This window comes from Myxococcus sp. CA040A (assembly GCF_013336725.1).
GTDB classification, from domain to species: domain Bacteria; phylum Myxococcota; class Myxococcia; order Myxococcales; family Myxococcaceae; genus Myxococcus; species Myxococcus llanfairpwllgwyngyllgogerychwyrndrobwllllantysiliogogogochensis.
In genome coordinates, this window is sequence record NZ_JABUMR010000006.1 from 173,015 (window position 1) to 284,417 (window position 111,403).

Here is a 111,403-nt window from a genome sequence, read left to right on the forward strand (position 1 = left end):
GATTTGCGCAACTTCGCGTCGATGAACGCGAACGACGAGCTGAAGTTCGTCATCGGCTCGCGCGAGGACTACGACTGGTCCAAGGCCCTCATCGCCGAGCACCGGCTGGCCGAGAAGCCCTTCGCGCTGCTGTTCTCCACCGTGTTCGAAAAGCTCCACCCGCGCGAGCTGGCGGAGTGGACCATCGAGGACCGGCTCTCCGTCCGCTTCCAGCTCCAGATGCACAAGTACCTCTGGGAGCCGAACGCGCGCGGCGTCTGAAGCCCGCTCGCGTCAGACACCAGGCGCCGCGAAGTACAGCCAGCCCCAGAACAGCAGCCACGCGGACAGGAACCCCAGGGTCACCCAGCCGAGCACGGACGCGACCCGCGCGGGAACCTGTCCCTTCGCGGGGCTCTCCCCCCGGCGGATGCGCCCCGCCTCCCGCATCCCCAGCACCACGCTGCCCACGCCCGCCACCAGCGGCGGCAGCGGCATCGCCAGGGTACACGGCAAGACCAACAGTCCCAGCACCCCGAGCCCCAGCGCGCCCCAGGCCGCGCGCGACGCGGGCCCGTCCTTGCGCCGCAACGACACACACGGCTCGCAGAAGGCGGACTCGCCGAAGAGCTCCAGACACTCCCCGCACAGGAAGCTTCCGCAGCGCGTACAGGTGGCCACCGCGGAGACCTCCGCGTGGCGCGCACACAGGGCGGCCGTGCTTTCCACCGTCACCACGACACCCTGGCGTCGGGCGAGCGCACGGCGAAGCGACGCCTCAGAAGCCCGGCGGAGGAACGCGCGCCGTCAGCGCCGTCAGCGCGTGCGAGCCCAGGCCCAGGAACACGGCCGACAGCACCGTGCAGGACACGAAGCCCGCGACGATGAGCCCCTTGTGCCGGTGCTCGAACTGGCTGAACGCGTAGAAGAACGCGTAGCAGGGGATGAGCAGCACCATCACTCCCGTGCCCACGCTGCGGCGGAAGGCATGGACGATGAGGAAGGCGGCGCACACCAGGGCGACGAGACTGGACAGGATGGCGAGCGGGAGCAGCGGCACGCCCTCCCCTTAACACGTTCCACCCCTGGCCAGGGCGTCGTGCACATACTAAGCACGGCCTGTCGTCCCCCTGCCGAGGTGATTGCGCATGAACGCCGCCAAGACACTGCTCAACTTCGTCCTCGCGGGTACCCTGCTGGGCATCCTCGTCGCGTCCTGGGCCGGTCCCCACTTCATCGGCTGGTACAACGAGACGCCCCTGGCGACCCAGACGATGTGCAACCTGCCCCAGGTGGTCCGCAACGTCAGCTCGGACCTGCTCACCTGGCAGACCATTGGCGCCGGCATCGGCGCCGCCGCCTTCCTGGCGCTGGGCATCCTCTTCACCCTCCGCGGCAACCGGAAGGCCCGCGAGCAGGAGGCCCAGACGCCGCCTCCGGCCGCACCGTCCCAGACCGCGCCCTGAAGGGCCCTGCCCGGCCGACTACGGCACGCGCACCAGCACGGAAGGCGTCGTGCCCAGCACGCCGCCGCCCCCGCTGTCCATCACGTTGACCTGCAGCAGGAAGTGCGTCGGCTCCTTCACGCCCTCCGGAGCCGTCCAGGTCGGGGTGCGCGAGTGGGAGTCGCTGAAGTGACCCGCGGGCTCCGCGGGGTTCTGCGTCCAGACGTACTCCATCTCGTCACCATCGGGGTCCTGCACCTCGAACACGAGCTGCACGACGCCCCCGGGCTCCACCGTCTTCGGGCTCGGAATCGGCCCCGCACTGACATCCGGTGGATGGTTGACCACCCGGCCACACCCCAGGGCCAAGATGACCAGTGCGGCGAAGACTCCTGAAAGCGACCGAAGCATGGACTGCCCCCTGTGAAGAATGGTCCCACGGTAACGCGCGACACCGCGTTCGGGTATCGAGGGACCCGACACAAAAGACCCGGATTCCAGGATGATGACAGATGGCGGCGCGAAGGGTCGCCCACCAACGGTCATCCCCGCACGCCGGTATGACGAGGGAACCGGCTCAGCGTCCGCGGCGTCGCGGGGGCCGGGCGGCGGACACGAGCAGCAGCTTGTCGCCCCGGGTGAGTCGTTTGATTGCGGCCTCCCGTCGCAGGGCGGCGCCGCGGTCCTCGGCGGCCTCGCTCCAGACGAGGGTGACGGGCAATCGCGCCCGGGTGTAGGCCGCGCCGCGTCCGCGTCCGTGAGTGGCCACGCGCCGTTCCAGGTCATTGGTGGCGCCAGTGTAGAGCGAGCCGTCTCGGCAACGCAGCATGTAGACAGTCCAGCGGGGAAGGTCGTCCGGCACGGGGGGCGCGACTGTACCGCGTAGCGCCCCCGCGCACCCCGCCCCCGTGCGCCCCGCCTCAGGTCGCCAGCCGCATCCGCCCCCCACGCCGCAGGCAGAAGCGCGGCAGGCGCAGGGACAGTCGCCTCCTTCCGCCCGGCAGCCCTACCCGCGCCATGACCTCCGACACGGGCGCCAGCGGATCTCCCCAAGCCGCGAGGATGTGCGCCTCACTCACCAGCCCCAGCAAGCCCCCCCCTTCCCCCACCACGCCCAACAGCTGCACCTGGTGCCGCTCCATCACTCTCAGGGCACGCAGGAGGGTGTCTGTGGGAAAAACGGTGGCGATGAAGGACGACAAAGCTTCCTTGATTGCCCTGTTTTGCCGCATCCAGTTTCCTCCGGACCGTTATACCTACATCTCCTTGCAACGGCCCTGCCGGCAGGGATGACCACCCAGCAATGGACACGGCAACGGGCGGCGGACCGGCTTAGAGTGGGGGGGTGACACGGAGACAGGTGGCGCGGCTGGGGCGGATGGCGGACCTCTTCTCGCGGACGATGAGCCGGGGAAAAGAGGGGTTGCTGACGCTGACGTTCCGCCCGGACGAGCTGTACCGGGTGCCCACGGACGACGGCGCGGCCATCGCCATGGGGCGCTACCACGCTCGGGGAGAGCGCCGGTACGCGGAGCCCGTCATCCTCTGCCACGGGCTGGGCGCCAACCGCTTCCACCTGGACTTCGACGAGCACTACAGCATGGCGCGCTACCTGGCGCGGGCGGGCTTCGAGACGTGGGTGCTGGAGCTGCGCGGGCGGGGGCTGGCGGGCGACTGCTCGGACTTCAACTTCGACGACCAGGCGGAGCACGACGTGCGCACCGCCCTGCGCACCGTGGTGTCCACGGGGGCGAAGGAAGTGCTCTGGGTGGGGCATTCCAAGGGTGGCCTCACGCTGTACGCCCACCTGGCCAAGAACCCGCAGGCCCCGGTGCGGGCCGCGGCGATTCTGGGCAGCCCCTTCACCTTCGCGGTGCAACCGGGGCTTCGCACCTTCATCCAGCGCGTGGAGCCGCTCTTGCGGCTGAAGGTCATCCCCACCGGCCGAGTCACCAGCATCGCGCTGCTGGGCGCGCCGCCGGGCCCGCTGAGCCGGTACATGATGCTGGCGGAGAACATGGAGCCGGAGGTCGTGCGGCGCGCGCTGGCCAACGTGCCGGCCAACATCTCCGGCGGCGTGGGCCGCCAGTTCGCCCGCTGGATTTCCACCAACCGCTTCACCACGTACGACGGGGGCTTCGACTACCGCGAGTCCCTGGCGGGGGTGAAGATTCCCGTCCTGCTCCTGGCGGGCAGCAAGGACCTCCTGGCCCCGCCCATGTCGGTGGCGCGGGCGAAGGAGGCGCTGGGGGGCCCGGTGAAGTTCCTCGTGGCCGGGCGAGGGCACGGCTTCGGCGCGGACTACGGGCATGCCGACCTGGTGCTGGGCCGCCGGGCACCGGACGAAATCTTCCCCCTGGTGGAGGCGTTCCTCTCCGCGCACGCCACCCGGCCGTGAGCCGGCACACAGGCGACGGGACTCCGGGTTGTCCGGGCCCCCTTGGCGTGCTACCCGGAAGCCCCTCCCCATGAGTCTGTCCCCCCGCCTCCTCACCCTCGCCCTGCTGGCGCCCGCCGCGTGCGGGAAGGCCCCGGGCGAGGTGCCCGCCGGGCAGGCGGTGATGGACCTGCGCCACACGCGACGGACGGACGGACGGGCGGTGGCGCGCTGGAGCGGCGATGCCGTGACGGCGGAGGAGCTGACCGAGCGCTTCCTGGAGATGAGCCCCGCGCTGCGCGAGCGCTACGTGGAGCCCCGCGCCCGGCGTGAGTACGTGGAGTCGCTGGCCCGGTTTGATTTGCTGGTGCGCGACGCGCTTGCCCAGGGACTCCAGGACGACCCGGAGGTGGTGGAGGCCACGCGGCGCGCGCTGGTGGGCCGGCTGATGCGCTCGCGACTGGAAGAGGCGCGAGTGACTGTCACCGACGCGGAGCTGGCGGAAGCCTATGCCGCGCGCAAGGACGACTTCGTGCGCCCGGAGGCCCTGCGCCTGTCCCATGTCTTCCTCGCCGCGCCGCGGGCCGATGCCGCCCGGGAGAGCGCCGCGAAGGGTGAGGCACAGGCCCTGCTCGCCCAGGCGAAGGCGCTTCCGGCGGAGGACTTCGGAGGCTTCGGAAAGCTGGCGCGCGAGCGCAGCCAGGAGCCGCGCACCGCGCCGCTGGATGGGGACATGCGCTTTCTCTCCGACGAGGCGCTCACGCGCGAGTACGGAGCCGAGGTCGCCCAGGCCGCTCGCGCCCTGAAGACCGAGGGCGAAGTGAGCGGCGTGGTGCGGACCGACAAGGGGCTCCACGTGCTCAAGCTGCGCGCACGCAGGCCCGCGCTGGACCTCTCGCTGGACGACGTGCGCGAGGAGCTGCGCGTGCGCCTGGAAGGCGAGAAGCGCACGCGCGCGTGGGGCGAGTACCTGGCGCGCGTGGAGAAGCAGTTGTCGCTGTCGGTCGACACGGACGCTCTGGCCCGGGTGCCGGTGGACGTCCAGGCCCCCATGCGCAAGCCGTCGAGCCCGCTGCCGGGCACGGTGCCCGCGCCATGAGGGCCCGCTTGCCAGCTTGGGGGGCCATCCCCACCTTTGGGAGTCGCCCCCACCCTTCCCCCAGGACTCCGCGCATGCGTCTTTCTCCCACCCGCGCTCCCCTGCTGTCCCTGGTGCTCGCCCTGGCGCTGAGTCAGGGGTGCAACACGCCCGTCAAACTGACGCCCGACGACACGGTGGTGGCCACCGTGAATGGCGAGGTCCTCTCCCGCGTGGACTTCGAGCAGGAGCTGGGCCGGGAGCTGGCCTCCACGGAGGCCTCCCAGCGCACGCCGGAGGAAATCGAGCCCTTCAAGCGCACGCTGCTGGACACGTACATCCACCGGATGCTGCTGCTCCAGGCGGCGCGGAAGAACAACGTCACCGTCACCCCGGAAGAGGTGGACCGGGGCGTGCTGCGGCTGTCGGGCGACTACCCGGCGGGCAACTTCAACGAGGTGCTCGCCCAGGGCCAGCTGTCCATGTCGGAGCTGCGCGCGCGCGAGGCCAGCCGGCTGACCATCGAAAAGCTCTTCGCCAGCCACGTCTACGCCCGCGTGGGGGTGACGGAGGAGGAGCTGCGCGCGTACTACGCGGCGCACGAGGCCGAGCTGAACGAGAGCGAGCAGGTGCACGCCGCTCAAATCGTGGTGAAGGGCCTGGACGAGGCCCGGCGGCTCCAGACGCAGCTCAAGTCGGGCAAGAAGTTCTCGGACCTGGCGCGCAGGTACTCGCTGAGCGCGGATGCCAAGGTGGGAGGCGACCTGGGGTTCTTCCCCCGAGGACAGATGCCGCCCGCCTTCGACGAAGTGGTATTCAAGCTCGGGGTCGGGCAGGTTTCGGACGTGGTGTCCACCGAGTACGGCTACCACCTGTTCAAGGTGCTGGAGCGCAAGCCCGCGCGGAAGCGGGACTTCGCCGAGGCGCGTCAGTGGGTGGAAGCGAAGTTGATGGAGCAGAAGCGCACGGAGGCGCAGGACGCCTTCGAGAAGGAACTGCGGGACAAGGCGCAGGTCCAGGTGAATGAGACCACGCTGCAGGCCATCCGCGGACAGCCCGCGGCACTCCCGCAGGCAGCGAAGTGACGGAATCGTGGGCGCGGCGGACTGTTGGACGGGCCCGGTGTGGTGCGGAAGGATGCACGGAATGAAGAAGCTGGTGGCATTCGTCGCTGCGGCGGCGCTCCTGGGGGGCGCCACGTCGGCGCGCGCGGAGCTGGTGGACAAGGTGGCGGCGGTGGTGAACCGCGACGTCATCGCACTGTCGGAGGTTCAGCAGCGCGCGGCGCCGGAGGTGTCCCGCCTCAATGACCCCGACCCGCGCAAGCGCGCCGAGCAGCGCGCGCAGCTCATGAAGACGGCGCTCGACACCCTCATCGGCGAGAAGCTGATGGAGGCCGAAATCACGGAGATGGGCATCTCCGCGACCGAGGGCGAGGTGGACGAGCTCGTCAATGACGTGCGCAAGCAGAACAACATCACGGACCCGGCGCAGTTCGAGCAGGTGCTCGTCGCCGAGGGCCTGACGATGACCACGTACCGGGACATGCTGCGCAAGCGCATCCTCCGGGACCGGCTCCTGCGCATGAAGGTGGGCCCCAAGGTGAAGGTCACCGAGGAGGACCTCAAGGCCGCCTACAACCAGTATGCCCGCGCGGAGAGCGAGGACATGGAAGTCCACGCGCGCCACATCCTGGTCGCCGTGGACCCGAAGGCCACCGAGGAGCAGGTGGCCGCCGCGCGCAAGAAGGCGGAGGGCATTGCCCAGGAGGCCCGTCGCGAGGGCATGGACTTCTCCGCCCTGGCGCGCGCGCGCAGCGAGGGCCCCAGCGCCGCGGACGGCGGAGATTTGGGCTGGTTCAAGCGCGGCGTCATGGTGCAGGCGTTCGAGAAGGTCGCCTTCAACCTCAAGGATGGCGACGTCAGCGAGCCGGTGCGCACCAACTTCGGCTGGCACATCCTGAAGGTGGAGGAGCGCCGCTCCGTCGCCGCGACGACCTACGAGGAGATGCGTCCGAAGCTGGAGGGGAAGCTGCTCCAGGAGAAGACGGACAAGTTCCTGGACCAGTACGTCACGGAGCTGAAGCAGAAGGCCAGCATCGACGTGAAGATGTAGCCTGTCGTCCCCACGCGGGGGATGCTCGCCACCGTGAGCCTCCCCCTCGTCGGTATCTCCCTGGGTGATGTGTCGGGCATCGGGCCGGAGGTGACGGCCGCGGCCCTGGCGCTCCCCGCCGTGCGTCGCGCGCTCATCCCCGTCGTCTTCGGGGATGGGCCCACGCTGGAGCGCTTCCCCTTCTTCCGCCGCCATGCGCGCGTGGAGCCCTCCGCCCTGGGCCGCGTCGAGTCCCCCACCGTCGTGGTGGTGACTCAGCTGGCGGCCAGGGACCGCGTCCCGGGCAAGCCCTCGCGCGAGGGCGGACGCGCGCAGTACGCGTACGTGACGGCGGCGATTGACGCCATGCGCGCGGGACACGTGGACGCGCTGTGCACGGCGCCGGTGTCCAAGGAGGGGATTTCACGCGCGGGCATTCCCTTCATGGGCCACACGGAGGTGCTGGCGGAGGCCTTCGGCGTGGACGTCATGATGATGATGGACGGGCCGCGCGTGCGCATCGCCCTGGCCACCAACCACGTCCCCATCTCCGCGCTGTCCAAGCTGCTCACCGTGGAGGGCCTCACCGCGCAGCTCAAGCTCTTGTCACGCAGCCTCGCGCCCGTGGTGGTGGGACGCAGGCCTCGCATCGCCGTGCTCGGGCTGAATCCTCACGCGGGCGAAGGGGGCCTGTTGGGGCGCGAGGAGGTGGAGGTGATTGGCCCCGCCATCCGCAAGGCACGCGCGGCGAAAGTCGATGCACACGGGCCGATTCCGGCGGACGGCCTCTTCGCGAGACCCGATGAAGTGGGCGCGCGGTACGACGCGGTGCTGGCGATGTACCACGACCAGGGACTCATCCCCGCGAAGGCGCTCGACTTCGAGCGCACCGTCAACGTGACGCTGGGACTGCCGGTGCCGCGCACCTCGCCGGACCACGGCACGGCCTACGCGATTGCCGGCAAGGGGCAGGCGAACTGCGTGCCCATGGCGGAGGCGCTGCTCAAGGCCGCGCAGCTCGCTCGGCCTCCCGCGCGAGGTGGTCGGCCAGGTCCTCGCCGTCCTTCTCCGCGTCGATGAGCTTCACCTCGGAGCCCACGCCGCTCGGAGGAATCACCAGCACGCTGACCTTGTCGAGCGGGCATTCGCCCAGACAGCCCGAGGAGAACACGCGGGTGCTCGGTCCCAGGCCCCGCGCGGCCACGGCTTCCCGGATGCGGCGCGGCAGATCCACGCCCCCCAGGCGAGGGTCCAGGCGCACCGAGCAGTTGTGGCAGACGTGCAGCTCGGTTGGCTGGGAGTCCGGTGCGGCCTCGGGTGGAGGGGGTGTGCGCATCGCCTGGAAACATAAGGCGGATGAGACTCCGCCGCCGTAAGCTGGAGCGCGGGTGCCGAGGGGCGCCCACACCCGGAAAGACGACGTCACCCTCCTGGATCCGCGTTGAACCTCAGGTTCCTGGCGAGTTCCTTCCACGGCCCATGCACGGGTGAGGGCCGACCTTGAGGGACTTTTCGATGGGAATCAGAAACACGAGTCGCAGGTCATGAAGGCGCCTTTCGGCAGAGACCTGACGACAGGCAGCATTCCCCGCCACCTGGTGGCCTTCTCCATCCCGATGTTGATGGGGAGCTTCCTTCAAACGGCATACAGCTTCATCAACGCCATCTGGGTGGGCCGGTTCCTGGGCACCGAGGCGCTGGCGGTGGTGACGGTGAGTTTCCCCGTCGTCTTCGTCCTGTTCTCCATCGGCATGGGCCTCACCATGGCGACGAGCATCCTGGTGTCGCAGAACTACGGCGCCCGGAGGATGGACGAGCTGCGCAAGGTGGTCGACAGCTCCACGGTGCTCATCTACTCGCTGGGCGTGGTGCTCACGCTGCTGGGCGAGTGGCTGGCGCCGACCATCCTCACGCTGATGGACACGCCGCCGGAAATCCATGCGGAGTCCGTCAGCTACCTGCGCATCTTCCTGTTGTCGATGCCCCTGGGCTTCGGCTTGTTCCTCACGCGCAGCCTGCTGCAGGGCGTGGGTGACTCGAAGACGCCGCTGTATTTCCAGGCGGGCTCCGTCCTGCTCACCACGGTGCTGGACCCGGTGCTGATGTTCGGCTGGCTCGGGTTGCCCAAGCTGGGATTGAACGGCACGGCCTGGGCCACGGTGGTGTCGCAGCTGTTGGCGCTCATCACGCTGCTCATCTATCTGCGCATGAAGGATGTCCCCGTCGCGCCGCGCAGGCCACGGCTGGCGCACCTGGGGCCCACCACCTGGAAGACGCTGCGCATCGGCGTGCCGGCCGCTGTGCAGCAGTCGCTCGTGTCCATCGGCATGGTGTTCGTGACGGGTCTGGTCAACGGCTTCGGTGAGGTGTCCACGGCGGCGTTCGGCGCGGCCTCGCGCATCGACCAGATTGCCTTCATGCCAGCGATGACGTTCGGCATGGCCGTGTCCACGCTGGCCGGACAGAACCTGGGGGCGGGCCGTTACGACCGCGTGCAGGAGATCTTCAAGTGGGGGTGCCTGTTCAGCGGAGGCATCACCCTGGTCATCTCGGCGGTGGCCGTGTCGTTCCCGGAGGCGCTGCTGCGCATCTTCGTCTCGGACCCGGCGGTCATCGGGCCGGGCGTCACGTACCTGCACATCGTGGGAGGGACGTACGTCCTGTTCGCGCTCATCTTCGTGAGCAACGGCATCATCAACGGCGCGGGACGCACGTTGATGACGACGATTTTCTCGCTGGTGAGCCTCTGGGTGGTGCGGGTGCCGGTGGCGTACTGGCTGTCGCGCCGCATGGGCAGCGTGACGGGTGTGTGGATTGCGATGGCCTTGAGCTTCGGCGTGTCGCTGGTGGTCAGCATGGCCTACTACTTCTCCGGCCGGTGGCGGCGCCCCCTGGTCAAGAAGGCGCCCGAGGGCCCCACCACGCCCAACCCGGGCGACGTCTTCGGACACGAGACAGGCGAGGCCTGAGCGGCCCCGCCCCCTTGGGCTAGAAGACGAACGGGAAGCGGATGGGCTCCTGCATGCGGACCGTGTGCACGGGGAACTTCCAGCCGCGCACCACGCCCTCGATGCAGCCGGCGAGCGGCGTGGCGCGCAGCGCCTGCGTGTCCATGGCGACGCTCGTCGCCTCACCGCTCGGCAACACGGACCAGCGCACCACGAAGCGCCCGTCCTTCTGCACCGACGTGTCCGCGGCATGCTGGCGCAGGCACGCGGTGATGGCGGGCTGATTGGAGACCACCACCTGCTTCACGTCCTCGGGCGTGAGGTGCTCCTTCGCGTCGAGCGCGGGCGGGACGTACACGGTCCGCGCGACGGTGGACTCGGAGGCGGCGCGCTCCTCGCCGTCTTCGGTGAAGCCGAGCTCTCGCGCGAACTCCTCGTCCAGCTCCGACTCGGTGCTGGTCGCGCCATCGGGGTCGTCCGTGGTGTCCGCCGGAGCGGAGGTCGTCTGCTCGTCGGAGTCGGGCTCCTCGAAGGTCATCTCCATCACCGCGCCCGAGGAGGACTCCGCGACACTCTGGGTGGGAGTCGTGCTCACGGGAGCGCGAGTCGTGGGCGCGCTCTCGGTTCGGATGCTCCGCTCGCCGGACTTCACAGCCAGGGTGTCACGGCGGGCCATCAGGTCCGCGCCGCTCGGGCCCGAGAAGGACGTGAGGGCGCGAGCCGGGTCCGTCGACGCGCCTTGCGCGTGCAGCCCGTTCGCGATGTCGCTGATGCTTCCGGGAGGGGCCCAGACGTAGGGGCCCATGTACCGAGGAGCGACGGGGTTCATCGCGTTGGTATCGGCCACACCCGGGAAGGCCGTGCCCGCCATGAGGCCAGGAATGGCCCAGTACCCCATAGCAACCGAAGAACCCGTCTGGCCGAACTGCCACGAAGCGCTCGCGCTGTTGAGTTGACCCGAGGTGTTCGCGCCGACCAGCGCGCCTGCGTTGCCCACGCCGTTGAGCTGGCCCGAGGCGTTCGCGTCGACCAGCGCGCCTGCGTTGCCCACGCCATTGAGTTGGCCCGAGGCGTTCGCGCCGACCAGCGCCCCCGTGCTGTTCGCACTGTTGAGCTGACCCGAGGCGTTCGCGCCGACCAGCGCCCCCGAGTTGCTCGCGCGGTTGAGCTGGCCCACGGAGCCGACGCTGCCGTCGGATCCCGCCACCCCTTGCCGCGCCGAAGCACCCAGGGCTCCCTGATGCGCCGAGGTACCCGCGACGCCATTCACCGAAGGGGAACTCGCGCCTTGCTCCCAGAAGCGCACGCTCGCGACCACGAGCATGCCCGCCGCGACCACGCCCACCGCCGCGACGCCGAGCAGGACGCCAGACACCACGTCGCGGCCTCGACTCGACGCCGTCGGCGCCGCCACGGGGCCACCCCAGGCGTGCTGCTGCCCTGGCGCCAGGGAGCCGTCCCAGGCGTGCTGCTGCCCGGGCGCCATCGGTCCGCTCCACTGCTGCGCGGGCGGGACCATGGGAATACCCCAGGGTTGCTGCTGAAGATTGAGCGGCCCCTGCACCTCGCTCACGGTGTTCTTCCGCGGCGTCGCCTGCGTGGACGAACCGCCGCGAGCCGTCTTGACCGGAACCACCTTGGAGTGCCCCCACGGCAGACGCACCGCCTCCGCGACTGGCACCTCCGGATTCGCGCGCATCCACTCCGGAATCACCACGGGCGCGGACTCGGACACGGACTCACCAGGCTCCGCGTCGGAGAACGCGGGCCGAGGCGACTCGGAGATCCACCGCGTCTCCTCTTCCGCGAGGTCCAGCAGCGCGCGCATGTCCTCCGCGGCTTCGCGCGTGGGCGTGAGCGCTGCATCACCGTCGCCGTCGACTTCCGGCTCCATGGCGAGCTCTCGGTCCAGATATGCGTCGAGGTCGCAGTCCAGCGCCTCCGTCACACTCAGTGCCTCACCCGACTGCTCGTGCTCACAGCCATTCGCCTCGGGATGATTCATGCCCCGCGTACGGAACTGTTCGTCGCCTCCTGACAGAAGCTCGCCCACACACCCTCCCCTCAACCGCGCAGCCATTCCCGCGCCAGGGCTCGCAACGTAGGGACGCGTCCCGCTCACGCCAGCGTGACTGTCTCGCGCACGACGTTTCTTCGCCGTGGCACGCGTTCGCTGTCCGCTGTCTCACCGCTCACGCGCGAAATACGGCGCCGCGCCACTCCTGCGCACCGACACCGCACGACGCGTGGCCACCTCACAGCTACAACGCGCGCGGCCCACGTCGAGCACGCGCGCGAACACACCCGCTCCAGCGACTACCAGCGCTCCTCATCGGACTTCGGAGCCATGGGCCACGCGGGCGCGGGGACACCGTTCACGGAAACTCCGCCGTGCATGAACGTGGGCGCGCCCTGAAGGAACTCCGCCGGGAAATCGAGCGTCGGCTTGGACGCGTCATCCAACGCCTTCACCTGCTCCGGCTTCAGCGTCACCTCCAACGCCCCCAGGTTGTTGTCGAGCTGCTCCAGCGTGCGCGCACCCAGGATGGTGGACGTCACGCCGGGCCGCCCCTGCACCCACGCCAGCGCCACGCGCGCCACCGTGGTGCCCTGCTCTTTCGCTACGCGCTGAAGCACGTCGATGAGCTTGTACGTCTTCTCCGTCAGCGAGTTCTCCGCCCACGCCCCCCGGTCCGCCTTCACCTTCCCCGCGTTCTCCCGCGTGTACTTTCCACTGAGCACGCCACTCTTCAGCGGCGACCACGGCGTCACCCCCAACCCCAGCTCCCGAGCCATGGGCACCAGCTCCCCCTCCACCGTCCGCTCCAACAACGAGTACTCGATTTGCAACGCCACCAGCGGAGCCCAGCCCCGGAAGTGCGCCGTCACCTGCGCCTGCGCCACCTTCCAGGCCGGTGTATCCGAGATACCGATGTAACGGACCTTCCCGGAGCGCACCAGGTCGTCGAGCCCGCGCATCGTCTCCTCGATGGGCGTATTCACATCCCAGCAGTGCATCCAGTACAGGTCGATGTAGCTCGTCTGGAGTCGGCGCAGCGACTCCTCGCACTGCGCCATCAACGACTTGCGTCCCGCGCCACCACCATTCGGGTCCCCCGGGAAGAGGCTGCTGAAGAACTTGGTCGCAATCACCACCCTGTCCCGCCTGCTCGGATACCGGCCCAGGTGGTCACCAATGATTTTCTCCGAGTGCCCCCGCGTGTATGCATTCGCCGTGTCGAGGAAGTTGCCGCCCCGCTCGAGGAAGCGGTCCAGGATGGCATTCGACGCCTCGACGCTGCTGCCCCAACCCAGGTCGGTACCGAAGGTCATCGTGCCCAGACACAGCGGGCTGACCCGCAGACCCGAACGGCCCAGCGTGACGTACTCATTCAGTGACATGGAGGACTCCCAAGGGAAGACGAAGGCATCCCTCACCGCCGGAGGTGGAGTCTCGACGCGCAGACGCGGGCAGGGGGGCGTGGACTATCGCGTCCATGGGAGCCGCCGCCACTCGGACGCGAGGCGTTTGACGAACAGCAAACGCCTCTGTCTGGCTTCCCCCGGAAGAACATGCTCAAACGCGGCCCGTGTCCCCACGCCACGCCTTCATCGCCCTCGTCGCGCTGATGACCGCCTGTGCTCGCGACCCTGGCGCCCTCAGGAGCCCACCGCCCATGACGCCCCACACCCCCTCCCAGACGGAGGACGTCCGCGCCCTCCTGGCACTCGAGGAGTCCATCGTCCGCGCCATCCAGGCCCGCGACACCCAGGCCCTGAAGGGCTTGATGGCGGAGGACCTCGTCTTTCGCGGCGTGGGCGACGTGGAGACGGACCGCACGGCGTTCCTCGCCAACATCGCCGCCATCCCCGGCACCCTCCTCTCTGTCGAAACCGAGACGGTGCGCGCGCACGTCTTCGGCGACACCGGCGTGCTCACCGGCACCCAGCGGGCCCGCGTGCGACTCCCCGATGGAACCGAAGTCTCCGACGTGGGGCACTTCACCGACGTGTGCCAGCGTCGCGAGGGCCGCTGGTGGGTCGTCCTCGCGCACAGCCTCCCCGCACCGCCCACCCAGGCCACGCCCGACTGACCCCAGGGCCCCACCCACACCTCCCGTCGGGCGGCCCGTGTCCGCACGAAAAATCGCGCGCCACCGGACACCGAGTGTCCTTTGCTGATACACTGAGTCCCACGGGGGTACTCAGCATGCCGCTCAATCGCGGTGAACGCCGGTGGACACTGCCGGCGCGGAACGCAGACTGGCTCGTCGTCTCGTCCGTCGACACCGACGCGAAAGAGCGCCGCCCGCGAGTGCCGGACGTGTTCGTCACGTCATCCCTGGACCGGTGGCTGTCCACCCCGTCGGCGCGCACGCTGTATGGCATCTACGAAGCCCTCGGCGGCAGCAGCCCCTTCGGCCTGACGGGCCTGGAGCGCTCCCGCTACGAGCAACGCCTCAAGCAGCGCCTCTCGGACGCCTTCACGCGCGGAGAGCTCGTCGCGCTCGAGGTGGCCCGCCCGAAGAGCGTGCCAGCGCCTTGGACGGCCAGACCCGAGGCCAAGGCCGACGAGGCCGTGGTGGAGGAGATGACCTGGCTGGCCATCGAGCTCAAGGACGAGGCGGGAAAGCCCGTCCCCAACGCGCGCTACGTCGTGAGCCTGCCTGACGGCAGCACGCGCGAAGGCACCCTCAACTCCAATGGCTACGCCCGCGTGGAGGGCGTCAATCCCGGCGAGTGCCAGGTCACCTTTCCCGAACTGGATGGCCAGAGCTGGAGCTGAACACCACCGCGAAGCTCAGGGACGACGCGGCCCAGGAGCAGACGAGGACATCCCCAGCGGTCTCTGGGGCAACAGCTTGAAGAGGAAGGCCAGGAGCGCCTCGAAATGGTCACCCTTGCGGAAGACGGCATCCACCGGCATGTCGATGGCGCTGTCGGCGCCGGTGACGAAGACCACCTTCGCGCCCGGCATGTGGTGACGCACCAACGGAATCAACCCCGTGCCGAAGCCGTCACCCAGGCTCTGGTCCAGCAACACCGCGTCGATGGGCCGCGGGTGGTTGAGCCACTTCTCCGCTTCCGCGTAGGAACCCGCTGTCACCACCGCGAACCCCGCTTCCTCCAGCAGCGCCGCGAGCGTCATCCGGTTGGACGGGTCATCTTCCACCAGCAGCAGGCAGCGCCCGAAGGTCCAGCTCGTCTCCATCACTTGCTCCCCCGTATCTCGTCATGGCCCGCGAGCCGCATCCTGGCCCCCGCCTCCGGGCGGTGCAGGAAGAGGACCTCGACGTGCGTGCCCCCCGAGGGGCCTCCGTCCAGTGCCACCTTCCCCCCATTGCGCAGCACCAATCGCTGCACGATGTTCAATCCCAATCCCGCGTGGCCGGGACGTGTCGAATAGAAGGGCTCGAAGGCGCGTGAATACGCCTCCGCCGCCAGCCCCTCTCCCGCGTCCTCCACGCGGATGCCCACGCCGCCCTCACCCTCTTCAACGTCCCAGGTCCGCACGGTGAGCATTCCTCCGCGCGGCATCGCTTCCACGGCGTTGTCCACCAGACAGCGCACCAGCAGCGCCAGGTCCTCCAAATCCAGCGGCACCGTGCCCCGGGCCTTGAAGTCGCGCTCCACGCGCACCTGCTCCGGCACCCTCGCCTCGCGCAGCCCCTGCTCCATCGCCTCGCTCGCGTGGCACAGGGGCTTGTCGCTGCTGGCCACCGGGGCGCGTCGCGTCAGCACCTCCTCGGCCGCCGCCAGCTCCCGGTCGATGAGCTGGAAGAAGGCTTCCACCCGGGCATCCGTGCTCCAGACGTCCGTCTTCTGCATCTTCCGCATCAGGTAGAACGAAGCATTGCGGACACTGGCCAGCTTGTTGCGGAGGTCATGCCGCAGCGTGGAGGCGACGACGTCCGCCACCGCGGCCCGTTCCCGCGCTTGGAGATCTGCGCGCGCGCCCATCCGTCAATTCCTCGCACCCTGGGGCCCCGAGGGCCCCTGCGCCCGGGGTTGGCCTCTCACCCGGGCAATCGCTTGCACCAATTCCCGCAGCGGCACCGGCTTGGTCATACACACCACCGCGCCCTGCGCCGCCACCTTGCGTAACAATTCTGGCACCACGTGCCCGGACATCGCGATGACGGCCACGGACAAATCCGCCGCCTTCACCTTCGCCACCAGCTCCGGCCCGCTCATCTCCGGCATGACCAAATCCAACACGCACACGTCGAAGTCGCCCGAGCGCAGGTACGTCAGCGCTTCCTCGCCGCTGTACACCGCGCGCGCACGCAGCCCCACGGTGCTCAGCGCGCGCACCATGGCGCGCGCCACCGGCTCCGTGTCGTCCACCACCAGGACCTGGGGAGCCCGCGCCGCGCGCAGAATCGTGTCCAGCGCGTGCGCCACGTCGAAGGGCTTGGGCAGCACGGTGAAGGCGCCCTCCGCGAGCGCGTCCTCCACCAGTTCTTCCGCCGTGAAGGCGGTCATCAGCACCACGGGCATGTCCGGACGCGCCTGCTTGATGCGGCGCAGCAGATCAACCCCGTGCAGCCCGGGCATGCGCATGTCGCTGAGCACCACGTCCACCGGGTGCTCGCCCAGCAGGCGCAGCGCTTCCTCGCCGTTGGCGGCCTCCAGAACGGTATGGCCCTCCAACTCCAGGTTCGCCGCGAGCGTGATGCGCAGCCCCTCCTCGTCGTCGACCAAAAGGATGCGAGCGGGGCCCAAAGCCACGTCCTCCATCATGCGGCCTGCGCCGCCGCGGTTGCCGGGAGATGAATATGGAATTCACTACCCCGGCCGGCTTCGCTTCGCACAGAGATTGTGCCGCCGTGACGTTGCACCATGTTGGCCACAATGGCCAGCCCCAAGCCGGTGCCACGCGTCTTGGTTGTGAAGAGCGGTTCGAAAATCTTGGGCAGCACGTCCGGAGGGATGCCCGTCCCGTCATCTACCACGCGAATGGCCCACGGCCCGGTGTCGCCGCCTTCCGCCAGCACTGAAACCTGACCGGTTCTTCCCTGGGGCATGGCCTCCACCGCGTTCTGCACCAGATTCACCAGCACCTGACGGAACTGTTCCTTGTCCAGGCTCGGCACCGGGAGCGACTCGGGCACTTCGTTGAGGATGCGGACACCTTCGCGCGAGGGGACCACGCCAATGGCCTCGTCCACCAGAGGTCGCAACGGACACGGCTGCAGCGCCGGAGGCCGCTCGCGCGCGAAGTCGAGCAGGTCGGAGATGATTTTCGCGCACGCACCCAATTCGCGCTCCATCACCCCGAGGAACTGGGGGACCCGTGGGTCATCCGCGGCCCCGATGGCATCCCGACTCAGTCGTCGGGAGAGGTAGGCATGCGCGTTGCGCACGGCGGCCAGCGGGTTGCGCAATTCATGACCCACGCTGGCGGCGAGCTGACCCACCGCGGCCAGCTTCTCCACGCGGATGAGGTGCTCCTGGAAGCCGCTCAGCTCGCGCAGGGCGCGGTCCAGTTCGGCGGACTTGTCCTCCTCGCGCTCGCGCGCCAGCTCCAGCTCCGCGCGGCGCACCGCCACTTCGCGCATCTCCCGCCGCATCACCCGGCCCGCGTGCAGGAGCACCAGGTTCAGGAAGCCCACCCAGAGCGCATGCTCCAGGAAGCGCCACCACTCCGCGTTGGGCAGGCCGTACACGGACTCCGGCCAGAGGACGCCTCGGATGACGTGGTCCGCGACGGTGGCGCACGTGGCCGTCAGGAGCACCCACGGGTCCCGGTACAGGGAGAGGAACGCGAGCGAGACGAAGATGTGGAAGTGCGTCTCGATGCGCCCACCCGTCAGGTGGATGAGCAGCGAGGACCACAACATCTGCGCCAGGGCCACCCCGTGCCGGGTGGAGACGGCCCCGGGACGCCAGCGCGCCAGCGCGAGGGGGAACACGGTGAGCGCGGCGCCGAGGAACAGCGCCGCGTACACGTGGGCGTGGAGGGCGCGGTCCTTGCCCTCCCAGCCGTAGGGCGAGACGAAGAGGGCCACGAGGATGCCGAAGGCCCATTGGGCCAGCATCAGTCCCGCGAAGAGGCGGTCCGTGCGGCGTCGCACCGTGGTCAGGTGCTCGTGGAACAGCAGAACGGCGCGTTCCTTCAGTGCCACCGTCGGGCCGCTGGCATCCTCCGTGGGCTTCATGGGGTGTTCGTGGCCCGGGCCTCGGGCGGTTCCTCCAGTGCGCAACCGTAGACAGCGTGCTCCGACGACCCGCCCACCCCACCCGCCTCCCGCAGCAGCGCCTCCACGGCGTCCCGCCCCGGGTTGTCACCTCGGTGTCCCCGCGCCCCGGTGATTCCACCGCTGAAGCGGAGCCGACCGGCCGCATCATAGAGCAAGGAATGTCCGGAAGTGACTGCTCCAAACCGGCGAGCTTGCTCGCCTCCCGCGTCCTTGAGCACCGTGACGCCCGGAATCGCGGCGGCGGCGCGCCACAGGGGGCCTTGTGTCCAGTCGCCGGAAGTGCCCTCGGGCTGGAGGAACAGGACGCGCGCGTCGAGCTGACCCCGCGCGTGCTCCATCAGGACGGACAGCTCGCCCAGGCTGGCGCGCGTGCAGGGGCAGCGCGGGTGGGCGAGCATCACCAGGGTGGGCCGGCCCTCCACGCGAGGAGGACTCACGGATGAAGGCCAGCGGGCTGGCGACTCGTGGGCGGTGCCCGGGGTGAGGGCATGTCGGGCGAGCAGCGCGAAGCCCACCACCATGGCGACCAGCCACAGCAGTCCCATCAACAGCCACCCTCCCCGCGACAGGGGGGGAACCTTCATCGGGGCCCCCACTTGTGCTCGGCGAGTCCGGAGGACAGTCGGCTCATGTCGCGCTTGAGGCGCGCGGACTCGGCGGCGCGGCGGATCATCGCGATGAGGTCCGGGGGCTGGTAGGGCTTGAGCACCAGGTAGAAGAGGCCCTGCGCGTCCAGGCGGTCTCTCCAGTCGAGGTACTCGCGAAAGCCCGTCACCAGCACGCCCGCGAGGTGGGGATATTGGATGACGGCCTCGCGCAGCAGTTGGATGCCGCTGGGGCCGGGCATGTGGAGGTCGGTGCACAGGACATCGAACGGACGCAGCCCGAGCATCCGGCGCGCGGTGTGCGCGTCATGCGCGGTCTGGACCTCGAAGTCCTCGGAGAGCACAGCCGCGGTGGTGGCGAGGACAGCTGCCTCGTCATCCACCAGCAGCACTTGGAGCCGCGGGGCATTCATGGCGGGGACCGCGCGAGGATAGCGCCATCCCCGCCAGAGCGTGAGGGGATGCGGTGGACTGTTCGCCAATGGCGGGCAAGCCGGTACGCCAGCGCTAGAGGGCGGGCACCTACACGTATGTGCGGGCGGGCCTCGCGCGGACGGGGACTCCGGCGCTCGCTCCGCCGCCTGTCGCTTCAGGCCTCCACGGCCTGGAGCGCGTGGATCCACCCGGGCCGTGGCACTCGCGGCTCGGTGCCGACCCACGAGCCGTGCGGCGCTCACCGGTGCGCGGTGAAGCGACCTCGCGCCAGGAAGACGTTCGCGTCGTCGATGACGATTTGCGTGCCCCCCTCCGCGCGCCAGGCGTCGATGAGTTCCCGCATGCGGTCATACGAGAGGGGCCAGACCTCTCCATGGGGCGGCTTCTCCACCAGCACCCACTCGTACACGCGGCCGTCGTCGGGCTGGGGGCCGCCCACGGCGTAGATGTCATCCCGGTCCGCCAGCAGGGAGACGAAGTTGCTGCCCAGCAGCGCGAGGCCCTCACGATGCCGGGCGAGCACGTCCACGCCACGCGCGATGCTGGCCAGCCGCTCCGGGTCCCCCGGGCACTGGCGCGGATACGTCCGTGAGGACACCAGCGTGCGCGTGAACTGGCGCAGGTTGAGCTCGTTGCTGAAGAGGAGGACCAGCCCCGTGGACACCAGGACCCACGCGGGCGGCTTCCGCGCGCGCAGGACGGGAAGGAAGCCCATCAGCGCCGCGGCCAGCAGCGGCACGGCGTAGTGGAAGCGCCAGGCCATGCCGAGGAAACGGATGCCGAGCATCGGCAACAACACCAGCAGCCACGCCCAGTCCGGCTTCAAGCGCTCGCGCCACGCCCAGACTCCCAGCGGCAGCAGCAGCAACACCAGCGTGCCCATGCGCGACAGGTGGACCGGTGCCAGACGAAGCGCGAGGTAGTGAAGGAGTCCTCCCTCCATGCCCTGCCTGAGCCGGACGCCGTAGTCCTCCGAGGGCCCCAGCAGCCACGGCCGCAGCCCGTAGACGCCCGCGAGCCAGAGCAGCGACAGCACCCCCACGCCCACCGCGAAGCGCCGCTCGCCGCGCAGCCACAGCGCCACGGTCAGCATGATGCCCACGAAGGCGAACTCCTCCTTGCAAGCGAAGAGCAGCACCAGCGACACCAGCAGCCAGCCGTTGCGGCGCAGATGGAACGCCACGCCGGTCATCACCCACGGCAGCGCGGACCACGTCGTCGGATGGATGGGGAACTTCAGCGCCTCCACCGCGCTGGGGGCCAGCAGCAGGAACGCCGCCAGCAACCCCGTGGCGGCGCGGCTCAGCAGCCCCCGCGCCTGGAGCCAGAGCAACGGCGCCACCGCGAGCAACACGAGGAGCGCTTCACCCACCAGCGAGGCCCACATCGGTGGCAGCACCGCCACCAGCGGGCGAACCACCCACAGGATGGGGTCGAAGTGGTCGTTGAAGATGTAGACCTGTCGCGCGCTGAGCCACGGGTTTGGCTCCGTCAGCGACATGCGCGCCAGGGCCTGGGTGTAGATGCCCAGGTCGAAGTGCGCGAAGCAGGCGTGCGCGGCCTGAATCCAGATGGGCGCCACGACGAACACGAGCCAGACGAGGACCACGAGTGGCAGGGCCAGCACGCCTGGCCAGCGCCGCGCGCGTCCTGGGCTCGAGTCATCGGCGGAAGGAGTCATGAAGTCGTGAATCGAGGAGGCGCCGGCCACGGTCCGGAGGCCGCGTCGTCTACCGCACTCCCACGACTCATGTCACCCGGCACGGCAGCTCGGGCTCCGGCGACCACGGCCGAGCTTCATGCCCACGCTCGGCCCCTGGCTCCACCCCCGGGGAAACGCGCACCCGAGGAAACGGTGCGCGGCCCCAGGGACTTCGGCGGGCGTCAGTGTCGATGATGCGCGTGCAGTCCTTCGGCGTAGTGCTGAAGCTGTCGGCGCGCGGCCTCGAAGGCGTCCGACACGGCCTGGTAGGGGTCCTCATGCGCGGCGTCGTGCTCAGGGTCCCTGCCCGCGATGATGTCTCTTCCAGGCACGTGCAGGTCCACGCGCACGCGGAAGTGATGGCTGTGCTGCTTGTGCCGGTGGGGCTCGTCCACCACCACGTGGCATCCGACGATGCCATCGAAGAACTGCTCCAGCTTCGCTGCGTGGTCGCGGATGTGCTCGTTCAGGGCCACGCTCGTCGCCATGCCCCGGTAGGTAATCTGCAACGCTCGCTTCATCGTCGGCCTCGGGTCAGGCCCCGCTGTGTGCGCGGGGCTTCGGGTTGCACCCCTCCCCATTGCATCACCCTGGCCAACGCCAACCCCTTGGAATGCCGGGGCACCGCGCGCGCCCCTTGCGCGGGATTTGCGGCGGAATGGGGCCGCACGCACTCCCTGCGGGGCGCAATGCCCCACGCCTACCTGCTCGTGTCGAGCACGGCCGCACCGCGCACGTGACCCTCGCGCAGCGCGGTGAGCGCCTCGTTCGCCGAGGACAGGGGGAACACCCGCACCTCGGTGCGCACCGGCACGCTGGGGGCGAGCACGAGGAAGTCCATCGCATCCGCGCGCGTCAGGTTCGCCACCGAGCGCACCACCCGCTCCTCCCAGAGCAACGAATAGGGGAACGACGGGACATCACTCATGTGGATGCCGCCGCACACCACCACCCCGCCCTTGTCCACGGCGCGCAGCGCGGCGGGCACCAGCGCTCCCACGGGCGCGAACAGGATGGCCGCGTCCAGCGGCTCCGGCGGCAGCACGTCCGAGCCTCCCGCCCAGACCGCGCCCAGTTCGCGCGCGAAGCGTTGCCCTTCCTCGTCCCCGGGCCGCGTGAAGGCGAACACGCGCCGCTTGCGATGACGCGCCACCTGGATGAGCACGTGCGCGGCGGCGCCAAAGCCATACAACCCCAGTCGCTCACCTTCTCCCGACAGGCGCAGGCTGCGAAAGCCGATGAGCCCCGCGCACATCAGCGGCGCGGCGTGGACGTCCGGGTAATTCGCGGGCAGCGGGAAGCAGAAGCGGTGATGCGCCAGGGTGTACTCCGCGTAGCCGCCATCCAACTGGTAGCCGGTGAAGCGCGCGAAGTCGCAGAGGTTCTCCCGACCGGAGACACAGAAGCGACACTGGCCACACGTCCAGCCGAGCCAGGGCACCCCAACGCGCGTGCCCGGCTCCAGCCCCATCACCTCCGCGCCCGCCTCCACGACGGTGGCCACGATTTCGTGGCCCGGCACCAGCGGCAGCTTCGGCCTGGGCAGCTCACCGTCCACCACGTGCAGGTCCGTGCGGCACACCGCGCAGGCGTGGACTCGCAACAACACCTCCTGCGGGGCCGGGCGCGGAATGGGCCACGTCTCCGCTCGCAGTGGCTGCCCCGGCGCGTGGAGAACCATCACACGCATGGTGCCTTCCATGGGGTCGCTCCCTCCGTCGCCCACCGACTGACGGGCGCATCCGTCCGAGGGAAACATGGGGGGCGGAGGGCCCCCCGGGAAGCACCCACGCTCACGTCAAATCTGCACGCCCGCGAGCAGGCCCGGCCAGGTGCGTACGGTGGTGCGTCCGCTGTCGGAGACCTCCTTCCACTCCGGGCCGATGCCCAGCTCCTTCCACGTGTCGCTCCCGTTCCAGGTGACGAGCGTGTTGGCGCTGACTCCGCCGAACACGGCGAAGCGGCGCGACAGCTGCCAGCCGGCCATCACCCGGAACTGCCCGAGCACGTGGTTCGTGTCTTCGTCGAAGTCGAAGAGGCGGTTGGCATGCAGGCTGGAGCCCATCACGTCCACGTCGACGTAGAAGCGGCCCACGGGGATGTGGCCACCCAGGCCCGCGCCCACCGTGTAGCGACGCCGGTCTCCATCCATCGGCGGCGTGAGGCCCACGGTGAGCAGCGTGTAGAGGTGCCGCCCGCCCAGCTTCAGGCCGATGTTCGTCAGCGACACGTCACTGGCCCACACCTGCACGTGGGCCTGACCGTTGCCGACGAAGCTCAAGAGGCCCACCGACTCGCCCTCCGTCTGGCCCGCCACGTTCAGCAGGCCCACCTGCGCGCCGTCCACGCGGCCGGCCACGTTCACCAGACCCACCTGCGCGCCGTCGACGTCGCCGCCCACGTTGATGAGGGAGAGCTGCGCACCGGACAGCTTGCTCGCGTAGCTGACGCCCGAGGACACCTGCATGCCCGTCAGCTCCGAGGCGACGTTGACGCCCGCCGCCATCTGGAGCCCTCGCGCCGTGCCTCGCGCCACGTTGGCGCCCACAGCCATCTGGACTCCGTTCAGCGTCCCCGCCGCCAGATTGCCACCCACCGACATCTGGAGTCCCCGCAGCGCGCCCGACGCCAGGTTGCCGCCCACCGTCAGCTGCCCGCCGTTCACGTCGCCGCCCGCGATGTTCGCTCCCACGCTGAGCTGCGTGCCCTCCACCGCGCCCGTCGCCACGTTGGCGCCCACCGTGAGCTGCCCACCGCCCATGGAGCCGCGCACGATGTTGGTTCCCACCGACGCCTGCACGCCCTCCGCGTCCGCCGTCACCACGTTGCCGCCCACCGCGAGCAGCACCCCATCCACGGGGCCCCTCGACACGTTGGCGCCCACCGTGGCGAGCACGCCGCTCGCGCCATGCGTCACCCAGTTGCCACCCAGCGACAACCCCAGCGCCGTCACCCGCTTCGCATGCGTGGCGATCAACCCGATGGACACGTCATGCACCAGGTTCTGCCGGGCAAACCCCGAGGTGCTCAGCCCCGGCAGAATCGACAGGTTGAAGGGCACGTGGACGTCCTGCTCCGCGGCCTCCGTCTTCGCCACCGCCACGGGCGCATCCCCGGCCGTCCCCGCGCTCACCACCCCCGCCGTCGTCGCCTCCACCAGGGGAGGCGCCACCATCGCCCGCTCCACACCCGGCCCTTCCACCACTGGCGCGACCTCGGCTCCCACCGCCGAGCCACCGTCACCGCCCGCCGAGACCACGGGGGCCGAGTCGCCCCCCTTCGCCTCCTCGGCGCCAGCGGACATCGCCACCATCGCCGCCATGACGCCCGCACACACCGAGACCTTGCGCTTCATCGCTGGACCTTCCTGAGCTGATTTCCGAGAGGGCTCCTCCCACGCGCGGCGCGGGTACCAGAGCCAGGGTTGTTTCGCGGGAGACGTCGCCGTCCCCCTTCGCGCAACAGAACACCGGGCCCGCGAAATACTGTCACCACCATGTCCCAGACACCCCGACGCCCCAGGCCCTTGTCCCCGCCCTCGCGTCGGGACGTGCTCACCGCGGGGCTCGGCGCCGCGCTGCTCCCGGGCCAGACTCGGGCCGCGAAACCCGCTCCCACCGTGAAGACCCCCATGCTCACCCGTCCCATCCCCAAGTCGGGCGAGGCCCTGCCCGTCATCGGCCTCGGCACCTGGCAGACCTTCGACGTGGGGACCTCCGCCGCCGAGCGCGCGCCCTTGAAGCAGGTGCTCCAGCGCTTCCTCGACTCAGGGGCGCGCCTCATCGACTCCTCGCCCATGTACGGCCGGGCGGAGCGTGTCGTGGGGGACGTGCTCGCCTCGCTCGCGGACGCGCCCAAACCCTTCCTCGCCACGAAGGTCTGGACGACGGGCCGCGAGGCGGGCCTCGCCCAACTGGAGACCTCCGTGAAGGACATGGGGCGAGGACGCATGGACCTCTTCCAGGTCCACAACCTCGTCGACTGGCGCACCCACCTGCCCGTGCTGCGCGAGTGGAAGGCCCAGGGCCGCGTGCGCTACGTCGGCATCACCCACTACGCCCGAAGCGCCTTCGATGACCTGGAGCGCCTCTTGCGCGAGCAGACGCTGGACTTCATCCAGCTGCCCTACTCACTCGCCGAGCGCGACGCGGAGAAGCGCCTGCTCCCCGCCGCCGCCGAGCACGGCGTGGCGGTGCTCGTCATGCAGCCCTTCGCCACGGGGCAGCTCCTCCGACAGGTGAAGGGCCGCGCGCTGCCGGCGTGGGCCGCGGACTTCGACTGCGCGAGCTGGGCGCAGTTCTTCCTGAAGTTCATCCTCGGCCACCCCGCCGTGCACTGCCCGCTGCCCGCCACGAGCAACCCCGAGCACGTCGCCGACAACGTCCGCGCTGGCTTCGGACGCCTGCCCGACGCGAAGACACGCGAGCGCATGGCGCGCGTGCTGGACTCCTGAAACTTCGCGCGCTCGAAGGCCCGCGTGACGCGGGCTACAGCTCCGGGTCCGGCGTGAACTGGACCTCGGCGGTGGCGGACAACACCACGCCGGTGCCGGGCTCTCCCGCGTCGTCATCGCGGCCCACCTCGAGCACCTCGTCCTTCGCGTCCCACTGGCCCAGGTAGTACGAGCCGCCGGCCACCATGCACGCGCGGCCCTCCGACACCACCACCTCCACGACCTCCTGCTTGTCGCTGGTGGCCCGGAGCAGCGTCCACTTCTTGCCGTCCCCGCGGAACTCGTCGACGACCTCCTGGAGCTCCGCGTCGCTCGGCGCGCCGCCCTCCAGGGTCTGCCGCTCCCACCGGCGCCCGTCCTTCTGCGGCTGCCGCCCCTTCCAGGCGCGCCCCAGCTCCAGCAACTTCTCCTCCGCCGCGTCCTGCAGCCCGTGCATCTCCTCGGGCAGCTCGATTTCCTCCAGTGCCAGGAGGGCCGTCTCAATCTGCAGCGCCTTCAGGCACCACTCGTTCCACGCGGTCTTCAGCATCGTCGCACTCGCTTTCCATCCCCAGGTTCCCCACTCACGTGGAGCCCCAGGTCTCCCCTCCACCAGGGAGGCCCTCGCCACCTACCACACCGCCCGCCTGCCCAGGCGCCATCCGACCGGCCGTCCCATGCTCGCTCCCCTCCACCCTGCCTACCTTTCCAACTCAGGAGGAGCGCATGAGCACCAAGAAGAAGGAGCAAGGCACCCGCGACGCCGTCGAACATCTGGGAGACCTCATCCACGGCATCAAGGTCGCGATGATGACCACGGTGGAGAGCGACGGGAGCCTGCACAGCAGGCCGATGTGGACCCAGGACCATGACTTCGACGGAGAGCTCTGGTTCTTCACCCGAGAGCACTCCCACAAGGTCGACGAGGTGGAGCAGGACCACCACGTCAACGTCTCCTTCGCCGACCCCACCCGCGAACGCTACGTGTCCGTCAGCGGTCGCTGTCAGTTGGTGAAGGACGCCCGCAAGGTCCGGGAGCTGTGGAGCCCCGCGCTCAAGGCGTGGTTCCCCCAGGGCGTGGATGATCCAGAGCTCGCGCTGCTGTGCGTGCGCGTGGAGCGCGCCGAGTACTGGGACGCCCCCTCCAGCCGCATGGTGCAGTTGGCCGGCATGCTCAAGGCCGTCCTGTCCGGGAAGCCCTACGCCCCGGGCGACCACCAGGCCCTGGAGCTGAACGGCGGCGGCACGGGCCCCCACTGACGTCCCTCCCCGGGCCCACCTCCGTCCCTCTTTGGGGGAAGTGGCGGGTGGGCCCCGCCTGCCTCGACTTGGGGTTGCGCCGGAAGCGCCTGGGCGCCATGACTGGCCCGTCCCACACCCCTCGAAGGCACACACGCAGCAATACACCCCCACACACCGTAACCAGCGGGTCGGCAACGACTCCGACCTACCCGTCATGCCCATGTACGGTCGGGCAGGTGTCACTTTTCCCACGACCTGGTGTTTCTCTGACAGGCGCGTTCGGCTCGTCTTGTACCTGGGGCTGGGGTGATCCATCAGTCCGCCCCATGGCGTGCTAACCAGCCGCCCCACATGACGTTGAAGTCACGAACGCTTTAGAGTATCAACCATCCGCATTCGAGATTTTCCGCATACCCCACGGCATCAGGTCGGTGCGCAGCGGTGAATCCGAAGAAGCCTCACCACAGGGCGTCAAAACCGCCTTTCGAAGGAATCCACGATGGAGAACAAGAAGTCGGTCTCGAAGCCCGAGGGCAAGCTGGCGGTGCTCATCCCCGGCCTGGGCGCGGTGTCCACGACGCTGATGGCGGGTGTGGAGCTGGCGCGGCAGGGCAAGGGCGCACCCATCGGGTCCCTGACGCAGATGGGGACCGCGCGCCTGGGCAAGCGGACGGACGGGCGCACCGTGAAGCTGGGTGAGCTGGTGCCCCTGACGGGACTGAACGACGTGGTCTTCGGCGCCTGGGACATCATCAGCGAGGACGCGTACCAGGTCGCGGTGCGCTCCGGCGTGCTGCACGACAAGCACCTGGAGCAGGTGAAGCCCTTCCTCCAGGGCATCAAGCCGAAGAAGGGCGTGCACGACCCCGAGTTCGTCCGCCGCATCGAGGCCAACCACGCCAAGGCCACCAAGACGCACCGCGAGAGCATTGAAGCGCTGCGCCAGGACATCCGCGACTTCAAGAAGGAGCTCAACGCCAAGCGCGCTGTCATGGTGGTGTGCAGCAGCGTGGAGACCTTCCGTCCCCTGCCGGAGTCGTTCAAGACGCTGGCCGCCTTCGAGAAGGCGCTGGACGAGAACAGCACGGACATCAACCCCACCGCGCTCTACACGTACGCCGCCATCAAGGAAGGCGTGCCGTTCGCCAACGCGACGCCCAACGCGAGCGTGGACACGCCCGCGCTGCAGGAGCTGGCGAAGCTGGAGGGCATCCCCGTCGCGGGCCGTGACCTCAAGAGCGGCCAGACGATGATGAAGACGGTCATCGCCCCCGCGCTCAAGGCCCGCATGCTCGGCCTCGAGGGGTGGTTCTCCACCAACATCCTCGGCAACCGCGATGGCGAGGTGCTCGACGACCCCGCGGCCTTCAAGGCCAAGGAAGTCACCAAGTCGAGCGTGCTGGACACCATCCTGCAGCCGGACCTGTACCCCGAGCTGTACAGCAAGTACTCGCACAAGGTGTCCATCCACTACTACCCGCCCCGCGGCGACGCGAAGGAGGGTTGGGACAACATCGACATCACCGGGTGGCTCGGCTATCCGATGCAGATCAAGGTCAACTTCCTCTGCCGCGACTCCATCCTGGCGGCGCCGCTGGTGCTGGACATCGCGCTGTTCCTGGACCTGGCCAAGCGGCTGGAGTGGCGCGGCATCCAGGAGTGGATGTCCTTCTACTTCAAGAGCCCCATGGCGCAGCCCGGCCTGCCCGTCGAGCATGACCTGTTCATCCAGCTCACCAAGCTGAAGAACACCCTGCGCGTCGTGGCGGGCGAAGAGCCCATCACCCACCTCGGACTCGACTACTACGGGGATGACCTCCCGCTCGCTCGCTAAGAGTCCGGCCTTCACGTGGCTCGTCACCCTGCTGGGTGTGGGCCACTTGATGCTCGTGACGGCCACCGGTCGGCTCCGGTGGGACCACGTCGTCGCGGACGTGCTGCTGGTGGGGGTGGCCTGGGCGGGCCCCCGCACGCGGCGCTTCCTCTTCGGCGGGTTCCCGCTATGGCTGACCGGCATGCTGATGGACAGCCAGGGACTCTGGCTGTTCCTGCGGGGCGGCATCCACACAGGTGACTTGTGGGACTGGGAGCGCCAGTGGTTCCCCGCCCCCGGGGGTGTCAACTGGCCCCTGTGGTGGAGCACCCGCTCGCACGCCGTGTTGGACCTGCTGTGCGGCTTCGCCTACGCGGCCTACCTTTACGAAGTCTTCTTGATGGCCATCTTCTTCTTCGTGAAGAAGGACGCGCGCTTCGAGAAGCTGTGCTGGGCCTTCCTGCTTGTGAACGCCCTGGGCATGGTCACCTACCTGCTCTACCCGGCGGCTCCGCCCTGGTACATCCTCCAGTACGGGCCGGGCCCGGCGAACCTCGCCGCACTGCCCAGTCCCGCGGGCACGGCGCGCTTCGACGCACTGTTGGGCATCAACTACTTCGCCGGCTTCTACGCCCGGAATCCCAACGTCTTCGGGGCCATGCCCTCGTTGCACGCCTCCTATCCCTTCATGGTGATGCTCTTCGTCTGGCGGGATGGACCGAAGTGGCGTCTGGGCACGGGAGCGTTCGCCTTGCTGGTTGGTTTCTCCGCTGTCTATCTGACGCACCACTACATCCTGGATGTGCTCGCGGGCCTCGTGTTCGCACTCGCCGCCTTCCTGGCGGTGGAGCTGGCCTTTTCGCGCAAGAGCGCACCCATGCCCGTCACGCTGCCGCTGACTCCTGGAGGGGACACCCGTGCTTGAGAACGTGGTCGCCTGGTTGACCGGAAACCTGTCCCCCTCGGCTCGCATCTGGACCGCGTTGGGTCCGGCCATCCTCGCCTGTGTGTACTTCCTGGGAGGCCTGCTCATCTTCTGTATCCGCGTGGCCTTCAAGGGCGTGCCTCGCGACGAGGAGACGCTCAAGCGGGGCAACGCCGGGTTCGTCGGCTACTTCCTCCGGCACTACTTCTTCTGGGTCATCCAGCCGTTGTGGGCGCTGATTCTGCGCTCGGGCCTTCCGGCCAACGCGCTGTCCATGCTGTCGGGCCTGCTCGGCATCTCCTCCGGCGTCGCGGTGGCGGCGGGCCGCTTCGCGCTGGGCGGCTGGCTGTTCCTGGGCGCGGGCATCCTGGACGTCATGGACGGGCGCATCGCCCGTACACGCAAGGAGGCCAACCCCGCGGGCGCGGCGCTGGACTCGGTGCTCGACAGGTACGTGGACTCGGCGATGTTGATGGGCCTTGCCTGGTACTACCGGGACACCTGGGTGCTGCTGCCGGCGCTGGGTGCGCTGCTGGGTTCGTCGCTGGTGCCGTATGTCCGCGCCAAGGGCGAGGGCCTGGGCGTCAACGTGCGTGACGGCGCGATGCAGCGGCTGGAGCGGGTGCTCTTCCTGGGCGCGGGCACGGCGCTGTCGCCGATTCTGGAGGCCGTGTTCTGGCCCCAGGAGAAGCACCCCATGCACTGGATGGCGGTGGTGGGGCTCGTCTTCGTCGCCATCATGAGCAACCTGACGGCCATCTCCCGCTTCCGGAATCTGGTGAAGGCGCTGGCGCCCAAGCGGCAGGAGGCGCGTTCGGAGAAGGCGATTGTCGGCCTCAACGCGGCGGCGGGCGCGGTGGCCACGGTGGCGGACTTCGCGGTGGTGCTGGCGCTGGTGGAGTGGGCGGGGCTGCTGCCCGCGTGGGCCACGGTGCTGGGCGCGCTCCTGGGCGCGGTGGTGAACTACTCCATCAACCGCGTGTTCACCTTCCGCAGCACGGCGGCGGTGGGCCGGCAGATGATGCGCTACGCGGTGGTGAGCGGGACGAGCGCGCTGCTCAACGCGGGAGGCGTGGCGCTGCTGACGCTGCATCCGCAACTGGCCTACACGTTGGGCTGGTGGCTGGTGCGCGGCGTGGTGTACTTCGCGTGGAACCTGCCGCTGCAGCGTGACTACGTCTTCAACGACACGACGTCGCCGGACGCGCTGCTGGAGCAGCGCCCCCATGCGGCGTGAGGCGCGGCTCCAGGTCCTGGGTCTCCTCTTGTCGCTCGCGCTGCCCACCGTGGCGGCGGGAGCGACGCTGGAGCCCTCGGCCTCCCCGAGCGACACGTACGGGGAGAGCTTCACCTTCATCGGGGACCTGGAGGACAGCACCTTCGTGCTGGTGCAGTTGCAGGTGACGAACATCGGTCCGGGCTCGCGCACGGGCATCTGCCGCGCGACGGTGCTGCGGCCGGGCCAGCGCGCGTGGACGGCGCAGAAGAAGGTGGGCTCGCGCGAGTGGGGCTACGACGCGGCCACTGGCACGCTGCGCGTCGGCACGTGCTCGGCGCGTTCGGCGGAGGGCGTGACGCGGGTGGAGGCGCCGCTGGACGGTGGGCGGGTGGTGCTGGAGTACGCGGCGCCCATGGCACCCCGCTCGCCGGAAGGCTCGGAAGTGGAAGTGGGCAACGCGCGCTACCGGCACGAGATGATGCTGGCCTTCAGCCCGCTGAAGGCGAAGGTGCAGCCGCCCAAGAGCGCGGAGCTGGAGCAGGCTGGTGGCGGCTACGCGGACCACACGCGCTCCACCATTGCTCCGGCGAAGCTGGCCAGGCGCTGGGTGCGCTTCCGGGCCCTGCGCGAGGGCGGGGAGCGGATGGTGTTGCTGGGGCGCGAGGGGCAGGACGGTGAGTTCGGTCCGGTGTACTCGTGGACGGAGGGTGGCACGCCGACCCAGTTGGAATCCTTCACGCTCAGCCGCGAGGGCACGAAGGAGCGGAGCGTCTGGACGGTGGATGTCTTCGGCGGCGACGGGGCGAAGGTGATGGTGCTGCGCTCCACGTCGCTGTTGCAGCGCAGCGCGCCCGTGGAAGAGCTGGGCGTTTTGGGTGGGCTCATCAAGCCCGTGGTGGGCGCTCCCGTGACGTACCTGCACCGGGCGGTGTTGGAGCGCGCGGGGAAGGCGCCGGTGACGGGGTTGATGGAAGTGTCGCTCGAGGGAGACCCGTGAGCGTTTCGTTGTTGCGGGACGTGCACCATGTGCCCGGCGTGCGAGGCTGGGTGCGCAAGCAGGTGCTGCGCTCGGTGGCGCGCTGCGTGGAGTGGACCACGAAGCTGCCGGGGCGCGGCCTCAACGTGTCTCAGGTGAGCGACTGGTTGCACGTGGGTGGCTCGGTGCCGCCGTCGCGCTACGCGGAGCTGAAGGCGCGAGGAATCACGGCGGTGATTGATTTGCGCGCCGAGAGTGTCGACGACGCGAAGGCGCTGGAAGCGCTGGGCATCGAGCTGTTGAACCTGCCGGTGACGGACCGCTATCCACCATCGGTGGAGCAGCTCCTGCAGGGTGTCGAGTGGGCATTGCCCCGGTTGGAGCGAGGTGGGCACCTCTATGCGCACTGCGAGCACGGTGTGGGGCGGGGCCCGTTGATGGGGTTGGCGGTGATGGTGGCGCGCGGCTGGGAGGCTCCGGCGGCGTACCGCGCGCTGCGACAGGCCCGGTGGCAGTGCACGCTCAATGACCGGCAGTTGGGCGGCCTCGCGGACTTCGTCACCGCGTGGGCGGCACGGCGCGCGGAGCGAGCGGCCTAGCGTCCTCGGCTGGACGGTTCAGTCCGGCACGGTTTCGCTCTGGAACCTGGGGTTCCTACCCTGGCGTCCCGGAGACGCCAAGGAATGCTGGAGCTCTTCACCGATGACGTGCGCCGCAATCCCTTTCCCCTCTACGCGAAGTTGCGCGCGGACTCGCCGCTGTTGCACGAGCCACGGGAGGACCTGTGGATTCTCTTCGACTACGACAGCGTGAAGTGGGCGCTGCAGGACCATGACGCGTTCAGCTCCGTCGTCACGACGGAGACGGGGACGACGCCGGACTGGCTGCTGTTCTCGGACCCGCCCCGGCACACGAAGCTGCGCGGCATCATCATGCGGGCCTTCACGCCGCGCTCCATCGCCAACCTAGAGCCGCACGTGCGGGAGCTGTCCCGGGAGTTGCTGGATGTGACGGTGGAGCGTGGGGAGCTGGATTTGGTGGCGGACTACTCCAGTCAGCTGCCGGCGATGGTCATCGCGAAGATGATTGGGATTCCCGTCGAGGACCGGGCGCGGTTCCTGCGATGGGGGGACATCATCATGAAGCTCAGCTACACCATCGCGGGTGGGGACGAGTCGAAGCGGGCGATGGAGGAGAACGCGGCGGCGCGGGACGAGATGCGGACCTATCTGGCGGGCATCCTGGATGAACGCAGGAGGGCGCCGCGGGATGACCTGCTGACCCGGCTGGTCGAGGCGGAGGTGGATGGGGAGCGGCTGGACGCGAAGGAGCTTCTGGGATTCTTCCAGTTGCTCCTGGCGGCGGGGACGGAGACGACGACCAACCTCATCAACAACGCGCTGCTGTGCTTCATGGAGTCCCCGGACCAACTGGCGCGACTGAAGGCGGAGCCGGGGTTGTTGCCCCTGGCCATCGAGGAGGTGCTGCGGTTCCGGTCTCCGGCGCAGTCGATGTTCCGCTCGACGAAGCGTGCGGTGGAGCTACACGGGCGGGTGATTCCGGAGGGGAAGTTCGTGCTGCCGATGATTGGCTCCGCGAATCGGGACCCGAAGCAGTTCCGTGAGCCGGAGCGGTTCGATATCGGCAGGGACCCCAATCCGCACCTCGCCTTCGGGCACGGCATCCACTTCTGCCTGGGTGCGGCGCTCTCCCGCATGGAGGCGCGGGTGGCGCTCACGGACCTTTTGGAGCGGTTGCGCGACTTCCGGCTCGCGAGCGACGAGCCCTGGCAGCCGCGTCAGGCGCTCCATGTCCACGGCCCCACGCGCCTGCCACTGCGCTTCGAGCCCGGTGTGCGGAGCTGACTTCGTCCCATCCCGCGAATTTGGGAGAAGATGGGGAGGCCGACCCAAACTCGACATGGAGGATGGATGCGCGCTCCACCTGCCTGGCATCTGAGCCTGTGGTGTTGTGTCCTGGTCCTGCTTCAAGTGGGCTGTGGTGCCGCCACCGTCAACCTGCGCGACTGGGGCAGCCTCCATGTCACGGCGGACGACGGTACCATCGGGGCCTTCCTGCCAGACGACATGCAGGTGGACTCGGGCCAAGTCGAGGGCGACCGGCCAGATTCATACTGCGCTTCGCGGACCGACACCGCCTGCGAGAACGCGGGGATGAGGCCGCCGCTTCGTCGAGGGCCTGGAGCACGCCAGTGGCGACGCGCGCCCTTGCTCACCCCGACGCCAACACCACAGCAGAGCCAGCTCCAGGCACACCGACTGGCGAACCATCAAGTCGTCCAGCAGGCTCGGCAGCGCTATGCCCAGCGCCTCAAGGAAGCTCAGGCACGCTATCCGAGCAGCACGGGCTTCCAGGAACATCACCTGATACCGATGTACCTGGGCGGTGCTAAATCAGGCGCGACCTATCGACTGCCAACCGCCTACCACAAGGCCATCACCCAGGCGTTTCGAGAGCGCTGGACCTATGGCCAGGAGCGGCCTCCTCCAGAGAAACTTCAACTCCTCCTGGTCCAGGTCTACTCCCAGTATCCCATCCCGCAGCTCATCGGACTCCAGCCCTGACCATGCGCGAAACCATCGAACTCCGTGTCGAGGAAACGGAAGCATGGCGACTCTTTCGCGAAGACGAGGGCGTCGTGCTTCCGAGTGGCACGGTGCGCAAGGTCACGCTCCCTACCGACGATGGCCGCGTGTCGCGCGTCAGGGAGATTGACCGCGCCCTGCGTCAGCAAGGCCAGATGTTCTTCGCGGGCTGGCGCATCCTTCGCCACTACTCCGCGGGAGAGCTGAAGTCCGCCGAGTTGCTCAAGCTGGGACTGGAGGCGGTCTTCGAACCGACTGGAGAGGCGTGTGGCACCGCCTACGATGAATCCACCGCGTGCACGCTGTGTGGAGCGGGCGCGCGGCAGGTCTCCGACTTGAGCCTGGACGTGCGCCGGATTCCCCAGCGCGTCGACCTCGCTCGAACCCTTGCGCACGAGCTGATCATCTCCGCTCGGCTCGCCGACCTCTGGCGGGAGAGCGGAATCACCGGCGTGGACTTCCGACCCATCCGGCGAGCTGGTGCGCGGTCAGAGCCAGTGAAGGAGTGGCATCAGCTCATCGTGACAGCGCCCCCAGTCGACATCCTACCCGCCACACTCACGGGCAATGACCCCTTCGACCACGACGAGGACAACGCGCAGCGCTGCCCCAAGGGCCACGTCGTCGGCCTGAATGTGCTCTCCGAGCTTTCGCTTCGGCGCGGCGACTACGACGGAAGCGACCTGACCTGGACACGGCAGCTGGTGGGGATGCGGAGCGGAGTCCTGCGCCCTCACCCGCTCCTGCTCATGTCCCCCAAGCTGCATGGGCTCCTGACAGAGCTGAAGGTGAAGCGCCTGGACGTCGAAGTCGCGCACCTCGTGTAGCCCGTCCCCACCCTACCAGCGCTGCTGCGGCTCCATCGCCGTGGGCCGGCGCTTGTCCGTGGGCGTCAGCGCATCCGCGGGCGAACAGCGACAGACCTCACAACCACGGTCGCGGTCCATGGAACACTCCGTGCCAGTGATGCACGAGAGGTTCCGCGACTCCTCGCAGCGCGTGTCGCCCTTCTTCTCTTCCTTCTTCCCACCATGGCCACAGCCCGCCAGGGCCACAGCCACCGTCACCGCCGCGAACCATCCGCTCCGCTTCATACCCTGCCCTCCTCGGACACCGACCAGGGCACCACCACGGCGCCCCGGCCGCGCATGAATCACGCTTCCGGCGCGGGCTGCTCCGGCTGCTCCGCCGTGGCCCCATGCTTGCGACGCCACCGCTCCACCAGCAACAGCAGCGACGGGAACCCCAGCAGCACGATGACCAGGTTCAACCCGAACCCCAGGTTCGCCAGGTCCCCAATCGAGTTCAGCCCCGGGTGCTTCGCCAGCACCAACGCCACGAAGCCGATGGCGCTCGTCAAGAGGCCACCCGTAATCGCCCGGCCCGTCTCCCCATACACGGAGATGAAGTCCGCGCCCGGCTCACCCAGCCGCTGCACCAGATGCACACCCGCATCCACCGTGGTGCCCACCAACACCGGCAACACCATGATGTTCAGGTAGTTGAATTGCAAATCCAGGAGCGCCATCAACCCCACGAGCCCCGCCACCGACAGCAGCGTGGGCACCATGCAGATGAGCGCCGTGCGCAGCCGCCCCAACGTCAGCCACATCGCCGCCAGCACGCTGAGCACCGCCGCCGCGAGAATCCGCGGACCCTCGCGCGACACCATGTCCAGGATGTCCGCCAGGATGAGCGCCTCGCCCGCCGCCGACACCTGACTGCCGTCCGGCATGTGCAGCCCGCGCACTTCCTTGGAGAAGCGCCGCGTGCCCTCGCCGTCCGACAGGCTCACCCCGCCGCCCGCGTACACCAGCACCACGCCACCCGTGCTCCCATCCAGGCTCTCGAACTGGTGCCGCACGCTCGCCGGCAGCTCCGCCTGGGTGAAGGGCCTCGCCTGCGACATGTTCAGCGCGCGCGTCAGCGACGCCCGCGTGTCCTCCGGCAGCCGCTCCGGGTCCAGCTTGTTCAGCCGCGTGTGGATGGCCTCCAGCACCGCCCGCTTCTCCGCCTGCTGGCGAGGCACCAAATCCTCCAGTGCCCCCACGAAGTCGATGGTGGAGTCCTTGCCCCGCGCCGCCTTGCGCGCCTCCAACTGCCGGACGACCTCGCGCTCCATGTCCTGCGAGTCCGTCAGCACGACCACCGGCGTCTGCGAGTAGCCCAGGATGTTGTTCACCTTCTGGTCCAGCACCGCCGACGCCTGCTTGTAGTCCTCCAGCGTGCGCGAGTCGTAGTTGAACGAGATGCGATACGCCTGCGAGATGAGCGCCAGCACCCCGACGCCAATCACCACCGCCACCCCTCGATAGGAACGCGGCAGCCACCGCCCCAACAGCGCCATGGGCCCCGTGCCACCCTGGTGCACGCGCGGCGACCAGCCAAAGCGCGAAGCCACCCCGAGCAGCGCCGGCAGGATGAGCACGTACGCGAAGATGCTCACCAGCATGCCCACCGCCGCGATGATGCCGAACTCGCGGAACGCCCTGAACTCCGACAGCGCCAGGCTCAAGAACGTCAGCGCCGCCACCAGCGCCGCGATGAGCGCGGAGAAGCCCGTGTGCCGGAAGGACTCGTGCACCGCCGCCTCGGACGTCATCCCCTCCGAACGCAGCGTCCCGTAGCGCCCCAACAGGTGGATGCCGTGCTCCACACCCAGGCCGCCGAGCACCGCCGCCAGGAAGCCCGTCAAGAGATTCACCTGCCCGTACGCCAACCCGACGAAGCCGTACGTCCACCCCAGGCCCGCGAGCACCGGCAGCATGGTGAAGCCCACCGACAGCGCGCTGCGGAAGTGGAACGCCAGGTACGCCAGCAAGAGCACCATCGCCAGCGAGGACGCGGTCGCCAAATCACTGACGATGACGCGCTGCTGGTCGATCTTCTTCTTGAACGTGCCCGTCACCGCCGTCTTGAAGCCCGGCCCGTACTTGGACAGGTCCTGCTTCGCCAGGAAGTCCTCCACCTGGGTGACGACCTTCTTGGAGTAGTTCAGGTCCGCGGCGCTGCCCTTGGGCTTCGCCATCAGCACCACCACGCGCTCCGTCGTGTCCAGGTAGTACAAATCTCCCTGGCCGGAGAGCCGCTGGTTGGCGCGGCCGGTGTACTTCTGCTCGATGTCGGCGAAGTCCACCGACGGCGGCGGCGCGTCATCCAGCCGGACGAACAGCGGGTTGGCCTGCTCCTTCTCCCAGGCGATGCGCGCGTCGATGCGGCCCTGGATGGTCTTCAGGTCATCCAGGTCCACGTAGTACAGCGCGTGCTTGTCGAAGAACTCGCTCGGACGTTGGTAGTTGACGTAGCGGATCTCCGACAGCTCCGCGAGCTTCGGCGCCATGTCGTCCGCGAAGCGCTTGAGCACCTCGGGCTCCGCGCCCATGCCCACCAACACCACGTTGCCCTGGCCACCGAAGCGCTTGCGCAGCTTCTCGATGTCCTGGACGCTGGGGAACGCCTTGGGCAGCAGACCCACGAAGTCCGCGCTGAGCGTCAGGGTCCTCGCGAACCAGGCCCCCAGCAGCGTGAGCACCAACGCCACCACCAGTGCCTGATACGGACGCCGGTGGCTGCGTGCGGCGAGTTGGCCCATCGCCCCCTCGAACCGCTCCGACCAACGCTTCTCACCCATGTTGCGACACCTGCTGTGTTGTTTGCGGGCCGAACAACGGCCGGCCCACCTTGGGCATGCGCCAACCAGGGAGTCAACGCGTTTATGCCGTAAGGCGGAATGTAAGGCACCGAATGACCTGACCTTCTCTAACAAGTCCCAACGGCCCTTGCCCGGCTGTCTGCCCGGCTGCTTCCACGGGTGGAGCGCACGGCCGGGCGCGTCGCGCATCAGGGACGTGAGCAGCGGGTCCGCCGCCCTCCCGGGGGGCAGACGGCCAGTCGGCGAGCACTGCATCCCCCGCGCCGAGTCCCCACGTTCCCGACCACATGGGGCCGCTCACGCGGACACCCAAGGGAGGGGAAGCCGTGCCGCCCTCCACGCTACCGGCAGAGGCCGGGGCCTGGGGACGGGACGCCACCGTGACAGATGGACTCGGAGCCAACGACGACATCGACGCGGAGTGAGCGCCGCTGGATGCGACGCGTGGAGCGGAGCCTCGGGGCCCTGGCAACACGCAGTCACCAGCGGCCCATTCTCGCCTTGGGCCTGGCGCTGCTCCTGGCGGCGGTGGGGGGCTTCTTCGCTCGCAACCTCAAGCTCAACGCGAACCTGGTGGACCTGCTTCCGAACTCATTCGAGAGCGTGCAGGACCTGCACGAGTTGGAGACGCGCTTCGGCGCACTCGGCTGGGTGTCGGTGGTGGGCGAAGGAGGAGACGCCGAGTCGCTTCGCCGCTTCGCGGATGACCTGGCACCCAAGCTCCAGGCGCTGCCCGGCGTGCGCTTCGTGGAGAAGGAGCGCACGGGCGCCTTCTTCCGCGACAGGGCGCTCTACTTCCTGTCGGAAGAGGACCTGCGAGAGGTCCACCGTCGGCTCGCCGCGCGGCTCCAATGGGAGCGCCAGCAGGCCAACCCCCTCTATGTGCCGCTGGTGGACGAGCCCGAGCCGACGCTCGACTTCTCCGACCTGGAGGCGAAGTACGGCGGCGCCGCGGGACAGAAGCTGTCCTCCGCGAAGGACGACTACTACCTGGACGCGAAGGCCCGGCGCGTCGTCGTGCTCGTCAAGCCGGAGATGACGTCGGCGGACCTCGCCTACTCGCGCCGCATCGTGGACGAGGTGCGCGGGCTGCTCGACGCTCAGGAGCTGTCCAAGTACGGCCCCGACTTCCGGGTGGAAATCACCGGCACCTTCCAGAAGAAGCTGGACCAGCAGAAGCAGATCATCCGCGACATCGCGGTGTCGTCGGCCGTGGCCATGGCGCTGATGCTGCTCTACCTGCTCTTCCACTTCCGCAGCGCGCTGGCGGTGGGGCTCGTGCTGACGCCGGTGGGCGTGGGCCTGGCATGGACATACGGCCTGGTGGCCCTGGTGTACGGACAGGTCAATCTCTTGACGGGCTTCCTGGGCGCCATCCTCGGCGGCCTGGGCGTGGAGCACGGCATCCACCTGTTGGGCCGCTACCTGCACCTGCGCACGGAGGGCGAGTCCTCCGTGGAGGCCACGCGCGAGTCCTTCACGCACACCGGCGGCGCGGCCCTGGTGTCCGCGCTGGTGGCGGCGCTCACCTTCTTCGTGCTGGGGACGTCCCGGCTGCGCGCGTTCCGGGAGTTCGGCGTCATCGCGGGCATCGGCATGCTCGTGCTCATCGCCGCGTACGTGCTGGTGCTGCCCGCGCTGCTGGGACTCACGGCGCGCTGGGGCTGGCGTCCGAAGCGTGCGGCCGTCGCGCCGAGCGAGTCCCCCTTCGGGCGCGTGCTGGTGCGGCACCGCTACGTCATCACCGGCATCTCGGCGGTGCTGTTGGTGGGGCTGCTGACGCAGGTGCCTCGGGTGCGCTTCGACTACAACTTCGGGACGCTCGAGGACCAGGACCTGCCCTCGTTCGTGCTCGACAAGCAGGTGAACGAAATCATCGGCTATTCGCAGACGCCGGTCGTCGTCCTCACGAAGAGCACGCAAGAGGAACACGCGATGGCGTCCGCCCTGGCCCGGCGTCAGCGCGAGCGGGGCAAGGACTCCACCATCGACTTCGTGGCCTCGCTGTCGTCGCTCGTGCCCCAGGACCAGCCGCGCAAGCAGGCCGTGCTCCAGGACATCCACCGCCTGCTCGAGAGCGTCCCTGAAGAGCGGCTGTCGCCCGAGCAGCGCACACAATTGGTGGAGCTGCGTCGTCAGAGCGAGGCCCGGCCCTTCACGCTCGAGGACCTTCCGCCGAGCGTGCGTCAGCAGTTCATGGGACGCGAGGGGATGCCCGGAAGCTTCGTGCTGGTGTACCCGGCGGTGGACCAGTCTGACGGGCAGGCCGTGCGGGCCCTGGCGCGCGAGGTGCGCGGTGCCCCGACGCTGGATGGAGGACGCGTGTCCGCGGCGGGTGAGGCCATGGTGATGGCGGACCTGCTGGACATGGTGACGCACGAGGCGCCGCTCATCCTCGGAGGCACGACGCTGGCGGTGCTGCTCGCCATGTGGATGACCCTGGGCGGGCTGCGCATGGCGGTGCTGTGCCTCTTGCCCACGGTGGTGTCGTTGCTCGCGCTGATTGGCCTGATGCCGCTGGTGGGGGTGGAGTTCAACTATCTGAACATCCTCATCATCCCGGTGCTCATCGGGACGACGGTGGACGCGGGCGTGCATCTGCTGACACGCCTGGCGTCACCGGGCAGCGACTTCGTGGAGGTCTACTCGGAGACAGGTCGGGCCATCGCGGGGGGCCTGCTGACGAGCGCCATGGGCTTCGGCGCGCTCTTCCTGGCCAGGCATCCAGGCCTGAACTCCGTGGGGGCACTGGCCAGTATGGGCTTCGCCACCAATCTACTCGTCATGCTGGTGGCCTTTCCCGCGCTGCTGCTGGTGCTGACGGAGCGACGGAGGCGTCGACACCGGGCGCGAATGGATTCGGAAGTGAAGGAACGGGCGGCGGCGGGGGCACCTGGCCCCGAGCACGCCACCCCTTGAGCTGAAGTGACGCACACCCACGGAAGGAGGAGGCAATGGCGAAGCACATGAGGCGGTGGATGTGGGCGGGTGCCATGGCGGGTACCCTGGCACTGGGCTCGGCGTGCAGTTCCACGGAGGCACCTGTCATGGTGGCCCAGACGGACCCGAATACCTCGGGGCAGCCCGCGACGGGCGGCTCCGGGAGTACGACGACTCCGGACACGACAACGCAGGACCCGACGATGATGGACCCGACGCAGACGGCGCCGGGCACGGTGCCCAGCACGCCACAGCAGAACCCCGGCAGCAGCACCACGACGACGCCGGGAGACACCACCACGACGACGCCGGGCGACACCACCCCGACGACCCCGGACACGACGACGTCCGCGCCGGGGACCACGCCCACGCTCGACGGTGACGCGGGCATGGGTGGCTCGGGCGTGGTGCCGGGCACCACGGATGACGACACGTTCCAGCCGCCCGCGGGCGGCGCGGTGATGGACGGCGGAACCTTCTGACGCCACACGCGACACGAGGTTGACGAGGCGGGGGCGGCCTTCAGGGCGGCCCCCGCCTCTTGTCGAACGAGCGGCCTTCACGAGTCAGGACCGCTGGACAGCGCCTCGCGCGCCTGCTTTGTCGCGCGAGTGATGGACACCGAGCCCCCCCGCATCCTCTCGCTCCACGTGGGCCTGCCCCGCGAGTTCGGCACGCCGGGTGCCGTGGACCCGCTGGAGCGGCCGTGGACCAGCGCCATCCACAAGGAGCCCGTGCTGGGGCCCGTGTGGCTGTCGCGCACGGGGCTGGCCGGAGATGGACAGGCGGACCTGCGGGTGCATGGGGGATTGGAGAAGGCGGTGCTCGCGTACCCCGCCTCGCACCACGCATTCTGGCGCGAACAGTTGGCCCGTGAGGACGTGGGCCCTGGCGCCTTCGGTGAGAACTGGGTCGTCTCCGGTGGCGCCGAGGACAGCGTCTGCATTGGCGACGTGCTGCGGGTGGGTGGCGCCCGCGTGCAGGTGTCGCAGCCGCGTCAGCCCTGTTGGAAGCCCGCGCGGCGCTGGCGGCACAAGGAGCTGGCGCTGTTGCTCCAGCGGACGGGACGCACGGGTTGGTACTACCGCGTGCTGGAAGAAGGCGAGGTCCGTGCGGGCGACGCGCTGGAGCTGGTGGAGCGTCCCTTCCCCGCGTTCACCGTCGCGTTCGCCAACCTGGCCATGCATGAGCACCGGCGGGAGGATGCCGCCGCGCTGGCGGAGTGTCCTCTGCTGACGCCGGGGTGGCGCGAGTCCCTGCGCCGCCGTTCCCAGGGCACTCGCGGGGATGACCAACCCCGGCTGGTGGGCCCGAACAAAGACGGCTGAAAGACAGTCGCGCGCGGACAAGGTCCTCACGTGCTGCTTCCTGCCTTTGCCCGGGGAGCAGGCAGCCGGAGGGGCGTCCGCTGCAGGTCGCGATTTGGCTGCTCACGTTCTCGACCAGCAGCAGCCAGCCACACCACCAACCCAACCTTTCCAGTGGGAGAACCACCATGAAGAAGTTCCTGAAGACGAAGCTCGTCCTGGGTTCGCTCGCCGCCGGCGCTCTCGTGTTTGGTACCGCCTGCAAGTCCGACTCGAGCGCGAAGCGCGACGACACGACGGCCCCGACGACGGACACGGGCACCACGACGGGCAGCGAGACGACGACGCCACCCGCGGGCACCACGCCGGACCCTGGCACGGGCGGCACGGGCATGGATGACCCGACGATGAGTCCACCGCCAGCCACGGACCCTTCCGTGGACCCGGGCACGGGCGGCACGGGCGTGGATGACCCGTCCACGAGTCCGCCCTCCGGGCAGGACCCGACGCTGAGCCCGCCCACGGGCCAGGACCCGACGCTGGACCCGGGCACGGGTGGCTCGGGCACGCTGGACCCCGCGGATGACACCGCCGTCGACCCCGGCACGCGCGGGGATGGCGACCTGACGCCTGACTCCAGCGACCGCGAGGACCCGTACGCGCCCGACACCAGCGCGCCCCGCGAGCCGGAGTCCGGCCGCAAGCAGTAGCCCCGCGCTGAATCGAGCGCACCCGATGCCCGCGCCCCGACCGGCGCGGGCATCACCATTTCTGGCGAGCGGCACTGGCTCGGACACGTCCGACAGCAAAAGGCCCGCGCTCTTTCGGACGCGGGCCTCGCGCGCTCCATCTCATGACGTTCAGCTCACACTCGTCCCGGGATAGCGGCCGGGGTTCATCTGCGGCTCGATGATGAGCGGATCCTCATCCGCCCCGGGGGTGCCTCCGGGCCCCGTGCCCGGGTCCAACGTCGGAGGTGCGCGGCGCGGTGAGGACTCGTCCTCGGTTCCCGCCTCGCGCTTGGGGATGGTGGGAAGGGCATCGGGCGGAATGTGCAGCACGTCTTTCTTGCTCATGACGGCCTCCTTTCCCTCAACGTGGACGCCGTCCCTGCTCCGAGCAGCAAGCCCCTGCTTGAATGGTTGGCCAGGTATTGGCAGCGTCCCCGCCTGAAACCTTCTCAAACCGGAGCCCTCCGCCATGCGCCGTCTCCTCACGGTCCTCGCCGTTCTTCACCTCACCGCCTGCGCCACCACCCACACCAACGACCCGAGCAACCCCTCCGGGCCCGTCCCCCGCCCCGTGCCGCCCGACGCCAGCGAGGCGCGCCGGCTGGGCGCCGAGGCCGACAAGTTGCTGGAGGACGGCCGCTACGAGGACGCGCTCTTCCTCTACCGCAAGGCCTGGGCCGACGGCTTCCGCCACCCCGACGCGCTCTACTACGCAGGTGTCATCGCCGCGCGCGCCGGCAGCCAGGACGAAGCCATCATCTGGCTGGAGCGCGCCGCCGACCAGGGCTTCGCCGCCACCACATCGCTGACCACCGAGCCGTCGCTCGAGTCCGTGCGCCAGCACACCTCCTGGGCTCGCATCGCGGAGAAGGTCGCCGCCAACGCGCGCAAGGACGCGCCCGCCGCCGCCACCCAGAACTGAACCTCTCTTCAACTTCCGTGGCCTGATGCCTCCGGGTCACGAAAGCCTCACGTCACTGCAAGTCATTGCGGCAAGGACAGGCAGGCGGACGAGCGAAAGTCCTCTCGCTCGTGACTCCGCGCGACGTGGAGCACGGGCCGGCAGGCACCCGGGGTCGGTGGCACCTTCAAGGCGAAGCGCGCTTTCCTGACAAGACGCGGAGACATGCCCTGTCCCCGGATGAACCGTCGTCCCAACCCGAGAGAGGCGTGATGAGTGTGAAGTTGCTGCTGGCCGGCCGGCGTGGAGGGGATGTGCCCTTCACGCCGTCATCCGAGAACGCGCGCTCCTGGTTGCGGCAGGTGGAGCAATGGTTTCAGGGGAACGCGAAAGAATGGCTGGAGAGCAGTCATCTGAGCACCGGCCCCCACGGCGCGCCGATGCTGCGACTGCGATTGCATCCAGCGGCGGGCGAAGTCTCCATCCTCGCGGCCAGCGGCGCGCGCGTCGTCATCTCCGCGGAGACGACGGCGGTGGGCCCGGGCTACCACGTCTTCCTCTGTGACTTGCTCAAGGCGATGGGTCAATCGCTGGACCTGCACTGGGCGGAAGCCGACGAGGCGATGGGCGTGGGAGACCCCACGGGCTACTTCCACACGGACGACGCGGGCCCGGTGGAAGTCCACATGCTCGCGTGGCTCCAGGAGTCCGTGGGACAGGTGCTGCGGCTGCGCAGCCGGGGTGAGTCGGGCTTCGCGATGTCGATGCGCTTCGGCCACACCTTCGAGTATCCCGGCGCGCTCCTGACGCCGCTGGGCCCTCGGGACGAGCGGTGGATGCGGCGCGTGTACGAGGACCCTCGGCTGGGCATGGATGTGTTTCCCTGGTGGAAGCAGGGCGTGGGCGCGCACGCGCGGCTGGGCCGGGCCCTGTGCCGGCTGTGGACGGAGGTCGTGTGGCGCCCGCCGCTGTTGGACGAAGAGCGCCGGCTCTTGCGCGAGGTGGCGCGCGCGCTGGAGCTGGCGTGGCGCGAGGACCCGGAGCTGGCGTACCCGTGGCGCGAGTGGCGCGAGGTGCTCGGCTACCTGGGCGTGGGTGGAACACTCGCGGAGCTCGTCCACCGGCACGCGGCGTTCCACGCGGCGAGGGGGCCGTCCATCGGCTACCGGCGGGGCGCGGTGCAGGTGGCGCTGCCAGCGGGCTGGGAGATTCGAATCCCGGGCTCGCTGGCGGAGGCGCACCTGGAGGACGGCACCTGGGTGGCCAGGGACCATCGGCGCAGCGTGCGCTTCGTTCCCCTGGAGGACGCGACGGAGGACAGCCTGGCTCCCACCACCGCGGAGCGCCGGGCCATGGAGCTGGAGTACCGGGGCGAGCGGGTGAGCGGCCGCGCCTCGCTGCACATGGAGCCGGGCGAGTGCCGGCTGACGGCGGTGTGCAGTTCGGGCAGGCACCGGGCGCTGTGCGTGGTGAGCTTCGACGACCCGGAAGAGGAGGACTGGGCGCTGGGGACCTGGCGCTCACTGGACCACGCTGTCGCTGCTTGACGGTTGCCGGTACGCGGGGGCCATCCCACATTCAGCGGGCCATTTCCTTGAGAGGAATCGAGAGCCCGCATGAGCAGGGAGGTCTGGCCGGGGAAACCCTGGCCGCGTGGTGCCACCTTCGACGGCACGGGAGTGAACTTCGCCGTCTTCTCCCAGGTGGCCACGCGCATCGAGGTCTGTCTCTTCGACCCCGCGAATCCAACGAAGGAAATCGAACGTTTCCCGCTGCCGGAGGCGACGGACTTCGTCCACCACGGCTACGTGCCGGGCCTGGAGCCCGGGACGCTGTACGGCCTGCGGGTCCACGGCCCCTACGAGCCAGCGAAGGGGCACCGCTGCAATCCGCACAAGCTCTTGGTGGACCCGTACGCCAAGGCCCTGCACGGCGACGTGGACTGGAAGCAGCCGGTGTTCGGCTACCCGCTCGGCAACCCCCAGCAGGACCTGGCGCGCGACGAGCGCGACAGCGCGGCGGGGGTGCCCAAGGGCGTGGTGGTGAGCGACTATTTCGACTGGGGGAATGACCGCCGGCCGGAAATCCCCTGGCGCAAGACGGTCATCTACGAGGCCCACGTGCGCGGCCTCACCATGCGGCATCCCGACGTGCCCGAGCACCTGCGCGGCACCTACGCGGGGCTCGCCTCGCCCCCCATCATCGAGCACCTCCAGAAGCTGGGCGTCACGTCGGTGGAGCTGTTGCCCGTGCATGCGTTCGCGGACGACTCGTTCCTCAACGACAAGAAGCTGTCCAACTTCTGGGGCTACAACACGCTCGGCTTCTTCGCGCCCGAGCAGTACTACGCCAGCCGCAAGACGCCGGGCGCCGCGGTGGCCGAGTTCAAGGCGATGGTGCGTGCGCTGCACGCGGCGGGGCTCGAGGTCATCCTCGACGTCGTCTACAACCACACCTGCGAAGGCAACCACCTGGGGCCCACGCTGTCGCTGAAGGGCATCGACAACGCGAGCTACTACTGGCTGATGCCGGACGCGCGCTACTACCTGGACTTCACCGGGTGCGGCAGCAGCGTCAACGCGTCGAACCCGAACGCGGCGCGGCTCATCATCGACAGCCTGCGCTACTGGGTGAACGAGATGCACGTGGACGGGTTCCGCTTCGACCTGGCCACGGTGCTCGGGCGCACGGGCGAAGGCGGGTTCGACCCGAGGGCGGCGCTGTTCCAGATTCTTCAGCAGGACCCGGTGCTCAGCCGGGTGAAGCTCATCGCGGAGCCGTGGGACGTGGGGCTCGGCGGCTACCAGGTGGGCGGCTTCCCCGCGCCGTGGCGCGAGTGGAATGGCAAGTACCGGGACGCGCTGCGCCGCTATTGGAAGGGGGACGAGAACCTCGCGGGCGAGGTGGGCTACCGGCTGACGGGGAACTCGGACCTGTACGCGGAGGCACGGCGCAAGCCGCAGGCGAGCATCAACTTCGTGACGGCGCACGACGGCTTCACGCTGCACGATTTGGTGACGTACAGCCACAAGCACAACGAGGCGAACGGCGAGCACAACCGCGACGGAGCGGACGACAACCAGTCGTGGAACTGCGGCGTGGAGGGCGAGACGGAGGACGCAGGCGTCGTCGCCTTGCGCGAGCGGCAGAAGCGCAACCTCCTGGCCTCGCTGTTCCTGTCCACGGGGGTCCCGATGATTGTCGCGGGCGACGAGATGGGGCGCACGCAGCGGGGCAACAACAACGCCTACTGCCAGGACAACGAGCTGTCGTGGGTGGACTGGAAGCTGGATGCCCGGCGGGAGAAGCTCCTGGAGTTCACCCGGAAGCTCATCCACTTCCGACACCGGCAGCCGGTGTTGCAGCGGCGGCGCTACTTCAAGGGCGCGCACCTGTGGGACTCCGAGCACAAGGACCTGGCGTGGTTCCGTCCGGATGGGACGGAGATGGGCGCGGAGGACTGGAAGAAGCCCTTCGTGCGCTCGCTGGCGTTCCTCCTGGGAGGCGACGCCATCCCCACGCCGGACGAGCGCGGCCAGCGCATCATCGGCGACGCGGTGCTGGTGTTGCTCAACGCGCACCATGAGCCGGTGTCCTTCACCGTGCCCGCGGTGGTGACGGGCCAGCGGTGGGAGCTGGCGCTCTACACGGCGGACGACACCCGGGGCGCGGAGAAAGTCACGCCTCGGGGGAAGTTCGAGTTGGTGGGCCGCGCGATGGCGGTGTTCCGGCAGGTGGAGGACTGAGCCACCCGGGCGTCCGAGGGCCTCGTCATCCGGGCGAGGCCCTGTTGCATCCGTGATAGCGTGACGGCGTGTTGCGGCAGGGAGCACGCACGACATGGCGATGATTCAGTTCACCCGGAACTACACGGACCGCTCGAACGACTACGGGTTCCAGTTCGAGTTCTTCTGCGACAAGTGCGGCAACGGGCACATGTCGCCGTTCATCGCGAGCAAGGTGGGCGTGGCCACGGGCCTCTTGCGCGCCGCGGGCTCGTTCTTCGGCGGGACGATTGGACGCGCGGCGCACGCGGGCACGCACCTGAAGGACGCGCTGCGAGGCCAAGGCTGGGATGAGGCCTACGCGGAGGCCGTGGACGCGGGGAAGCAGCACTTCAAGAACTGCACCCGGTGCGGCAAGTGGGTGTGCCCGCGCTCGTGCTGGAACGAGGGGCGCGGACTGTGCGAGGCGTGCGCTCCCGATTTGGCGGAAGAGGCGGCCTCCATCCAGGCGCACGTGGCGGTGGAGCAGGCGCGAGAGAAGGCGCGCACGGTGGACCACGTCGCGACGCTGGACATGAAGGAGACGCGGCTCGCGACGTGTCCGCACTGCGCCGCCAAGGTGGACGGCGGGAAGTTCTGCATGGAGTGCGGCAAGCCCCTCGCGGCCCGGAAGGTGAGCTGCGGGACGTGTGGCCTGGAGGTGCCGGAGAGCGCGAAGTTCTGCCCGGACTGTGGTGCTCCCCGGAACAAGTGACGCCACGGCGGAGCGTCCAGCGTTCATCCCAGGACGCTCACCGCACGGAGTGTCCGCGTGTGTTCCACGCCACCTGGGCCCTCCTCGTGCATAGGCTGCGGCGCCATGTCGCGGGATGCTCAGGAAGAGGACGTGAAGCAGGTGTATGGGGAGATTGCCTCGGCCTATGAGGCGCTCTTCCCCGTGCTTCACCGATATGAGGACCGCGTGGAGCGCTTCCTCGCGGAAGCGGTGACTCCGGGGTGTCGAGTGCTGGACGTGGGGTGCGGGCCGGGGCTCCATACGCGGGGCCTGGACGCCTCCATCGACGTGGTGGGAGTCGACCTGTCCCCGGAGATGCTGGAGCTGGCGCGACAGGCCCGGCCCGAGGGCGCGTGGCACGTGCACAGCTATCACCGCCCCTTCCCCGAGGAGTGGGGGCGCTTCCAGGTGGTGCTGGCCATCGGTTGCCTCGACTTCTGTGAGGACCTGCCGCGCGTGCTGAGCCATCTCGCCGCGACGTTGGCGCCCGGGGGTCGGATGTTGTTCACGGTGCTGGAGCAACGGCCCGGCTTCGAGGGACATGAAACCGCAACGCACGAGGTCCAGACGGCGGGCCCGGCGGTGACGCTGCATCTGTATTCCTTCGAGGACACGGCTCGCGCCGTCGTGGAAGCGGGGCTGCAACCGCGCGACTACGTGCATGCCCCGGGTTGGGTGCAGCTCACCGAGGAGCGGACGATGTGGTTCGGTTGGTGGGACGTGGAGCGGGGGTAGCGTCGTCGCGATGGGAGTGGCGCACCCCGAGTAGGTGGCCAAGGCGGACTCGCGACGCTACAGACTCCACCGTGACTGGCATCGAGACAAGGGAGCGACACGGATGATGACGGAAGAAGACCTCCTCGCCGCCGAGGAGTCGCTGCGGCAGGCGATGCTCCGGGGTGACGTGGCCGCGCTCGACGCGCTCATCTCCGACGACCTCGTCTTCGTCAATCACACCGGACAGGTGTTCGACAAGGAAGCGGACCTGGCGGCGCACCGCTCGCGCGCGCTGCGCCTGACGCGGCTGGACGTGTCGGCGCCCATCATCCGCTTCCTCTCGGCGGGCGCGGTGGTCATCGTCAGCGCCTCTGTGAAGGGAACCCACGACGGCACCGAGTTCGAAGCGCGGCTTCGCTACAGCCGCGTCTGGCAGTGGGTGGATGAGCGCCCCCAGGTCGTCACGGGCCAGTGCACGGTCATCCTCGGTGGCGAGCCCTCATGAATCGCCCCCTCTTCCGCACGAGGTCAGCAGCCCACGTCATGACCTCACAACGCCTTTGCGCCCTCGTCCTCACGCCCGTGCTGATGCTCGCTCCGGCCTGTACCTCGACACCCGGGCGCCCCGCCTCCACGGTGGCAACACCCGACACGGGCCCGAGTGAGTACACGCTCACGGAGGACATCTCCGTGCGCCGCATCGCTCCGGGTGTCTGGGTCCACACGACGCTGTCGGGCCCGGACTTCGGCCGCTACCCCGCGAACGGATTGGTCATCGAGGACGGCGCGGAGTCGCTGCTGGTCGACACGGGCTGGAGTCCGGCACAGACGGAGCACCTGCTCACCTGGGCGAAGGAGACGCTGCACAAGCCCGTGCGCGCGGCGGTGTCCACACACTTCCACGTCGACCGGACCGCGGGCATCCCGGTGCTCGTGGCGCGGAACATTCCGGTGTACGGGCTGGAGGACACGGTGAAGCTCGCGACGGAGCATGGACGGCCCGTGCCCACGGAGAGCTTCTCGGGAGCGCACACTCTGGGGCCGGTGGAGTTGTTCTTCCCTGGTGCGGGGCATGCGCGCGACAACCTCCTCGTGTGGCACCGGAACAGCGGTGTGTTGTTCGGTGGCTGCTTCGTGAAGGATGGAGCGGCGAAGGACCTGGGCAACGTGGAGGACGCGGACCTCGCGGCCTGGCCCGCGAGCCTGGAGCGCACGCGTGAGCGATTCCCCGAGGCCCGCGTCGTCATCCCGGGCCACGGCGCGCCGGGCGGACCGGAGCTGCTGGAGCACACGCGGAGCCTGATTCCCTGAGCAGCACGAGGCGCGTGGTGGGCGGTGGAGCGCATGCTCGGCCGCTCCCCCTCTTCGGAGGGTGCGAGCGTTGAGCGGAGCACACGGGGTGGGTCGGAGCATGCTCGCCTGTCTGCCCGGGTCCGTTGAGTCGAGAACAGGCATCTTGCGCGAGAGGGCTCCGCCGAATGGGCGAGGCCTTCCATCGTTCCTACCGTGCCTTCGAGTGGCGATGAGGTGAAGCACGGGCCGGCGGGCGGGATGGAAGGCGGGGGCGTCATGAAGCGTATGGCTGCGGTGGTGCTCGCGGTGGCGGTGAGCGGGTGCGCGTCGGTGAAGGTGGAGCAGCGGGACGGTTGCTGGGTGAAGCAGGTCCGCACCTTTCCCTCCAGCTTCAAGGAAGAGGTGGGTCCCTGCGCGCGGCCGAAGCCGGAGTGGTCGGCGGACCGTGTGACACGATTGGTGCAGGAGTGCGTGATGCACGCGGACTACCGCTGGCAGAGCAGCGCGATGGTGGCCTGGAATCGCGGTGAGCCGCTGCCGACGCGCGAGCCAGACGAGAAGGTGCTCGAGGCGTGCATGGTCACCACGGAGAAGATGCTCTCGGCGGAGAAGGGGGAGTTGGAGCAGCGCCTGAGTGATGTCTCGAAAGAGCGCGACAGCCTGCGCGCCAACCAGGAGCAGGAGCGCGAGTCGTATCGGACGAAGCTGGATGCGCAGCGTGACGAGGCCCAGGCGGCGCTGGTGAAGGAGCGCGAGCGACTCCAGGGCAGCATGGATGCGCAGCGCGAGCACGCGCAGGCCAGCCTGGACCGGGCACGGGACCAGATGCACGAGAGCAACGGACGGCTGGCGAACGCGCTCGGAGAAGCAGCGAAGCGGCCGACTCCCACCGCGGTGGCGACGGCCACATCCACCTCCACGAGCGAAGGCAAGGCGGACACGCGCAGCGACTCCAACTCGCGAGGTGACTCCCGCGCGCGAGGTGACTCCGCGACGCCGAGCAATCCCCGCGTGGCGAAGCCCATCGTGGCGACACCGACAAGCACCATGTGCTCGCTGCCCTCCAAGAGCGCCGCGAAGCAGGCCACGGCGAGCGACAAGGATACGAAGAGCGAGACCCCGAGCTGCCAGCCGATGCATCCCGCCGAGTCCACGGAGCCCGAGCCGTCCCTCGCGCCCCAGGCTCAATCCCAGACGGCCTCCGTGCCGCTGCCGCTGAAGTCGGCGCAGCCGGGCGCGGTGGAGTAGCTCCATCCACATTCGAGACGAGGGCGCACCGCGTGGGCCTTCGCCTCAAACGAAGTGAGCCACCTCCAGGGCATGGCCCTTCGCGTTCATCGCGGACAGCACGTCGCGGAGTCTTGGGGAGATGAGCCACCGGGGCTCGGGGCGAAGCTCGCCCCGCCTGTCACCAAAGAGCTTGTCCGTGATGAAGACGTCGGAGTCATCATGACTGGCTCGCTCGACGTACAACTCGGAGAGCTGATTGAGTCCGGCGATATGTCCCTTCGGGCACCGGTGCTCGTCACGCTCATCAAGGTCAAAGGGGTTGTTTCCCGCCAACGTCTTCGCAGCCAGCCGCAGTGGCTTCGAGGTCACGACGGGTTGATACCAATCCGAGGTTTGCAGCGCCTTGCCGCCCCCATGCATCACCGGACGAAACTCCGCGCCTCGAAGCCCCGCCGTCTGGAATGCCTCCACGAATCGCGAGGAGACCACCACCTCTCCCGCGAGCGTCTGGGCCATGTCCTTGCTCCTGGCGATGCGTCGCGTGTCGAGAACGAGCGCGGTCGTCTGCCGCGCGCCGGCACCGCAATGCTCACAAGCCACGGACTCGTCATAGCCGGTGCCGCACATGGAGCCCGTTGGCTCGAAGGACGTGCGAACGACGAGGTTCAGCAACTCCGCCGACTTCAGTTCCGTGGCTGAGTAGCGGCGCTCGATATTCCAGTAGGTGAAGAAGAGACCGCCCTGCTCACGGAGCTTCCGCTCGATGGCACCAATCTCCTGCACGCGAGGGTCCTCGCGCGGCAGCACCACCTTCCTCAACGTCTCGTTCACGAGCGTCCCGAGCCCTGGCGCCAGGAACCGCTGGGCTCGCTCTTCCGCAATCCTGAACTCGATGGTCTCGCGCATCTTCAGGGGGAGATTCCGATGAGTTGAGGAACCGGACAAGACGCACCCAGCCCGGCATGACCTTCGACACTCCGGTTGTCAGCCTCCGTGCCACGGTGGCGTCCCTCGCCCCCGACGCATCTCTAGAGGTGTCACGGGGCTGTCCCTGGGCTCCTGAAGGCTGGACCGGGGCGCTCTGCGCTCACGTGCCGGTCAGGGTGTTCCCGGGTCCATCGTCCGCGGTGTCTCCCTCACATTGGTTGCGTCAGGCCGGCCGCCTCGAAAGCCATTTGAGTGACCCCTCACAGGGACTCTCAGAACTAGCTCAATGGGAGAGCACAAGACTCTTAATCTTGAGGTTGAAGGTTCGACTCCTTCGTTCTGAACCGAATTGAAAACTCGGCTCCGCCAGGAAGCTCCACCCCGAGCCGGTAAGAGCGCTGGCCCACCCCGTCCACCCTCCCCCACCGCGAAGCCTCGCCGTCCGCCAGGGCGACAGTCCCCTTCCGAGCCGTCAGCGGCAGGTCCTGTCGTCGTCCGCGCCCGGCCTGGCCCGCGAGCGCGGGATGCGGTGACGAGGCCGGGCACGCAGTCAGCGCTCTCCACCCGCGAAGGGTGGGGCTTCCACTTTTCAGCAGTCCCCCGGGACGCGCGCTTCCTCGCGCCACCTCGCCTCCCGGGTTTCATCAAGTCCCCCACGGGGGAAAGGAGGTGCGCGATGAGCTTCTTCAAGCGTGTCGATGTCGTGCAGCACGAGCGGGCGTTCGTCCTCGTCGACGAGGTGCCCACGCGCTACCTCGTGCCGGGCCGCTACCGGCTCACCTACCCCTTCCGCAACGTGCGCATCGTCCGCGTCGCCACGGGCATGCCCCTGACGAACCTGGACACGGAGCTGCTCGCGCTCGTGCCCCCGTCGGACCTCCAGGTCCTCGACCTGGGCCCCACCGAGCGCGCCATGCTCTACCACCGCGGCCGCCCCACCATGTGGCTCGGCCGTGGCCAGCACCAGGTGTGGACGGTGGAGCGCCTCCCCGGCCGCGACTCCGTCCCCGCCTCTTCCGCCGTGAGCATCGAGCGCCTGGACACGTCCGGCGTGGCCACCGCGCCACTGCAGGACGACGTGCGCGCCAAGGTCCCCGCCAGCGACTACGTGGAGGCCACGGCCACCGAGGGCAGCGTCGTGCTGCGCTACGTGGACGGCACCCTGGACGCGGTGCTGCCCGCCGGCCGGCACGCCGCATGGACGGTCGCCCGCAAGGTCCAGCTCGCCGTCATCGACCTGCGCGAGCGCCTGCTCCACGTCACCGGCCAGGAAGTCATGACCAAGGACCGCGTCACGCTGCGGCTCAACCTCTCCACCGCCTTCCGCGTGGCGGATGCCCGCCGGCTCGCCGTCGTCGCCCGCGCGCCGGATGACATCCTCTACCTCGCCATGCAGCTGGCGGCCCGCGAGTCCGTCGCCACGCGCACGCTGGACGAGCTGCTCGCCTCGCGTGAGGCCGTGGCCGAGGACCTCTTCGCGCAGGTGAAGGAGCGCGCGGAGTCGGTGGGCCTGGAGCTGCTGCGCTTCGGCATCAAGGACGTCGTGCTGCCGGGTGAGATGAAGGAGCTGCTCAACCGTGTCATCCAGGCCCAGAAGGAGGCCGAGGCGAACGTCATCACCCGCCGCGAGGAGACGGCCGCCACGCGCTCCATGGCCCAGACGGCGAAGGTGCTCGCGGAGAACCCGCTGCTCGTGCGCCTCAAGGAGCTGGAGGCCTACAAGGACCTCGCGGCCAAGGTCGGCCAGGTCCACCTGGTGCTCGGCGAGGGCGCGGTGCCCTCACTCCAGCTCAAGGGCTGAATCCCCGTCACACGTGACACACCGCTGAGCGAAGGGCCTCTGGGGCCGGTTCCCCGGGGGCCCTTCGTGCGTTCACGGCACCGCGCGTCATTCACCGTCCGTGGCGCCCGGCAACCTGGGCTGACTCGAAAATCAATCTCGGCTACCCTCGGGGCTTTCGTTCCCGTGAGGAGTCCGAGATGTCGTCGTCCGCGAACCACTACGTCCCCAACCTGCGCGATATCGAGTTCAATCTCTTCGAGTTCCTCGACATCGGCCGTACTTCCCTGGGGCGTGCGCCCTTTGGCGACCTGGACGAGACGGCCGCCCGGCAGATGTTGCAGGCGTTCGCCGTGCTCTGCGCGAACGAGCTGGCGCCCTCCTTCGACGAGGCCGAGCACACGCCGCCCAAGCTGGAGAACGGCGAGGTGACGCTGCCTCCCGGGCTGAAGAAGTCCATGGGGGCGTTCTTCGACGCGGGGATGCACCTCTTGGAGCAGCCGCCGCACCTGGGTGGCATGGGCGCGCCGCCGTCGCTGGGCTGGGCCGCGTTCGAGCTGATGGTGGGCGCCAACGCCTCGCTGGCCTTCTACACGCTGGGCAACCTGCTCGCGCGCATCATCGACCGGCTGGGGACGGACTCGCAGAAGAAGCGCTTCCTGCCGCACATGCTGGAGAAGCGCTGGGGCGGCACCATGGTGCTCACCGAGCCGGACGCCGGCAGCGACGTGGGCGCCGCGCGCACCAAGGCGCGTCCCGTGGGCGGCGACGTGTGGGAAATCGAGGGCGTGAAGCGCTTCATCACCAACGGCGACTCGGACATGTCCGAGAACATCATCCACATGGTGCTGGCGCGGCCGGAAGGCGCGCCTCCGGGCACCAAGGGCCTGTCGCTCTTCGTCGTGCCCAAGTTCTGGGTGAACGAGGACGGCAGCCAGGGTGAGCGCAACGGCGTGGTGTGCACCAAGCTGGAGAAGAAGATGGGGCTGAAGGGCTCCGTCACGTGCGAGCTGACGTTCGGCGACGGCCAGCCCTCGCGCGGCCTCCTGCTGGGCGAGGTCCACGACGGCATCCGGCAGATGTTCTACATCATCGAGCAGGCGCGCATGGCGGTGGGCGTGAAGTCCATGGCCACGCTGTCCGCGGGCTACCAGCGCGCGCTGGCGTTCTCGAAGGACCGGCTCCAGGGCGCGGACCTGCTCCAGGCGCGCAACAAGCTGGCGCCGCGCGTGCCCATCTTCCAGCACCCGGACGTGCGCCGCATGCTGATGGCGCAGAAGGCGCACGCCGAGGGCATGCGCGCGCTGTGTCTCTACACCGCGTCCGTGCAGGACGGCGTGGAGATGAAGGGCGGCCACCGCGCCACCGAGGCCGGAGAGCTGGACACGCTCAACGACATGCTGCTGCCGCTGGTGAAGGGCTACTGCTCGGAGAAGGCGTTCGAGCTGCTCGCGGTGGCGCTGCAGGTCCACGGTGGCTCCGGCTACCTGCAGGACTACCCGGTGGAGCAGTACCTGCGGGACCAGAAAATCGACACGCTCTACGAGGGCACCACGCACATCCAGGCGCTCGACTTGCTCATGCGCAAGGTGGCGAAGGACGGAGGGGCGACGCTGCAGGGCCTCTTGTCGCAGGTGCGCGAGACGGCCGAGGGCGACCTGGGCGGCGGCGAGCTGCAGACGGAGCGCGCCACGCTGGGCAAGGCGCTCGGTGATTTGGAGACGATGCTCGGCACGCTGATGGGCAAGCTGGGCGAGTCCGTCTACCACGTGGGCCTGCAGGGCAACCGCGTGCTGGCGAGCGTGGCGGAGCTCGTCATCGGCTGGCTGCTGGTGCGTCACGCGGGCGTGGCGCTGGAGCGGATGAAGAGCAACCCCGGCGACAGGGCCTTCTACGTGGGCAAGCTCGCCAGCGCGCGCTGGTACTGCGCGGAAGTGCTCCCGGGCCTCGCGCACGCCGCCCGCATGGTGGAGGCCGGCACGCTGGACCTGATGGACGTCCCCGAGGAGTCGTACTGAGTCAGGCGCACTGAAGCCTGCTGTCCCCCGGCCGCACCTGTGGCCGGGGGAGGACACCTCCGGCGCCATCCGTCCGTTCCTCCTGGGGAAGTCGTGGTGGCCCGGGGTTCGCATTGAGGGTGGGAGTCATGCTCTCCGCCCTCACCGTCGCCGCCGCCGTCGCCCTGGGTTCTCCCGCTCCCGAGACGGGAGGACCGCTGGAGCTGGCGCGCTTCGCCGGCCACGTCGTCGCCTGCACGGAGGACGGCCTGGAGGTGCTTGATTCTTCCGGCAAGCCCGTGCGCGGCGTCTCCACGGAGGACGGGCTGCCGAGCCCCTTCTGCCTCGCGCTGGAAGTCGCGGGCGACCGGCTCTTCGCGGCCACCGACGCGGGCATCGTCTCGCTGGATGCGTCCTTCCGGGTGGAGCCCGTGCTCGACGTGCGCTGGCACGCGCTGCCCGACGCCGAGGACGCGAGCGAGGCCGAGTACGTCGAGCGACTGGACGCACTCGCACGGACCCTGCCCTCGGATGCGACCTACACGGTGCTGACCTCGCGCCATGCGGGGACGGAGGACGGGCGCGTGATGGAGCTCGGCACCCACCGGGTGTGGACCGTCGCCGGACCGGTGCTGCACATCGAGGAGGAGCGTCGGGGCGTGCGCGTCGCGACGGAGGGCGGGGTGTTCCTCATCGACACCGAGGGGCGGCTCGCGACGCGGTAGCCCTCGCGCCTCGCACCGAAAGCGAGACATCATCGGCCCGTGGCGAAGGTCGGGTCCGTATGCCCATGGAGGGCACGCCGGGTCAGAGCCCTTTTCGGGCCACGGATGGGCAGACGCGCGATGCATGGACGACAAGCGGCACTGGTGGTGATGCTGGCGGGGCTCTGGGCGTGCGGCGGTGAGGATGCGGTGACGAGGGAGGGCTTCGGCGGCGAGGTCGTCCAGGCGCTCTGTGCGCGGGCCGAGCGCTGCGGCGAGTACGCCCACGCGAGCGCCTGCGAGCAGGACATGCGCGGCTGGGGCCGTGACGTCTTCCTGGGGCTCGGCATCCGCTACGACGAGTCCCTGCGCTCCGGCCAGCTGCGCTTCGACGAGGGCGCGGCCCGGCGCTGTCTGGACTCCATCCGTGGAGGCAGTTGTGACAAGCCCGCGCTGTCGCAAGACGCGTGGCAGTTCGGCGTCGAGTACGACGCGGCCTGTCCGGTGCTCGTGGCGCCCGAGTCACCGACGGACTGTCGGAGCAACGTCGACTGTGGCGGGCAGGGGTACTGCGGCCACACGTCGGCGAACGGCTGCGAGGGCGTGTGCGAGGCGCGGGCCTCGGAGGGAGCCTCCGCCACCCTGCCCTGGCACTGCGCGCCCGGACTCGTGCTCCAGGGCTCGCCCGCCCGCTGCGAGCGGCCCCTGGAAGAAGACGCCCCCTGCGTCGCCCAGCAGGGAGGAACCACCTACTCCCTGCCGTGCGCGGAGGGGCTCTGGTGCGACTCGAACGGCTACAAGACGTGCAAGCGCGTGGGTGCGCAGGGCGACATCTGCGAGAACCAGGGCTACTACCCTTGTGGTCCATCCCTCGTCTGCACCAACAACAAGTGCGCCCGCTACGCGAAGGAAGGCTCGGCCTGCACCGCGCCGGTCCATGACCCGAGCCTCGGGCTCCTCGTCAACGTGTGTCAGCGGGAGCTCTACTGCGAAGCACTCCCCGGAGAGGCGGGGCTGTGCCGTCAGCGCCGCGCGGAGAACCAGGAGTGCCGACTCGACACCGAGTGCTCGGAGGGACGCCGGTGCAAGGGGGCTCGCTACGAGGTGGGCCTCTGGGGCGTCTGCACCAAGGCCACGGGAGCCGGAGAGGTCTGTGACCATGAGAGCCTTTCCTGTCCCATGGGCTACGCCTGCGCCCAGACCGGCTCGGACAATCGCTGCCTGCCCATCGTCCGAGAGGGAGAGGTCTGCGGTTGGCAGGCTGGCGTGTGTAACGCAAGCAACGCCTGCGCGGACCAGCGGTGCGTCTCCTTCGACGCCACGGTCTGCCGCTGAGCGGGTGACAGGCTCGCGGCTCAGGTGCCCTTCGGGGCCTGGGCCCGGGCGGACAGCTCGCGCTCCACGTACAGCCGCAGGATGTGCATGAAGTCCTGGGCGTTGGTCACCACGCCGAAGGCCTGGTGCGTGCCCCGGTCCTTCAGCTTGCTGACCACGAACTCGGACGAGTCCACGCAGATGGTGGCCAGCTCCCGCAGCGAGCCGTCCTTTTCCGTGACGAACGCGGGCAGCATGTTGCCGGTGGCGATGGCATGCAGCGCGGTGGCGACCATCACCGCCATGGTGGCCTTCACCGCGTGACGGCGCATGGCGTCCTGCCCCGCCACGTTGTCCGTCACCACGTCCGGCAGCGGGCCGTCATCACGGATGGAGCCCGTCAGGACGAAGGGCACCTGGTGCGTGACACACGCGTGCATGATGCCGTTGGTAATCACGCCCGCCTCCACCGCCTTCGCGATGGAGCCCGCCGCGCGCACCTTGTTGATGGCGCGCATGTGCAGACCGTGGCCTCCAGACGTGGCCTCGCCAGTGCCGCTCATGCCCAGGGTGGTGCCGAAGATGGACGCCTCGATGTCATGCACCGCCACGGCGTTGCCCGCGAGCAGCGCGCCCACGAAGCCGTTGTCGATGAACCACGTCATGTCCGCGCGTGCCCGCGAATGCACCAGCGCCGGCCCCGTCACCCACACCGGATAGCCACCGCGCTCGCGCTCCTCCACCAACAGCCGCGCCATCTGCGCGTAGTCGATGGGCTTCTCGCGAGACACCTCGCTCGTCATGAACTTGAACTCACCCTCGCCGCCGCCGCCCAGGTACGCCGTATTCACATAGACGCCCTCGGAGCCGTCCTCCGCGTGCCCCACCACCACGCGCTCTCCGGCACGGACGCGGCGGCCCTCGCGAATCCACAGCACGCCCTGCTCGTCCTGAACGAGCGCGCCGTCCATGCGCGGCTCGCGCGGCATGCGCCACTCACCGCCAAGGCGCACGTAGGTGGGCAGGTTCGTGGTGGTGAAGAAGCCCTCCGGCAACACACCGTCCGCGGGCGCTGGCTGGAAGCGCGCGTCCGGACACCGGGAGAACCGCTCGACCGCGAAGTCAGGATGGGGGATGGAGGTGCTCACGCCGGCACCATGCGCGGACCCACCCACCCGGTTCAAGAACCTTGGCGCGGCCTGGGGCGGTCCGTCCGGTAGGTGGCAGCGCGAAAAGTCCTACTCCCCGAGAGAAAGACTCCGACTCCCGGTGACTCGGCCCTCGTGCAAGTGCGCGAGACTTGTTGATCTCACCGAAAGCCCGGGGGAAATACGCGCCGCCAAGCAACTCGGGGTCTCAACCTCCGAGAATAGGTGCAAGTCGTACATGAAACTCCTCGCCCAGCCGCGAGCCCACGTCCACGGAGCCCTCGTTCCATGAGCTACCGCATCCAGTCCGGCGACACCCTGTCCGCGCTCGCCAAGCGCTACGGCACCAGCGTCGACGCCCTGCAGAAGGCGAATCCTCAAATCAAGAACGTGGACCTCATCTACGCGGGTGACACGCTCAAGCTCCCTGGCGCCACGGACGGCTTCGACGGGCCCTCGGGCCGCACGGGTCCGAACCTCACGGGCGGCGTGGACGGCCCCTCCGGCCCGACGAACTCGGGTGACGGCGTGAAGGGCCCGAAGGGCAGCCCGTTCGACATCGCGCGCTCGCACCTGAACAAGAACGCGGGCTCGTTGAAGATGGAAGGCAGCGGCGTGGGCGCGGACATGGAGGACTGGGTCCCCAACAACGTCAACTGCGCCAACTTCGTCTCCGCGTGTCTGGAGCAGGCGGGCCAGATTTCCAACGGCCAGCACGACAACAGCGTGATGGGCCTGCAGCGCAAGCTGGACGCGGACCCGAACTTCAAGCGCGTGTCCATCCAGGACGCGAAGCCCGGCGACGTGGTGTCCATGAAGGTGGGCGACGGCCAGCACGTGGTGATGTTCGCGGGGTGGAAGGACGGCAAGCCCCAGTTCATCGGCTCCAACAACGTGAACTCGGATGGCTCGCAGCGCATCAGCTTCAGCAGCATGAGCTACCCCATCATGTCGGTTCACCAGTACCAGGGCTGAGCCGGCGCGACACAGGCCACGAGCAGTGCCCCCGGGGCTTCGCCTCCGCCACTCGAGCGGAAGCGGGGCCCCGTTTCACGTCCGGCTCACGGCTTCGGCGCGAGCGCGAGCGCGGCCTGGATGAGCGGGCTCTTCGCCGCGGACTTCCGCCAGGCGGCGTGAATGCTCCCCGAGGGCACACCGGGCAGGGGCCGGGAGACCACACCGGCCTCGCGAGGGCCACCGGGTAGCAGGGACGCGAGCAGCGAGTAGCCCAGCCCCGCCGCGACGAAGCCGAGGATGGTCTCCGACGAGTCCGCCGCGTGCAGCCGCTTCGGTCTCACGCCCGCTCGCGCCAGCTCCCCAAGTTGGAGTTCTCGCAGGTGTCGGTCCGTGCTGTACGCGATGAAGGCGTCATCCCGGAGCGACTCCAGCCGCACGCGGCGACTCTTCGCCTGGGGGTGATGCGAGGGCAGCACCAGGAAGGGGTACGTCCGGCCCACCTCGCGCGCCTCCGCCTCGTCGGGAACTTCGGGCAGGTGGTCCACCACCAGGTCCGTGTCGCCGGAGCGCAGGATGTCCACGGCGGGGACCTTGGACTCGAAGAGGACAACCTCGATGTCCGGGCGCTTCGTCTGGAGTCGCCGCAGCCAGGCGGGCAGCAGGTGGCGAAGGACGTGTCCGGAGGCGTGGATGCGCAGCGTGCCGCCCACCTCGCCCTTGCGCAGCGACTGCACCACCGAGTCCAGTCCCTCCAGGAACGGCGCGACGTGCGAGTACAGCGCGCGGCCCTCGGGGGTGAGGACGACGCGGTCCTTGCCCACGCGCTCGAAGAGGGCGACGCCGACCTCGGCCTCCAGGCGTTTGACCTGCTGGTGGATGCCGGGCTGGGTGATGGGGTACGGGAAGGAGCTCACCGCTCGCGCGTAGCCTTCTGCACGGGCCACGCGGTAGAAGCCCTCGAGGCGCTGGAGCTGAATCATGCACTCCAGGTTATCAATCTCGCATTGATTAGTTCCATGCGCTTTACGAGCGGAAGCGGCATGTTTTCTCCACGTCAGCGAGAGTACGGCTCGTTTTTGAGGAGACCATCATGTCCCGCTCCACCCCGAAGGTCGTCGTCGCGCACAGCTCCGCCTGGGTCATCCAGACCTGGCTGTCCTTTGCCCTCTCCGTGGGTGTCACGGCCGTCGGCATCTGGAATCTGCCGATGGACCCCTGGGTGAAGTCCTTCCTGGGCATGGGCCTGCTGTTCAGCGTGGGCTCCACCTTCAGCCTGTCCAAGACAGTGCGAGACCAGCACGAGATGGAGCAACTCGGCACGCGGCTGGATGAGGCCCGGGTGGCGAAGATGCTCTCCGAGCACGACCCGATGTCGCCGCCGAAGCTGTAGCGCCTCGCGCGCCCGCCATTGGGTCCGCGCGGGATGAGGTAGCGTCACGCGCATGTTCCAGGGGCTCAGTCTGTTGATTCCAGCCAAGGCCGACCCGGAGCGCGACGCGGTCGCTCGCGCCTGGGAGACAGGGGGAGGCACGGTGCTGCGACTGGACCGCTTCTGGAGCCCGCCCGACGTCACGCCCGCGCGGACCCGCCTCTATGGCAACGACACCTTCTGTCTCGTCCTGGCGCAGAAGCTGGGCCTCACCCTCGTCTCACCGCCCGATGACTTGTTGCTGCGCGTGGACTCCGACTGGCTGGGCCGCGAGGTGCGCGGCTCCACGCTGGAGCAGGTCCTCACGGAGCCCTTCCCACGCTTCATCAAGTCGCAGGTGCCCAAGGTGTTCCGCGCGAGTGTGTGGAATGACCCGGAGTCCCTGCGGAGTGAATGCAAGGGCCTCCCGCCCGAGACGCCCGTGCTGTCCTCGGAGGTCGTCACCGTGCGCGCGGAGGCCAGGGCCTGGGCACTCGACGGCCAGCTCCGCACCTGTGCGCTGTACGAAGGTGAAGGAGACCTCGCGGAGGCGCGCGCATTCCTGACCACCGTGGCCAGGGAAGCGAAGCTCCCTCGCACCTGCGTGCTGGACGCGGCTTGCATCGAGGGCCGCGGCTGGGTGCTCCTCGAAGCCAACGCCGCCTGGGGCGCTGGCCTCAACGGCTGCGATGCGAGGCAAGCCGCCCTCTGCATCGCCGAGGCCTCACACGCCTGAGCCGCGACTCAGGGCGCGCCGCGTCCCGAGCGCACGCTGGCGAGTGCATCCTCCAGCAACGGCAGCGCATTCTCCGTCCAGCCCTTCAGTCGCGCGCGGGGAGACAGCGCACGGTGGTCAGGATGAATCAGTCCCGCGACCGTTGCCTCCTCGATGAACTGCGCCTGCTGCTCCGGATTGAGTTCCTCCCAGCGCAAGCTCTTCTCCACCCCCTTGCGCCAGTCATAGCCATCTCCCGAGAGCTGCGCGGCAATCGCCGAGCTGAGGTACGCGGTGCCTCCATGCTGGTGCTGCCACACATGCACCAGCTCATGCACCAACAGCCCCAGGTCGGTGGGGCCACTCCTCGGCGGGACGAAGACGGTGTCGCCATGGACGAACGCACGCCCCGACACACCCAGGATTCCGATGGGCCCCTCCTTCACCCGCACCGCCGCGTAGTCCAGGCTCGCGCCGAAGATGGGGCGCAGCAGCTCCACCTCGAACCCCGACAGCCGGCGCCCCACGGGCTCCATCCACAGCAACACCTGCACCGCGCTCACCACACGCCCGGCCAGCATCAAGAACAGGTCCACCGGAAGCTGCGCCACGCGCCACAACCCACGGCGCAACTGGAAGCGCCCTTCACGCGGACGCCCTCGGGCATACAGGACCAGTCCACCGAAAACGCCCGTGAGCACCACGCGCAGCCCCCGCGCGACACCCCTCAAGGCGCTCACCACCCCCGTGAGCAGACCACGGCCCGCGTCCACCAGCCGCGAGGCCAGCGAGAAGCCCACGCTCATGGGATGAACCTCAGCGTCCCGCGGCGACTCGAAGCGGCGCGCTCAGCCCCAGCGCTGACTCCACCATCGAACGCATCGCCCCTGGACGCCACGGACGCGCGAGCGCGAAGTGCGTCAGGCAGGAGCCACCGAACGCCTCCGCGAGCTCCGGGCAGAAGCGCGAGGACACCAGGATGCGCGGGCCCGCGAAGTCCATCTCCACCAGCCGCGCGAGGAAGTCGTGCGCGGCACCGCGCTCCGCCGAGTCCAGCACCACCACCACCGCCGCCGGCACCACGCCCATCTCCAGCCGCCGAATCGCCGACGCGATGCCCGTCGCGTGGATCAACCCCACCACCGGCGCCAGCTCCCGCCCCATGGCCAGCCGCAGCAACGGAGACTCGGACACCACCATCACCGAGGGCGCACCCGAGGCCCGCATGGCGCGGCGCGTCTCGTAGACCTCGACACCACCCACCTCCCTCAAGCGAGGCGCGGGGACGGACTGGAGCAAACGCGGCTGGACGGTGGTGGCGGGGGGCACGCATTGAACAATAGCCAGGAATAGCGGAAATATCAAACTACACTTCAATTATCCGAGTAGTCCGCTCTCAGGGACTCAATGACATACCCATGGCCCCACGGCACAGACCTGGGGGCCATGGATTTATGTTCAGTGAGTCATGACCAACCCAGACATCACTTCCTGCGCTGCGGCATGGGCGCGCGCGGAGGCGGGTTCTCCCAGGGCTCCAGCTCCTCGACGAGCGTCCTCAGCACGGGCAGCTCCGTGGAGCCTCCGTGCTCCAGCGCATGGGAGAGCAATTCGGTGAGGGAGGGACCGACGACGGGGATGTCCGTCGCCGTCTGGCGGGAGCGAAGCGGCGGCGTCACCCGCTCGAGTTCCAGCATCACCTCGTCCTCGGGCTGCTTTCCGGGAGGCACCGTCAGGGGCTCCAGCGCGTCCGAGCGCAGGCGCACGTAGCAGTGCGGACGACGACCGCTGCAGTAGCGCAGCGCGAGCACCGTCCCATCCGGCAGGTCGACGAGGCACCGCACCGGCACGACGAAGTCTCCGTTTCCGTCAACCGGGATGTGGACCTCGGTGTGCTCGGCCGTGGAGCGCAGGCGCCAGGGCATCGTGTCCGGGAAGAGCGTGGCGCGGGCGAGGTGGTCATAGAGCGCGTTCAACTCGGCGACGCCGTGGAAGGTGGAGGCCTCGGTGGCGCGAGTCACGGAGTGCTCGGCGACGATGCGCTCGATGACCTGGGACATGGAGGCGTGGGACCTCCGCACCAGCCCCCCCGCGCGAGGCACCAGCGCGCCCTCCGAGTCCACCGCCACCGCGAGCACACCCGCCTCCAGGGACCACGTCTCGCTCCAGTCCGACGTGACGGCCGAGAGATGGAGCGGAACGCAGGACAGCCCGGCGGGCGCCTCATGCAGCGCGAGGCCGGGCCCCCAATGCCAATCATTCTCATCCCCGTTCTCGACCGACTTCATCATGTCCGCGTGGGACTGCTCGAGAATGGGGTTGCGTCGGTTGAAGCGCCCGGCGTTCCCCACATACGGGAACAGTCGCGTCACCCAGCCCGACGCGCGGTCCCAGCCATACGCCCGACGAGGCTTGTACAGCTCCGACCAGAGCTCGCGGTCCGGATGGCCTTCCGAGGTGCGCACGAACTCATCGACAATCGGGATGAGCGACGAGGTCCACCAGCCCAGGTCGAACTCGGCGAGGACGTCGATGCGGCGGCGGATGGCCCGCCAGTCCTCCGGAGTTCCAAGCAGGGTGATGCGAGGGATTCCACACATGACGGTGATGGCGAAGTCGAAGTACGGGGACATCGCGTCCATCAACACCACGTCCCCCGCCATGCGCTCCACGTCGGTGCTGGTGGAGAAGTCACACGACAGGAGCCGGGGGAGTCCCGGCCCCAGCTCCTCGCGGAGCAGCTCACGGAAGGACGTGAGGGTGGCGCCGAACTCCTCCTCGGTCCGGGGCGCGGCGGAGACTCCCACCGTCAGCGTCCGTCGGCCCGAGTGTCGGACGAGCCGGCCTCGCAGCGTCTCGGAGTGCAGGCGGATGTGGTGGGCGAACCCCTGGGCCAGGGTGAGCCACACCACGTCCGGGGACAACACCAGGGGGCGATGCTCGGCGAAGGCGATGTGGACAGCGGCGAGCAGCGGGTGCACTCCCTCGGGGTCCACCACCCGGGTGTCCGCGGCTGGCGCCAGCCACAGCGCCTCACCCACCAGGCTCCCCAGGGGTACGGTCTCCAGGGGAGTCACAGCCTCTTCGACGGAATCCACTGCGAAGGTCGTCATCGGTACGTCCCCTCGTCACGGTGTGTGGAATGAAGCCGCCAGCCGACGCCGGCTTTCACGCCCACCTGACAGGACGCTCGGCACGCCACGGATTGAGATACAGCAGCGGACCCTCGCCGCAAGCAGCGCGGGGCCCGTGCCGTGAACTCAACCCCGCAGGGAACGGACGAGCACGGGGAGCAGCTCCTCGGCGCGCCCCGTCACCGCCTGGATTCCCTGGGGCGGAGCCACGCCCGAGGGGTCGATGCTGAACATCGGAGTGAGGCGCTTCAGCGCGAAGGCGCGGATGCTCTCCGTCACGCCCACCGAGAACGACGTCCCGATGAAGACGACCAGCCGGCTCTGTCGCGCCAGGTCGTACACGCGCTCGATTTCGTACCCGAGGTGCTCCGAGTAGTACTCGTCGAACCACAGGATGTGAGGTCGCACGCGACTGCGGCAGCTCGGGCAGCGCGGCACCGTCTCGGCGCTCGGGCTCGCGTGGAACGCACTGAAGTCGAGCGTCTCCAACGGAATGGTGCCGGTGGGCGGCCCCAGCTCGCAGCCACGGGCGGAACACCGCGCCAGCTGAAGGCTCCCATGCACCTTCACCAACGCCTGACTCCCGGCCTGCTCATGCAGGGAGTCGACATTCTGCGTGACGACGGTGAAGCCGCCCCCCTGCCCCGTCTGCCAGCGCTCCCAGTCCACCAGGGCCGCGTGCGCCGCGTTCGGCTTCGCCTTCCGGGCCAGTTCGAGGCGCTGGAGGTACATCCGCCAGGACTCGTGCGGGAACAGCTTGAAGAAGGCCCGGGTCCCCTTCTGCGTCACCTCGTTCGCCCACACCGCTCCCGGGTCCGTGCCCCGGAACGTGGGGATGCCACTGGCCAGGCTGATGCCGGCCCCCGTGACGACGAGCACGGACTCAGCGGCCACGCCGCGAGCCGTGGTGAGGAGTTCATCGAAGCCCAAGGTCGTCATGAAAACACCTCCACACGGGCGGACGGACGCATCCATGTGAGCATGACACGACGACGCCGACTCCAGGTTACATGAGTCACTGTGCTGCCGGAACCAGCGTCAGCTCCGCGATTTCGGGAGAGGGTCCCAGCCGCAGGGGCGGCCCCCAGTAGCCTGTGCCCCGGTGCGTGTACACGCGCACGCCAGAGACGGTGGCGAGCCCCCGCACCACGGGCTGCTGGAGCTTGATGAAGAACATGAACGGGAACACCTGTCCGCCATGCGTGTGTCCGGACAACTGCAGGTCCACGCGCACACCGGCCTGAGCCACTCGCAGCGCCGAGCGCGGCTGATGCGCCAGCAACACCACCGGCACGCCTTCGGGAGCCCCGGCGAGCGCCGCGCCTGGACGACTCTCGTGCGAGGGAACGATGTGCCCCGCGTCGTGGTCCGTCACGCCCGCAACGACGAGCCGTGCCCCATCGCGCTCCACCACGCGGTGCGTGTTGCGCAGCACCGTGAGCCCCAACCGAGCCACCTCCGCCTCCCACGCGGGGCCTCCGTGGTAGTACTCGTGATTGCCTGTCACGTAGAACACGCCGAGCGACGCGCGCAGCTCCGCCAGCGGGCGCACCTCCTCGCGCAGCTCCTCCACCCCACCGTCAACCAGGTCTCCCGTCACGGCGATGATGTCTGGCTTCAGCGCGTTCACCTGCTCCACCACGCGCCGCAGCCACCGTCCATCCAGCGTGGGGCCCACGTGGACGTCGGAGATCTGCACCACTCGCAGGCCGCCCAGCCCCGGCTGGAGCCCCTTCACCGGCACCGTCAGTCGCTCCACCGTCGCCTTGCCGCGCGCCGTGACGAACGCGAACACCACCGCCGGCACCGTCACCGCGCCCACGATGCCGGCCTTCCACCGGGCCAGCGCCAGCGCATCCGTCACCACGCCCGTCCATCCCAGCACCGCGCCCACGACGTCCGCCGTCACCACCGCGCTGAGCAGGATGCCAAAGCTCCCCAGCCACAGATACGACGTCCACTGCAACACGCGCCGGGCTGTCGATGGCTCGCCCCGACCGCCCAGCACGCCGGCCGGTATCGACACGAACAGCAGCACCATCAACGCCACGCCCAGGACGCCCCAGGGTGACGGCCACGCGGGGCTCACGAACAGCCGCACCGCGAGGTACGCGTGCAGCCCGCCCATCAGCGTGAGGATGCCGCCCAGGGACATCAGCCAGCGCAACACCCGCCTGGGCGTCGCACGCGACTCCCTCCGTGACTCTCGCTCCACGCTCTCCGACAGCTCCGCCACGGCCAGGACCTCCGAACAGGGTGAATCGCACCCGGTGGGGAGGCGGAGCATAATGGCCGCCTCCGTCGCCTGCCCGGCAACCCGCGCGACCGCCCGTTAATGAGGGGACCCGGAGATCCTCATGCGCCCGCACCGCCTCGACAGTCCCTGGCAGAGCTGGATGGTGGCGGCCGCGCTCGTGCTCGGCGGACTCGGATGCTTCGCTGGCGGTGTGGCCTGGGTCTCCCGCTCGCTCTTCCAGGGCATCGAGCAGGAGCTGCGCCGCAATGACGTCCACCGCCTGGCACTGCGCACCGCGGAGTCCAGCCCGCTCGCCACCGGGCGACTGGGCACCCCGCTGACGAGCAGCTTCCTCACCCTGCGAGCCCACGGCTCCACGCCCGACGAAGGGCTCGTGGACTTCGACCTCACCGTCCAGGGCCCGCTCGGCCGGGGCGTCCTCGAGGCCCAGGTGGCCTACGCGACGGACCGCTGGACGCTGCGCAAGCTGGTGCTGCGCCCCGAACGTGGAGATTCCGTGGAGCTTCCCGCCGGAGGCAGCACGCCCGCCCTGCCTGCGGACTGAGCACACGGGGTGTCCCCACGACCTACCTTGAGTCGCATGAAGACCCAGCGCCTCCTTGCCTTCGGCCTGCTCGCTTGTGGCTCCGCCCTGGCCGCGCCAGCAGCGCCCTCCTCCCTCAACCTCAAGACCCAGGACCGCTCCGTCACGGTCGGCGTCACCGACGACAACCTCTCCGGCCCGGACATCCAGCTCTCCTTCGACGACGATGCCGACGCCGTGCGCGGCCAGGCGTTCGGCCGCCCCGTCAACCTCACCCTGGAGAACGACACCATCCGCGGCACCTACGGCCAGGGCCCCGTGAACGTCAAGGTGACGGACACGAATGACACCCTCGATGCCGTGGGGACCTTCGGCGGCAAGCTCACCAACTTCCAGGTGAGTCCCCAGCAAATCACCGGCACGGTGGGCGCGTGCAGCTACGAGCTGCTCATCACCCGCCCCCACCGCTACGAGGGCGCGCGCACCTGCGGCACCAAGCTGGACAGGAGCGTCTCGCTGACCATCCCTCCGTCGCTCGCGGACGAGGATGAAGAGCTCGTCACCGCGCTCTCCATCCTGCTGGCGCAGTAGCAGCGCGAGCCCTCCGTCTTTCACGCATCGGCAAACCCGCGCGGCCGGGACGCGTTCCCGTGTGCTCGTGGGTTGAGCCATGCAACGGGGCGGCTATGGTGCGCCGTCCCTTTACGACGACGGAGCGATTCCATGGCGCAGATGCACGAGGTCGACTTCCACATCTACGGCGACGACCTGCAGTTCGTGGAGGTGGAGCTGGACCCGCAGGAAGCGGCGGTGGCCGAGGCTGGCACCCTCATGTACATGGAGGACGGCATCGAGATGGAGACCATCTTCGGTGACGGCTCGGAGAAGAAGAGCGGCTTTCTGGGCTCGCTGCTCGGCGCGGGCAAGCGGCTGCTGACGGGCGAGTCCCTCTTCACCACCGTCTTCCTCAACCGGGGTGGCGGCAAGCGCAAGGTGGCCTTCGCGGCGCCCTATCCCGGCAAAATCATTCCGGTGAACCTGCGCGAGCTGGGCGGGGAGCTGATTGCACAGAAGGACAGCTTCCTCGCGGCGGCGAAGGGCGTGTCGCTGGGCATCGCCTTCCAGAAGAAGCTGGGCACCGGCCTGTTCGGCGGCGAGGGCTTCATCATGCAGCGGCTCCAGGGTGATGGCCTCGCCTTCATCCACGCGGGAGGCACGCTGCGCGAGCGCACGCTGGGCCCCGGCGAATTGCTGCGCGTGGACACCGGCTGCATCGTCGCGTTCCAGCCCACCGTGGACTACGACATCCAGATGGTGAGCGGCATCAAGACGGCCTTCTTCGGCGGCGAGGGACTCTTCTTCGCCACGCTGCGAGGGCCCGGCAAGGTGTGGCTCCAGTCGCTGCCCTTCAGCCGGCTCGCGGGCCGCATCCTCTCCGCCGCGCGTCCGGGTGGCGCGCGCGACGAGGGCAGCGTGCTGGGCGGTGTCGGCCTGGGCTCACTGCTCGGGAGCGACGACTAGGCTTTCGCGTCGCCCGCGGAGTCAACCGGTGGCGAGGCACGGCGCGCCTCGCCACTTTGGTTGGGAAGCAGACTCCGTCACGGGCCCCGACGCCTGCGCATCAAGGTGGCCACACCCACCAGCAGGACCCACGCACCCGCCGCGCCCACGGGAGACGCGCCGCAGCCGCCGCAGCCCACATTCAACGCGGTGGGTCCACGCACCTCGAAGCCCGTGTTCGGAGACCGGGGACCCGGCGTTCCCGACTCGCCGTTGACCGAGTACGCCGACACGGCATGCGCCCCCATGGAGAGCGCGCTGTCCGCGGGCACGACGTGACGGAACGTGCCCGTCGAGTCCGCGACGACGGTGACCACGAGGACCCCATCCACCTCGAGTGACACGGAAGCACCGGCCTGCGCGACACCTGCGAACAGGGGCGTCGAGTCCACCAACTCACCCTCGGCGGGCACCACCAGCACGGGCGTCTCACGAGTGACCACGGCGCCACCATCTCCCGAACCCGCGTCCGGGCCCGGCGTCCCCGAGTCCACGGTTCCCGAATCCACGGTTCCCGAATCTCCAGCGTCCGGCACCGTCGTGCCCGCGTCCTCGTCCTCCATGACGACCTCGAAGACGGTGTTGGGAGAAGTGGGCCCGGTGTCGTCATTGTTGTGCCCATGCGCGTTGACCCGGTGCGGGCCCGGAGTCAGCGGCGCGTCGTCGGGAATCTGGTAGCGGAAGCGGCCCAAGGAGTCCGTGGGGACGATGACCTCGTCGCGGTTGTCCACGTACAGGCCTACCGTCAGCGCATCGGGCGCCACGCCCGCGATGTAGGGCGTGGGGCCCGTCACCTCGCCATCCTCGGGCACGACGATGATGGGCTGGGAAATCACGGGGGCGGCGACGACGGTGAAGCTCGAGGCCCCGGGTCTGCTGTACGCGCCCAGGCCCTCGGAGATGGCGGAGACCGTGTGAGCGCCACCAGACAGGGCGGGCAGCGGCTCGTCCACCTCGGTGAAGAAGCTTCCATCGGTGCTCGACGTCACCTGGGCCAACTCAACACCATCCACGGAGATGATGATGCGCAAGCCCGGGTCCGCCACGCCCTCGATGCGCGGCCGCGCGGACACATCCACTGCATTCGCGGTCGGCAGGGTGATGGTCGGCGTGGCGGGCGTGGCATACGAATAGGTGTACAGCGTCACGGAACCGCCGCCTCCAACGCCCGCGCCATGCGTGGGGCCATGCGCGCCGGCGCTGGCGGACGTCACCCCCGCGGCGCCTCCCGAAGACCCCACGCCGCACGATAGCGGCGTGCCATTCAGCAGCACGTAGCCACCCGAGCCACCTCCTCCTGGCCCGAGCTGGAAGGACGTCGCGAGCACGTTGCCGCCGCTCCCGCCTCGCACATCGAGTTGACCGCAGTTCAACGCGCCAGAGGTCCGCACGATGATGGAGCCACCCGCGCCTCCACCTCCGGCGCCGTCCTCGCCACCCGCCGCCAACGCGCTCACGCCCGTGGCGGAGATGCGGCCCGTTCCCGAAACGTTGGCCGCGCGGAGGAACACCGCGCCTCCGCCCGCGCCTCCCGCGCTCCCCACGCCGTTGTCGCCTTCACCCGCGCCACCACCGCCGCCGAAGAGGAAGGCCTCCACAATCGAGTACTCCATCCGCGAGCCGCCCAGGCCGCCCACGTCACGCGAGCCATCCAAGAAGGAGGAACGTCCGCCCGTTCCGCCAAAGCCCCGGTGCCCACCGCCCCCACCGCCCGCGTTGTTGCAGTTGCCGCCGCCGCCGCCGTTGAGCAGGTTGCCGCGCCCTGAGGCCGAGCCGAAGCGCTCCACCACCAGGCCCTCTCCCTTGTAGGAGCCGCCCAGGGTGGTTGAGAGGTCTCCTCCCTCGCAGGCCGTGCGGGCGGCGTTGTTGGTGAAGGTCCCACCCCGGAAGCCCGCGCCGTCGGCGTGGATGGCGCCGTTGTTTGTCAACGTGCCCGAGGCGAGGAAGGCCAGGATGCCTCCGCTGTTTCCATCCCAGGCAGGCGCCACGAGCGAGCCGGACGCCGCCACGCTGACGGTGCTGTATTCGGGCACCGTCACGACCTGGGCGCCCGGAGAGGTATAGGTGTACATGAGCGGCGCCGTGAGCCGGAGCACGGTGGGAGTGCCGACCGTCACCAGGGACACGCGCGCCAGCTCCCAGCGCCCCACGTCCCCGGGGCTCGTCTGGCCCGTGCTGCCCGAAGGCGTGCTGGACGGGAAGCCCATCGCCTGGTGCACCATCACCAGTCCCCCCGTCGGAGGTACCGTGGAGGTCTCCACCGCGAGCGTCGAGTCACCGCGCTGTGCGCCGGTCGGCAGCCGCATCGCGGTGTTGATGATGGTGCGCGCGGTGTTGACGGTGAGGGCGCCGCTGCGAGCGTTGCCGAGACCAAAGGAGTCCGGCTCGGCCAGGACGGCGGAGGACCACAGCAGCAGGAGCGGCAGGCAGGGCGCTAAACGCATGTGCCCCCCATGCTGCCCCAGAACCTGGGATTACCGCGAGAGCATGCCAGGTCGTATCTGACGTCAGTCGACCGGACGCGTCAGCGCCCGTGCGTTTCGGGGCGCGAAGAAAGGCTGGCGCACGAGGCGCGGCAGGGTGGGCTTGTCGACACACCAGAGCTGGAGGGCGTCCTCCCATTCCCCCAGCTCGGCCACCGCGCGCACATCGGCGGCGTCGCGGTAGAGGTCATTGAGGTTGTGGACGAGGACGGAGAGGTCCTCCACCTCCCAACGCTCGGTGAGGTCTCCAGCCTGGACGTGCAGTTCGAGGACGGGGCGCTCACGGACGTCCACGACCTTGAGGTTCCGCGCCGCGCCGCCCATGGCCAGGGTGAGGGGTCCCATGAGTTCGTCGGGGCGGACGCCGTATGCGACGGAGAGGCCGCCGATGAGCAGCCCCGCGTCACACAGGCGAAGCAAGGAGACGTGGGGCGGCTCGCCCCGGGGAAGCAGCTCCGTGGCGGCCTCGCGGTCCTTGAGGAGTCGCTCCCGGGTGAGCACGTCGAGCAAGGGGGACATGAGGGCGGTAACTCTATCGCTCCTCGCCGCTCCAGTAGTCCACCTCGGCGGAGAGGGGCAGGACGGTGTACAGGGTTCGCGCGGCCTTGTCGCCACCTGGGGCGGAGCCGGCGGTGACACAGACCTTCTTCGAGTCCGGGTACACCATGACGTCCGGCTCCACCATGGTGGAGAAGGCGAGGTACCGGAGTGTCTCGGTGCCGTCGTTGACGAGCTGGTGCGCGCCCGTGGGGCCAATGGGGAGGGCCACGTAGTCGCCGGCCTTCACGGGCAGAGACGTGTCACCCAGGCGCAGGCGGCCGGTGCCGGAGAGGATGAAGTAGGCCTCTTCGTTGGCCAGGTGGAAGTGGAGCGGGAAGGCGTGTTTGCCGGGTGCGAGTTCCATCAGGCTGCAGCCGAGCTTCTGTCCCTTCGCGGCGGCGCCGAGTTGCTTGCGCCGGTACGAGACACGGGGGCCCTGCGTGACTTCGGTCCACGGGAGCGTGGGCTCGTGGACGAGGTGGGGATGTGAGGACATGGGGTGTACTCCGGGTTCAGGGACGCGTGGCGATGAGGGCGAAGACGCGGTGAGGGATGTCGAGCGCGGAGTGAGGGAATCGCTCGGCGAGGAGTCGGGCGTGGGCGGCGTCGAAGCGCTCCACGTCATCCGGAGGCAGGGTGGCGCCGACCATGGCGCTGGCGCGGGAGCGGCCTCGCCAGGACTCGTGGGTGTAGGGCAGGAGCACGTCGAAGGAGAAGGTCTCCAGCGGTGTGAAGCCCGCATCGCTGACGTCACGGAGCCACTGCGGGTAGAGGCCGACGCCGCAGCCGAAGCGAGCGTGGTCCGGTGGATTGGGATTGAAGGCGTCCATGAGGGCCTCGGTGGCGGCGACGACGTTGCCGGGCAGGGATATCCAGTCGAGGTGCGCGATGACGAGCTTGCCGCCAGGAACGAGCAGGCGAGCGGCCTCGCGCGCGGCGGCGGGACGGTCGAACCAATGCCAGCACTGACCTGCTGTCACGAGGTCAAACGCGCCGGAAGGCAGGCCCGTGGCCTCGGCGGGGGCTTCGAGTGAGTCGATGGACAGACCTGCCTCGGAGGCGAGCTGGCGGCCGGCCGCGAGCATGGACGCGGACACATCGAGCGCGGTGACCGAGCAGCCGTGTCGCGCGAGTCCTCGTGCGACGGTGCCAGTGCCGGAGCCGACATCCACGGCACGGAGTCCGGGGCGGAGGACGTTCTCTCGGGCCAGACGGGTGAAGAAGGCGTCCGGGAAGCCCATGCGGTGTTTCGAGTAGTCCTCGGACGTGCGACCAAAGTCGACGACAGGCATGACAGTGCTCCTCTCGCGTCGTCCCGAGCGCCGAGTGAGCCCAAGGGCTCACATCGACAATGGAATCGAGTCGAGTCGACAATGCGTGTTCAGGAGGTTGCGGAGATATGAGTAGACGCAAGGGTGGACGCTCTCAATCTCGATTCGACCATCGACCCGAGGAGGAGCTCGTCACGGCGGTGGAGGCGGCGGCGCTCCTGGGGGTGAAGCGGGCGACGCTGTACACGTACGTGAGCCGAGGGCTCGTGCGCTGCGTGCCCGAGCCGGGGACGAAGGAGAACCGCTATGTGCGCTCGGATTTGGAGCGCCTGAAGACAAGGCATGACGCACGTGCGGGGCACGCGGCGGTGGCCTCGGGGGCGCTGCGCTGGGGTGAGCCGGTCATCGACTCGTCGGTGTCACAGGTGGGCGCGGAGGGGCTGGCGTACCGGGGACACTCGGCGGTGGCGCTGGCGCTGGAGGGGCGGAGTCTCGAAGCGGTGGCGGAGTTGCTGTGGACGGGGAGGCTCCCGGAGCAGGACCCACGGTGGGCGAGCGAGGAGCCACCGTTTCCACCGTCGGAGCTGGCGAGACTGTTGCCGCGAGACACACCTCCGGTGGCAGCGCTGTCCGCACTGGTGCCACTGCTGGCGGCCAGGGATGTGGTGCGCTTCGCCGCGCCGCCCGAACAGGAGAAGGTGCGGGCGAGACGGCTGCTGCGTCAGTTGGCGTCGTGGGTGTGCGTGGCGCATGCACCGGGGCGGGTGGCGCGGGCACTACGGGCGGGGACAGTGGCGGAGTCACTGGCGCTGGCGTGGGACTCCAAGGTGAAGCGGGCACCGGAGTTGCTCAATCGCGCGCTGGTGTTGTGCGCGGACCATGAGCTGAATGTGTCGACCTTCACTGCGCGGGTGACGGCGTCGTCGGGAGCGGACCTGTACGCGTGCCTGTGCGCGGCACTGGGAGCGCTGTCGGGGCCGAGGCACGGTGGGGCGTGTGACAGGGTGGAGGCGCTGTTGACGGAGGTGGGGAAGCCAGAGCGCGCGGCGGCCGTGGTGTACGAGCGGCTGCGCCGAGGCGAGGCGGTGCCCGGCTTCGGCCACCAGCTGTACCCCGAAGGAGACCCGAGGTCCCCGCCCATCATCGAGGCGGCAAGGGAGGTACGACCGGAGGTGCCGAGAGTCAAAGTGGCAAGAGCGGTCCAGGAGGCAATGACAGAAGCGGGGCATCCAGCGCCGTCAGTGGACCTGGGACTGGTGATGCTGGCGGACGCGCTGGGCCTGCCCACGGGAGCGGCGGCGACAATCTTCGCGGTGGGACGCGCGACAGGCTGGGTCGCACACATCCTGGAGCAGCGGGAGCAGGGCCACCTTCTTCGCCCCAGGGCACGCTACGTGCAATCGCCTCGGTAATGTCTTCCCTCCTCGTTCGCGATGCTAAGCGAACCCAGAGGCTTGAATCAGAGAGCGTGGTCCTGTCGTGGCCCTACTGGATATTCATTTCCAGAACCGACACAGGCATCCCTCGTGGATTCTATGCCTGGGACCCAAGCAGGGAGGGCCCTCTACACGTTCGGCATTGCGTCATCAGTATAGATGGAATCATCCGACGAGAGAGCCCTTTTCAAGTTGTCGGACTGAACGCGTCTGGTACTTGAATACAGATTGCCGGACAAAATACGCCAGGGAGATCCTCAACGCCCATCACATGCAGAGTGCGTCAATGCCCGCTCACAGGGAAAGTGTCACATGAAAATCCACAGACAGACGATTCTTTCAATTATATTAATATTCTCTCCTACTCGCGAGCCGTAGCAAGGACTCGGAGAACATCACTCCGCCTCAGCCTCAAACCTCTGCCGCCACTGCAACCGTCCTCAGTGAGCATCGGTTCAAGCCAGCGGACAGGCAAGTCGCCCCCAAAGCACTTGGTCAAAGCTGCTCATCAGCGGGACCTGGCGAATGCGCTTCGGGCATCTGCGTGCATACAGGGGCAGCACGGGACACGGGATACATCTGCAGCCAGCGCTGTGGCCAAGGAAGTCCCTGTCTCCAAGGGAGGCGCTGCACACGCACCCACCCTTCTGACCCGTCCGCGAGTCGTTGCCTTCCCATCGAAGGCAACGACACCATTTCTCATCCCTAACTTCCGAGCGAAGCCCCACACCATGAGAACAAGTTCTCCGCCACCAGGGCACGTCCTCTTTCGCCCTCCTAGTCTCGCGCTGCTGGTATTCATTTTCTCCCTTTTGACGCCCATGTTGGCGAGAGCCGCAGGCCAGTTCTCAGTCTGCCAGGAAGCTCCTGATGGACGGCTCTTCATCTGGACCTGCGCATGTGGCAAGGACGCTGCAGGGAACGCAGCCCAGATGTATTGTGATGGGCTCCATCATGCATGTGGCAGCGGAAACTGCCTCTATCCGCCGACAGGCAACCTTGAGGACATCGGCTATTATGACTGCTGTGCCACCGGGCTCCTCTGTATCGAAGGTAAAGCCCACGGGGATATCCTCGGCGGTGTCGAGACATGTGATGAGCCCTGGGCGGAATGCACGATAGGTGGAGAGTGCCGTGCTCCCAATAACCTCTGCCAGGTGGGTCGATGCGAAGGATCCGCCGGCAGCATCAGCATGACGACTGGCCCCCCCCCAACACAAAGAAACTCACTGCGAATACTCCGAAGACACGGACTGTCACGACGATGATGAAGGGGATGATAGTACCATGACATCGAGACGGATCTTTTCGAAAACTGGAATCGCTATTACGATCCAGCAACGGGGCGATACCTTCAACCAGAACCGATGATGTTGCTCCAACCGAAAGCTGCCGTCTGGCCCGCATACTCGTACGCAAAGAACAACCCTGTGTCATTCACAGACCCAACCGGTCTATTCACTGTCGGCGACCGCCTATCGCAGTGCCCAACATTCAACATCGCACAAGAGCGCGCGCGAAAGATGGCTGGATGCGATCCGAGCGGAACCAATTCATCCTCCTCTTGTAATCGATGTCAGAACGCCATCAAAGCCTGCGACAGCGGATGCAACGTCTGCGAAAGCCTCCGAACAGAGGCAGGACCCGATGCGGCGTTTGTGCCAAAGGGACCCGTCACCGTTGTCCCTCGAGACTCAGCACTCTTTTTAAATGGCTACAGCGGAGACAGAGCCATACAAATCGCCGAGAACTGGGTCCTGTTCAGAATCATTGATCGATACGATTTCAACACGGCACTATGCACACCCGAAATGATAGACATACTCGCACCAACCCCTGTCCATGAAGCCATGCATCAGTGCAACATCGGGAAAATTTCGGACGACAGGACAAAGCCAAGCAAGTCGGGCTGTTCCGCCGAGGCACTTGAATTGGTTTGCGCGGGAGAAGGAGGTGCCAATGGCCGCCCTTAAGAGATCCATTTTCTTGGCCCTCGTTATCACCACAGCGATCCTTGCTACTTGGCTCGTCTCTGGGAATTATGGAGATTGTCTCATTGATGAAGACTGTCGCGGGGGACATCAATACTGCATGGGTTGGCTAAGGGAGGCAATCCCGCCATCAAAACCTTGGTGGGCCCGACTCCAGTCGTATCGAAGTTGCGAAACTCTCTGCGGAGATAGTTACCCAGCCTGTCCGGATGGTTATATCTGCGCAGGTTCGGCCCATGGCGCTCCACCAATTTGTGCACCAATACGCGGTAGATAGGGTACGAAACCACAGTTCATGATTCTCGGCCGAGTTCAGGCGTTACGCTTGAACTCGGTCTGGCGCAGATGTGGGCGCACCACATTATCCATCGCAATCAGCGAAGCAACCCATCACTTGTTCCAGAAGTTACCTAACGCGAGCATCATCAGCATCGAGGGTGTCAGCTACCGCCGCCGCGTCGCCGAGGAGTCGCGCGCCGAGCGCAAGGCAAAAAAGGGTTGACTCTCTCCTCCATCTCTCGCAGCCACCGGCTCCGCTCGCCGCTCTCTCTTCCAGGGCGGCAGTGGGGTCGCCCTGCCTCGATGACCCGATTTCCGCACCCAACGATGACCACCTACGTGACCAGATTCCCGCGCTCCTCGATGACCGCCAACAGACTGCCGCTTCCACCGGGGCGTGGGGCGCGCGGCGGGCTGGGTCGCGCACATCCTGGAGCAGCGGGAGCAGGGCCACCTGCTTCGCCCCAGGGCACGCTACGTGCAATCGCCTCGGCAATGACTTCCCTCCCTATTCGAGCCGACGCGCGAGCCCCGATGTTTGAATCGGAGAGCGTGGGATGAGACCCCTGCACATCGTGGTGGCCCTCATCATCTTCGCGGCCTGCGTGATCCTCTCGTGGCCCTACTGGATATTCATGTCCCGAACCGATACAGGCGTCCCCCGTGGATTCTATGCCTGCGGCCCATTTGAAGAAGAGGGCACACTGCGCGTTCGGTATTGCATCGTCGGTGTCGACGGAATCATCCTGCGCGATGAGCGCACTGCGAGCGGTCGGACTGAACGCATCTGGTATTTGAATGCGAATGGCCGGACAGAATACGCCAGAGAGGTCATCAATCCATGAGCCGATTTCGACAGGCTCAGCATTGCCCCTCCCATGTGGTACCCGCTGAGCTGGAGCAATATCCATGACATCGATTTGCGCTGGACTCGCGATTTTTGGCCTTTGCTTGCCTGTGCCAGGACATCCTGTGGACAGCGTGACAGCCGCGGGCTGGGTGAACCAGTCAGAGGAGAAGGACACTTGGATGTCCGTACGCATGCTCGCCTCGAATTCGTACCAACTCGGGGCTCTTGTCGAGGGCGACCTGAAGCGCGTGATGAGTGTGTGGCTACGGGAGTCGCGCTCGTCGGACCGTGAGAAGCCCGATTCTCCCCTGCGCCGCGCCCTCGAACAGGCTTGTGGTGGCGCGAAGGAAGGCAAGCCGTGTCGCTTCCAGGGATACTCATTCTGGCGAATCGAGTGCGGCGGAGGATTCCTTTTGTATTCGACGGAACTGAGTCCCGACCGGCATCAACTTCAAGAAGATTGCAAACGTTTCGGTGCGCTATTGAAGTAAACAAGTGCTCTCCGAACTATGCGGTGCCCGTCGAGCAGGAAGAGGCTTGAATTGCCCATGCGATTGAGCAGGAAGGCCATACTCGTGAGAGTGGGTGTCGGGGTCGCTATCTTGGCGGCTGGCGCACTACAAGTCTGGTCTGAATCAGCGTACTTCACAGCCAAGTCCAAGCAGGAACTTCAAGAAGTAGCAACAGCGGTCGTTGCCTACAAAAGGGCAACAGGAACGTGGCCTCAATCGCTGGAGGAGTTGGCCCCACCCAAATGTGCGGGTGACGCATGCATTCTGCTTGGAATTCCCAGAAATGAATACGGCAGAGACTACACGCTCTTCACCGAAGAGGGATGTCTCGCTGTCAGGTCTCCCAGTCATGATGCGCAACGAAGTTCCGACGGCAGAGTCGTCCGCATCCCAGAATCATGTCAGCCCAACAAAGAGCCCTGACCGCGGCTCACCGCCACGTAGCCGACCCAACCACAATCCCACTAAGGAACCGTGGCCTCATTATCAGCGAAGACCATTCTCGGCGCATTCATACGCACAGGCGCCATCATGCTCGCGTCTGCATGCGCAGGTGAGGAAAGCGTCCCGCGAGCAGATGGACGAATCTGTAAAGTCTCCAAGGGAGACACGAGCACCGCCGTCATCGCGAAGTGCGGCAATCCATGCGCAAGCGGAGTGCTCCCCAAGGGCCCGTGCCGCTCAAACCAATCTTTCTTCAGCGTCGAGCTCTGCTCAAACTGGTGCAGGATATACGGCGATACGGCTGTTTGCTCCGTGTACGAAGGGGAAGGGGTGGTTTCGATCCTCGAAATAACCTCGGGCCAACTGTCCACGCTCTCGGCTTGCCACTGGTAGCGCCGCCTCCCTCGTCGTGAGCGTCCGACTTCGTGGCGACATAGCCCCCCCACCGATGTCGCCTTCCCGCCACCCCGCGCACTCCCAGGTTGGCCGCACGCGCCACACGGTGGACACTGCGCCCGTGGACCCACGACGCGCCTATCCTCGATTCGCCATCGCCTCCCTCTTGGGCAACGTCGCCTTCCTCGCCTCCTGGGGTGTCCTGCTCTCACGCCCCTCTGGATGGCTCGTGGCAGGCCCCATCCTCCTGGCCCTCTTCGTCATCCTCCGCGTGGGCGGCATGTGGCTCTACGCCCGCCAGCAGACGGAAGGCAGCCCGCGCATCCGCCGCGCCGCCATCTTCACCACCCTGCTCGCCTTCGTCGGCGTCGGCCTCTGGGTCCTCACCGCCGTGCGCGGCCCCACCATCAGCTTCTGAGCCGCCCCCAGAAACGCCTCGCGGGCGCTCCCAGAAGGCCCCCCCAAGGCCCTCCAGAACGCGCCCGCGCGGTACATCAGCTCGCGGCTTCAGAGGGCCGCGTCAGCCCGTCACACGTTGAAGCGGAAGTGCATGCAGTCGCCGTCCTTCACGACGTACTCCTTGCCCTCCATCCGCAGCATGCCCTTCTCCTTCACCGCGGACTCACTGCCCAGCTTCACCAGGTCCTCCCAGCGCATCACCTCGGCCTTGATGAAGCCCCGCTCGAAGTCCGAGTGGATGACGCCCGCCGCCTGCGGCGCCGTGTAGCCCTTGTGAATCGTCCAGGCGCGGCACTCCTGCTCGCCCACCGTGAAGTACGTCCACAGGCCCAACAGCGTGTAGCCCGCCCGCACCACCTTGTGCAGGCCCGGCTCCGTCAGCCCCGCGCTCTCCAGGAAGCCCGGACGCTCGGCCTCGGGGAGCTGCTGGATTTCCGACTCCAGCGCCGCCGCGAGCACCACCACGCCGAAGCCCTCCTTCGCGGCCATCTCCTTCACCGCCGCGACGTGCTTGTTGGCGTCTTCCTTGCCAATCTCGCTCTCGCCGATGTTCGCCACATACAACACCGGCTTGTCCGTCAGCAGGAACAGGTCGTGGATGACGGCCTTCTCCTCCTCGGTCAGCTTCTGCGCCCGCACCGTGATGGCGGCATCCAGCCCGGCCTTCACGCGGTCCAGCAGGGCGACCTCGGCCTTGGCCTCGTCACCAGCCTTGCCGCCCATCTTCGTGTTCTTCAAGGAGCGCTCGCGGCGCTTCTCAACCGTCTCCAGGTCCTTGAGGCACAGCTCCGTGTCGACCACGTCCCGGTCCCTCACCGGATTCACCCCGCCCTCGACGTGGGTGACGTTGTCGTCCTCGAAGCAGCGCAGCACGTGCAGCACCGCGTCCACCTGGCGGATGTTGCCCAGGAACTGGTTGCCCAGGCCTTCGCCCTTGGAGGCGCCGCGCACCAGGCCGGCGATGTCCACGAACTCCAGCGACGTGGGGACCTTCTTCAGCGGCTTGATGAGCTCGGAGAGCTTGTCCAGCCGCTCGTCCGGCACGGGCACCACGCCCACGTTGGGCTCGATGGTGCAGAAGGGGTAGTTGGCCGCCTGTGCGCCCGCGGCCGACAGCGCGTTGAACAGGGTGGACTTGCCCACGTTGGGCAGCCCGACGATTCCGATGGATAGCGCCATGGTGATTCCCTGGAACACGCGCGCCGGGGGGCGCGCTTCCCCGAACTAGGCCGACCGGCGGACGCCGGCGTTGCCGGAGCCGCTCAGCGGAAGGCCCTTCACGAACTGCTCGGCCAGCGCGCGGTGCTTGCTGTCGTCCATGCGCTCGCCGATGAGCTTGCCAGCCACATCCATGGCCAGGTCCACCGCCATGGCGCGGACCTCGGCGATGGCCTTCGTCTTCTGCTCGTCGATTTCACGACGCGCGCTCAGCTTCAGCTCCTCCGCCTCCTTGCGGCTCTTCGCCATCAGCTCCTCGCGGAACTTCTCCATCTCCTGCTGGTTGCGGCGCGTCTCCTCGGCGGCCTGACGGCGGGCCTCGGAAATGGCCGTCTTCTGGTCGGCCAAGAGCTTCTCCGCCTCGGCGCGCTCACGCTTGGCGCTCTCGATGGCGGCGGAAATCTGCTTCTCACGCTCCTCGACCAGCTGAAGGATGGGTCCCCACGCCTTCGCCTTCAGGACGAAGAACACGATGACGAAGGTGACAAGGGTCCAGAAGATGAGGCCCGGCTGGACGCTCACGAGGCTGCTGGCGGCGAGGACGTTGGGCAGGAACATGGTGGCGTGTCCGGCGTGAGGGAGGAGACAGCGAGGGAGTCTTCAGGGTGAAACAGCCTGCGAAGAGGCACCGGCACCCGCGATGTGACCCGCGAGCACCGGCGCTTCCCAGGCACCTGCGTTGAAACTAGGCGGTCTTGGTCGCCAGCAGAACGCAAACAACCAGCGCGAACAGCGTGGCGCCTTCGATGAGGGCCGCGGCGATGATCATCGTGGTGCGGATGTCGCCACCGGCGGCGGGCTGACGGCCCGTGGCGTCCATGGCGGCGGCGGCGAGCTTACCGATGCCGAGCGCGGCACCGATGATGGACAGGCCAGCGCCGAAACCGGCGGCGAGGAAGGCAAGAGCGAGGTTGGTCATGGCGGTGCTTCTCTTTTCTAGCGAAGGACCCACTTGTGGGGGGGTCGTGATTCCCTTCAGGACTACCTCTGACGGCCTTTCGAACCGCCAGGTCTTCTACGCGGGGCGCCCGACTGCTCGCGCCCCGCTAACCTGTCTCAGGCGTGCGCCTTGCCGTGGTCGTGGCTGCCACCCAGCTCGGAGTGGCCGTGGCCGTGGTCATCCGCGTGGCCGTGGTCGTCGTGGTGATGGCCCGTGGCCACCGCCATGCCGATGAACAGCGCCGACAGCAGCGTGAAGACGTACGCCTGCACGAAGGCCACGAACAGCTCCAGCAGGTAGATGGCGAACGCGAAGGGCACGCTCACCACCGCCACCGCGGGATGGCCGAGGATGAAGATGAGGCCGATGAGGAAGAAGAGGACGATGTGGCCCGCCAGCATGTTGGCGAAAAGACGCATCGTGAGGGCGAAGGGCTTGGAGATGAGCCCGAGGATTTCCACGGGGATCATGATGATCCACAGCGTCCAGTGGACGCCGCCCGTCAGGTGCTTCAGGTAGCCGCCCAGGCCCGCCGAGCGGATGCCCGCCGCCTGCGTCACGAAGAAGGTGCACAGCGCCAGGCCGCACGTGACAGCCAGGTTGCCGGTGGCCGTGGCCATCCAGGGGACGAGGCCCAGCAGGTTCATGAAGAGGATGAAGAAGAACGCGGTCAGCAGATACGGCACGTAGCGCGGGCCGTCCTCCTTGCCGATGTTCTTGATGGCCATCTCGTCACGAACGAAGAGCACCAGCATCTCGATGAGGTTGGCGCCCGTACCGCGCGGCACCAGCTTCGTCTTGTCGCGGCTGCTCCAGATAAAGATGGTGGCCAGGAGCAGCAGCGCCGCCAGCCACATCATCACCGTGTGCTTGGTGATGGAGAGGTCCAGGCAGCCCGCCATCAGCCCCGGCCAACCGGTGGGCGCCACCAGCCCGTGGTCCGTCATCACCGGCTCGCAGCTGCCGATGCGCAGCGGCGGAATCGCGCCCAGGTGGATGGGCTGGCTGAGCGGGACCTCGAGCTCGAAGTCGTTCGTGTCCGCGACGTGGTGGAGGATGTAGTCCGGAACACTCGGCTCGCTTCCCTCACCGTGGCCCCCGGACTCCGAAGCCCACGCCGTGGCCACGAACAGAGAGGCGAACAGCACCATTGCCTTGCGCATCACTCGTCTCCGCCCGCCGCGCCCTTGGACGCGGCCATCACGTAGCTGACTTCAATCCATTGCAGCGCGAAGTAGACGCCAAAGAAGCCGGCGATGAACGGCACCGGCTGCAGACCTCGCGAAATCATCCCCAAGAGCCCCACCAACACCGCCACCGCCCGCAGGCCGAAGACCACCGCCACCACCTTCATGGCCGCCTTCAGGTCTTGCTTCACCGCCCGCCGCTTCAACAACAGCGCCACCACGCCCGTCACCGCCGCCAGACCCACACCCCACAGCGCCGACACCCGGTTTTCCACCACCGTCGGCAACAGCCCCGCCACGGCCGCGCCCACCACCGCCACCCCGGCCGCCAGCCCCGCGTGGGAGCCGAAAGGGTCCTTCTCTTCGCCCTGCCCCGTCACTTCCGCTTCCCCAGTCGGGCCATCTCCCGGAGGAATCCGTAGAAGCCCACGCAGATACCCAGCAGGCTCAACCCCAGGAGCAGCCACGGCGCCGTTCCCAGCTTTCCGTCCAGCCAGTAGCCGCCCAGCACGCCCACCACCGCCCCACCCACCAGCTTCCACACCGCCGAGACGTAGGGCTCGGCCGCCCGCATGTGGCGAGCCATGGGTCCCAGCTCGCTGCCGTCCGAACCGACCTTATTTGGGGGTTCTTGCTCCACCATTCGGACGCCTCCCCAAACCCTGGGAAACCCTCGGATTTCCCATGCCACCCGATCCAACCCCTTCACACGCGGGCGCCGCTTAACACCGAATGAGCGACACGTGCAACCGCTACAGTGTCCCGGCACGGGACAGCGCCAGCGGGGGTTGCGGCACCGGCAAGCGCAGCTATCACCTCCAGAGCGGGAGCCGGCCCTTTTCGCGAGTCTCACCGAGGGCCCGCCCGCCCCGCTCCCCTGGTGCCCGGCGCCCCAGCGGCTGGGGCGTCGCTCATCCGCGCCGGGGTGTGCGCGTCGCCAGCTTGCTCCTATCCCGATTGTCGGAGGACTCCATGCCCAAGCCCCTCGTGCTGACGTCCCCCCGTTTCAAGGACGGGGACCTCATCCCCATCGCCTTCACCGGCGAAGGAGAGGACACCGCCCCACCCCTGCACTGGGAGAACCCACCCGCCGGGACGAAGAGCCTGGCGCTCATCGTCGAGGACCCGGATGCTCCGGACCCCAAGCATCCCCAGCGCATCTTCTGCCACCAGGTCCTCTACAACATCCCCCCGGGCGCCCAGGGGCTGCCGGAGGGGGCCCAGGTGGACGTGCTGCCCCCAGGGACGCGGGTGGGGCTCAACGACTTCGGCCACCAGGCGTACGGGGGCCCCATGCCCCCCATCGGCCGGCACCGGTACTTCTTCAAGCTGTACGCCCTGGACGTCGTGCTGCCGAACCTGGGCCGGCCTACCCGCAGGGATTTGTTGAAGGCGATGGAGGGCCACATCGTGGGCCAGGCGGACCTCATCGGCCTGTACGAGAAGGTCCACCACCGGGGCTCAGCGCAGGGACCCGGCGCGTCGGCCTGAGTCGCCGCCTGCTCGCTGGGAGACCTGACGAGTTCATGGACTGACTTGTGGGCGGAGCCCTCGTTTCCGGGCCCGCCCGCATCATTTCCTGTCATCGCCCGCATCGCGCGTGACGCGCGTCAACACATGACACGGGCGTCTCGCGATGTAAGGGAAAACCGCGAGTCGTTGGCCGCGTCTGTGGTCTGGTCATCTAAGTGTCGGGAGCCCCACTTCTCCACCCTTGCATGCGGTGGAAGAGTCATGGGTGCCGTGAATCCATCCATCCGGGGCGGAGCTCCCTATGGCTCCTTCGACGAGATGTCCGTTGGCGTTTGCGTCATCCGCGAGCGTCGCTTCGTGTATGTGAATGATGCGCTTGGCATGCTGGTGGGGCACCCACGTGAGCTCATCGTGGGTCGCCCGGCGACGCTCCTCCTGACGGAGTCGAGCGTGACGGAAGTGATGGAGCAGCAGTCACGCCGACTGCGCGGCGAATCGGTGTCCAGCACCTACGAGGCGGCGCTTCGCACGGCAACAGGAGAACGACAGGTGGAGATGACCATCATTCCCAGCGGGCCCGACTGGGTGGCACTGGTGCGCGACGTCACGTCGCGGGGCCTGCGGCGCAGCGTGCTCCAACGGCTGGCGGAGCTGGGCGCCGGGCTGCCCTCCCTGCGCACCGAGGGCGAGGTGCTGCGGCGGGTGTTCTCCGGGCTCGAGGAGCTGGGGCTCGCCTTCGCGTGGCTGTCACCCGAAGGTGAGGGCGTGCGGCTGGGGCAGACCTTCGTCCCCGTCGCGCTGGTGCCTCCGGACGCGCGGATGATGAGCGGACGGTGGGTGCGGGACGTGGTGGGCCGCTGGCCGTCCCTGCTGTTCCGGGCGTGGAAGGAGGGCTCGGCCTACTCGAATGACTTGTCACAGGAGGCGGCCTGGTTCCTCGACGGCGACCAGGCGGACCGCGCTCGGAGCGCGCTGAACCGGGCCGGTCCGGCGCACACCATCGCCGTGCGCATCGACGTGGAGGGCCGTCCCCGCGCGATGCTGGCGGTGGCGGGGGAATGGCTGCGCGAGGAGGAGATGGCGCCGGTGCGGCTGTTCGGCGCGCAGGTGTCCGCGGCGCTCGATGCGGCGCTCACCATCTCCCGACTGTCCGCGCAGAACACGGCGCTGGCGGCGCTCAACCGACTGGCTTCGGAGGCGGCGTCGGCGCCCCACCCGCGCGCCTTCTTCGGGCCGGGCACGGAGGAAATCGTCGGGCTGGTGGCCTGCGACGCGGTGACCATCCTGCTCCCTCAAGAGAACCAGATGGAGCTGGCGTACGCGCGCGGCATGGACCTGGACGACGCGGACACGGACCCCTTCGCGCGGCTGTGGCTGGCGGGAGGACTGTGCAACCAGGCCCAGCAGGAGGGCGCGCCGCTGGTGGTGGAGGTGGAAGACTGCCCGAACGGGCTGCGCGAGGACTTGCGACAGCGCGGCTTCCAGACGCTGGTCATCATCCCCCTGCGCGTGCGCTCCCGAGGCGTGGGCACGCTCAGCATCCTCTTCCGCGAGCCCAGGTACCTCACCCCGCTGGAGCTGGAGACGCTGCAGGCGATGGGCACCCACTTCGCGGCGGCCATCGAGACACATCGACTGTTGCAGGAGCTGCGGGGACGCGCCGAGGACATGGCGCTGCTGCACGAGGTGGCGCGGGCCCTGGCCACCACGCTGGAGCTCGACAAGCTGCTGGCCACGGGGGTTACCAGCCTCGCGCGCATCATCGACACACCGGATGCCTATGTCCTCATGCCGAACTCCACGGGCGAGTGGCTGGAGGTCCGCGCGGTGAGTGGCAGCCACCCGGAGTTGCTCGGACGCTGCCTGCCCGCGGGCGCGCCGGATGCGTCCGCCACCGGGTTGGCCTTCCTGACGCGCGAGCTGGTGATGGTGGAGGACGCCGTCACCGACGTCCGGGTGGACCAGGAGCTGCGAGACAGCTCCTCCGCGCAGGCGTTCCTGGTGCTGCCCCTGGTGGTGCGGGACAGGCCCGTCGGGGTCATGGTCGCCACGGAGACACGGAGGACCCGCCGCTTCTCCCCTGCTGAAATCGAGCGGGCGAGCGCCATCGCCAACCAGCTCGCGCTGGCCCTGGAGGGCGCGCGGCTGGTGGAGGATTTGAAGGACAGCTACGTGGAGCTGGCCCGGACGCAGGAGCAGTTGGTGCGTCGCGAGCGACTGGCGGCCCTGGGCGAGCTGTCCGCCGTGGTGGCCCACGAGGTGCGAAATCCCCTGGGCGCCATCTTCAACTCGGTGGCCTCCATCCGCAGAATCATCGGCCCGGGCAGTCCGGCCGAGCCCCTGGTGGACATCGTCGCGGAGGAGGCGGACCGCCTCAACCGCATCGTCGCGGACCTGCTCACCTTCGCTCGACCTCCCGCGCCGCATCCCCATCCAGTGCCCCTGGCGCCGCTGGTGGAAGACGCGGTGCGCGGGGCGCTCGCGGAGTCACCCGGCGCGGTCCGCGTGGAGCTGGATTTGGAGGAGGACGTCCCGCCCGTCACGGTGGACGAGCGGATGATGCGTCAGGCCTTCCTCAACCTGGCCATCAACGCGATGCAGGCCATGCCACAAGGGGGACGCCTGCGGGCCGCGGTGCGCCGCGCCGCGGGTGCGCCCGAGGTCATGGTGGAGTTCAGCGACACCGGTCCGGGCATCACCGCCGAGGTGCGCGCGCGCATCTTCGAGCCCTTCTTCACCACCAAGGCCAAGGGCACCGGACTGGGGCTCGCCGTGGTGAAGCGCATCATCGAGTCCCACCAGGGACACCTCACCCTCGACTCCCAGCCGGGCACCGGCACGTGCTTCCGCCTCTACCTGCCGTTGGATTCACCCGCTTCCACGCGCCCGCTGCTGGCCGTTCCGTGACTTGAAGTCGAGAGGAGGGTGGGCTGTCAGCGCCACATCGTGAGCCACGCCACGAGCAGCCCCAGCAGCGACGCGCCCGTGAACAGCGCGACGGCGAGCCAGACGCGGGAGCCCTGAAGCCATCCACCGGAGGGCTCGGGCTCCGCGGTGAGGACCTCGCCGTCACCGGTGATGGCGCGCACCAACTCCAGTCGACGCGCCTCGAGGGCCTCCGTGGCCACCGTCTGCGAGATGTCGATACCGAAGCCGACCTGCGTCTCACGCGGCGCGCGGCGGGGGGCGTGTCTCGACATCGCGGGCGTCACCGTGTCCTCGGCGCCCGGCGGGAACAGGGGCTCGTGGACACCACTGGCTCGCGCGGAGGCCGCCTGCTCGATGGCCACGAGGACCTTCGCCGCATCCAGGGCCTCGGTCGCTTCGACGGGAGACGCGGGCTTCGAGCGAGTCCCAGTGCCGACACCTCCACGCTCGGAACTCGCGTCCGACTCCGAGAGGTAGGTTCCGTATTGCGCGGTCCGCGCTGCGAGGTCTTCCGCCCGGAGAGGCATCGTCGCCAGGGGGTCATCGCCACGCGGTGCATCCACTCGCGGAGGCACGGCCACGGCGGTGGGTTCATCCTCGTCGGCGTTTCCCCATCCATCCGCGCGCGTCGGCTCGTCGTCGCCGGGGCCTTGCATCCCCTCCGCGTGTCTCAACTCGCTCGACGCAGTTCGCCTCGGACCAGCCGCTCGCGTCGGCTCATCTTCGCCGGGGCCTTGCATCCCCACCGCATGTCGCAACTCACTCGACGCGGTTCTCCTCGGAGCATCCGCGCGCGTCGGCTCATCGTCGCCGGGGCCGCGTCCACCCGCCACATGCGTCGGCTCATCCTCACCGGGGCCTCGCCCGCCAGCGACATGCGTCGGCTCATCCTCGCCCGGGCCGCGCGCACCGGCCGCGCGCGTCGGCTCATCGTCGGCATCAGGCCGAGGGCCCACCTGCGCCCGCTCGGACGGAACAAAGTCATCCGGCGTGTAGATGGCATTGTGCTCGAACGCGAGCGCCGTCGGCGGGGTGAGCGTCGCGACGAGCTCCGGCTCGGTATGCGAGCGCTTCGCCTCCTCGCGCAACAACTCGTCGAGCAGCTTCTCCTCCGCCTTCTTCTCGCGCGGGAAGACCAGCGCCAGCAGCCTCGCGAGCTCCGCATCCCCCACCCCGGGCGCGAGCTTCGCCTTCAGTCGCGCGAGCTCCGCCCCCATCGCCGCCGCGTCCGGGAAGCGATTCGCCGGCTCCGCCGTCAGCGCGCGCATCAGGAACGCATCCACGCTCGACGGCAGCCCCTGGCGATGCTTCCCCGCGTTCTCCCACTGCGGATACGCCGCGCGGCGCCAGCGCTCCACCGGGTCTCCCCGCTGCGACAGCGGCTTCCACGCGCACAGCTCCCACAGCAACACGCCCACCGCGTACACATCCGCGCGCCGGTCCACGAAGCGCTTACGCGCCTGCTCCGGCGACATGTACGTCAGATTCCCAATCACCACCCGGGGCGCCGTCTGCTGCTCCTTCAGCGTGGACTGCGCCGCGCCGAAGTCGATGATCTTCACCTCGCCGTCGTAGCTGATACACACATTGGCCGGTGACAAATCCCGGTGCACCAGATGCAACGCGTGCCCTTCCTCATCCGTGGCATCGTGCGCATAGGCCAATCCCTCACACAGCCGCTCGCCCAGATGCAGGATGATACCCAAGGGCATCATCCGCCCCAGCTGCCGCAGCCGATACGAGAGCCGGCTCAGCGTCTTGCCCCGGACGTACTCCATGGAGAGGTACAGCTGCCCCTCCACCTCGCCCATCGCATACACGCGGGCGATGTTGGGATGCGTCAGCCGCACCACCACCCGGGCCTCGTCGCGGAAGCGCCCCACGAACTGCGGGCTCTCCATGAGCTGCGGCAGGACCTTCTTCACCACACATGCGCGGCGCGGAGCCTCCTCGCGCGCGAGGAAGACCTCTCCCATCCCCCCGGCGCCAATGCGGCGCACCAGGGTATAGGGACCGAAGCGAACGGGCCCCTCGAGGGGCGCCGGCTCAACCGGTCTGGCCAAGCGAGCGGAAGGCCTTTCTCGCCGCCCCGAGCACGTGCGCCACCTCCGCCTCGCCAATGGCCAGCGAGACGAAGGCCGCTTCGTACTGGCTCGGCGGCAGGTACACGCCCGCATCCAACATGGCGTGGAAGAAGCGTCCGAAGCGCCCCGTGTCCGACGTCTTCGCGCTCGTGTAGTCGAACACCGGCTCCGCCGTGAAGAACACCGTCAGCATGCTGCCCACGCGGTTGACGGTGACGGGCACACCGGCGGCCTTCGCCTCGGCGATGAAGCCCTCCTCCAACATGCGGCTCACCTGCTCCAGCCGCGCATACGTCCCCGGCGCCGCCAGCGCCTTGAGACACGCCAGCCCCGCCGCCACCGCCACCGGGTTCCCCGACAACGTGCCGGACTGATACACGGGCCCCGCCGGCGCCACCTTCCGCATGATGTCCGCGCGACCGCCATAGGCACCCAGCGGCATGCCTCCGCCAATCACCTTGGCCATCGTCGTCAGGTCCGGCTTCAGCCCGTACACTTCCTGCGCCCCACCACGCGCCAGCCGGAAGCCTGTCATCACCTCGTCCAGAACCAGCAGCACGCCGTGCTTCTGACACAGGGCCTGGAGGCCCTGGAGGTAGCCCGGCTTGGGCACCAGCACGCCCATGTTGCCCACCACCGGCTCGATGATGGCGCAGGCGATGTCCTGCCCCTTCTCCGCGAAGATGCGCTCCACCGCCGCCAGGTCGTTATAGGGCGCGGTGAGCGTGAGCTTCGCCAGCGCCGCGGGCACGCCCGGCGAGTCCGGCAGGCCCAGCGTCTCCACGCCACTGCCCGCCTTCACCAGGAACGGGTCTCCCGCGCCGTGGAAGCAGCCCTCGAACTTGAGGATGTGCTCGCGACCGGTGAAGCCGCGCGCCACGCGGATGGCGGCCACCGTGGCCTCCGTGCCGCTGGACACCAGCCGCACCATCTCCACCGCCGGCATCGTCCCGCAGATGAGCTCCGCGAACTCCACCTCGCCCGCATGGGGCGCACCGAACGACGAGCCGCGCCGGGCCGCGTCGATGATGGCCTCCACGATGGGCGGGTAGGCGTGGCCAAGGATGAGCGGCCCCCAGCTCCCCACCAGGTCGACGTAGCGGTTGCCATCCACGTCGGTGAGCCAGGCTCCGGAGCCCTCACGGAAGAAGACAGGGTCCCCGCCGACGCCACGGAAGGCGCGCACCGGAGAGTTCACTCCACCCGGGATGCGCGCCTGCGCGCGGGCGAACAGGGACTGACTGTGAGCGTGATTCATGCCGCGTTCCATAGCACGCGCCGCGACGTCTCCTGCCTCTCCTCTCGCCTGCCCCCATGCTCGCCGCTTCTCCGTCCTGTCGAGTGTCGGTTATGGACACGTCGCGTTGAGACGTCGGCAACGTATCCCTGGAAAATCACACCAGGACGCACATCCGAGCAAGAGGCCGGGGCATCATGGACCTGGAAGACGCGCTGATACAGCGATGTGACGGCGGACCCGAGGACCCAGGAGACTCCCATGGACTTCAAGACGGCGGACCTGTGTGACACCCACTCGGGCACGGCCCACTTCCAGGTCGCCGAGCCCGGCTTCATCGACTACGGCGGGCGGACCACGTTCTCGGGCCTCATCAGCACCGTGCGCGCGCCAGAGGACAACTCGCTCGTCCGCAAGGCCCTGGAGGAACCGGGCGCGGGGCGAGTGCTCGTGGTGGATGGCGGTGGCAGCCGTCGCTGCGCGCTGGTGGGCGACCAACTCGCGTTGCTCGCGCAGCAGAACGGCTGGGCGGGCATCATCGTGAACGGCTGCATCCGTGACTCGGAGGAAGTGGGCCGCACGGCCATCGGCGTGAAGGCCCTGGGCACGCATCCGCTCAAGAGCTCCAAGCGCAACGAGGGACAGCGCGACGCGGAGGTGCGCTTCGCGGGCATCATCTTCAAGCCCGGTCATCGCCTCTACGCGGATGCGGACGGCATCGTCACCTCGGAGTCGGCGCTGGACTGAGTCCACGCGCTCCGAGGCCAGATGAGGGCCACGGTGTCGCCGCCGCTGGAGGCCAGGAAGGCTCCGTCCTCCGAGAACGCCAGCGCGCTGACCGAATGGGCGTGGCCTTCGAGCATGGCCAGGAGCGTCCCCTCGCGGCTCCACACCCTCACTCGGCCCGCCACGTCACCCGTGGCTACGAGCAGTCCGTCACGGGAACACGTCACCGCGAACGTGAAGTCGGGGACGTCCAGCCGGACCTGGCGGTTCGGGGACTCGAGCTCCACCAGGAGCAGGGTCTTGTACTCCCTCTGGAGCACGACCCACTTGTCATCCGGAGTGATGGCCAGAAAGCGATTCCCCTTCGACACATGAACCGAGGACAGCCATTCATCCTTCTCCAGGTCCACCAGTCGCAGTTCGACGGTGTTGTCCCCAGGCGGCGGACATCTGCGTGAGATGATGCCGAGCCGCCCCAACCGGGACAGCGCACACAGCGCGAGGTCCTCGGGTGCGAGGTCCTTCCTCCAGAGAGGCCGTCCGGTCCGTGCGTCGACGACGCGTATCCAGCGATGCTCGTACCAGCTCTCGCTCTCCGCCAGCATCCCCATGTCGTCGGACCAGACCGTCGACGAATCGTTGGAGCATCTCTCCTCCAGCTCCACGTCGGCCCCTCCGATCAGGCCGCTCAGTCGCATGCCTCCGTTCTGGGGCAGCAGCATGAAGGCACGCCCGCCTCTCACATGGACGTGGGTCCAATCCAGTGGCAACGACTCACGACGCACCTCCCGGCCCGAGTCGCGGTCCCACACCCGGACCGTGCCATCCGCTGACGCCGTGAGGAGGTGCCTCCCATCGGAGGAGAAGGTGAGCTGCTCCACGGCGTTGCGATGCGCGGGACCCGGCACCTCGCGCCGGGTCTGGAGGTCCACCAGCAAGAGGGCCCAGGACTCCCTCTTCGCGAACGACGCCCACCGACCATCTGGGGAGATGGCGAACCTCCAGCCCGCGCAACCGTATGAGCTCGGCAGCTCCACCCACTCATCCAGCGCCTCGCCTCGAGTGAAGAGCAACCGTCGATTCAGTATTCGCACCTGACGACCATCGGGAAGCAACTGGCTTGCACTGCCGGACGAGCGCCGTTCGACCTCGCCCACGCACTCCCCCGTACGGGCATCATACGTGCGCAAGATGCTCCTCAACCCGGGCCCCGTCTGCTTGCACCGGATGAACGCGCCATCTGAAGTGAAGCACGCCCACGGCGGCGAACACTCGGCGTCGCCCGGGACGGACCAGCGCGGTCTCCAGTCCGCCGTATCGAACATAGACAACCGCATGGGCTCGTTGCTGTTCTCCAGCACCACCAGGCTGCCGCCATCCGGCGAGAACACCAGCCACTCCGCGGAACCAGGGCTGCCTTCGAGCTCGACGCGACGGACTTCTTCTCCCCGCTCCAGGTCGAACACGACGAAGCCTGTCGGATGCTGGGTGCCGGCGAGCATGGTCCGCCCGTCCGGCGAGAGCGCGAGGCTGCGAACCGCGGTGCCCAGCCCTCCCCAGCACCTCAGCTCGGCGCCGCCGCGCGCGTCCCACAACCTCACCGTGCCCCCGTCGCTCCCGGTGACGATGCGCTCGTCCGGCAGGTAGAGCACGGCGTTTATTCTCTCCGAGTCCCCTCGAAGCGAGAGCAGCTCGCGGCCGTCCTCCAGGTTCCACACCCGGGCCGTCGAATCTCCCACGGTCACGAGCCTGCGCGAGTCCTCGGAGAAGGCCTGCGCCACCACGCCTCGTGGAAAACCCTCAAGGTCCGGTGCGTGCCAGAAGCGCACGGTGCCACAGCGACTGTGTGCCTGCTCCGGGAGAGGGTCACCGAAAGCATCGAGCCGGGGAAAATTCCGTTCGGATAGGGGCATGCGGGGCGCCCCCAGCGACGCGCCGGCCCCACGGACCTGACAGGCCTTCGTTCACGCGCCATTTCCCTGGCGCAATGTGTCATCACCCGAAACATTTTCGCCGTGCGAAACACAATCAAGACAACCTTCCAGGACGTTCCGCCCTGCGAAATCCAGCCATCGAATTACGGGTGACTGTCTTTCCTCTTCGAGAGGAGTGTGGCTACTGTTCCGCCACGATTCTGACGGGGAGAGTGCGATGCAACGACTCGTGGTCGGACTCCTGGCGACAGCTTTCTGTTTGATGGCTTGCAAGAAGGAAGAGGCTTCGACACCACCGTCGGAGGGCGCGCAGGAGCGTCCCGTGGCGGCACCAGACATCAAGACAGACAAGGGCGTCGACCTGGAGAAGAAGGTCGTCTACATCGGCGCGCTCAATGACGAGAGCGGCCCTGGCGCGGCCATCGGCAAGCCCTTCGCCGCCGGCAAGCGGCTGCTCGCCCAGCAGGTGAACGCGGGTGACTCCGGCCTGCTGCCGCCCGGCTGGCGCATCGAGCTCGTCGAGCGGGACCACGCCTACAACCCGCAGAACGCCGTGCAGGCGTACAGCGACATCCACGACCGCGTGTTGTTCCTGGGCACCAGCTTTGGCACGCCCAACACGCTGCCCCTGCGCGACAAGATGACGGCGGACAACCTGGTGGCCTTCCCCGCGTCGCAGTCCTCGGAGATGGCGCGACACCAGTACACGCCGCCCATTGGCGCCTCCTACAAGATGGAGGCGATGCGCGCCATGGACTGGGCCGTGGAGCACGCGGGCGGCGCGGACAAGGTGAAGGCCGCCATCGTCGCGCAGGGTGATGACTACGGGAAGGACGGCCTGGAGGGTTGGAGCGAGGCCGCGAAGCACCACGGCGTTACCATCGTCTCGCAGCAGAGCGTCGCGCCGGGACAGAAGGACTTTGCCGCCATCATCACCGCGCTCCAGCAGTCCGGCGCCAACTACGTGTTGCTCACGGTGCTGCCCAGCGCCTCGGGTCCCATCCTGGGCACGGCCGCGCAGCTCAAGTATCAGCCCACCTGGGTGGGCCAGACGCCCGCGTGGGTGGACCGCTTCTTCGACGCGAAGGTCATCCCCGGCGCCGTCTTCGCCAACTTCTACTGGGCCACGGGGCTCACCTTCTGGGGCGACGACGTGCCCGGCATGAAGGACTTCCTCGCCCTGGTCGCGAAGTACCCCAACACGCCGAAGGACTTCTACACGCTGTCCTCCTACGTCCAGGGCCGCGTCCAAATCGAGGCGCTCAAGGCGGCCATCGAGTCCAAGGACGTCACGCGCGCCGGCTACCTCAAGGCGCTCAAGGGCATCACCCGCACCACCGCCGGCGGCATGACGGTGGAGCCGGTGGACCTGTCCCGGTTCCCCTACGAGACGTCCGTCGGCGCGCGGGTCCTCAAGCCCGTGCTCGACCAGGGGAGCTGGAGTGTCGTCGCGGGCTTCGCGCCGCCGAAGGCGCTGGGTGCCCCTGCCGCCAAGGCCGCCGATGACAGCAAGTAGTCCTGCCCTGCTGCGCGTGCAGAACCTCCAGGTCGTCTACCACTCAGCGGTGCGGGCCCTCCGGGGCATCACCCTGGAGGTTCCTCACCAGGGCGTGGTGGCCCTCCTCGGGCCCAATGGCGCGGGCAAGTCCACCGCGCTGCGCGCCATCAGCGGCCTGCTCGACATGCACGACGGCGCCATCACCCAGGGCAAGGTGGAGCTGTCCGGGCAGAGCCTCCTGGCCCTTCCCGCCGACGGGCGCGTGCACGCGGGCGTGGTGCAGGTGCTCGAGGGACGTCGCATCCTCGGCGAGCTGTCGGTGGAGGAAAATCTCCTCGCGGGCGGCTTCGGCATGGGCGCCCAGGCACGCAAGGAGCTGGTCGAGTCCGCCTTCACGCGCTTCCCCGTGCTGCGCGAGCGACGGCGACAGAAGGCCGGCTACCTCTCCGGTGGAGAGCAGCAGCTGCTGGCCATCTGCCGGGGACTGATGCGACGGCCCAAGGTGCTGCTCCTGGACGAGCCCTTCCTGGGCCTGTCGCCCAAGGCCGTGGGCGAGGTGTCGGAGCTGATTCAGCGCATCAGCGCGGAGGGCGTCGCGGTGTTGCTCGTGGAGCAGAACGCGCGGGTCGCGCTGACGCTGGCCAGCCACGGCTACGTGCTGGAGACGGGCAAGGTGGTGCTGGACGGCCCCGCGGACAAGCTGCGCGAGGACCCCGACGTGCAGGAGTTCTACCTGGGCTTCGGACGCGAGGGGCAGCGCGGCTACCACGAGCTGAAGCGGTATCGGCGCAAGCGGCGCTGGCTTTCATGAAGGGTGAGGAATGGCACTGCTGGAGCTCGACAACGTGGGCCTTTCCTTCTCCGGGGTCCGTGCCCTGGATGGCGTCTCGTTCTCCATCGAGGCCGGCGCGCTGCACGCCGTGATTGGTCCCAATGGCGCGGGCAAGAGCAGCCTCTTCAACTGCATCAGCGGCATCCATCGCCACATGGAGGGCCGCGTGAAGCTGGAAGGACAGGCGCTCGCGGGCCTGGAGCCTCCGGAGATTGCCCGGCGCGGCGTGGCGCGGATGTTCCAGAACCTGGCCCTCTTCGAGCACCTCACGGTGTTGGAGAACCTGCTGCTCGGCCGTCACCCGAAGTACCGGACGGGACTGTTGCGCAACCTGTTCTGGACGCGAGGGGCGCGCGCGGAGGAGGTCCGCCACCGCGAGAAGGCCGAAGAGGTCATCGACTTCCTCAACCTGGAGCACTACCGGTGGATGCCCGTCTCGGTGCTGCCCTACGGCATCCGCAAGCGCGTGGAGCTGGGCCGCGCGCTGTGCATGGAGCCGAAGCTCTTGCTGCTGGATGAGCCCACGGCGGGACTCAATCAAGAGGAGACGGAGGACATGGCGAACCACCTGCTCGACATCCGTCACGAGCTGGGGGTGACGCAGGTGCTCATCGGCCACGAGCTGCGCTTCGTGATGGACCTGGCCACGCAGGTGACGGTGCTGGACCGGGGCCAGGTCATCGCGAACGGGCCGCCTTCCGCGCTGCGCGAGGACACACGTGTACTGAGCGCGTACGTGGGCGGGGCGGTGGCGGCATGAACGCGGCGCTTCCCCTGAGCCTCCCGGGCCAGCTCTTCCAACGCGCGGAGCAACACCCGCACGCGGTGGCCATCCGCGAGAAGCGCCTGGGCATCTGGAACGAGCTGTCCTTCCAAGGCTACCTGGAGCGCGTCGGCTGGGCGGCGCGGATGTTGTGGGAGCTGGGAGTGCGCGCCGGAGACTCGGTGGCCATCATCAGCGACAACCGTCCGGAGTGGCTGTTCGCGGACCTGGGTACCCAGGCGCTCGGCGCGCGCTCCGTCGGCATCTATCAGACGAACCCACCCTCCGACGTGGCCTACATCCTCAACGACGCCCAGTGCCGCGTCGTGCTCTGCGAGGACCAGGAGCAGTACGACAAGGTCGCCACCGTCGCGGCCGAGACACCCTCCGTCCAGCACATCCTCGTCCTCGAGCCCCGCGGACTGCGCGGCGTGGAGGACGCACGGCTGCGCACCTGGGAGCGCTTCCTCGAGGAAGGGCGCGCGCTCCTGGAGCGGGAGCCGGGCTGGCTGCGCGAGCAGCTCGCGCGACGCATGCCCGACGAGGGGGCCATGGTCATCTACACGTCGGGGACCACGGGGGCGCCCAAGGGAGCGCTCATCTCCAGCCGCAACATGCTGGAGGGCTCGGCGACCTTCACCGCACAGCTCGGGTTGGGCCAGGACGACAGCGTCGTCTCGTACCTGCCGCTGTGTCACGTCGCGGAGAAGCTGTTCAGCCTGCTGTTGCCGCTCGTCGTCGGAGGGAAGGTCCACTTCGGTGAGGCCCTGGAGACGGTGCAGCACGACGTGGCCGAGGTCTCCCCCACCGTGTTCCTGGGTGTGCCGCGCATCTGGGAGAAGATGCACGCGTCGGTGACGGTGAAGATGCGCGACGCCTCGTGGCTCAAGCGCACCCTCTTCGACACCTTCACCCGACTGGGCGCCGGGATTCGCGAGCGGGAGCGCACCGGACAGCGGCGCTGGTGGGACGCGCTCGTGTGGCGCGTCGGAGACCTGCTTGTCTACCGGCCGCTCCAGGAGCGCCTGGGACTGCGGCGCTGTCGTTTCCCCATCTCCGGCGCGGCGCCCATCTCTCCGGAGCTGCTCGCCTGGTACGACAGCATCGGCGTTCGCATCTACGAGGGCTACGCCCAGACGGAGGGCTCGGGCTCCAGCCACCTCAACGTCCCGGGCGCCACGCGGCTGGGCACCGTCGGACGCGCAGTGCCGGGCGTGGAGTGTCGGCTCGCGGAGGACGGCGAGGTGCTGGTGCGCGGGACCAACGTCTTCCTCGGCTACCTCAACAAGCCGGAGGCCACCGCCGAGGTCCTTGATTCCGAGGGCTGGCTGCACACCGGAGACTTGGGCGATATCGACGCGGACGGCTACCTGCGCATCACTGGCCGCAAGCGCGAAATCCTCATCACCTCCGGCGGAAAGAACCTGTCGCCCGAGCGCATCCAGAACGCGCTGAAGAACAGTCCGTACATCAAGGAGGCGGTGGCCATTGGCGACCGCCGGGCCTTCGTCACCGCGCTGGTGCAGGTGGACCCGGAGACGGTGGCGGACTGGGCGCTGCGCCGCAAGATTGCCTTCACCTCGTACACGGACCTCACGCTGCGGCCCGAGGTGCGCAAGCTCATCGAAGAGGAAGTCGCACGCGCCAATGAAGGACTCGCGCGAGTCGAGCAGGTGCGCACCTTCCGGCTGCTCGCTCGCGAGATGACGCAGGACGCGGGTGAGGTGACGGCATCCCTCAAGGTGCGGCGCAAGGCGGTGCTCGCGCTGCATTCAGCGCTGGTGGAAGAGATGTACGCGAGGACACGCGAATGACGCAGTTGCTCCAGCTCAGCATCTCGGGACTGGCGCTCGGGGCGAGCTACGCGCTCATCGCCCTGGGCTTCTCGGTCGTCTACCGAGCCTCCCGACTCTTCAACTTCGCGCACGGCGAACTGCTCAGCCTGGGCGCGTTCCTGATGACGGCGCTCGTCGAGGTGATGCCGTGGTGGCTGGCGCTCGCCGCCTCCGCGTGCCTCACCGGTGGACTGGCCGCGCTCCTGGAGCGCACCGTCCTGCGGCGCATGGTGGGGCGACCCGTCTTCACCACCATCATCCTGACGCTGTTCCTGGGGCTGCTCCTGCGCGCGGGCATCGTCATCGCCTTCGGCACCGACACGCGCGGCATGCCGACGCCGTGGGACGCGATGGCGGAGGTGCAGGTGGGCAACGCCACCGTGCTCCTGTCGTCACTCATCTCCCTGGGCGCGACGACGGTGGTGCTCGTCGGGATGCACGCGCTGGTGCAGCGCACGCCGATGGGCGTGGCGATGCGCGCGGCGAGCGAGAACCAGGAGGTCGCCCTGGTGCTGGGCATCCCCGTGGGCCGGGTGCTCGCCTTCACCTGGTTCCTGGCGGGAGCGACGGCCGCGGTGGCCGGCATCTTCCTGGGGATGTTCCCGCGCTCGGTGGACTCCAACCTGGGCTACGTGGCGCTGCGCGCCTTCCCCGCCATCATCGTCGGAGGACTGGAGTCGGTGGTGGGCGCGGTGGTCGCCGCGTTCATGCTGGGGCTGCTGGAGGTGCTGTCCCAGGCGTATGTGAATCCGCACCTGGGTGCCTTCGGGCACAACTTCCACGCCGTCTTCCCCTACGCCGCGATGATTCTCTTCCTGGTCCTGCGTCCGCGCGGACTCTGGGGCGAGCACGAGGTGCGCCGCGTCTAGGCGCGCCGCGAGACGATATCATGCCAACCCGCCCCCTGGTGATTCGGTACGAGGACGACCTGAAGCTCTTTCCCGGCCTGTGGCAGAGGGCCGGCGTGGTGCTGACATTGAGCATCGCCCTGGCGTACCCGTGGCTGGTGAGCACGCGGTGGCTCACGGTGGGCAACCTGGGGCTGGTGGCCATCGTCGGCGCCGCGTCGCTGATGGTGCTCACCGGCTTCGCGGGACAGGTGAGCCTGGGGCACGCGGCCTTCCTCGCGCTGGGCGCGTACACGGTGGCGGTGCTCGGCGCGAAGCATGGCTGGCCGTTCTGGCTGGCGCTGCCCCTGGCGGGTGGCGTGTCCGCGCTGGTGGGCGTGGTCATCGGCGCCTTCGCGCTGCGCCTCAAGGGTTTGTATCTGGCCATCGTCACGCTGGGCCTGGTGTTCCTCACGCAGCACGTGCTGCTCGCGTATCCAGAGGTGACGAACGGGCTGAGCGGGACTGCGGTGCCCATGTACTGGTGGTTCCGCGATGACGCGGGCGTGGCGGCTTCGCTGAGCGAGACGTGGCGGGTGGGTGGGGTGGGCTTCACCTTCGAGCGGAAGTTGTACTTCGTCTTCACGCTCCTGGCCGCGGGCACGGTGTGGCTGACGAAGAACCTCCAGCGCTCCGACAGTGGCAGGGCGATGATGGCGGTGAGGGACCAGGACCTCGCGGCGGAGGTGCTCGGGGTCGGCACGACGCAGGCAAAGCTCCAGGCGTTCGGTGTGTCGTCCTTCCTCGCGGGCATCGCCGGGGCGATGTTCGCGTTCCAGCAGCAATACATCACCGTCGAGCCGCCCTTCGACCTGAACCTCTCCATCCAATACATCGCGATGATTGTGTTGGGAGGGGTGGGCACGGTGTTCGGCGCTGTGAGTGGCGCGCTCGCGTTCACCTTCTTGAGTCCCCTGGCGGAGACGGTGGGCGGCGCGATTCCCCTGGTGAACCAGCTCACGTCCGCGCAGCAGGCGACGGTGTTGCTGTCGCTGGTGGTGGTGCTGGTGCTGGTGCTGGAGCCGCTGGGGTTGTTCGGCGTGTGGCTGCGGGTCCGACGGTACTTCCAGGCGTGGCCGTTCCGTTACTGAGTCAATCCAAGTCGTCGACGTTCAATGAGGGAGGGAATCACCATGAAGCGCGTGCTGCTCACTGTCCTGTTCGTATCGTTGCTGTCGGCCACCGGTGCCCAGGCCCAGCAGGCGGACCTGCGTGACTACGAGGCCGGTTTCTTCGTGCCGCACCGGGGCATCATCTCCAACATGTACCTGCGTCACGTATCTGCCTCCGGCGAGCGTGACTTCTCACAACTCCAGGCGGCCTTCCGCGCAACCTACGTGCTCAAGTTCGGTGACCTCGTCGTCGTCCCGTTCGACGTGAGCCTGCCGGTGGTCGACGTGACGGTGTTCACGGGCAACCCCGCGACGCCGTCCGCCCCGAAGACGGCGCTGCGCGCTTCCGGCGTGGGCGACGTCACGTACATCCCCACGATTGGATATGGGCTCGTTCAGAACCCCGAGGACAACACCCATACGTGGTTCGCCTTCACGCCCTACGTCACCGTCCCGGTGGGCCAGTACGACAGCAACAAGCTGGTGAACATCGGCGCCAACCGCTGGGTGGTGCGCCCGCAGCTCGTCGCGGGACAGCGCTTCAAGAAGATCTTCACGGTGGAGGCGATGGCGAGCATGGCCTTCCAGGGCGACAACGACGAGTTCCTGGTACCGAGCGCGGAGGGTGGCTCGAAGCTGGTGATGAGCCAGGCGCCGTCCTTCGGCGGCATCTTCCACTTCGGCATGGACCTGTCCTCCACGTTCTTCACCGGCGCGGGGTACATCGTCGAGGCGTCCGGCAAGCGCACCATTGATACGCCCGTGGGTGAGGTGGAGGTCGCCAAGCGCACCACGGTGCAGTCGCTGCGGCTGACGATGGGCATCCGGCTGGAGAAGGCGTCCACGCTGATGCTCCAGTTCCAGCCCGACGTCGCTGTCTCGGAGGGCGTGACGAAGAGCCAGTTCATCGGCGCGCGCTTCACGCACGTGTTCTTCTAGGAACTCCGTCATCGGGAGACGGCCCTGTCACTCGGGCCGTCTCCTCGCGGTTGGATGTGCATGGCTCACGTCCGGGTGATGGACACACCTCCGTCCACCAGCGTCGCGGTGCCTGTCACGAAGGACGCGTCATCGGAGGCGAGGAACAGCGCCGCCTTCGCCAGCTCCTCGGGCGTGGCCACCCGCTTCAGGGCGTGCAGCCCGGTGATGAACGTCTTCGACTCCGGCGACGCGTTCACCGATTGATACATCGGCGTGTCGACACCACCGGGCAGCAGCGCGTTCACCCGGACGCCCTTCGGGCCGTACTCGGCGGCGAGCGCCTGGGTCAGCCCCACCAGTCCGGACTTGCTCGCGGAGTAGGCCGCGGTGCCCGGGAAGGCGAAGCTGTAGCCGACGAACGTCGACGTGAAGATGATGGAGCCCGCGCCCTGCTTCACCATGGGCCCCAGTTGGTGCTTCGCGCCGAGGAAGGCCGCGGTCAGGTTCACCGCCAACGTGTCGCTGAAGCCCTGCTCCGAGACCTCGGTGCTCGGGCCGCTCTCGCCCATGACGCCCGCGTTGTTGAAGGCGATGTCCAACCGGTCGAAGCGCCGCACCGCGAGCGCCACCAGCGCGCGGGCGTACTCTTCCGAGCGAACATCGCCCGCCAGCGCTACGGCCTCTCCACCGGCCGCGACGATTTCGGCGACCAGCGAGTCCAGCTCCTCCTTGCGGCGCGCGCCCACCACCACCTTCGCGCCCTCGGCCGCGAACAGCTTCGCCGCCGCCCGTCCGATGCCCGCGCTTGCTCCGGTGATGATGGCGACCTTCCCGTTCAACCGTTCCATGACTGGCTCTCCCGCGATTCGGCCGGCGAGGTGCCGGCGTCGATGAAAGAGAGATACGCCTCAGCTTTCCTGGGCGTAAGGGTTGGAAGCTGGTCTACTCATTCAGTTTTTATGAATGATGGGAGGCCGCACCCGTGGATCGTCTCCGAGCCTTCGAGGTCTTCGCCTCCGTCGTCCAGCGAGGCAGCTTCACCCAGGCGGCGGACGCGCTCGACACGTCGGCGGCCAACGTCACGCGCTACGTGCACGAGTTGGAGCGACATCTCGGCACGCGCCTGCTCAACCGCACGTCACGTCGAGTGTCGCTGACGGAGAGCGGCAAGGCACTGTACGAGCGGGCGCGCACCATCCTGGAGGAAGTGGCGGAGGCCGAGGCCCTGGCTTCGGCGAGCACCGTCCAGGCACGAGGCCGCCTGCGCCTCAACGCGCCGTTGAGCTTCGGCATCCTGCACCTCGCGCCACTGTGGCCCGTCTTCCTCGAGCGCCATCCAGAGGTCGAGTTGGATGTGTCGCTCTCCGACCGCGTCGTGGACCTCGTCGAAGAGGGCTACGACCTGGCCATCCGAATCTCGCGTGGTGGAGCGGGGAGCAACATCGGCCGGCGGCTCTCCACTTCACACAACCTGGTCTGCGCGTCGCCCGAGTACCTGGCCCGCCACGGTGTGCCGAGGCAACTGGAGGACCTCTCCCAACATGTCTGCGTCGCATACAGCAACTCGTCGATGGCCGAGGAGTGGCCGCTCACGGACGCTGCGGGCAGGACTCAGGTCGTGCGCATGCGCAGCGTGATGCAGAGCAACAATGGCGACACCGTCCGGGCCGCCGCGCTCGCGGGCCGGGGGCTCATCTGGCAACCGAGCTTCCTGATTGGTGAGGACCTTCGCGCCGGGCGCCTGGTGCGAGTCCTGTCGGAGTACTCGCTGCCAGACATCGACATCCTCGCCATCTATCCCAGCCGGCGACACCTCTCCGCCAAGGTCCGACTGATGGTCGACTTCCTCGCCGAGCAGTTCCGAGGGACACCTCCCTGGGAACGGACGTAGTACGAGTCACACAGCAAGGAGGGGCGGGTGAGCGACGAGCAGCAGAGGAGTCTCGACGAGCTGGGGCGGAGGATGGAGGAGCGGGGCTTCGTCTACCGGGACGTTCGCTTCTTCGCGACCTCGGGGATTGTCGTGGGCACCCGGCCCATCCCCAAGTTCATCCCCATCGAAACGCCGCACGGCACAATGGAGCTCGACGTTTCCAGCAGTGAGAGGCGCGTCGCGCTCTATGCCAGCCCACGGGGCTGGGCGGCCCGCGTCACTCCGCATGGAGGTCCGCACTGGATACGCGGTGCGGACACACTGGACGAACTGGAGGCCATCGCGCTCGAGGCCCTGGGGACTTCGATTGTTCCCCCAGGGCCGGACTGGCGAATCGCCGACGATGCGGAATAGGAGCCCGCGCGTCAGAAGAGGACTACGCCCCGAGCATTCACTCCGCTGTTCATGTCAGTGAAGGCCCGGTCGAGCTGGTCCAGCGTGTACGTCGTCGTCACCAGCTCATCCAGCTTCAGCTTCTTCTGCGTGTAGAGCTCCAGCAGCCGGGGCATGTCGCGGTGGATGTCCGCCGTCCCGAACCAGGAGCCGAGCAGCCGCTTCTCGAACAGGGGCAGCACGAAGACGTTCAGGCTGATCTGTTCCTTCACGCTGCCCACGCCGACGACGACACAGGTGCCGGCCTTGCGCGTGCACTGGTACGCCTGCTCGATGGTCTCCTTGCGGCCCACGGCTTCATACGCGTAGTCCGCGCCCCGTCCCTTCGTCAGCTCACGGATGGCCGCCACCGGGTCCGTCTCCCGCGCGTCGATGACGTCCGTCGCGCCGAAGACCTTGGCGAACTCCAGCTTCCTCGGGTGGACGTCCACCGCGATGATGCGCTCCGCGCCGGCAATCACCGCGCCCTGGATGATGTTCAACCCCACGCCGCCCGTGCCGAACACCACCACGGAACCTCCGGGCGGCATCTGCGCCGTGTTGAGCACCGCGCCCACGCCCGTCGTCACCGCGCAGCCAATCAGCGCGGCCTTGTCCAGCGGCGCGTCCTCCGGGAGCCGCACCGCCGCCCGAGCGGGAACCACCGCGTACTCCGCCAGCGCGCCGAGCGCGGAGAAGACATTCAGCTCCCGCGAGTCCTTGCGCAGCCGCGAGCTGCCGTCCGGCATCCGGTTGCTCGCGTTGATGCGTTCGCCCAGCTCACACAGGTTCGGACGTTGGATGCGACAGAAGTAACACTCCCCACATTGCGCGACCCACGAGAGGACGACCTTGTCGCCCTTCTTCACGTGGGTGACGTCCTCGCCTACTTCCTCGACGATGCCCGCACCTTCGTGCCCGAGCACACAGGGGAGCTTCATCTTCACGGTGCCGTTCACCACGGACAGGTCCGTGTGACAGACACCACAGGCAACCATGCGGACGAGCAACTCGCGCGCCTTGGGCGGCTCGAAGCTCACGTCGGTGATGGTCAGCACGTCCTTCTCGAAACACACGGCGGCCTTCATGGGGGCTCCTGATTCGGAGGGAGACAACGAGAGGGGGACGACGAACAAACGTCAAAGCTGCATCGCCTTGAGTTCCTGGAACTCCTCCAGCCCGTACCGGCCCAGCTCACGGCCATGTCCGGACTGTCGGTAGCCACCGAACGGCGCCAACGGATTGAAGCGGCCTCCGTTGATGTCCACCTGGCCGGTGCGCATCCGCCGAGCCACCCGCTTCGCGCGCTCCACATCCTCCGACCAGACGCCACCGGCGAGGCCGTAGATGGTGCTGTTCGCGATGCGGACCGCGTCGTCCTCGTCGTCGTACGGAATGATAACGAGCACGGGACCAAAGATTTCCTCCTGCGCGATGCACATCTCCGGCGTGACGTTCGCGAAGACGGTGGGCTTCACGTAGTAGCCCTTCGGGAGTCCCTCGGGCTGCTCGGGACCACCGGCAACGAGCTTCGCGCCCTCGCGGATGCCCTGCTGGATGTACTCACGAACCCGCGTGCGCTGCGCATCGGAGATGACGGGACCGAGCTTCGCCTCGCCCTTGAACGGGTCCCCCAGAGTGAAGCCCGCGGCCACCTCCGCGGCCAGCTTCACGGCCTCTTCATGCTGCGCGCGAGGAACGAGCAGGCGCGTGTGCGCCGTACATGTCTGCCCGCTGTTGAGGAAGCAGTTGCCGACACTCCGCTTCACGGCGGTCTTGAGGTTCGCGTCATCGAGGATGATGGACGCCGACTTGCCGCCCAACTCCAACGACACCCGCTTGACGGTGGCCGACGCCACCTCCGACACACGGCGCCCCGCGCGCGTCGAGCCCGTGAAGGACACCATGTCCACCTCGGGGTGACGCACGAGCGCCTCACCCACGACGGGGCCCGTTCCCGAGACGAGGTTGAAGACCCCGGGCGGCACACCGGCCTCGTGGAGAATCTCCGCGAGCATGAAGGCGTTGAGCGGAGCCACTTCGCTCGGCTTGAGGACGACGGTGCAGCCCGCCGCCAGCGCGGGAGCCACCTTCGCGATGGTCTGATGGAGCGGGTAGTTCCACGGAGTGATGCAGGCGACGACGCCCACCGGCTCGCGCACCACCAGGGAGTTGCCCACCTGTTCCTCGAAGGAGAGGTCCTGGAGGAGCTGCACATAGGTGCCCGTGACGGCGATGGGCGTGCCCACCTGGATGGGCTTCGACAGCGCGATGGGCATGCCGAGTTCGCCCGTAATCGTCCGGGCCAGCTCATCCTGTCGCGCCGTCAGCCCCGCCTGGAGGCGACGCAGCAGGGCCGCGCGCTCCTCGACGGGGCGGGTGGACCAGGAGTCGAAGGCAGTACGCGCGGCGCGCACCGCCCGGTCCACGTCGTCCACGGTGCCTTCGGGGATTCGCCCCATGACCTCCTCGGTGGAGGCGCTGAGCACATCGATGTGTCGCGTCCCCAGGGACGCCACCCACTCACCGTGGATGTAGAGCTTGTCGTAGACCTGCATGCGGTTCTCCCAACGTCAGAGGAATGAGCGGAGCCGTCAGACGCGCTCCAGGACAGCGGCGATGCCCTGCCCCACCCCGATGCACATGCTGACGAGCGCGTAACGACCACCGGAGACCTGGAGCTGGCGCGCGGCCGTCAGCGCCAGACGCGCACCGGACGCCCCCAGCGGATGACCGACAGCGATGGCGCCGCCATTCGGATTCACCCGGCTGTCGTCCTCGCTCAGCTCCAGCAACTTGAGGCAGCCGAGCACCTGCACGGCGAAGGCCTCGTTGATTTCGATGACGTCCACGTCGGCCAGCGTCAGTCGCGCCCGCTCCAGCGCCTTGCGCGCGGCCGGGACAGGACCCAGGCCCATGGTGCGCGGCGGAACCCCGGCGATGGCGGCCGAGACGATGCGAGCCAGGGGCCTGCATCCCGCCTGCTCCCCCACGTTGAGGGAGCCGACGAGCAGGGCCGCCGCGCCGTCGTTGATGCCGGAGGCGTTGCCCGCGGTGACGACCCCGTCCGGCGCGAGCGGCTTCAGTGTGGATAACTTGTCGAGCGTGGTGTCCGCGCGCGGATGCTCGTCCACCGACACCGTGGTGACGGCGCCCCGTCGGCCCGGAAGCTCCACGGGGACCAGTTCGCCGGAGAAAAAACCGCGCGCCTGAGCGGTGGCGTATTTCTGCTGGGATGCGAGGGCAAAGCGGTCCGTCGCCGCTCGACCGATGCCCAAATCCCGGGCGATGTTGTCCGCCGTCTCCGGCATCGTGTCTCCGCCGAAGCGAGCCACGAGGCGTGCGTTGGGGAACCGCGCGCCCAGCGTCGTGTCGAAGACCTGGGCTTCACGGCTGTAGGGCGACTCCGCCTTGCCCATCGCGAAGGGCGCGCGGCTCATGCTCTCCACGCCTCCCGCGACAAGCAGCTCACCCTGCCCCGTCATCACGGCGCGCGCGGCGTCCAGCACCGCGGCGAGACCGCTACCGCACAGCCGATTCACCGTGACGCCGCCGACCTCGAGAGGCAGGCCCGCGAGCAGCGCCGCATGGCGCGCCACATTGCGGCTGTCCTCGCCCGCTTGATTGGCGCAGCCGATGACGACGTCCTCGACGGCACCGGGCTCGAAGGGGCCTCGAGTGAGCAGCGTCCGGATGACACCCGAGAGCAGGTCATCGGGACGCACCGGGGCCAGGGCTCCGGCATGACGACCGAACGGCGTGCGCAGCCCGTCGTAGATATAGGCGCTCATGAGAGTCACTTCTCCGGAGTGAGGAGGGAGACACCGAGCCGGGCTCGGCGGGACAACCACGGACTGGCGCGGTAACGGGGGTCTCCGGAGGCGGAATGGATGGCCTCCAGCACCCTCATCAGTCTGCGAGGCCCGAGCGCGTCACCCCAGGCCAGCGGCCCTCGGGGATAGCCGAGCCCCAGCGTCACGGCGGCATCGATGTCCTCGGGACTCGCGATGCGCTGCTGCGCGATGTCGCAAGCGATGTTGACGAGCGTGGCGAGCACGCGCTGCGCGACGAAGCCCGTGCTGTCATGGATGCGCGACACCGGAGTGCCGTCCGCCGCGAGCAGCGCCAGCGCCGAGTCCAGGAATGGCTGACGCGTCACCGGCGTCGTCATCACCGTGCGGCGGCGCTCCGGGCCGAACAAGAGGTCCACTGCCACGGTGCGCTCGGGGTCCACCTCCAGCGCCAGCGCGGTGGTGGTCGCATCACGCCCCAGCGGTGCCACCAGGCACAGTGACTCCGGCTCGGGTCGCTCACCGTCATCCGGGAACCAGCCCGCCGCGCGCACCAGGGACAGCAGGGCGTCGCGCCAGCCAGGCTCATCGGCGGCGACCCACACGGGCCGACGCTCACCCGCCGGAATCGCGGGCTCCGGTTCAACGTGCGGCTTGCCACCTTCGTGTGAGTAGAAGCCCCGCCCGCTCTTGCGTCCGAGCAGTCCCGCCGTGAGCCGTTGCCGCAGCACATACGACGGGCGGAAGCGCGGCTCCTGGTAGAACTGCTCGTAGACGGACTCCATCACCGGGTGGGAGACGTCGAGCCCCGTCAAATCCAGCAGCTCGAAGGGCCCCATCCGGAACCCCGCGGCCTCGCGCAGCACCCGGTCGATGTCCGCGAAGGAGGCGACGCCCTCCTGGAGGATGCGCAGCGCCTCCGTACCAAAGCCGCGCCCGGCGTGATTCACGATGAAGCCCGGCGTGTCCGCCGCACGCACGGGCCGGTGGCCCAGACGCAGAGCCAGCGTCACCAGGGCCTCGCCCACCCAGGGCTCCGTGCGCGCGCCCTCGATGACCTCCACCACCTTCATCAATGGCACGGGGTTGAAGAAGTGGAAGCCACCGACGCGCCCCGGGCGCTCGCACGCCGAGGCGATGGCCGTCACTGACAGCGACGAGGTGTTCGTGGCCAGCAGGCAATCAGGACCGACGATTCCCTCCAGGCGCGTGAAGAGTTCCTGCTTCACACGGAGGTCCTCGACGATGGCCTCCACCACCACGTCACAGCCCGCGAGTGACGACTCCTGGGGAACCGGCTCCAACCGAGCCGAGGCCGCGCGCGCGGCCTCGGGAGACAAGCGTCCCTTCGCCGCCAGCGAGTCCAGCATCGATGCGACGCTCGCGCGGGCTTCGTCGGCCGCCCGGGGACGGGCATCGAACAGGCGCACTGTGATTCCGGCCTGCGCGGCGAGCTGGGCGATGCCGCGACCCATGACCCCGGTGCCGACGAGGCCCAGCGTGAGCGTGGAGGATTGGACGTCGACCATGTCAGCGTCCCTCGAAGGTGGGCTTGCGCTTGTCCAGGAAGGCCCGCATGCCTTCCTTCTGGTCCCTGGTCGCGAAGAGGAGCTGGAACGCCTTGCGCTCCAGCAAGAGCGCCTCCGACAGCGACGCATCCTGCCCCGCGAGGACGACCTCCTTGATTTGCCGCACGGCCAGGGGCGGCATGCGCGCCACCTTCCGCGCGAGCGCCAGCGCCCGCTCCAGCACCTCCGCGTCGGGGACGACCTCCGTGACGAGCCCCATCGCCTCCGCTTCCCGGGCCGTCATCGGCTCGCCGGTGAGCAGCAGCTTCATCGCCTTGAACTTCCCCACCGCCCGCGTCAGGCGTTGAGTGCCACCCGCGCCCGGCATGATGCCGACACGAATCTCGGGCTGGCCAAAGCTGGCGCCCTCGCCCGCGACAATCATGTCCGCGTGCATCGCCAGCTCACAGCCACCCCCGAGCGCAAAGCCATTCACCGCGGCGATGACCGGGCTGGGGCACTCCACCAGGGATTGCCAGAGTCGATGTGTGTCTCGGAGCAACAGCTCCACGGGCGTCGCCTCCGCCAGCGCGCGCAGGTCCGCGCCCGCGGCGAAGAACTCCGGTCCGCCCGTCAGGACGATGCAACGGACGGCCGTGTCCGCTCCCAGCTCCAGGAAGCAGGCAGCCAGCTCCTGACGCAGCTCCAACCCCAATGCATTGCGAACCTCGGGGCGATGGAGTCGCACCAATGCGACGCCTTCCTCTGGCTTCTCAATGAGCACCTGAGCCATGGGCTGGTCTCCCTAATTTCGCTGTGCGAAATTGAGTTTCGCAAACCTTGACCCATTTGTACTGTCTGTTTATCGTGAAGGCAATCCCGCACTTTCAGGACCGCTATGCGACGCTTCGCAGCCCTCTCATCCCCTCCCAATGACGATGGTGCCCCCTACGTGGAGTCGCTGGAGCAGGTGGGCGAAGAGGAAGTGAAGGACCGTCAGTTCGTGACGGCGCTCGCGCGCGGGTTGGAAATCCTGCGCGCCTTCACGCCTCAGCGCCCCATGCTCGGCAACCAGGAGCTCGCGGCGAGCACGGGGCTGCCCAAGCCCACCATCTCCCGGCTCACGCACACGCTGACGCGGCTGGGCTACCTCACGTATTCCCAGCGCCTGGGCAAGTACCAGCTCGGCACCCGCGTGCTGGCGCTGGGCTTCGCGGCGCTGTCCAACATGGGCGTGCGCGATGTGGCGCGGCCCTTGATGCAGGACCTGGCGGACTACGCCAACGTCCCGGTGTCCCTGGGCAGTCGAGACCGTCTGAATGTCGTGTACGTGGAGCACTGTCGCTCCACGGCGGCGGTGACGCTGCGGCTCGACATCGGCTCACGGCTGCCGCTGGGCACCACGGCCATGGGGCGGGCGATTCTCGCGGCGCTGCCGGAGGGCGAGCGTCGCTACTTCATGGGGCACATGGCGAAGCGCGAGCCGGAGAAGTGGCCGCGCATCGAGGCCAGCATCGAGAAGTCGCTCGAGGAGTACCGCACGCACGGCTTCACGCTCTCCGTCGGCGACTGGGACAAGGACGTCAACGCGGTGGGCGTGCCCTTCATCGCGCCGGACGGCAGCGGCTTGCTGGCCTTCAACTGTGGCGGCCCATCCTTCCTGCTCCCACGCCAACGACTGCTCCTGGATATCGGTCCCCGTCTGGTGAATCTCGTCCGCAACGTCGAAGCGGCCCTCCAGCACCGCTGACAAGGAATCCCTGCCATGATTCGCGAGGACGACACACT

Annotated in this window: 111 protein-coding genes and 1 tRNA gene (2 of these 112 cut by a window edge); 63 read left to right on the forward strand and 49 right to left on the reverse strand. The window is 68.5% G+C overall.

From position 1 onward, the window contains the following. A protein-coding gene (locus tag HUA75_RS26700; protein ID WP_141648668.1) for a radical SAM protein crosses the window boundary here: on the forward strand, window positions 1-261 show its final stretch. It extends 432 nt beyond the left edge of the window; only the last 261 of its 693 coding nucleotides appear in the window; its start codon lies beyond the left edge, outside the window; it ends in the stop codon at window positions 259-261. A gap of 12 nt (window positions 262-273) precedes the next feature. On the opposite strand, the gene HUA75_RS26705 is transcribed toward HUA75_RS26700, so the two are convergent. Then, complete coding sequence (locus HUA75_RS26705; protein WP_371746197.1) at window positions 274-714, reverse strand: hypothetical protein; 441 nt, start codon at window positions 712-714, stop codon at window positions 274-276. Between the two features lie 43 nt (window positions 715-757). Next, on the reverse strand, window positions 758-1,039 hold the full coding sequence (locus HUA75_RS26710; RefSeq protein ID WP_141648231.1) for a hypothetical protein: 282 nt from the start codon (window positions 1,037-1,039) through the stop codon (window positions 758-760). An 88-nt stretch (window positions 1,040-1,127) separates the two neighbouring features. Between HUA75_RS26710 and HUA75_RS26715 the strand changes: the two genes are divergently transcribed. After that, window positions 1,128-1,445, forward strand: a complete 318-nt coding sequence (locus tag HUA75_RS26715; protein ID WP_141648232.1) for a hypothetical protein — start codon at window positions 1,128-1,130, stop codon at window positions 1,443-1,445. Between the two features lie 18 nt (window positions 1,446-1,463). Here HUA75_RS26715 and HUA75_RS26720 read toward each other — a convergent pair whose 3' ends face one another. The 3 genes from HUA75_RS26720 to HUA75_RS26730 all read right to left on the reverse strand — a co-directional run bounded on the left by HUA75_RS26720 (window position 1,464) and on the right by HUA75_RS26730 (window position 2,656). Beyond that, the gene (locus tag HUA75_RS26720; RefSeq protein ID WP_174456955.1) at window positions 1,464-1,835 is read right to left on the reverse strand and encodes a hypothetical protein; all 372 of its coding nucleotides are present in this window, start codon (window positions 1,833-1,835) and stop codon (window positions 1,464-1,466) included. A gap of 166 nt (window positions 1,836-2,001) precedes the next feature. Continuing rightward, window positions 2,002-2,253: a GIY-YIG nuclease family protein gene (locus tag HUA75_RS26725; RefSeq protein WP_174468031.1), complete on the reverse strand. Its 252-nt coding sequence runs from the start codon at window positions 2,251-2,253 to the stop codon at window positions 2,002-2,004. Window positions 2,254-2,344: 91 nt separating this feature from the next. Further along, complete coding sequence (locus tag HUA75_RS26730; RefSeq protein WP_174487966.1) at window positions 2,345-2,656, reverse strand: CBS domain-containing protein; 312 nt, start codon at window positions 2,654-2,656, stop codon at window positions 2,345-2,347. Window positions 2,657-2,802: 146 nt separating this feature from the next. On the opposite strand from HUA75_RS26730, the gene HUA75_RS26735 reads away from it, so the two are divergent. From HUA75_RS26735 to pdxA, 5 genes are all read left to right on the forward strand, one after another. Continuing rightward, the gene (locus HUA75_RS26735; protein WP_141648244.1) at window positions 2,803-3,822 is read left to right on the forward strand and encodes an alpha/beta fold hydrolase; all 1,020 of its coding nucleotides are present in this window, start codon (window positions 2,803-2,805) and stop codon (window positions 3,820-3,822) included. A 70-nt stretch (window positions 3,823-3,892) separates the two neighbouring features. Next, window positions 3,893-4,900, forward strand: a complete 1,008-nt coding sequence (locus tag HUA75_RS26740; protein ID WP_174487967.1) for a peptidyl-prolyl cis-trans isomerase — start codon at window positions 3,893-3,895, stop codon at window positions 4,898-4,900. A 74-nt stretch (window positions 4,901-4,974) separates the two neighbouring features. Beyond that, on the forward strand, window positions 4,975-5,964 hold the full coding sequence (locus HUA75_RS26745) for a peptidyl-prolyl cis-trans isomerase (RefSeq protein ID WP_141648236.1): 990 nt from the start codon (window positions 4,975-4,977) through the stop codon (window positions 5,962-5,964). A gap of 61 nt (window positions 5,965-6,025) precedes the next feature. Next, window positions 6,026-6,994, forward strand: a complete 969-nt coding sequence (locus HUA75_RS26750; RefSeq protein ID WP_174456957.1) for a peptidylprolyl isomerase — start codon at window positions 6,026-6,028, stop codon at window positions 6,992-6,994. Window positions 6,995-7,027: 33 nt separating this feature from the next. Then, entirely contained in the window at window positions 7,028-8,053 is a 1,026-nt protein-coding gene (pdxA, locus tag HUA75_RS26755; RefSeq protein WP_174487968.1) for a 4-hydroxythreonine-4-phosphate dehydrogenase PdxA, read from the forward strand. Here pdxA and HUA75_RS26760 read toward each other — a convergent pair. Beyond that, window positions 7,977-8,309: a hypothetical protein gene (locus HUA75_RS26760; RefSeq protein WP_141648239.1), complete on the reverse strand. Its 333-nt coding sequence runs from the start codon at window positions 8,307-8,309 to the stop codon at window positions 7,977-7,979. The two genes, pdxA and HUA75_RS26760, sit on opposite strands and share 77 nt — an antisense overlap. A gap of 208 nt (window positions 8,310-8,517) precedes the next feature. Between HUA75_RS26760 and HUA75_RS26765 the strand changes: the two genes are divergently transcribed. Then, a complete protein-coding gene (locus tag HUA75_RS26765) occupies window positions 8,518-9,942 on the forward strand; it encodes an MATE family efflux transporter (protein ID WP_141648240.1) in 1,425 nt (474 codons plus the stop codon). A 19-nt stretch (window positions 9,943-9,961) separates the two neighbouring features. Here HUA75_RS26765 and HUA75_RS26770 read toward each other — a convergent pair whose 3' ends face one another. Together HUA75_RS26770 and HUA75_RS26775 are read right to left on the reverse strand one after the other, a co-directional pair. Beyond that, on the reverse strand, window positions 9,962-11,926 hold the full coding sequence (locus HUA75_RS26770) for an AgmX/PglI C-terminal domain-containing protein (protein ID WP_174487969.1): 1,965 nt from the start codon (window positions 11,924-11,926) through the stop codon (window positions 9,962-9,964). A 311-nt stretch (window positions 11,927-12,237) separates the two neighbouring features. Beyond that, the gene (locus tag HUA75_RS26775) at window positions 12,238-13,323 is read right to left on the reverse strand and encodes an aldo/keto reductase (protein WP_174487970.1); all 1,086 of its coding nucleotides are present in this window, start codon (window positions 13,321-13,323) and stop codon (window positions 12,238-12,240) included. Window positions 13,324-13,598: 275 nt separating this feature from the next. Here HUA75_RS26775 and HUA75_RS26780 point away from each other — a divergent pair, with 275 nt between their 5' ends. Beyond that, window positions 13,599-14,015: an SgcJ/EcaC family oxidoreductase gene (locus HUA75_RS26780; RefSeq protein WP_174456960.1), complete on the forward strand. Its 417-nt coding sequence runs from the start codon at window positions 13,599-13,601 to the stop codon at window positions 14,013-14,015. 116 nt (window positions 14,016-14,131) lie between these two features. Next, window positions 14,132-14,707, forward strand: coding sequence for a carboxypeptidase-like regulatory domain-containing protein (locus tag HUA75_RS26785; RefSeq protein ID WP_141649374.1), 576 nt, complete (start codon window positions 14,132-14,134; stop codon window positions 14,705-14,707). Window positions 14,708-14,722: 15 nt separating this feature from the next. Here the strand turns inward: HUA75_RS26785 and HUA75_RS26790 are convergent, their stop codons facing one another. The 10 genes from HUA75_RS26790 to HUA75_RS26835 all read right to left on the reverse strand — a co-directional run bounded on the left by HUA75_RS26790 (window position 14,723) and on the right by HUA75_RS26835 (window position 24,222). Then, window positions 14,723-15,133, reverse strand: coding sequence for a response regulator (locus HUA75_RS26790; protein WP_174456961.1), 411 nt, complete (start codon window positions 15,131-15,133; stop codon window positions 14,723-14,725). Then, complete coding sequence (locus tag HUA75_RS26795; protein WP_141649372.1) at window positions 15,133-15,882, reverse strand: ATP-binding protein; 750 nt, start codon at window positions 15,880-15,882, stop codon at window positions 15,133-15,135. The genes HUA75_RS26790 and HUA75_RS26795 overlap by 1 nt, the downstream gene beginning before the upstream one ends. Window positions 15,883-15,885: 3 nt before the next feature. Beyond that, a complete protein-coding gene (locus HUA75_RS26800) occupies window positions 15,886-16,662 on the reverse strand; it encodes a response regulator (RefSeq protein ID WP_246137892.1) in 777 nt (258 codons plus the stop codon). Further along, window positions 16,662-18,083 carry a sensor histidine kinase gene (locus tag HUA75_RS26805; RefSeq protein ID WP_141649370.1) on the reverse strand — a complete coding sequence of 474 codons (1,422 nt, stop codon included), beginning with the start codon at window positions 18,081-18,083 and terminating at the stop codon, window positions 16,662-16,664. Before HUA75_RS26805 ends, HUA75_RS26800 begins: the two co-directional genes overlap by 1 nt. Next, window positions 18,080-18,709, reverse strand: coding sequence for a RedB protein (locus HUA75_RS26810; protein ID WP_174487971.1), 630 nt, complete (start codon window positions 18,707-18,709; stop codon window positions 18,080-18,082). Before HUA75_RS26810 ends, HUA75_RS26805 begins: the two co-directional genes overlap by 4 nt. Next, window positions 18,706-19,143, reverse strand: coding sequence for a response regulator (locus tag HUA75_RS26815; protein ID WP_141644997.1), 438 nt, complete (start codon window positions 19,141-19,143; stop codon window positions 18,706-18,708). Before HUA75_RS26815 ends, HUA75_RS26810 begins: the two co-directional genes overlap by 4 nt. A gap of 260 nt (window positions 19,144-19,403) precedes the next feature. Beyond that, window positions 19,404-20,846 carry a DUF2079 domain-containing protein gene (locus tag HUA75_RS26820; RefSeq protein WP_174487972.1) on the reverse strand — a complete coding sequence of 481 codons (1,443 nt, stop codon included), beginning with the start codon at window positions 20,844-20,846 and terminating at the stop codon, window positions 19,404-19,406. Between the two features lie 203 nt (window positions 20,847-21,049). Then, window positions 21,050-21,388: an HPF/RaiA family ribosome-associated protein gene (locus tag HUA75_RS26825; protein WP_174487973.1), complete on the reverse strand. Its 339-nt coding sequence runs from the start codon at window positions 21,386-21,388 to the stop codon at window positions 21,050-21,052. A 179-nt stretch (window positions 21,389-21,567) separates the two neighbouring features. Beyond that, complete coding sequence (locus tag HUA75_RS26830) at window positions 21,568-22,569, reverse strand: zinc-dependent alcohol dehydrogenase family protein (RefSeq protein ID WP_141644999.1); 1,002 nt, start codon at window positions 22,567-22,569, stop codon at window positions 21,568-21,570. 96 nt (window positions 22,570-22,665) lie between these two features. Continuing rightward, window positions 22,666-24,222: a hypothetical protein gene (locus tag HUA75_RS26835; RefSeq protein ID WP_174487974.1), complete on the reverse strand. Its 1,557-nt coding sequence runs from the start codon at window positions 24,220-24,222 to the stop codon at window positions 22,666-22,668. 141 nt (window positions 24,223-24,363) lie between these two features. Here HUA75_RS26835 and HUA75_RS26840 point away from each other — a divergent pair, with 141 nt between their 5' ends. After that, window positions 24,364-25,320, forward strand: coding sequence for an aldo/keto reductase (locus HUA75_RS26840; protein WP_174487975.1), 957 nt, complete (start codon window positions 24,364-24,366; stop codon window positions 25,318-25,320). A 34-nt stretch (window positions 25,321-25,354) separates the two neighbouring features. Here the strand turns inward: HUA75_RS26840 and HUA75_RS26845 are convergent, their stop codons facing one another. Continuing rightward, window positions 25,355-25,849: a hypothetical protein gene (locus tag HUA75_RS26845; RefSeq protein ID WP_141645000.1), complete on the reverse strand. Its 495-nt coding sequence runs from the start codon at window positions 25,847-25,849 to the stop codon at window positions 25,355-25,357. 176 nt (window positions 25,850-26,025) lie between these two features. Between HUA75_RS26845 and HUA75_RS26850 the strand changes: the two genes are divergently transcribed. The 9 genes from HUA75_RS26850 (at window position 26,026) to HUA75_RS26890 (ending at window position 34,907) form a co-directional block, all read left to right on the forward strand. Next, the gene (locus tag HUA75_RS26850; protein WP_174487976.1) at window positions 26,026-26,559 is read left to right on the forward strand and encodes a pyridoxamine 5'-phosphate oxidase family protein; all 534 of its coding nucleotides are present in this window, start codon (window positions 26,026-26,028) and stop codon (window positions 26,557-26,559) included. A gap of 481 nt (window positions 26,560-27,040) precedes the next feature. Beyond that, entirely contained in the window at window positions 27,041-28,375 is a 1,335-nt protein-coding gene (locus HUA75_RS26855; protein WP_141645002.1) for an inositol-3-phosphate synthase, read from the forward strand. Then, on the forward strand, window positions 28,353-29,279 hold the full coding sequence (locus HUA75_RS26860) for a phosphatase PAP2 family protein (protein ID WP_141645003.1): 927 nt from the start codon (window positions 28,353-28,355) through the stop codon (window positions 29,277-29,279). Before HUA75_RS26855 ends, HUA75_RS26860 begins: the two co-directional genes overlap by 23 nt. Next, window positions 29,272-30,516: a GtrA family protein gene (locus HUA75_RS26865; RefSeq protein ID WP_141645004.1), complete on the forward strand. Its 1,245-nt coding sequence runs from the start codon at window positions 29,272-29,274 to the stop codon at window positions 30,514-30,516. The genes HUA75_RS26860 and HUA75_RS26865 overlap by 8 nt, the downstream gene beginning before the upstream one ends. Beyond that, entirely contained in the window at window positions 30,506-31,495 is a 990-nt protein-coding gene (locus HUA75_RS26870) for a hypothetical protein (protein WP_174487977.1), read from the forward strand. The genes HUA75_RS26865 and HUA75_RS26870 overlap by 11 nt, the downstream gene beginning before the upstream one ends. Next, window positions 31,492-32,073 carry a dual specificity protein phosphatase family protein gene (locus HUA75_RS26875; RefSeq protein ID WP_141645006.1) on the forward strand — a complete coding sequence of 194 codons (582 nt, stop codon included), beginning with the start codon at window positions 31,492-31,494 and terminating at the stop codon, window positions 32,071-32,073. The genes HUA75_RS26870 and HUA75_RS26875 overlap by 4 nt, the downstream gene beginning before the upstream one ends. Before the next feature lie 84 nt (window positions 32,074-32,157). Further along, the gene (locus HUA75_RS26880; RefSeq protein WP_254627795.1) at window positions 32,158-33,339 is read left to right on the forward strand and encodes a cytochrome P450; all 1,182 of its coding nucleotides are present in this window, start codon (window positions 32,158-32,160) and stop codon (window positions 33,337-33,339) included. 66 nt (window positions 33,340-33,405) lie between these two features. Next, on the forward strand, window positions 33,406-34,059 hold the full coding sequence (locus HUA75_RS26885; RefSeq protein ID WP_174487978.1) for a hypothetical protein: 654 nt from the start codon (window positions 33,406-33,408) through the stop codon (window positions 34,057-34,059). Window positions 34,060-34,133: 74 nt separating this feature from the next. After that, window positions 34,134-34,907, forward strand: a complete 774-nt coding sequence (locus HUA75_RS26890; protein ID WP_174487979.1) for a hypothetical protein — start codon at window positions 34,134-34,136, stop codon at window positions 34,905-34,907. A 12-nt stretch (window positions 34,908-34,919) separates the two neighbouring features. Here HUA75_RS26890 and HUA75_RS26895 read toward each other — a convergent pair whose 3' ends face one another. Both HUA75_RS26895 and HUA75_RS26900 read right to left on the reverse strand, forming a co-directional pair. After that, window positions 34,920-35,174 (reverse strand): hypothetical protein, encoded by a 255-nt coding sequence (locus tag HUA75_RS26895; protein ID WP_174456974.1) that lies wholly within the window; start codon window positions 35,172-35,174, stop codon window positions 34,920-34,922. A gap of 59 nt (window positions 35,175-35,233) precedes the next feature. Further along, window positions 35,234-37,711, reverse strand: a complete 2,478-nt coding sequence (locus tag HUA75_RS26900) for an RND family transporter (protein WP_174467460.1) — start codon at window positions 37,709-37,711, stop codon at window positions 35,234-35,236. Window positions 37,712-38,167: 456 nt separating this feature from the next. On the opposite strand from HUA75_RS26900, the gene HUA75_RS26905 reads away from it, so the two are divergent. The 4 genes from HUA75_RS26905 to HUA75_RS26920 all read left to right on the forward strand — a co-directional run bounded on the left by HUA75_RS26905 (window position 38,168) and on the right by HUA75_RS26920 (window position 42,689). Beyond that, window positions 38,168-40,651: an RND family transporter gene (locus HUA75_RS26905; protein ID WP_254627796.1), complete on the forward strand. Its 2,484-nt coding sequence runs from the start codon at window positions 38,168-38,170 to the stop codon at window positions 40,649-40,651. A 35-nt stretch (window positions 40,652-40,686) separates the two neighbouring features. Then, the gene (locus tag HUA75_RS26910; protein WP_174467462.1) at window positions 40,687-41,154 is read left to right on the forward strand and encodes an Erp protein; all 468 of its coding nucleotides are present in this window, start codon (window positions 40,687-40,689) and stop codon (window positions 41,152-41,154) included. 132 nt (window positions 41,155-41,286) lie between these two features. Then, window positions 41,287-42,000, forward strand: a complete 714-nt coding sequence (locus HUA75_RS26915; protein WP_141645014.1) for an MOSC domain-containing protein — start codon at window positions 41,287-41,289, stop codon at window positions 41,998-42,000. A gap of 167 nt (window positions 42,001-42,167) precedes the next feature. Beyond that, window positions 42,168-42,689, forward strand: coding sequence for a hypothetical protein (locus HUA75_RS26920; protein WP_246137391.1), 522 nt, complete (start codon window positions 42,168-42,170; stop codon window positions 42,687-42,689). Window positions 42,690-42,839: 150 nt separating this feature from the next. Here the strand turns inward: HUA75_RS26920 and HUA75_RS26925 are convergent, their stop codons facing one another. Then, entirely contained in the window at window positions 42,840-43,055 is a 216-nt protein-coding gene (locus HUA75_RS26925) for a hypothetical protein (RefSeq protein ID WP_141645015.1), read from the reverse strand. A gap of 124 nt (window positions 43,056-43,179) precedes the next feature. Here HUA75_RS26925 and HUA75_RS26930 point away from each other — a divergent pair, with 124 nt between their 5' ends. From HUA75_RS26930 to HUA75_RS26965, 8 genes are all read left to right on the forward strand, one after another. Beyond that, a complete protein-coding gene (locus HUA75_RS26930) occupies window positions 43,180-43,632 on the forward strand; it encodes a hypothetical protein (protein ID WP_141645016.1) in 453 nt (150 codons plus the stop codon). A gap of 251 nt (window positions 43,633-43,883) precedes the next feature. Beyond that, the gene (locus tag HUA75_RS26935; protein ID WP_141645017.1) at window positions 43,884-45,158 is read left to right on the forward strand and encodes a hypothetical protein; all 1,275 of its coding nucleotides are present in this window, start codon (window positions 43,884-43,886) and stop codon (window positions 45,156-45,158) included. Window positions 45,159-45,227: 69 nt separating this feature from the next. Next, on the forward strand, window positions 45,228-47,357 hold the full coding sequence (glgX, locus tag HUA75_RS26940) for a glycogen debranching protein GlgX (RefSeq protein WP_174487981.1): 2,130 nt from the start codon (window positions 45,228-45,230) through the stop codon (window positions 47,355-47,357). Window positions 47,358-47,451: 94 nt separating this feature from the next. After that, the gene (locus tag HUA75_RS26945; protein WP_174456982.1) at window positions 47,452-48,090 is read left to right on the forward strand and encodes a zinc ribbon domain-containing protein; all 639 of its coding nucleotides are present in this window, start codon (window positions 47,452-47,454) and stop codon (window positions 48,088-48,090) included. 105 nt (window positions 48,091-48,195) lie between these two features. Further along, the gene (locus tag HUA75_RS26950; RefSeq protein ID WP_174487982.1) at window positions 48,196-48,846 is read left to right on the forward strand and encodes a bifunctional 2-polyprenyl-6-hydroxyphenol methylase/3-demethylubiquinol 3-O-methyltransferase UbiG; all 651 of its coding nucleotides are present in this window, start codon (window positions 48,196-48,198) and stop codon (window positions 48,844-48,846) included. A gap of 103 nt (window positions 48,847-48,949) precedes the next feature. After that, on the forward strand, window positions 48,950-49,333 hold the full coding sequence (locus HUA75_RS26955; protein ID WP_174487983.1) for a nuclear transport factor 2 family protein: 384 nt from the start codon (window positions 48,950-48,952) through the stop codon (window positions 49,331-49,333). Window positions 49,334-49,371: 38 nt separating this feature from the next. Beyond that, window positions 49,372-50,139 carry a subclass B1 metallo-beta-lactamase gene (bla, locus tag HUA75_RS26960; RefSeq protein WP_174487984.1) on the forward strand — a complete coding sequence of 256 codons (768 nt, stop codon included), beginning with the start codon at window positions 49,372-49,374 and terminating at the stop codon, window positions 50,137-50,139. Between the two features lie 258 nt (window positions 50,140-50,397). Further along, window positions 50,398-51,369, forward strand: a complete 972-nt coding sequence (locus tag HUA75_RS26965; RefSeq protein ID WP_174487985.1) for a hypothetical protein — start codon at window positions 50,398-50,400, stop codon at window positions 51,367-51,369. A gap of 45 nt (window positions 51,370-51,414) precedes the next feature. Here the strand turns inward: HUA75_RS26965 and HUA75_RS26970 are convergent, their stop codons facing one another. Then, window positions 51,415-52,257, reverse strand: a complete 843-nt coding sequence (locus tag HUA75_RS26970; RefSeq protein WP_174487986.1) for a hypothetical protein — start codon at window positions 52,255-52,257, stop codon at window positions 51,415-51,417. A 293-nt stretch (window positions 52,258-52,550) separates the two neighbouring features. On the opposite strand from HUA75_RS26970, the gene HUA75_RS26975 reads away from it, so the two are divergent. The 5 genes from HUA75_RS26975 (at window position 52,551) to HUA75_RS26995 (ending at window position 58,094) form a co-directional block, all read left to right on the forward strand. Further along, window positions 52,551-52,622 (forward strand) — tRNA-Lys (locus HUA75_RS26975). A gap of 332 nt (window positions 52,623-52,954) precedes the next feature. Further along, window positions 52,955-54,079 carry a slipin family protein gene (locus HUA75_RS26980; protein WP_174487987.1) on the forward strand — a complete coding sequence of 375 codons (1,125 nt, stop codon included), beginning with the start codon at window positions 52,955-52,957 and terminating at the stop codon, window positions 54,077-54,079. A 179-nt stretch (window positions 54,080-54,258) separates the two neighbouring features. Beyond that, window positions 54,259-56,076: an acyl-CoA dehydrogenase gene (locus tag HUA75_RS26985; RefSeq protein ID WP_174460080.1), complete on the forward strand. Its 1,818-nt coding sequence runs from the start codon at window positions 54,259-54,261 to the stop codon at window positions 56,074-56,076. Between the two features lie 128 nt (window positions 56,077-56,204). After that, window positions 56,205-56,780, forward strand: coding sequence for a hypothetical protein (locus HUA75_RS26990; RefSeq protein WP_174487988.1), 576 nt, complete (start codon window positions 56,205-56,207; stop codon window positions 56,778-56,780). A gap of 120 nt (window positions 56,781-56,900) precedes the next feature. Then, entirely contained in the window at window positions 56,901-58,094 is a 1,194-nt protein-coding gene (locus tag HUA75_RS26995; protein WP_174487989.1) for a hypothetical protein, read from the forward strand. A 20-nt stretch (window positions 58,095-58,114) separates the two neighbouring features. On the opposite strand, the gene HUA75_RS27000 is transcribed toward HUA75_RS26995, so the two are convergent. Further along, window positions 58,115-59,221 carry a hypothetical protein gene (locus tag HUA75_RS27000; RefSeq protein ID WP_141647320.1) on the reverse strand — a complete coding sequence of 369 codons (1,107 nt, stop codon included), beginning with the start codon at window positions 59,219-59,221 and terminating at the stop codon, window positions 58,115-58,117. Window positions 59,222-59,509: 288 nt separating this feature from the next. Here HUA75_RS27000 and HUA75_RS27005 point away from each other — a divergent pair, with 288 nt between their 5' ends. After that, complete coding sequence (locus HUA75_RS27005) at window positions 59,510-60,196, forward strand: LysM peptidoglycan-binding domain-containing protein (RefSeq protein WP_141647319.1); 687 nt, start codon at window positions 59,510-59,512, stop codon at window positions 60,194-60,196. 86 nt (window positions 60,197-60,282) lie between these two features. On the opposite strand, the gene HUA75_RS27010 is transcribed toward HUA75_RS27005, so the two are convergent. Then, window positions 60,283-61,158, reverse strand: coding sequence for a LysR family transcriptional regulator (locus HUA75_RS27010; protein ID WP_141647318.1), 876 nt, complete (start codon window positions 61,156-61,158; stop codon window positions 60,283-60,285). 110 nt (window positions 61,159-61,268) lie between these two features. Between HUA75_RS27010 and HUA75_RS27015 the strand changes: the two genes are divergently transcribed. Together HUA75_RS27015 and HUA75_RS27020 are read left to right on the forward strand one after the other, a co-directional pair. Continuing rightward, window positions 61,269-61,568, forward strand: coding sequence for a YiaA/YiaB family inner membrane protein (locus HUA75_RS27015; RefSeq protein ID WP_174487990.1), 300 nt, complete (start codon window positions 61,269-61,271; stop codon window positions 61,566-61,568). A gap of 52 nt (window positions 61,569-61,620) precedes the next feature. Then, window positions 61,621-62,322 carry an ATP-grasp domain-containing protein gene (locus HUA75_RS27020; RefSeq protein WP_174487991.1) on the forward strand — a complete coding sequence of 234 codons (702 nt, stop codon included), beginning with the start codon at window positions 61,621-61,623 and terminating at the stop codon, window positions 62,320-62,322. An 8-nt stretch (window positions 62,323-62,330) separates the two neighbouring features. On the opposite strand, the gene HUA75_RS27025 is transcribed toward HUA75_RS27020, so the two are convergent. The 5 genes from HUA75_RS27025 to HUA75_RS27045 all read right to left on the reverse strand — a co-directional run bounded on the left by HUA75_RS27025 (window position 62,331) and on the right by HUA75_RS27045 (window position 67,671). Next, window positions 62,331-63,107, reverse strand: coding sequence for a hypothetical protein (locus tag HUA75_RS27025; protein ID WP_141647315.1), 777 nt, complete (start codon window positions 63,105-63,107; stop codon window positions 62,331-62,333). A 10-nt stretch (window positions 63,108-63,117) separates the two neighbouring features. Then, on the reverse strand, window positions 63,118-63,630 hold the full coding sequence (locus HUA75_RS27030) for a hypothetical protein (RefSeq protein ID WP_371745749.1): 513 nt from the start codon (window positions 63,628-63,630) through the stop codon (window positions 63,118-63,120). Between the two features lie 155 nt (window positions 63,631-63,785). After that, a complete protein-coding gene (locus HUA75_RS27035; protein WP_174487992.1) occupies window positions 63,786-65,414 on the reverse strand; it encodes a DUF4419 domain-containing protein in 1,629 nt (542 codons plus the stop codon). Window positions 65,415-65,561: 147 nt separating this feature from the next. After that, a complete protein-coding gene (locus HUA75_RS27040; protein ID WP_174487993.1) occupies window positions 65,562-66,374 on the reverse strand; it encodes a Sir2 family NAD-dependent protein deacetylase in 813 nt (270 codons plus the stop codon). 76 nt (window positions 66,375-66,450) lie between these two features. Further along, entirely contained in the window at window positions 66,451-67,671 is a 1,221-nt protein-coding gene (locus HUA75_RS27045) for a metallophosphoesterase (RefSeq protein WP_174487994.1), read from the reverse strand. Between the two features lie 121 nt (window positions 67,672-67,792). Between HUA75_RS27045 and HUA75_RS27050 the strand changes: the two genes are divergently transcribed. The 3 genes from HUA75_RS27050 to HUA75_RS27060 all read left to right on the forward strand — a co-directional run bounded on the left by HUA75_RS27050 (window position 67,793) and on the right by HUA75_RS27060 (window position 69,736). Then, window positions 67,793-68,236, forward strand: coding sequence for a cytochrome c oxidase assembly factor Coa1 family protein (locus tag HUA75_RS27050; RefSeq protein ID WP_141647311.1), 444 nt, complete (start codon window positions 67,793-67,795; stop codon window positions 68,234-68,236). Between the two features lie 36 nt (window positions 68,237-68,272). Further along, a complete protein-coding gene (locus tag HUA75_RS27055) occupies window positions 68,273-68,806 on the forward strand; it encodes a hypothetical protein (RefSeq protein WP_141647310.1) in 534 nt (177 codons plus the stop codon). 132 nt (window positions 68,807-68,938) lie between these two features. Continuing rightward, on the forward strand, window positions 68,939-69,736 hold the full coding sequence (locus HUA75_RS27060) for a TIGR00266 family protein (RefSeq protein WP_141647309.1): 798 nt from the start codon (window positions 68,939-68,941) through the stop codon (window positions 69,734-69,736). A gap of 77 nt (window positions 69,737-69,813) precedes the next feature. On the opposite strand, the gene HUA75_RS27065 is transcribed toward HUA75_RS27060, so the two are convergent. From HUA75_RS27065 to HUA75_RS27080, 4 genes are all read right to left on the reverse strand, one after another. Further along, on the reverse strand, window positions 69,814-72,219 hold the full coding sequence (locus HUA75_RS27065) for an MYXO-CTERM sorting domain-containing protein (protein WP_174487995.1): 2,406 nt from the start codon (window positions 72,217-72,219) through the stop codon (window positions 69,814-69,816). A gap of 63 nt (window positions 72,220-72,282) precedes the next feature. Beyond that, window positions 72,283-72,777 (reverse strand): hypothetical protein, encoded by a 495-nt coding sequence (locus HUA75_RS27070; protein ID WP_174460090.1) that lies wholly within the window; start codon window positions 72,775-72,777, stop codon window positions 72,283-72,285. Between the two features lie 13 nt (window positions 72,778-72,790). Then, complete coding sequence (locus HUA75_RS27075) at window positions 72,791-73,294, reverse strand: cupin domain-containing protein (RefSeq protein WP_174487996.1); 504 nt, start codon at window positions 73,292-73,294, stop codon at window positions 72,791-72,793. Between the two features lie 16 nt (window positions 73,295-73,310). Then, window positions 73,311-74,090: a class I SAM-dependent methyltransferase gene (locus HUA75_RS27080; protein WP_174487997.1), complete on the reverse strand. Its 780-nt coding sequence runs from the start codon at window positions 74,088-74,090 to the stop codon at window positions 73,311-73,313. 107 nt (window positions 74,091-74,197) lie between these two features. Between HUA75_RS27080 and HUA75_RS27085 the strand changes: the two genes are divergently transcribed. From HUA75_RS27085 to HUA75_RS27115, 6 genes are all read left to right on the forward strand, one after another. Beyond that, window positions 74,198-75,481, forward strand: coding sequence for a citrate synthase (locus HUA75_RS27085; RefSeq protein WP_174487998.1), 1,284 nt, complete (start codon window positions 74,198-74,200; stop codon window positions 75,479-75,481). Between the two features lie 1,316 nt (window positions 75,482-76,797). Next, window positions 76,798-77,478 (forward strand): RHS repeat-associated core domain-containing protein, encoded by a 681-nt coding sequence (locus tag HUA75_RS47980; RefSeq protein WP_174488332.1) that lies wholly within the window; start codon window positions 76,798-76,800, stop codon window positions 77,476-77,478. Window positions 77,479-77,791: 313 nt separating this feature from the next. Then, window positions 77,792-77,998, forward strand: a complete 207-nt coding sequence (locus HUA75_RS27095) for a hypothetical protein (protein ID WP_174487912.1) — start codon at window positions 77,792-77,794, stop codon at window positions 77,996-77,998. Between the two features lie 334 nt (window positions 77,999-78,332). Continuing rightward, the gene (locus HUA75_RS27105) at window positions 78,333-78,620 is read left to right on the forward strand and encodes a hypothetical protein (protein ID WP_174488000.1); all 288 of its coding nucleotides are present in this window, start codon (window positions 78,333-78,335) and stop codon (window positions 78,618-78,620) included. A 184-nt stretch (window positions 78,621-78,804) separates the two neighbouring features. Continuing rightward, window positions 78,805-79,116 carry a hypothetical protein gene (locus HUA75_RS27110; protein WP_217446296.1) on the forward strand — a complete coding sequence of 104 codons (312 nt, stop codon included), beginning with the start codon at window positions 78,805-78,807 and terminating at the stop codon, window positions 79,114-79,116. A 982-nt stretch (window positions 79,117-80,098) separates the two neighbouring features. Then, window positions 80,099-80,395, forward strand: coding sequence for a hypothetical protein (locus HUA75_RS27115; RefSeq protein WP_174488333.1), 297 nt, complete (start codon window positions 80,099-80,101; stop codon window positions 80,393-80,395). A 110-nt stretch (window positions 80,396-80,505) separates the two neighbouring features. Here HUA75_RS27115 and ychF read toward each other — a convergent pair whose 3' ends face one another. The 6 genes from ychF to HUA75_RS27145 form a co-directional block, all read right to left on the reverse strand. Then, the gene (ychF, locus tag HUA75_RS27120; RefSeq protein WP_174488002.1) at window positions 80,506-81,615 is read right to left on the reverse strand and encodes a redox-regulated ATPase YchF; all 1,110 of its coding nucleotides are present in this window, start codon (window positions 81,613-81,615) and stop codon (window positions 80,506-80,508) included. Between the two features lie 45 nt (window positions 81,616-81,660). Next, window positions 81,661-82,212: a F0F1 ATP synthase subunit B gene (atpF, locus tag HUA75_RS27125; RefSeq protein WP_141647850.1), complete on the reverse strand. Its 552-nt coding sequence runs from the start codon at window positions 82,210-82,212 to the stop codon at window positions 81,661-81,663. 127 nt (window positions 82,213-82,339) lie between these two features. Beyond that, a complete protein-coding gene (locus HUA75_RS27130) occupies window positions 82,340-82,573 on the reverse strand; it encodes an ATP synthase F0 subunit C (protein ID WP_141647851.1) in 234 nt (77 codons plus the stop codon). A 137-nt stretch (window positions 82,574-82,710) separates the two neighbouring features. Next, window positions 82,711-83,757, reverse strand: a complete 1,047-nt coding sequence (gene atpB / locus HUA75_RS27135; RefSeq protein ID WP_174488003.1) for a F0F1 ATP synthase subunit A — start codon at window positions 83,755-83,757, stop codon at window positions 82,711-82,713. Beyond that, window positions 83,757-84,161 carry a hypothetical protein gene (locus HUA75_RS27140; protein WP_174457007.1) on the reverse strand — a complete coding sequence of 135 codons (405 nt, stop codon included), beginning with the start codon at window positions 84,159-84,161 and terminating at the stop codon, window positions 83,757-83,759. Before HUA75_RS27140 ends, atpB begins: the two co-directional genes overlap by 1 nt. After that, window positions 84,158-84,424, reverse strand: coding sequence for an AtpZ/AtpI family protein (locus HUA75_RS27145; RefSeq protein WP_174457008.1), 267 nt, complete (start codon window positions 84,422-84,424; stop codon window positions 84,158-84,160). The genes HUA75_RS27140 and HUA75_RS27145 overlap by 4 nt, the downstream gene beginning before the upstream one ends. A gap of 329 nt (window positions 84,425-84,753) precedes the next feature. On the opposite strand from HUA75_RS27145, the gene HUA75_RS27150 reads away from it, so the two are divergent. Continuing rightward, window positions 84,754-85,272, forward strand: coding sequence for a YbhB/YbcL family Raf kinase inhibitor-like protein (locus HUA75_RS27150; protein WP_141647718.1), 519 nt, complete (start codon window positions 84,754-84,756; stop codon window positions 85,270-85,272). A gap of 252 nt (window positions 85,273-85,524) precedes the next feature. Next, the gene (locus HUA75_RS27155) at window positions 85,525-88,161 is read left to right on the forward strand and encodes a GAF domain-containing protein (RefSeq protein ID WP_371746199.1); all 2,637 of its coding nucleotides are present in this window, start codon (window positions 85,525-85,527) and stop codon (window positions 88,159-88,161) included. 26 nt (window positions 88,162-88,187) lie between these two features. Here HUA75_RS27155 and HUA75_RS27160 read toward each other — a convergent pair whose 3' ends face one another. Both HUA75_RS27160 and hemL read right to left on the reverse strand, forming a co-directional pair. After that, window positions 88,188-90,245 (reverse strand): serine/threonine-protein kinase, encoded by a 2,058-nt coding sequence (locus HUA75_RS27160; protein WP_174488004.1) that lies wholly within the window; start codon window positions 90,243-90,245, stop codon window positions 88,188-88,190. Beyond that, window positions 90,229-91,524: a glutamate-1-semialdehyde 2,1-aminomutase gene (hemL, locus tag HUA75_RS27165; RefSeq protein WP_174488005.1), complete on the reverse strand. Its 1,296-nt coding sequence runs from the start codon at window positions 91,522-91,524 to the stop codon at window positions 90,229-90,231. The genes HUA75_RS27160 and hemL overlap by 17 nt, the downstream gene beginning before the upstream one ends. Before the next feature lie 240 nt (window positions 91,525-91,764). On the opposite strand from hemL, the gene rraA reads away from it, so the two are divergent. After that, window positions 91,765-92,250 (forward strand): ribonuclease E activity regulator RraA, encoded by a 486-nt coding sequence (gene rraA / locus HUA75_RS27170; protein WP_174488006.1) that lies wholly within the window; start codon window positions 91,765-91,767, stop codon window positions 92,248-92,250. On the opposite strand, the gene HUA75_RS27175 is transcribed toward rraA, so the two are convergent. Beyond that, window positions 92,202-94,010 (reverse strand): hypothetical protein, encoded by a 1,809-nt coding sequence (locus tag HUA75_RS27175; RefSeq protein ID WP_174488007.1) that lies wholly within the window; start codon window positions 94,008-94,010, stop codon window positions 92,202-92,204. The two genes, rraA and HUA75_RS27175, sit on opposite strands and share 49 nt — an antisense overlap. A gap of 370 nt (window positions 94,011-94,380) precedes the next feature. Between HUA75_RS27175 and HUA75_RS27180 the strand changes: the two genes are divergently transcribed. The 7 genes from HUA75_RS27180 to HUA75_RS27210 are packed head-to-tail and all read left to right on the forward strand — an operon-like array spanning window position 94,381 to window position 102,029. Continuing rightward, window positions 94,381-95,679 carry an ABC transporter substrate-binding protein gene (locus tag HUA75_RS27180; protein WP_217446297.1) on the forward strand — a complete coding sequence of 433 codons (1,299 nt, stop codon included), beginning with the start codon at window positions 94,381-94,383 and terminating at the stop codon, window positions 95,677-95,679. Then, window positions 95,666-96,472 carry an ABC transporter ATP-binding protein gene (locus tag HUA75_RS27185; RefSeq protein WP_174478315.1) on the forward strand — a complete coding sequence of 269 codons (807 nt, stop codon included), beginning with the start codon at window positions 95,666-95,668 and terminating at the stop codon, window positions 96,470-96,472. The genes HUA75_RS27180 and HUA75_RS27185 overlap by 14 nt, the downstream gene beginning before the upstream one ends. A 10-nt stretch (window positions 96,473-96,482) precedes the next feature. Continuing rightward, window positions 96,483-97,253 carry an ABC transporter ATP-binding protein gene (locus HUA75_RS27190; RefSeq protein ID WP_141647711.1) on the forward strand — a complete coding sequence of 257 codons (771 nt, stop codon included), beginning with the start codon at window positions 96,483-96,485 and terminating at the stop codon, window positions 97,251-97,253. Next, a complete protein-coding gene (locus HUA75_RS27195) occupies window positions 97,250-99,070 on the forward strand; it encodes a long-chain fatty acid--CoA ligase (RefSeq protein ID WP_174488009.1) in 1,821 nt (606 codons plus the stop codon). Before HUA75_RS27190 ends, HUA75_RS27195 begins: the two co-directional genes overlap by 4 nt. Next, entirely contained in the window at window positions 99,067-99,960 is an 894-nt protein-coding gene (locus tag HUA75_RS27200) for a branched-chain amino acid ABC transporter permease (RefSeq protein WP_141647709.1), read from the forward strand. Before HUA75_RS27195 ends, HUA75_RS27200 begins: the two co-directional genes overlap by 4 nt. Window positions 99,961-99,980: 20 nt before the next feature. Further along, the gene (locus tag HUA75_RS27205) at window positions 99,981-101,069 is read left to right on the forward strand and encodes a branched-chain amino acid ABC transporter permease (protein WP_174478312.1); all 1,089 of its coding nucleotides are present in this window, start codon (window positions 99,981-99,983) and stop codon (window positions 101,067-101,069) included. Window positions 101,070-101,111: 42 nt separating this feature from the next. Continuing rightward, a complete protein-coding gene (locus tag HUA75_RS27210; protein ID WP_174457016.1) occupies window positions 101,112-102,029 on the forward strand; it encodes a transporter in 918 nt (305 codons plus the stop codon). Between the two features lie 65 nt (window positions 102,030-102,094). Here the strand turns inward: HUA75_RS27210 and HUA75_RS27215 are convergent, their stop codons facing one another. After that, window positions 102,095-102,859, reverse strand: a complete 765-nt coding sequence (locus HUA75_RS27215) for an SDR family oxidoreductase (protein WP_141645117.1) — start codon at window positions 102,857-102,859, stop codon at window positions 102,095-102,097. A gap of 134 nt (window positions 102,860-102,993) precedes the next feature. Here HUA75_RS27215 and HUA75_RS27220 point away from each other — a divergent pair, with 134 nt between their 5' ends. Both HUA75_RS27220 and HUA75_RS27225 read left to right on the forward strand, forming a co-directional pair. Next, window positions 102,994-103,902, forward strand: coding sequence for a LysR family transcriptional regulator (locus tag HUA75_RS27220; protein ID WP_174457018.1), 909 nt, complete (start codon window positions 102,994-102,996; stop codon window positions 103,900-103,902). A gap of 27 nt (window positions 103,903-103,929) precedes the next feature. Beyond that, a complete protein-coding gene (locus HUA75_RS27225; protein WP_174457019.1) occupies window positions 103,930-104,298 on the forward strand; it encodes a hypothetical protein in 369 nt (122 codons plus the stop codon). A gap of 11 nt (window positions 104,299-104,309) precedes the next feature. Here HUA75_RS27225 and HUA75_RS27230 read toward each other — a convergent pair whose 3' ends face one another. From HUA75_RS27230 to HUA75_RS27250, 5 genes are read right to left on the reverse strand one after another with little or no spacing between them, the layout of a single operon-like run. After that, entirely contained in the window at window positions 104,310-105,404 is a 1,095-nt protein-coding gene (locus HUA75_RS27230; protein ID WP_174488010.1) for a Zn-dependent alcohol dehydrogenase, read from the reverse strand. A 51-nt stretch (window positions 105,405-105,455) separates the two neighbouring features. Beyond that, complete coding sequence (locus tag HUA75_RS27235) at window positions 105,456-106,874, reverse strand: aldehyde dehydrogenase family protein (protein WP_174488011.1); 1,419 nt, start codon at window positions 106,872-106,874, stop codon at window positions 105,456-105,458. 36 nt (window positions 106,875-106,910) lie between these two features. Further along, window positions 106,911-108,107: a 3-oxoadipyl-CoA thiolase gene (locus tag HUA75_RS27240; RefSeq protein WP_174488012.1), complete on the reverse strand. Its 1,197-nt coding sequence runs from the start codon at window positions 108,105-108,107 to the stop codon at window positions 106,911-106,913. Between the two features lie 5 nt (window positions 108,108-108,112). Next, on the reverse strand, window positions 108,113-109,636 hold the full coding sequence (locus HUA75_RS27245) for a 3-hydroxyacyl-CoA dehydrogenase (RefSeq protein ID WP_174488013.1): 1,524 nt from the start codon (window positions 109,634-109,636) through the stop codon (window positions 108,113-108,115). A 1-nt stretch (window position 109,637) separates the two neighbouring features. After that, complete coding sequence (locus tag HUA75_RS27250; protein WP_141645110.1) at window positions 109,638-110,408, reverse strand: enoyl-CoA hydratase; 771 nt, start codon at window positions 110,406-110,408, stop codon at window positions 109,638-109,640. Between the two features lie 105 nt (window positions 110,409-110,513). Between HUA75_RS27250 and HUA75_RS27255 the strand changes: the two genes are divergently transcribed. Together HUA75_RS27255 and HUA75_RS27260 are read left to right on the forward strand one after the other, a co-directional pair. Continuing rightward, window positions 110,514-111,365: an IclR family transcriptional regulator gene (locus tag HUA75_RS27255; RefSeq protein ID WP_141645109.1), complete on the forward strand. Its 852-nt coding sequence runs from the start codon at window positions 110,514-110,516 to the stop codon at window positions 111,363-111,365. A 15-nt stretch (window positions 111,366-111,380) separates the two neighbouring features. Next, window positions 111,381-111,403 carry the 5' portion of an acyl-CoA dehydrogenase family protein gene (locus HUA75_RS27260; RefSeq protein ID WP_141645108.1) on the forward strand. 1,129 nt of this gene lie beyond the right edge of the window, so the window shows 23 of its 1,152 coding nt (coding positions 1-23); the start codon lies at window positions 111,381-111,383; the stop codon falls past the right edge of the window.

Bases quoted from the DNA above. Each gene is read 5' to 3' on its own strand.
- HUA75_RS26835 (WP_174487974.1), bottom strand. From the start codon at position 24,222: ATGAAGCGCAAGGTCTCGGTGTGTGCGGGCGTCATGGCGGCGATGGTG.
- HUA75_RS27250 (WP_141645110.1), bottom strand. From the start codon at position 110,408: ATGGCTCAGGTGCTCATTGAGAAGCCAGAGGAAGGCGTCGCATTGGTG.
- HUA75_RS26855 (WP_141645002.1), top strand. From the start codon at position 27,041: ATGGAGAACAAGAAGTCGGTCTCGAAGCCCGAGGGCAAGCTGGCGGTG.
- HUA75_RS27075 (WP_174487996.1), bottom strand. From the start codon at position 73,294: ATGTCCTCACATCCCCACCTCGTCCACGAGCCCACGCTCCCGTGGACC.
- HUA75_RS27105 (WP_174488000.1), top strand. From the start codon at position 78,333: ATGAGACCCCTGCACATCGTGGTGGCCCTCATCATCTTCGCGGCCTGC.
- HUA75_RS27130 (WP_141647851.1), bottom strand. From the start codon at position 82,573: ATGACCAACCTCGCTCTTGCCTTCCTCGCCGCCGGTTTCGGCGCTGGC.
- HUA75_RS26840 (WP_174487975.1), top strand. From the start codon at position 24,364: ATGTCCCAGACACCCCGACGCCCCAGGCCCTTGTCCCCGCCCTCGCGT.
- HUA75_RS27025 (WP_141647315.1), bottom strand. From the start codon at position 63,107: ATGAGCGTGGGCTTCTCGCTGGCCTCGCGGCTGGTGGACGCGGGCCGT.
- HUA75_RS27050 (WP_141647311.1), top strand. From the start codon at position 67,793: ATGCGCCCGCACCGCCTCGACAGTCCCTGGCAGAGCTGGATGGTGGCG.
- hemL (WP_174488005.1), bottom strand. From the start codon at position 91,524: ATGAATCACGCTCACAGTCAGTCCCTGTTCGCCCGCGCGCAGGCGCGC.
- glgX (WP_174487981.1), top strand. From the start codon at position 45,228: ATGAGCAGGGAGGTCTGGCCGGGGAAACCCTGGCCGCGTGGTGCCACC.
- HUA75_RS26820 (WP_174487972.1), bottom strand. From the start codon at position 20,846: ATGACTCCTTCCGCCGATGACTCGAGCCCAGGACGCGCGCGGCGCTGG.
- HUA75_RS26780 (WP_174456960.1), top strand. From the start codon at position 13,599: ATGACGCCCCACACCCCCTCCCAGACGGAGGACGTCCGCGCCCTCCTG.
- HUA75_RS26790 (WP_174456961.1), bottom strand. From the start codon at position 15,133: ATGGAGACGAGCTGGACCTTCGGGCGCTGCCTGCTGCTGGTGGAAGAT.
- HUA75_RS26925 (WP_141645015.1), bottom strand. From the start codon at position 43,055: ATGAGCAAGAAAGACGTGCTGCACATTCCGCCCGATGCCCTTCCCACC.
- HUA75_RS26985 (WP_174460080.1), top strand. From the start codon at position 54,259: ATGTCGTCGTCCGCGAACCACTACGTCCCCAACCTGCGCGATATCGAG.
- rraA (WP_174488006.1), top strand. From the start codon at position 91,765: ATGGACTTCAAGACGGCGGACCTGTGTGACACCCACTCGGGCACGGCC.
- HUA75_RS26915 (WP_141645014.1), top strand. From the start codon at position 41,287: ATGGACACCGAGCCCCCCCGCATCCTCTCGCTCCACGTGGGCCTGCCC.
- HUA75_RS26760 (WP_141648239.1), bottom strand. From the start codon at position 8,309: ATGCGCACACCCCCTCCACCCGAGGCCGCACCGGACTCCCAGCCAACC.
- HUA75_RS27205 (WP_174478312.1), top strand. From the start codon at position 99,981: ATGCCAACCCGCCCCCTGGTGATTCGGTACGAGGACGACCTGAAGCTC.
- HUA75_RS26740 (WP_174487967.1), top strand. From the start codon at position 3,893: ATGAGTCTGTCCCCCCGCCTCCTCACCCTCGCCCTGCTGGCGCCCGCC.
- HUA75_RS26730 (WP_174487966.1), bottom strand. From the start codon at position 2,656: ATGCGGCAAAACAGGGCAATCAAGGAAGCTTTGTCGTCCTTCATCGCC.
- HUA75_RS27055 (WP_141647310.1), top strand. From the start codon at position 68,273: ATGAAGACCCAGCGCCTCCTTGCCTTCGGCCTGCTCGCTTGTGGCTCC.
- HUA75_RS26950 (WP_174487982.1), top strand. From the start codon at position 48,196: ATGTCGCGGGATGCTCAGGAAGAGGACGTGAAGCAGGTGTATGGGGAG.
- HUA75_RS26860 (WP_141645003.1), top strand. From the start codon at position 28,353: ATGACCTCCCGCTCGCTCGCTAAGAGTCCGGCCTTCACGTGGCTCGTC.
- HUA75_RS26935 (WP_141645017.1), top strand. From the start codon at position 43,884: ATGAGTGTGAAGTTGCTGCTGGCCGGCCGGCGTGGAGGGGATGTGCCC.
- HUA75_RS27215 (WP_141645117.1), bottom strand. From the start codon at position 102,859: ATGGAACGGTTGAACGGGAAGGTCGCCATCATCACCGGAGCAAGCGCG.
- HUA75_RS26725 (WP_174468031.1), bottom strand. From the start codon at position 2,253: ATGCTGCGTTGCCGAGACGGCTCGCTCTACACTGGCGCCACCAATGAC.
- HUA75_RS27015 (WP_174487990.1), top strand. From the start codon at position 61,269: ATGTCCCGCTCCACCCCGAAGGTCGTCGTCGCGCACAGCTCCGCCTGG.
- HUA75_RS26765 (WP_141648240.1), top strand. From the start codon at position 8,518: ATGAAGGCGCCTTTCGGCAGAGACCTGACGACAGGCAGCATTCCCCGC.
- HUA75_RS27200 (WP_141647709.1), top strand. From the start codon at position 99,067: ATGACGCAGTTGCTCCAGCTCAGCATCTCGGGACTGGCGCTCGGGGCG.
- HUA75_RS26900 (WP_174467460.1), bottom strand. From the start codon at position 37,711: ATGGGTGAGAAGCGTTGGTCGGAGCGGTTCGAGGGGGCGATGGGCCAA.
- HUA75_RS27150 (WP_141647718.1), top strand. From the start codon at position 84,754: ATGCCCAAGCCCCTCGTGCTGACGTCCCCCCGTTTCAAGGACGGGGAC.
- HUA75_RS26970 (WP_174487986.1), bottom strand. From the start codon at position 52,257: ATGCGCGAGACCATCGAGTTCAGGATTGCGGAAGAGCGAGCCCAGCGG.
- HUA75_RS26965 (WP_174487985.1), top strand. From the start codon at position 50,398: ATGAAGCGTATGGCTGCGGTGGTGCTCGCGGTGGCGGTGAGCGGGTGC.
- HUA75_RS26995 (WP_174487989.1), top strand. From the start codon at position 56,901: ATGCATGGACGACAAGCGGCACTGGTGGTGATGCTGGCGGGGCTCTGG.
- HUA75_RS27010 (WP_141647318.1), bottom strand. From the start codon at position 61,158: ATGATTCAGCTCCAGCGCCTCGAGGGCTTCTACCGCGTGGCCCGTGCA.
- HUA75_RS26770 (WP_174487969.1), bottom strand. From the start codon at position 11,926: ATGAATCATCCCGAGGCGAATGGCTGTGAGCACGAGCAGTCGGGTGAG.
- HUA75_RS27085 (WP_174487998.1), top strand. From the start codon at position 74,198: ATGAGTAGACGCAAGGGTGGACGCTCTCAATCTCGATTCGACCATCGA.
- ychF (WP_174488002.1), bottom strand. From the start codon at position 81,615: ATGGCGCTATCCATCGGAATCGTCGGGCTGCCCAACGTGGGCAAGTCC.
- HUA75_RS26825 (WP_174487973.1), bottom strand. From the start codon at position 21,388: ATGAAGCGAGCGTTGCAGATTACCTACCGGGGCATGGCGACGAGCGTG.
- HUA75_RS26870 (WP_174487977.1), top strand. From the start codon at position 30,506: ATGCGGCGTGAGGCGCGGCTCCAGGTCCTGGGTCTCCTCTTGTCGCTC.
- HUA75_RS26745 (WP_141648236.1), top strand. From the start codon at position 4,975: ATGCGTCTTTCTCCCACCCGCGCTCCCCTGCTGTCCCTGGTGCTCGCC.
- HUA75_RS27035 (WP_174487992.1), bottom strand. From the start codon at position 65,414: ATGACGACCTTCGCAGTGGATTCCGTCGAAGAGGCTGTGACTCCCCTG.
- HUA75_RS26930 (WP_141645016.1), top strand. From the start codon at position 43,180: ATGCGCCGTCTCCTCACGGTCCTCGCCGTTCTTCACCTCACCGCCTGC.
- HUA75_RS26945 (WP_174456982.1), top strand. From the start codon at position 47,452: ATGGCGATGATTCAGTTCACCCGGAACTACACGGACCGCTCGAACGAC.
- HUA75_RS26910 (WP_174467462.1), top strand. From the start codon at position 40,687: ATGGCGAAGCACATGAGGCGGTGGATGTGGGCGGGTGCCATGGCGGGT.
- HUA75_RS26980 (WP_174487987.1), top strand. From the start codon at position 52,955: ATGAGCTTCTTCAAGCGTGTCGATGTCGTGCAGCACGAGCGGGCGTTC.
- HUA75_RS26990 (WP_174487988.1), top strand. From the start codon at position 56,205: ATGCTCTCCGCCCTCACCGTCGCCGCCGCCGTCGCCCTGGGTTCTCCC.
- HUA75_RS26955 (WP_174487983.1), top strand. From the start codon at position 48,950: ATGATGACGGAAGAAGACCTCCTCGCCGCCGAGGAGTCGCTGCGGCAG.
- atpB (WP_174488003.1), bottom strand. From the start codon at position 83,757: ATGCGCAAGGCAATGGTGCTGTTCGCCTCTCTGTTCGTGGCCACGGCG.
- HUA75_RS26750 (WP_174456957.1), top strand. From the start codon at position 6,026: ATGAAGAAGCTGGTGGCATTCGTCGCTGCGGCGGCGCTCCTGGGGGGC.
- HUA75_RS26800 (WP_246137892.1), bottom strand. From the start codon at position 16,662: ATGGAGGACGTGGCTTTGGGCCCCGCTCGCATCCTTTTGGTCGACGAC.
- HUA75_RS26830 (WP_141644999.1), bottom strand. From the start codon at position 22,569: ATGGAAGGCACCATGCGTGTGATGGTTCTCCACGCGCCGGGGCAGCCA.
- HUA75_RS27060 (WP_141647309.1), top strand. From the start codon at position 68,939: ATGGCGCAGATGCACGAGGTCGACTTCCACATCTACGGCGACGACCTG.
- HUA75_RS26775 (WP_174487970.1), bottom strand. From the start codon at position 13,323: ATGTCACTGAATGAGTACGTCACGCTGGGCCGTTCGGGTCTGCGGGTC.
- HUA75_RS27040 (WP_174487993.1), bottom strand. From the start codon at position 66,374: ATGACGACCTTGGGCTTCGATGAACTCCTCACCACGGCTCGCGGCGTG.
- HUA75_RS26885 (WP_174487978.1), top strand. From the start codon at position 33,406: ATGCGCGCTCCACCTGCCTGGCATCTGAGCCTGTGGTGTTGTGTCCTG.
- HUA75_RS27020 (WP_174487991.1), top strand. From the start codon at position 61,621: ATGTTCCAGGGGCTCAGTCTGTTGATTCCAGCCAAGGCCGACCCGGAG.
- HUA75_RS27070 (WP_174460090.1), bottom strand. From the start codon at position 72,777: ATGTCCCCCTTGCTCGACGTGCTCACCCGGGAGCGACTCCTCAAGGAC.
- HUA75_RS27190 (WP_141647711.1), top strand. From the start codon at position 96,483: ATGGCACTGCTGGAGCTCGACAACGTGGGCCTTTCCTTCTCCGGGGTC.
- HUA75_RS27195 (WP_174488009.1), top strand. From the start codon at position 97,250: ATGAACGCGGCGCTTCCCCTGAGCCTCCCGGGCCAGCTCTTCCAACGC.
- HUA75_RS27210 (WP_174457016.1), top strand. From the start codon at position 101,112: ATGAAGCGCGTGCTGCTCACTGTCCTGTTCGTATCGTTGCTGTCGGCC.
- HUA75_RS26850 (WP_174487976.1), top strand. From the start codon at position 26,026: ATGAGCACCAAGAAGAAGGAGCAAGGCACCCGCGACGCCGTCGAACAT.
- HUA75_RS27235 (WP_174488011.1), bottom strand. From the start codon at position 106,874: ATGCAGGTCTACGACAAGCTCTACATCCACGGTGAGTGGGTGGCGTCC.
- HUA75_RS27110 (WP_217446296.1), top strand. From the start codon at position 78,805: ATGTCCGTACGCATGCTCGCCTCGAATTCGTACCAACTCGGGGCTCTT.
- HUA75_RS27240 (WP_174488012.1), bottom strand. From the start codon at position 108,107: ATGAGCGCCTATATCTACGACGGGCTGCGCACGCCGTTCGGTCGTCAT.
- HUA75_RS27255 (WP_141645109.1), top strand. From the start codon at position 110,514: ATGCGACGCTTCGCAGCCCTCTCATCCCCTCCCAATGACGATGGTGCC.
- HUA75_RS27180 (WP_217446297.1), top strand. From the start codon at position 94,381: ATGCAACGACTCGTGGTCGGACTCCTGGCGACAGCTTTCTGTTTGATG.
- HUA75_RS26720 (WP_174456955.1), bottom strand. From the start codon at position 1,835: ATGCTTCGGTCGCTTTCAGGAGTCTTCGCCGCACTGGTCATCTTGGCC.
- HUA75_RS26805 (WP_141649370.1), bottom strand. From the start codon at position 18,083: ATGAAGCCCACGGAGGATGCCAGCGGCCCGACGGTGGCACTGAAGGAA.
- HUA75_RS26905 (WP_254627796.1), top strand. From the start codon at position 38,168: ATGCGACGCGTGGAGCGGAGCCTCGGGGCCCTGGCAACACGCAGTCAC.
- HUA75_RS26785 (WP_141649374.1), top strand. From the start codon at position 14,132: ATGCCGCTCAATCGCGGTGAACGCCGGTGGACACTGCCGGCGCGGAAC.
- HUA75_RS27005 (WP_141647319.1), top strand. From the start codon at position 59,510: ATGAGCTACCGCATCCAGTCCGGCGACACCCTGTCCGCGCTCGCCAAG.
- HUA75_RS27185 (WP_174478315.1), top strand. From the start codon at position 95,666: ATGACAGCAAGTAGTCCTGCCCTGCTGCGCGTGCAGAACCTCCAGGTC.
- HUA75_RS27245 (WP_174488013.1), bottom strand. From the start codon at position 109,636: ATGGTCGACGTCCAATCCTCCACGCTCACGCTGGGCCTCGTCGGCACC.
- HUA75_RS27230 (WP_174488010.1), bottom strand. From the start codon at position 105,404: ATGAAGGCCGCCGTGTGTTTCGAGAAGGACGTGCTGACCATCACCGAC.
- bla (WP_174487984.1), top strand. From the start codon at position 49,372: ATGACCTCACAACGCCTTTGCGCCCTCGTCCTCACGCCCGTGCTGATG.
- HUA75_RS27080 (WP_174487997.1), bottom strand. From the start codon at position 74,090: ATGCCTGTCGTCGACTTTGGTCGCACGTCCGAGGACTACTCGAAACAC.
- HUA75_RS26810 (WP_174487971.1), bottom strand. From the start codon at position 18,709: ATGAAGGTTCCCCCCCTGTCGCGGGGAGGGTGGCTGTTGATGGGACTG.
- HUA75_RS26920 (WP_246137391.1), top strand. From the start codon at position 42,168: ATGAAGAAGTTCCTGAAGACGAAGCTCGTCCTGGGTTCGCTCGCCGCC.
- HUA75_RS26845 (WP_141645000.1), bottom strand. From the start codon at position 25,849: ATGCTGAAGACCGCGTGGAACGAGTGGTGCCTGAAGGCGCTGCAGATT.
- HUA75_RS26815 (WP_141644997.1), bottom strand. From the start codon at position 19,143: ATGAATGCCCCGCGGCTCCAAGTGCTGCTGGTGGATGACGAGGCAGCT.
- HUA75_RS26795 (WP_141649372.1), bottom strand. From the start codon at position 15,882: ATGGGCGCGCGCGCAGATCTCCAAGCGCGGGAACGGGCCGCGGTGGCG.
- atpF (WP_141647850.1), bottom strand. From the start codon at position 82,212: ATGTTCCTGCCCAACGTCCTCGCCGCCAGCAGCCTCGTGAGCGTCCAG.
- HUA75_RS26715 (WP_141648232.1), top strand. From the start codon at position 1,128: ATGAACGCCGCCAAGACACTGCTCAACTTCGTCCTCGCGGGTACCCTG.
- HUA75_RS26735 (WP_141648244.1), top strand. From the start codon at position 2,803: ATGGCGGACCTCTTCTCGCGGACGATGAGCCGGGGAAAAGAGGGGTTG.
- HUA75_RS27145 (WP_174457008.1), bottom strand. From the start codon at position 84,424: ATGGTGGAGCAAGAACCCCCAAATAAGGTCGGTTCGGACGGCAGCGAG.
- HUA75_RS27095 (WP_174487912.1), top strand. From the start codon at position 77,792: ATGATTCTCGGCCGAGTTCAGGCGTTACGCTTGAACTCGGTCTGGCGC.
- HUA75_RS26895 (WP_174456974.1), bottom strand. From the start codon at position 35,174: ATGAAGCGGAGCGGATGGTTCGCGGCGGTGACGGTGGCTGTGGCCCTG.
- HUA75_RS26880 (WP_254627795.1), top strand. From the start codon at position 32,158: ATGCTGGAGCTCTTCACCGATGACGTGCGCCGCAATCCCTTTCCCCTC.
- HUA75_RS27065 (WP_174487995.1), bottom strand. From the start codon at position 72,219: ATGCGTTTAGCGCCCTGCCTGCCGCTCCTGCTGCTGTGGTCCTCCGCC.